The 114576-nt window shown below is 74.4% G+C and carries 93 protein-coding genes (1 of these 93 only partly in view); 43 read left to right on the top strand and 50 right to left on the bottom strand.

The annotated features are described in order from the left end of the window. Positions 1-400: 400 nt before the first annotated feature. The 3 genes from ACIQOW_RS10375 to ACIQOW_RS10385 all read left to right on the top strand — a co-directional run bounded on the left by ACIQOW_RS10375 (position 401) and on the right by ACIQOW_RS10385 (position 3892). Complete coding sequence (locus tag ACIQOW_RS10375; RefSeq protein ID WP_401082279.1) at positions 401-1825, top strand: collagen-like protein; 1425 nt, start codon at positions 401-403, stop codon at positions 1823-1825. A gap of 121 nt (positions 1826-1946) precedes the next feature. Then, positions 1947-2621 (top strand): tetratricopeptide repeat protein, encoded by a 675-nt coding sequence (locus tag ACIQOW_RS10380; protein WP_401082282.1) that lies wholly within the window; start codon positions 1947-1949, stop codon positions 2619-2621. Beyond that, positions 2618-3892: a glycosyltransferase gene (locus tag ACIQOW_RS10385; RefSeq protein WP_401082285.1), complete on the top strand. Its 1275-nt coding sequence runs from the start codon at positions 2618-2620 to the stop codon at positions 3890-3892. The genes ACIQOW_RS10380 and ACIQOW_RS10385 overlap by 4 nt, the downstream gene beginning before the upstream one ends. A 54-nt stretch (positions 3893-3946) precedes the next feature. Here ACIQOW_RS10385 and ACIQOW_RS10390 read toward each other — a convergent pair whose 3' ends face one another. The 18 genes from ACIQOW_RS10390 to ACIQOW_RS10475 form a co-directional block, all read right to left on the bottom strand. After that, positions 3947-5167 carry a zinc ribbon domain-containing protein gene (locus ACIQOW_RS10390; protein ID WP_401082288.1) on the bottom strand — a complete coding sequence of 407 codons (1221 nt, stop codon included), beginning with the start codon at positions 5165-5167 and terminating at the stop codon, positions 3947-3949. A 3-nt stretch (positions 5168-5170) separates the two neighbouring features. Then, positions 5171-5734, bottom strand: a complete 564-nt coding sequence (locus ACIQOW_RS10395) for a phage tail protein (protein ID WP_401082291.1) — start codon at positions 5732-5734, stop codon at positions 5171-5173. Then, positions 5731-7692 carry a putative baseplate assembly protein gene (locus ACIQOW_RS10400; protein WP_401082294.1) on the bottom strand — a complete coding sequence of 654 codons (1962 nt, stop codon included), beginning with the start codon at positions 7690-7692 and terminating at the stop codon, positions 5731-5733. Before ACIQOW_RS10400 ends, ACIQOW_RS10395 begins: the two co-directional genes overlap by 4 nt. After that, entirely contained in the window at positions 7692-8129 is a 438-nt protein-coding gene (locus ACIQOW_RS10405; RefSeq protein ID WP_401082297.1) for a GPW/gp25 family protein, read from the bottom strand. Before ACIQOW_RS10405 ends, ACIQOW_RS10400 begins: the two co-directional genes overlap by 1 nt. Then, a complete protein-coding gene (locus tag ACIQOW_RS10410; protein ID WP_188294800.1) occupies positions 8126-8446 on the bottom strand; it encodes a PAAR domain-containing protein in 321 nt (106 codons plus the stop codon). The genes ACIQOW_RS10405 and ACIQOW_RS10410 overlap by 4 nt, the downstream gene beginning before the upstream one ends. Positions 8447-8521: 75 nt before the next feature. Further along, positions 8522-10300, bottom strand: a complete 1779-nt coding sequence (locus tag ACIQOW_RS10415) for a VgrG-related protein (RefSeq protein WP_401082301.1) — start codon at positions 10298-10300, stop codon at positions 8522-8524. Beyond that, on the bottom strand, positions 10297-11034 hold the full coding sequence (locus ACIQOW_RS10420) for a LysM peptidoglycan-binding domain-containing protein (protein WP_188294798.1): 738 nt from the start codon (positions 11032-11034) through the stop codon (positions 10297-10299). Before ACIQOW_RS10420 ends, ACIQOW_RS10415 begins: the two co-directional genes overlap by 4 nt. Positions 11035-11099: 65 nt before the next feature. Next, complete coding sequence (locus ACIQOW_RS10425; protein WP_188294797.1) at positions 11100-11525, bottom strand: phage tail protein; 426 nt, start codon at positions 11523-11525, stop codon at positions 11100-11102. 88 nt (positions 11526-11613) lie between these two features. Further along, positions 11614-12144, bottom strand: coding sequence for a hypothetical protein (locus ACIQOW_RS10430; RefSeq protein WP_401082306.1), 531 nt, complete (start codon positions 12142-12144; stop codon positions 11614-11616). Between the two features lie 2805 nt (positions 12145-14949). Further along, complete coding sequence (locus ACIQOW_RS10435; protein WP_181970396.1) at positions 14950-15108, bottom strand: DUF6760 family protein; 159 nt, start codon at positions 15106-15108, stop codon at positions 14950-14952. Further along, positions 15105-15626: a hypothetical protein gene (locus tag ACIQOW_RS10440; protein WP_401082310.1), complete on the bottom strand. Its 522-nt coding sequence runs from the start codon at positions 15624-15626 to the stop codon at positions 15105-15107. The genes ACIQOW_RS10435 and ACIQOW_RS10440 overlap by 4 nt, the downstream gene beginning before the upstream one ends. Beyond that, positions 15623-16063, bottom strand: coding sequence for a phage tail protein (locus tag ACIQOW_RS10445; RefSeq protein WP_401082313.1), 441 nt, complete (start codon positions 16061-16063; stop codon positions 15623-15625). Before ACIQOW_RS10445 ends, ACIQOW_RS10440 begins: the two co-directional genes overlap by 4 nt. A 99-nt stretch (positions 16064-16162) precedes the next feature. Continuing rightward, positions 16163-17695, bottom strand: coding sequence for a phage tail sheath family protein (locus ACIQOW_RS10450; protein ID WP_401082316.1), 1533 nt, complete (start codon positions 17693-17695; stop codon positions 16163-16165). Positions 17696-17869: 174 nt separating this feature from the next. Continuing rightward, positions 17870-20017 (bottom strand): ATP-binding protein, encoded by a 2148-nt coding sequence (locus ACIQOW_RS10455; protein WP_401082319.1) that lies wholly within the window; start codon positions 20015-20017, stop codon positions 17870-17872. Beyond that, complete coding sequence (locus ACIQOW_RS10460; protein WP_401082322.1) at positions 20014-20724, bottom strand: DUF4255 domain-containing protein; 711 nt, start codon at positions 20722-20724, stop codon at positions 20014-20016. Before ACIQOW_RS10460 ends, ACIQOW_RS10455 begins: the two co-directional genes overlap by 4 nt. Beyond that, entirely contained in the window at positions 20721-23891 is a 3171-nt protein-coding gene (locus ACIQOW_RS10465) for a hypothetical protein (protein WP_401082874.1), read from the bottom strand. The genes ACIQOW_RS10460 and ACIQOW_RS10465 overlap by 4 nt, the downstream gene beginning before the upstream one ends. A 289-nt stretch (positions 23892-24180) precedes the next feature. Continuing rightward, positions 24181-24327: a hypothetical protein gene (locus ACIQOW_RS10470; protein ID WP_401082325.1), complete on the bottom strand. Its 147-nt coding sequence runs from the start codon at positions 24325-24327 to the stop codon at positions 24181-24183. Positions 24328-24387: 60 nt separating this feature from the next. Then, positions 24388-25314, bottom strand: coding sequence for a LysR family transcriptional regulator (locus ACIQOW_RS10475; protein ID WP_401082328.1), 927 nt, complete (start codon positions 25312-25314; stop codon positions 24388-24390). Between the two features lie 114 nt (positions 25315-25428). Here ACIQOW_RS10475 and ACIQOW_RS10480 point away from each other — a divergent pair, with 114 nt between their 5' ends. Further along, positions 25429-25956: a DapH/DapD/GlmU-related protein gene (locus tag ACIQOW_RS10480; RefSeq protein WP_401082877.1), complete on the top strand. Its 528-nt coding sequence runs from the start codon at positions 25429-25431 to the stop codon at positions 25954-25956. Positions 25957-26092: 136 nt separating this feature from the next. On the opposite strand, the gene ACIQOW_RS10485 is transcribed toward ACIQOW_RS10480, so the two are convergent. The 6 genes from ACIQOW_RS10485 to ACIQOW_RS10510 all read right to left on the bottom strand — a co-directional run bounded on the left by ACIQOW_RS10485 (position 26093) and on the right by ACIQOW_RS10510 (position 28875). Next, positions 26093-26683, bottom strand: a complete 591-nt coding sequence (locus tag ACIQOW_RS10485) for a hypothetical protein (protein WP_401082330.1) — start codon at positions 26681-26683, stop codon at positions 26093-26095. A 95-nt stretch (positions 26684-26778) separates the two neighbouring features. After that, positions 26779-27393, bottom strand: a complete 615-nt coding sequence (locus ACIQOW_RS10490) for a hypothetical protein (RefSeq protein ID WP_401082333.1) — start codon at positions 27391-27393, stop codon at positions 26779-26781. Positions 27394-27486: 93 nt separating this feature from the next. Next, the gene (locus ACIQOW_RS10495) at positions 27487-27927 is read right to left on the bottom strand and encodes a hypothetical protein (protein ID WP_401082336.1); all 441 of its coding nucleotides are present in this window, start codon (positions 27925-27927) and stop codon (positions 27487-27489) included. A gap of 185 nt (positions 27928-28112) precedes the next feature. Further along, positions 28113-28259 (bottom strand): hypothetical protein, encoded by a 147-nt coding sequence (locus tag ACIQOW_RS10500; RefSeq protein WP_401082339.1) that lies wholly within the window; start codon positions 28257-28259, stop codon positions 28113-28115. Next, a complete protein-coding gene (locus ACIQOW_RS10505) occupies positions 28247-28510 on the bottom strand; it encodes a hypothetical protein (RefSeq protein WP_401082342.1) in 264 nt (87 codons plus the stop codon). The genes ACIQOW_RS10500 and ACIQOW_RS10505 overlap by 13 nt, the downstream gene beginning before the upstream one ends. Next, on the bottom strand, positions 28507-28875 hold the full coding sequence (locus ACIQOW_RS10510; protein WP_401082345.1) for an ATP-binding protein: 369 nt from the start codon (positions 28873-28875) through the stop codon (positions 28507-28509). Before ACIQOW_RS10510 ends, ACIQOW_RS10505 begins: the two co-directional genes overlap by 4 nt. Positions 28876-29163: 288 nt before the next feature. Here ACIQOW_RS10510 and ACIQOW_RS10515 point away from each other — a divergent pair, with 288 nt between their 5' ends. Continuing rightward, positions 29164-30012 (top strand): helix-turn-helix transcriptional regulator, encoded by an 849-nt coding sequence (locus ACIQOW_RS10515; protein WP_401082348.1) that lies wholly within the window; start codon positions 29164-29166, stop codon positions 30010-30012. After that, positions 30009-30230 (top strand): DUF397 domain-containing protein, encoded by a 222-nt coding sequence (locus ACIQOW_RS10520; protein WP_401082350.1) that lies wholly within the window; start codon positions 30009-30011, stop codon positions 30228-30230. The genes ACIQOW_RS10515 and ACIQOW_RS10520 overlap by 4 nt, the downstream gene beginning before the upstream one ends. Positions 30231-30432: 202 nt before the next feature. Here the strand turns inward: ACIQOW_RS10520 and ACIQOW_RS10525 are convergent, their stop codons facing one another. Then, positions 30433-31170, bottom strand: a complete 738-nt coding sequence (locus ACIQOW_RS10525; protein WP_401082353.1) for a response regulator transcription factor — start codon at positions 31168-31170, stop codon at positions 30433-30435. A gap of 216 nt (positions 31171-31386) precedes the next feature. Between ACIQOW_RS10525 and ACIQOW_RS10530 the strand changes: the two genes are divergently transcribed. The 8 genes from ACIQOW_RS10530 (at position 31387) to ACIQOW_RS10565 (ending at position 38139) form a co-directional block, all read left to right on the top strand. Next, positions 31387-32790 carry a hydrolytic protein gene (locus ACIQOW_RS10530; protein WP_401082356.1) on the top strand — a complete coding sequence of 468 codons (1404 nt, stop codon included), beginning with the start codon at positions 31387-31389 and terminating at the stop codon, positions 32788-32790. Positions 32791-33206: 416 nt separating this feature from the next. Beyond that, positions 33207-33800 (top strand): sigma-70 family RNA polymerase sigma factor, encoded by a 594-nt coding sequence (locus ACIQOW_RS10535; protein ID WP_401082880.1) that lies wholly within the window; start codon positions 33207-33209, stop codon positions 33798-33800. A 105-nt stretch (positions 33801-33905) separates the two neighbouring features. After that, the gene (locus ACIQOW_RS10540) at positions 33906-34859 is read left to right on the top strand and encodes a MerR family transcriptional regulator (protein WP_401082359.1); all 954 of its coding nucleotides are present in this window, start codon (positions 33906-33908) and stop codon (positions 34857-34859) included. A gap of 162 nt (positions 34860-35021) precedes the next feature. After that, complete coding sequence (locus ACIQOW_RS10545) at positions 35022-35771, top strand: hypothetical protein (protein ID WP_401082362.1); 750 nt, start codon at positions 35022-35024, stop codon at positions 35769-35771. 96 nt (positions 35772-35867) lie between these two features. Then, the gene (locus tag ACIQOW_RS10550) at positions 35868-36509 is read left to right on the top strand and encodes a DedA family protein (protein ID WP_401082364.1); all 642 of its coding nucleotides are present in this window, start codon (positions 35868-35870) and stop codon (positions 36507-36509) included. Positions 36510-36781: 272 nt separating this feature from the next. Continuing rightward, on the top strand, positions 36782-37033 hold the full coding sequence (locus ACIQOW_RS10555; protein WP_401082367.1) for a hypothetical protein: 252 nt from the start codon (positions 36782-36784) through the stop codon (positions 37031-37033). 223 nt (positions 37034-37256) lie between these two features. Next, complete coding sequence (locus ACIQOW_RS10560; protein ID WP_401082370.1) at positions 37257-37658, top strand: SsgA family sporulation/cell division regulator; 402 nt, start codon at positions 37257-37259, stop codon at positions 37656-37658. A 166-nt stretch (positions 37659-37824) separates the two neighbouring features. Next, positions 37825-38139 (top strand): hypothetical protein, encoded by a 315-nt coding sequence (locus tag ACIQOW_RS10565; protein ID WP_401082373.1) that lies wholly within the window; start codon positions 37825-37827, stop codon positions 38137-38139. Between the two features lie 15 nt (positions 38140-38154). On the opposite strand, the gene ACIQOW_RS10570 is transcribed toward ACIQOW_RS10565, so the two are convergent. Further along, on the bottom strand, positions 38155-39138 hold the full coding sequence (locus tag ACIQOW_RS10570) for an aldo/keto reductase (protein ID WP_401082376.1): 984 nt from the start codon (positions 39136-39138) through the stop codon (positions 38155-38157). A 200-nt stretch (positions 39139-39338) separates the two neighbouring features. On the opposite strand from ACIQOW_RS10570, the gene ACIQOW_RS10575 reads away from it, so the two are divergent. From ACIQOW_RS10575 to dnaE, 5 genes are all read left to right on the top strand, one after another. Then, positions 39339-39701 carry a hypothetical protein gene (locus tag ACIQOW_RS10575; protein WP_401082379.1) on the top strand — a complete coding sequence of 121 codons (363 nt, stop codon included), beginning with the start codon at positions 39339-39341 and terminating at the stop codon, positions 39699-39701. A gap of 2 nt (positions 39702-39703) precedes the next feature. Continuing rightward, positions 39704-40267 (top strand): hypothetical protein, encoded by a 564-nt coding sequence (locus ACIQOW_RS10580; protein ID WP_401082382.1) that lies wholly within the window; start codon positions 39704-39706, stop codon positions 40265-40267. A 41-nt stretch (positions 40268-40308) separates the two neighbouring features. Continuing rightward, the gene (locus ACIQOW_RS10585) at positions 40309-41250 is read left to right on the top strand and encodes a transporter substrate-binding domain-containing protein (protein ID WP_401082385.1); all 942 of its coding nucleotides are present in this window, start codon (positions 40309-40311) and stop codon (positions 41248-41250) included. Positions 41251-41391: 141 nt separating this feature from the next. Continuing rightward, on the top strand, positions 41392-42729 hold the full coding sequence (locus ACIQOW_RS10590) for a cryptochrome/photolyase family protein (protein ID WP_401082388.1): 1338 nt from the start codon (positions 41392-41394) through the stop codon (positions 42727-42729). Between the two features lie 181 nt (positions 42730-42910). Further along, entirely contained in the window at positions 42911-46465 is a 3555-nt protein-coding gene (gene dnaE, locus ACIQOW_RS10595; protein ID WP_401082391.1) for a DNA polymerase III subunit alpha, read from the top strand. Positions 46466-46523: 58 nt separating this feature from the next. Here the strand turns inward: dnaE and ACIQOW_RS10600 are convergent, their stop codons facing one another. After that, positions 46524-47747 (bottom strand): AMP-binding protein, encoded by a 1224-nt coding sequence (locus ACIQOW_RS10600; RefSeq protein WP_401082394.1) that lies wholly within the window; start codon positions 47745-47747, stop codon positions 46524-46526. Positions 47748-48086: 339 nt separating this feature from the next. Between ACIQOW_RS10600 and ACIQOW_RS10605 the strand changes: the two genes are divergently transcribed. The 4 genes from ACIQOW_RS10605 to ACIQOW_RS10620 all read left to right on the top strand — a co-directional run bounded on the left by ACIQOW_RS10605 (position 48087) and on the right by ACIQOW_RS10620 (position 50963). Beyond that, positions 48087-49247: a hypothetical protein gene (locus ACIQOW_RS10605; protein WP_401082397.1), complete on the top strand. Its 1161-nt coding sequence runs from the start codon at positions 48087-48089 to the stop codon at positions 49245-49247. A gap of 124 nt (positions 49248-49371) precedes the next feature. Then, positions 49372-50022 carry a hypothetical protein gene (locus tag ACIQOW_RS10610; RefSeq protein ID WP_401082399.1) on the top strand — a complete coding sequence of 217 codons (651 nt, stop codon included), beginning with the start codon at positions 49372-49374 and terminating at the stop codon, positions 50020-50022. Between the two features lie 9 nt (positions 50023-50031). Continuing rightward, positions 50032-50160, top strand: a complete 129-nt coding sequence (locus ACIQOW_RS10615; RefSeq protein WP_401082401.1) for a hypothetical protein — start codon at positions 50032-50034, stop codon at positions 50158-50160. Beyond that, positions 50145-50963: a hypothetical protein gene (locus ACIQOW_RS10620; RefSeq protein WP_401082403.1), complete on the top strand. Its 819-nt coding sequence runs from the start codon at positions 50145-50147 to the stop codon at positions 50961-50963. The genes ACIQOW_RS10615 and ACIQOW_RS10620 overlap by 16 nt, the downstream gene beginning before the upstream one ends. Positions 50964-50993: 30 nt before the next feature. Here the strand turns inward: ACIQOW_RS10620 and ACIQOW_RS10625 are convergent, their stop codons facing one another. Then, on the bottom strand, positions 50994-51200 hold the full coding sequence (locus ACIQOW_RS10625) for a hypothetical protein (protein ID WP_401082405.1): 207 nt from the start codon (positions 51198-51200) through the stop codon (positions 50994-50996). Between the two features lie 127 nt (positions 51201-51327). Between ACIQOW_RS10625 and ACIQOW_RS10630 the strand changes: the two genes are divergently transcribed. Beyond that, the gene (locus tag ACIQOW_RS10630; RefSeq protein WP_401082407.1) at positions 51328-51849 is read left to right on the top strand and encodes a pyridoxamine 5'-phosphate oxidase family protein; all 522 of its coding nucleotides are present in this window, start codon (positions 51328-51330) and stop codon (positions 51847-51849) included. A gap of 78 nt (positions 51850-51927) precedes the next feature. Here ACIQOW_RS10630 and ACIQOW_RS10635 read toward each other — a convergent pair whose 3' ends face one another. The 7 genes from ACIQOW_RS10635 to ACIQOW_RS10665 form a co-directional block, all read right to left on the bottom strand. Next, complete coding sequence (locus ACIQOW_RS10635; RefSeq protein ID WP_401082410.1) at positions 51928-53457, bottom strand: GMC oxidoreductase; 1530 nt, start codon at positions 53455-53457, stop codon at positions 51928-51930. Then, positions 53454-54938, bottom strand: coding sequence for an FAD-dependent oxidoreductase (locus tag ACIQOW_RS10640; RefSeq protein WP_401082413.1), 1485 nt, complete (start codon positions 54936-54938; stop codon positions 53454-53456). Before ACIQOW_RS10640 ends, ACIQOW_RS10635 begins: the two co-directional genes overlap by 4 nt. Beyond that, entirely contained in the window at positions 54935-55366 is a 432-nt protein-coding gene (locus ACIQOW_RS10645; RefSeq protein WP_401082416.1) for a hypothetical protein, read from the bottom strand. The genes ACIQOW_RS10640 and ACIQOW_RS10645 overlap by 4 nt, the downstream gene beginning before the upstream one ends. Then, positions 55363-56793, bottom strand: coding sequence for an aspartate aminotransferase family protein (locus ACIQOW_RS10650; protein ID WP_401082418.1), 1431 nt, complete (start codon positions 56791-56793; stop codon positions 55363-55365). The genes ACIQOW_RS10645 and ACIQOW_RS10650 overlap by 4 nt, the downstream gene beginning before the upstream one ends. Then, positions 56790-58307, bottom strand: a complete 1518-nt coding sequence (locus ACIQOW_RS10655; protein ID WP_401082421.1) for an NAD(P)/FAD-dependent oxidoreductase — start codon at positions 58305-58307, stop codon at positions 56790-56792. The genes ACIQOW_RS10650 and ACIQOW_RS10655 overlap by 4 nt, the downstream gene beginning before the upstream one ends. After that, a complete protein-coding gene (locus ACIQOW_RS10660) occupies positions 58304-59539 on the bottom strand; it encodes a DegT/DnrJ/EryC1/StrS family aminotransferase (protein WP_401082424.1) in 1236 nt (411 codons plus the stop codon). Before ACIQOW_RS10660 ends, ACIQOW_RS10655 begins: the two co-directional genes overlap by 4 nt. Positions 59540-59703: 164 nt before the next feature. After that, positions 59704-60933 (bottom strand): GNAT family N-acetyltransferase, encoded by a 1230-nt coding sequence (locus ACIQOW_RS10665; protein WP_401082427.1) that lies wholly within the window; start codon positions 60931-60933, stop codon positions 59704-59706. Between the two features lie 372 nt (positions 60934-61305). Between ACIQOW_RS10665 and ACIQOW_RS10670 the strand changes: the two genes are divergently transcribed. From ACIQOW_RS10670 to ACIQOW_RS10695, 6 genes are all read left to right on the top strand, one after another. Next, entirely contained in the window at positions 61306-61617 is a 312-nt protein-coding gene (locus ACIQOW_RS10670) for a hypothetical protein (protein WP_188298395.1), read from the top strand. A gap of 155 nt (positions 61618-61772) precedes the next feature. Continuing rightward, on the top strand, positions 61773-64814 hold the full coding sequence (locus tag ACIQOW_RS10675) for an amino acid adenylation domain-containing protein (RefSeq protein ID WP_401082431.1): 3042 nt from the start codon (positions 61773-61775) through the stop codon (positions 64812-64814). A 126-nt stretch (positions 64815-64940) separates the two neighbouring features. After that, on the top strand, positions 64941-66167 hold the full coding sequence (locus tag ACIQOW_RS10680; RefSeq protein ID WP_401082434.1) for a hypothetical protein: 1227 nt from the start codon (positions 64941-64943) through the stop codon (positions 66165-66167). A gap of 101 nt (positions 66168-66268) precedes the next feature. Continuing rightward, positions 66269-66844: a TetR/AcrR family transcriptional regulator gene (locus ACIQOW_RS10685; protein WP_401082436.1), complete on the top strand. Its 576-nt coding sequence runs from the start codon at positions 66269-66271 to the stop codon at positions 66842-66844. A 225-nt stretch (positions 66845-67069) separates the two neighbouring features. Then, on the top strand, positions 67070-67585 hold the full coding sequence (locus tag ACIQOW_RS10690) for an agmatine deiminase family protein (protein ID WP_401082439.1): 516 nt from the start codon (positions 67070-67072) through the stop codon (positions 67583-67585). A 67-nt stretch (positions 67586-67652) separates the two neighbouring features. Then, on the top strand, positions 67653-68828 hold the full coding sequence (locus ACIQOW_RS10695) for an agmatine/peptidylarginine deiminase (RefSeq protein WP_401082442.1): 1176 nt from the start codon (positions 67653-67655) through the stop codon (positions 68826-68828). Between the two features lie 79 nt (positions 68829-68907). Here ACIQOW_RS10695 and ACIQOW_RS10700 read toward each other — a convergent pair whose 3' ends face one another. Beyond that, positions 68908-70095 (bottom strand): agmatine deiminase family protein, encoded by a 1188-nt coding sequence (locus tag ACIQOW_RS10700; RefSeq protein WP_401082445.1) that lies wholly within the window; start codon positions 70093-70095, stop codon positions 68908-68910. Positions 70096-70328: 233 nt separating this feature from the next. Here ACIQOW_RS10700 and ACIQOW_RS10705 point away from each other — a divergent pair, with 233 nt between their 5' ends. Beyond that, on the top strand, positions 70329-70652 hold the full coding sequence (locus ACIQOW_RS10705; protein ID WP_401082883.1) for a TetR family transcriptional regulator C-terminal domain-containing protein: 324 nt from the start codon (positions 70329-70331) through the stop codon (positions 70650-70652). An 83-nt stretch (positions 70653-70735) separates the two neighbouring features. On the opposite strand, the gene ACIQOW_RS10710 is transcribed toward ACIQOW_RS10705, so the two are convergent. Then, entirely contained in the window at positions 70736-71248 is a 513-nt protein-coding gene (locus ACIQOW_RS10710) for a hypothetical protein (RefSeq protein ID WP_401082448.1), read from the bottom strand. 199 nt (positions 71249-71447) lie between these two features. Here ACIQOW_RS10710 and ACIQOW_RS10715 point away from each other — a divergent pair, with 199 nt between their 5' ends. Further along, on the top strand, positions 71448-72590 hold the full coding sequence (locus ACIQOW_RS10715; protein ID WP_401082451.1) for an NADH:flavin oxidoreductase: 1143 nt from the start codon (positions 71448-71450) through the stop codon (positions 72588-72590). A gap of 273 nt (positions 72591-72863) precedes the next feature. Here the strand turns inward: ACIQOW_RS10715 and ACIQOW_RS10720 are convergent, their stop codons facing one another. Beyond that, positions 72864-74426, bottom strand: coding sequence for a DEAD/DEAH box helicase (locus ACIQOW_RS10720; RefSeq protein WP_401082454.1), 1563 nt, complete (start codon positions 74424-74426; stop codon positions 72864-72866). Between the two features lie 370 nt (positions 74427-74796). After that, the gene (locus tag ACIQOW_RS10725) at positions 74797-75000 is read right to left on the bottom strand and encodes a cold-shock protein (RefSeq protein WP_045694210.1); all 204 of its coding nucleotides are present in this window, start codon (positions 74998-75000) and stop codon (positions 74797-74799) included. A 501-nt stretch (positions 75001-75501) separates the two neighbouring features. Between ACIQOW_RS10725 and ACIQOW_RS10730 the strand changes: the two genes are divergently transcribed. After that, positions 75502-75729: a hypothetical protein gene (locus tag ACIQOW_RS10730; protein WP_188301407.1), complete on the top strand. Its 228-nt coding sequence runs from the start codon at positions 75502-75504 to the stop codon at positions 75727-75729. Between the two features lie 210 nt (positions 75730-75939). Next, on the top strand, positions 75940-76335 hold the full coding sequence (locus ACIQOW_RS10735; RefSeq protein ID WP_401082458.1) for a hypothetical protein: 396 nt from the start codon (positions 75940-75942) through the stop codon (positions 76333-76335). Between the two features lie 31 nt (positions 76336-76366). On the opposite strand, the gene ACIQOW_RS10740 is transcribed toward ACIQOW_RS10735, so the two are convergent. Further along, complete coding sequence (locus tag ACIQOW_RS10740) at positions 76367-76939, bottom strand: hypothetical protein (RefSeq protein WP_401082461.1); 573 nt, start codon at positions 76937-76939, stop codon at positions 76367-76369. A 144-nt stretch (positions 76940-77083) separates the two neighbouring features. Continuing rightward, positions 77084-77263, bottom strand: coding sequence for a histone-like nucleoid-structuring protein Lsr2 (locus tag ACIQOW_RS10745; protein WP_401082886.1), 180 nt, complete (start codon positions 77261-77263; stop codon positions 77084-77086). Positions 77264-77761: 498 nt separating this feature from the next. On the opposite strand from ACIQOW_RS10745, the gene ACIQOW_RS10750 reads away from it, so the two are divergent. Continuing rightward, positions 77762-78640 (top strand): nuclease, encoded by an 879-nt coding sequence (locus tag ACIQOW_RS10750; RefSeq protein ID WP_401082463.1) that lies wholly within the window; start codon positions 77762-77764, stop codon positions 78638-78640. Between the two features lie 67 nt (positions 78641-78707). On the opposite strand, the gene ACIQOW_RS10755 is transcribed toward ACIQOW_RS10750, so the two are convergent. The 3 genes from ACIQOW_RS10755 to ACIQOW_RS10765 form a co-directional block, all read right to left on the bottom strand. Beyond that, a complete protein-coding gene (locus tag ACIQOW_RS10755) occupies positions 78708-80483 on the bottom strand; it encodes a glycoside hydrolase family 3 protein (RefSeq protein WP_401082466.1) in 1776 nt (591 codons plus the stop codon). Next, complete coding sequence (locus tag ACIQOW_RS10760; RefSeq protein WP_401082468.1) at positions 80477-81241, bottom strand: tyrosine-protein phosphatase; 765 nt, start codon at positions 81239-81241, stop codon at positions 80477-80479. The genes ACIQOW_RS10755 and ACIQOW_RS10760 overlap by 7 nt, the downstream gene beginning before the upstream one ends. A 206-nt stretch (positions 81242-81447) precedes the next feature. Beyond that, positions 81448-82047 (bottom strand): TetR family transcriptional regulator, encoded by a 600-nt coding sequence (locus ACIQOW_RS10765; RefSeq protein WP_401082471.1) that lies wholly within the window; start codon positions 82045-82047, stop codon positions 81448-81450. A gap of 236 nt (positions 82048-82283) precedes the next feature. On the opposite strand from ACIQOW_RS10765, the gene ACIQOW_RS10770 reads away from it, so the two are divergent. Genes ACIQOW_RS10770 through ACIQOW_RS10790 form a run of 5 tightly spaced genes read left to right on the top strand, consistent with a single transcriptional unit; the run spans position 82284 to position 87858 of the window. Beyond that, positions 82284-83843, top strand: a complete 1560-nt coding sequence (locus ACIQOW_RS10770) for an ABC transporter substrate-binding protein (RefSeq protein WP_401082473.1) — start codon at positions 82284-82286, stop codon at positions 83841-83843. After that, on the top strand, positions 83840-84808 hold the full coding sequence (locus tag ACIQOW_RS10775) for an ABC transporter permease (protein WP_401082476.1): 969 nt from the start codon (positions 83840-83842) through the stop codon (positions 84806-84808). Before ACIQOW_RS10770 ends, ACIQOW_RS10775 begins: the two co-directional genes overlap by 4 nt. After that, positions 84795-85790 carry an ABC transporter permease gene (locus tag ACIQOW_RS10780; protein ID WP_401082479.1) on the top strand — a complete coding sequence of 332 codons (996 nt, stop codon included), beginning with the start codon at positions 84795-84797 and terminating at the stop codon, positions 85788-85790. Before ACIQOW_RS10775 ends, ACIQOW_RS10780 begins: the two co-directional genes overlap by 14 nt. Then, positions 85787-86827 carry an ABC transporter ATP-binding protein gene (locus ACIQOW_RS10785; protein ID WP_401082482.1) on the top strand — a complete coding sequence of 347 codons (1041 nt, stop codon included), beginning with the start codon at positions 85787-85789 and terminating at the stop codon, positions 86825-86827. The genes ACIQOW_RS10780 and ACIQOW_RS10785 overlap by 4 nt, the downstream gene beginning before the upstream one ends. Further along, positions 86824-87858 (top strand): ABC transporter ATP-binding protein, encoded by a 1035-nt coding sequence (locus ACIQOW_RS10790; protein WP_401082484.1) that lies wholly within the window; start codon positions 86824-86826, stop codon positions 87856-87858. Before ACIQOW_RS10785 ends, ACIQOW_RS10790 begins: the two co-directional genes overlap by 4 nt. 66 nt (positions 87859-87924) lie before the next feature. Here the strand turns inward: ACIQOW_RS10790 and ACIQOW_RS10795 are convergent, their stop codons facing one another. Continuing rightward, complete coding sequence (locus ACIQOW_RS10795) at positions 87925-88218, bottom strand: WhiB family transcriptional regulator (RefSeq protein ID WP_401082487.1); 294 nt, start codon at positions 88216-88218, stop codon at positions 87925-87927. 165 nt (positions 88219-88383) lie between these two features. On the opposite strand from ACIQOW_RS10795, the gene ACIQOW_RS10800 reads away from it, so the two are divergent. The 3 genes from ACIQOW_RS10800 (at position 88384) to ACIQOW_RS10810 (ending at position 95204) form a co-directional block, all read left to right on the top strand. Then, on the top strand, positions 88384-88554 hold the full coding sequence (locus ACIQOW_RS10800) for a hydrophobic protein (RefSeq protein WP_401082490.1): 171 nt from the start codon (positions 88384-88386) through the stop codon (positions 88552-88554). Between the two features lie 671 nt (positions 88555-89225). Continuing rightward, positions 89226-92681, top strand: a complete 3456-nt coding sequence (locus ACIQOW_RS10805) for a HAMP domain-containing protein (RefSeq protein ID WP_401082491.1) — start codon at positions 89226-89228, stop codon at positions 92679-92681. 36 nt (positions 92682-92717) lie between these two features. Continuing rightward, complete coding sequence (locus ACIQOW_RS10810; protein WP_401082493.1) at positions 92718-95204, top strand: SpoIIE family protein phosphatase; 2487 nt, start codon at positions 92718-92720, stop codon at positions 95202-95204. A gap of 66 nt (positions 95205-95270) precedes the next feature. On the opposite strand, the gene ACIQOW_RS10815 is transcribed toward ACIQOW_RS10810, so the two are convergent. The 5 genes from ACIQOW_RS10815 to ACIQOW_RS10835 all read right to left on the bottom strand — a co-directional run. Further along, positions 95271-96770: a bifunctional phosphatase PAP2/diacylglycerol kinase family protein gene (locus tag ACIQOW_RS10815; RefSeq protein ID WP_401082495.1), complete on the bottom strand. Its 1500-nt coding sequence runs from the start codon at positions 96768-96770 to the stop codon at positions 95271-95273. 222 nt (positions 96771-96992) lie between these two features. Continuing rightward, positions 96993-97865, bottom strand: coding sequence for an SGNH/GDSL hydrolase family protein (locus tag ACIQOW_RS10820; protein ID WP_401082497.1), 873 nt, complete (start codon positions 97863-97865; stop codon positions 96993-96995). Positions 97866-98196: 331 nt separating this feature from the next. Continuing rightward, positions 98197-98733: a GNAT family N-acetyltransferase gene (locus ACIQOW_RS10825; RefSeq protein WP_401082500.1), complete on the bottom strand. Its 537-nt coding sequence runs from the start codon at positions 98731-98733 to the stop codon at positions 98197-98199. A 96-nt stretch (positions 98734-98829) separates the two neighbouring features. Beyond that, positions 98830-99033, bottom strand: coding sequence for an MbtH family NRPS accessory protein (locus ACIQOW_RS10830; RefSeq protein WP_363384014.1), 204 nt, complete (start codon positions 99031-99033; stop codon positions 98830-98832). 58 nt (positions 99034-99091) lie between these two features. Next, positions 99092-114576: the 3' portion of a non-ribosomal peptide synthase/polyketide synthase gene (locus tag ACIQOW_RS10835; RefSeq protein WP_401082503.1), read on the bottom strand. It continues 4378 nt past the right edge of the window; 15485 of the gene's 19863 nt are visible here — the last part of the coding sequence; the start codon falls outside the window, past its right edge — the gene reads right to left on this strand; it ends in the stop codon at positions 99092-99094.

Consider the following 114576-nt stretch of genomic DNA (forward strand, 5'->3'; position numbering starts at 1 on the left):
CCCTACCACACCCGCAACACGGGCGTCGGGGGCGCCGCGGCCCCGGGGGGGCCCCCCCGGGGGGGGCCCCGGGGGGGGCGGGGGGGCCCCCCCGGGGGGGGGGGGCGGGGCGCGCCCCCCCCCCACCACCGGTTCATGCCCGTCGCCGTGAGCGGGCGCCAGACCCCGCCCGACTGTCACCGGCTGCCCCGAGGTGACGGGCACTCGGATCCGGGTGTTCCGGCGCGTCGAACCCGGGTGGGTGACATTCGGCGGGCAACGGATGGAACGCACCCGAGGTGCGGGCGACGCCCGAAACATACTGATGCCACCCGATGACCGTCGCGGCGCACCTGCGCATACCCGCAGGTCCAGCCCGCACGACGGTGTCCGTGCATCGCCTCTCAGGAAGTTCCCGTCCATGAACAAGAAATCCCTCCGAAGATCCCGTGTCAGATCCATCGCCATGCTGTCGACAGCCGCCGCCCTCGCCGCGACCGTCAATCTGGCATCGACCACGGCAGCGCTGGCCGACGCGATCACACGATCCGTCAGCACGGACCATGCGAACGTGCCGGGCCCGAACGGCGCCGTGACCTCCGACCTCGTCCACCGCATAGCCACGCGAGGCTCCGGCGGAGACCACTGCTGCGAGGACCACTGCGGCTGCGGCCACTCCTCCGGGCAGCAGGGTCCGCAGGGCAGCCAAGGCGCCCAGGGCAGCCAGGGGCCCGTCGGAGCACAAGGGGCCCAGGGCAGCCAGGGGAACCAAGGTTCCGTCGGCGCCCAGGGCTTCCAGGGAACCCAGGGCACCACGGGCGCTCAAGGTGCCAACGGGGCTCAAGGTGCCACTGGTGCTCAAGGTTCGCAGGGCACCACCGGCACCCAAGGGGTCCAAGGTACGCAGGGCAGCCAAGGCGCCGCCGGTGTCCAGGGGACCCAGGGCGTCGCCGGCACCCAGGGCGCGCAAGGCTTCCAGGGTGACCCGGGCACCATCGGTGCCCAAGGCAGCCAGGGAATCCAGGGTGCCACCGGCGCCCAGGGCGCAACAGGCAGCCAAGGAACCCAAGGCGTCCAGGGCACCACCGGCGCCCAAGGTTCAACCGGCGCCCAAGGCGACCCGGGCACCACCGGCGCCCAAGGAACCCAGGGAACACAGGGCGCAACCGGCGCCCAAGGCGCAACAGGCAGCCAAGGAACCCAAGGCGTCCAGGGCACCACCGGCGCCCAAGGAACCCAAGGCACCCAAGGCGACCCGGGCACCACCGGCGCCCAAGGAACCCAGGGAACACAGGGCGCAACCGGCGCCCAAGGCGCAACAGGCAGCCAAGGAACCCAAGGCGTCCAGGGCTCCACCGGCGCCCAAGGTTCAACCGGCGCCCAGGGAACCCAAGGCGCAACCGGCGCCCAGGGAGCACAGGGCGTCCAGGGCTCCACCGGTGCCCAGGGGTCACAGGGCACCCAAGGCAACCCGGGCACCACCGGCGCCCAAGGAACCCAGGGAACCCAAGGTGTCACCGGTGCCCAGGGCTCTCAAGGCACCCAAGGCGCGACCGGCAGCCAGGGGTCGCAGGGCACCCAGGGAGCGCAGGGCTTCCAGGGCACCCAGGGGCCGGCCTCCGGAGCGCAGAGCGTGGTCATCACGGCCACCGGCACCGGTACCGCCACGGCGGTCTGCCCCACCGGGACGCACGCGGTCGGCGGTGGCTTCCAGGGGCTCGCCGTGAACGTCACCGCCAGCGAACCGGTCGGAGGTTCGGCCACGTCGCCGGCCACCGGATGGCAGGTCAACAGCCTGGTGGCACCGCTCGCCCAGGTCACCGCGTACGCGGTGTGCGCGCCTTAGGCACCCATCGGGAATCCGGTGGTGCCCGCGCCTCCGCCCGCGGAACACCCTCCAGCTCACTCGGCTCCGCTTCCCGCGGGCCGGGTGAGCTGCCCCATAGGAACGGCAAGGTGGGAATCCTGTGAAACGAAGATGGTTGTGGAAGGGCCTCGCCGTCACGGTGGCCGCCGCGGCGGTGGCGGGCTGGCTCCACCTGGCCACAGGCGGCGCCACGGGCACGGCCCCGCCGGGTCCGGGGGCGGCGGGTCCAGGGGCGGCGGGTCCAGGGGCGGCGAGGTCCGCTCCCGCCGCCGTCCCGCCCGGCGAGGTGCTGCTCCAGGAAGGGATCAAGCAGGGCGAGTTGAGGAACCACGACCTGGCGGAGAGCATCTTCCGCCAGGTCCTGACGCTGGATCCCGGCAACAAGCTGGCCTGGTACAACCTCGGTGTCGTCGCCCAGCAGAACAACCGCTCCGCCGATGCCCTCACCGCCTACGACAGCGCGCTGAGGACCGATCCCGGGTATCAGCCGGCGCTCTTCAACAAGGCGGTCCTGCTCGGGCCGGACGACACCGACCAGGCCGTCTCGATCCTGCGGAGGATCGTCGCCGCGGACCCGAAGGCCGCCACCGCGCATCTGAACCTCGGCTACGACCTGGCGAAGCAGGGCCGCCGTGGTGAGGCCGAGGAGTCCTTCCGGACCGCCGTCCGGACCGACCCGTCGCTACGGCCCCTCGTCCCGGAGGAGTTCCGGGACTCCGTGAGCACGGATCCGACCTCAGAACCGACAGCCCCTCAGACAGGTGCCAACCGATGACCCCGCTCGCCACACCGAAGTTCTCCGTCTTCACCCCGAGCCACCAGCCCCGCTTCCTCGACGAGTGCCTCGCCACGCTCAAGGCGCAGAGCCGCTCGGACTGGGAGTGGATCGTGGTGCTCAACAACGGCGCGCGATGGCGGCCCGAGCATCCGGACGACCGCATCAGGGTGGAGGTCAACGACGGGATCCGGGGCGTCGGGGCGGCGAAGCGCCGGGCCTGCGAGCTGGCGAAGGGCGAGATCCTCGTGGAGCTCGACCACGACGACCTGCTGGCCGGCGACTGCCTGGCGGAGCTGGCGACGGCCTTCGACGACCACCCCGACGTGGTGTTCGTATACAGCCACACCGCCCAGATCACCGAGGACGGCGGCCGGGACGACTCGCGCTTCAACGAGGAGCACGGCTGGCGGTACGAGGAGACGGAGGTCGACGGCCGCCGGCTGTTGCAGGTGCTCGCCATGGCGCCGACCCCGCACAACGTCTCGTACATCTGGTACGCGCCCAACCACGTGCGGGCGTTCCGCAGGCTGGCCTACGAGCAGGTCGGCGGGTACGACGCCACGCGCACCGTGCTGGACGACCAGGACCTGATGTGCCGCCTGTTCCAGGCCGGGGACTTCCACCACATCCCGCGCTGCCTGTACCTCCAGCGGATGCACCCGGGGAACACCCAGCGGGACACGGAGGTGAACGCCCACATCCAGCGCGAGACCGTCGCGCTGTACGACAAGTACATCGAGGCCAACGCGCTGGCCTGGACGAAGCGCCGCGGGCTGCTGGCCCTGGACCTCGGCGCGGCGCACCGCAAGCCGCCCGGCTACCTGGGGGTGGACCAGTACCCCGGGGAGGGCGTCGACCTCGTCGCGACCCTGCCGGGGCGCCTGGACCTCCCGGACGACTCGGTCGGCGTGCTGCGGGCGGTGGACTTCCTGGAGCACGTGCCCGAGAAGATCGCGCTGATCAACGAGCTGTACCGGCTGCTGGCCCCGGGCGGGATGCTCCTCACCATGACGCCCAGTTCGGACGGCCGGGGGGCGTACCAGGACCCGACCCACGTCGCCTTCTACAACGAGAACTCCTTCTGGTACTACACGGACGACCAGTACCGGGCCTTCGTCCCGGAGATCCGGGCCCGGTTCCAGAGTTCGCGGCTGGTCACGTACTTCCCCACCGAATGGCACTCGCGGAACAACATCTCCTACGTCGTGGCGAACCTGATCGCGATGAAGGACGGCGCCCAGCGGTGCGGGGGTCTCCTGCTGGTGTGAGGGGCACGGGCCCGGGACGGCCGCCGGGTGCGTGGGACGCGCCCGGCAGCCGGCTCAGGTGCGCTTGAAGAACTCCACCTCCGCGAGGGCGATGGCGCGGTCGGGGCCGGTTCCGGCGGCCTCGCGGACGGTGAGCCTCACCTGGGTCACGTCGCTGATCCCGGTCGGCACGGTCTGCGGGCCCGGCTGGTCGTTGAGCGAGACCTGTTGGGTGTGGACCTCGCCGCCCTTCTCGGTGACCTCCAGGGTGAGGACGGTCGGGCGGGCCTGCTGCCGGAACTGCTGCGGGTCCGCGGAGCCGCCGGTGTGGATGATCAGGTCCACCAGCCGGAACGGGGTGCGGAAGGAGAAGGTGACGGAGTCCCCGGTCGCGGGCGCCCCCCAGTAGGTGTTGCTCAGGCCGTCGTCGGCCGCGGCGGCCGGATGGCCCTCGGCCGCGGCGCTCGCCGAGGTGGCGGCCGGGGTGACCGGCGCGGTGCCGCGGAGCTTGTCCAGCACGTCCTGGAAGCCCCGCTGACCGGCCGGGTACAGCAGGACCCCGGCGACGACCAGCGCGATCAGCACGAGCAGGGCGATGGTGCGGCGCAGCGCGTTGCCCGAGCCGCCGATCCGCACCCGGCGCCGGAACGGCCAACGGGTGCGCCACCAGGGCAGTTCGGGCGCGGCGGCGGCGGTGGTCAGCGGTGCGGCGCAGCGGCGGCAGAACTTCCGCTCGGGCAGGTTGGGCGTGCCGCAGCGGGGGCAGGGCGGGCCGTCCTGGGTCTCGGTGGCCTCGGCCGCGCGGACGACGGGACGGGGTGCGACGGGCTTGGCGGGCTGGACGGCCACCGGGTCGGCCACCGGGTCGGCCCGCGGTTCGGTGGCGGGGGCCGGGGGCTGGGCGGGGGCCGGGCGGACAGGGGCGGTGCCCGGGCTCGGGGGTTCGGCGGCGGGCGGGGGCGTCGGCTCGGCGGTGGTGGCGGGGACGGGTGGCTCCTCGGCCCTGGGCTCCGGCCGGGGTTCCGGCCTGGGTTCCTCCTTGGGTTCCCCCTTCGGCTCTGCCTTGGCGCGTGCCGTGCGCCACGACCCGTTCCGCCGCGTGGTTCCGGCGGGCGCGGGCTCTGGTGCGGGCGTCGGAGCGGCCGTCGGCTCGGGCGCGGGCTCGGCGGGTGCGGGCGCGGGCACCGCCGCAGGCGCGGCCGCGGCGCCGCGCGACCAGCCGAGGTAGGCGCCGCAGTTGCCGCAGAAGTCGTCCCCCTCCCCGTTGGCCGTTCCGCATTCGGGGCACACCGGCATCCGTCAGCCCTCCGTTCGCCCGGGTGGGCCGGGCAGGATCTCCACCCGGCAGGTCAGATGGACCGGACAGCCCGCCCTGACGACGGACCGCACCTGGTCCTCGTCCGGTGCCGGACCGCGCAGCGGCCAGACCCGGACCAGCACGTCCCCGCCCGGGGCGGGCGGCAGCCCGGCGTCCGGGTCGGTGGACCAGGAAGCGCCACCGCCGTCCACGATCTCGGCTCCGGCGCCGAGCACCAGCCGCAGCCGTTCGGTGAGGCCGCGCCGGGTGCCGCGCCAGCGGTGCAGTTCCACGGCGCGCTCGACCACCGCGCGGCGCACCTCCACGGGCCAGGCCGGGTCGGTCTCCACCGCGACCCAGGAGGCCAGCCAGTCGAGGAAGTCGGCGGGGGCGAGGCCCGGCCGGAAGTACGCGGGCAGGTTGTCCAGGGTCGCGAAGACCGGGGCGAGGACGGTGTCCAGGCCTGCCGTGAACCGCTGGGCGAGGTCGTCGTCGGCGAAGAGCGCGGGCAGCAGCGCGCCGATCGGGTGCGGGCTGGGCAGCCCGGGGACGGCGGCACGGGTCATGACGCCCCGTCCTCGGCGACCGCGGTGACCACGACCTGGTGCTGGTGCGAGAAGACCAGCGCGTCCGGCGGGAGCTCGACCCGCTCGGCGGGCGCGCCCCGGCGCCCGGTGATCGGGTCCGCCGGGAAGAGCCGCAGCTCCTCGACGCCCGCGACGGGCGCGACCCGCTGGAGCACCGCGAACACCTCCCCGTACTGCACCGCCCGGCCGAACGGCCAGCCGGTGCCGTCGGCGCCGCCGCGCAGCGGGTTGAGGTACCGGTACAGCGCGGCGAGCACCTCCTCGCGGACCCGGTCGGGGTCGGCGGAGCGGGTGGTGAGCCGGGCGACCACCGTCACGCCCTGGTAGGTGGGCGGCTGCACGACGAGCCGGGTGCCGATCAGCCGCCGCTCGTCGAGGGCCGTGGCGACGGCGGCCAGCAGCTTTTCGTCGGGGATCAGCTGCTCGAACCGCAGCCGGTCGCCCTCGTCCGCGACGGCGTCCGGGACCACCAGCACCCGTACCGCCCCCGCCTCCGCGCCGCCGGCCGGGACACAGCTGACCCGGGCGGCGGACGGCGCCGCCTGCCGGGCGATCAGCTCGAAGTCCCCCGCGGTGACGGCGCGTTCCTGGAGGCGCAGCTGGTGCGGGGCGCGCGCCTTGGCGTTCTCGACGGTCTCGCCGTCGACCCCGCCCCTGGCCGCCTCCCGGTTGTCCACCCGGGCGATGTACGGGACGGAGCTGCGCAGCACCGTGACGGTGTTCCTGGCGACGTTGCCCGCGATCCCGCCGCCGGTGCGGTAGTGCGGGACGCGCAGCTGCGCCCCCTTGGGCGGTACGGCGCCGAAGGCGCGCAGGCTGCCGTCGGGTTCGCGGACCGCGGGCGGGAAGAGGAACTCTCCGGTGGTCGCGTCCAGCACCACGTGCCGGTCGGCGGGCGAGGACTCGCCGAAGTGCTCGACGACCGTCCACCGTTCCCAGCCCTCGCCGGCCGCGACCTCGACCACCGGGGGCTCGCCGTCGAGCAGCACCGGCGGGCGGGCGAGCCGGAAGCGCTGGCCGGCGACGCCCTCGGAGGAGCCGAGCGGCGCGCCGGTGACGGTCTGCGCGTGGACGGCGGTCGCGGTGCCGCCGACGGTGAACACCTCGGCCCGGCGGATGGTCGGGGACTCGGAGTAGAACGGCTGGCCCGGCTGCGGCTCGGTGACCCGGCAGCGCAGCCAGCCGGCCCGGCGGCCGGCGACCACCGAGGCGGTGTGCCCGGCGGGCACGAACACCACCACCTCGCCGGGCCGGTTGAGGCCGCCGGTGGTGTCCTCGCCGGTCTCGCACGGGATCCAGCGCGCGCCGTCCCACACCTCCCAGGCCAGCGGCGGCTGGCGCGGGTCGACGCCGACGCCCTCCACCCGGCTGTCCAGCCGGACGACCAGGATGCAGCGCGGCACCACGGCCGGCAGGGCGAGGAGCATGGCGTCCCCGGCCACCGGGCGGTGCTGGAAGCAGGGCACGTCCGTACCGTCGGCCAGCCGGGCCGTGACGTCGGACTGCTCGCCGGAGGCGGAGACGGTGACCAGCCGCTCCAGCGAGCTGGGGACGACCGGGAGGTCCTCGGCGGTGGAGAAGACCACCGCCTCGTCGGTCTCGGTGCGCAGCGTGGAGACCTCGGTCCCGGCCCGCAGCAGAACCGTTTCCGGCTGCGGGGCGGAGAGCCAGAAGTCGACCTCGGCCCGGGCCGCGGCGGGCGGGAAGAGCCGGATGCCGAGCAGGTCGAGGAAGGCGGCGTAGTTCTTCTCCGGCACCCGGTTCAGCCGGTAGAGCAGCTGGTCGACCAGGTAGGCGAAGGTCTCGATCAGGGTGACGCCAGGGTCGGAGACGTTGTGGTCGGTCCACTCGGGGGCGCGCTGCTGGACGTACCGTTTCGCCTCGTCGACGAGCTGCTGGAAGCGGCGGTCGTCCAGGTTCGGGGAGGGCAGGGCCATCAGCTCGCTCCCCCGGCCGTCGTGGCGAGGGCGTCCGCGGCCGGGTGCTCGGGGATGGTGTAGAAGGGGAAGACCAGGTTGCGGCGGTCGTTGGTGGCCCGCACGGTGTAGTGGACGTCGATGTAGAGCGTGCCCTCCTCGACGCTGTCGAAGGCGATCACCACGTCGTCGACCTCGATCCTGGGCTCCCAGCGCTCCAGCGCGATGCGCACCTCGCGGGCGATCCGCCCGGCGGTGGTGCTGTCCCCCGGGGCGAAGACGTACTCGTGGATGCCGCAGCCGAACTCGGGGCGCATCGGCCGCTCGCCGGGGGCGGTGCCGAGGATCAGCCGGATCGCCTCGGCGAGTTCGCGGTCGCGCTCCACCATGCCGATGCCGCCGGTGGCGTTCACCCGGAGCGGGAAGGCCCAGCCGCGGCCGATGAAGCTGCCGGTCATGCCGCGCCCCCGATCAGGACGTTGAACGCGCCGGCGACGATGGTGGCGCCGCAGGTCGTCTTGTCGCCCATCCGGGCGGCGGGCAGGCCGCCGATCAGCACCACTCCCCCGGTGACCGCGCCCGGCGAGGGCATCACGAGGTTGCCGGGGCCGAGCGCCAGGTGCGGGGGGACGACGCAGGCGTGGACGGTGCCGACCACGGCGGCGGGCCGGCCGCCGATCAGCACGGTCGCCACCTTGAGGGCGGCGCCCGGCGGCGGGGTGGTGAGGGCACCGCCGTGGTCGGTCGGGTCGCCGGTCCGGGCTGCGGGGGGCATCTGCGGTCTCCGTTTCCGTGGGTGCCCCGCTGGTCGTGGGCACGCGCTTGCTGCCTTACTCGATGTGACGTTCCGTCAGTTGATCCGCACGAGGGCCCCCTTGAGCACCGCCTGGGCGCCGCCGTCCACGGTGACCGCCGTCGTGCCCCGCACGGTGACCGATCCGCCGCGCACGTCCACCGTCCCGGTGCCCGCGTCCAGGGTGATGCCGGAGGGGGTGAGCCGCACCGTGCTGCCGGCCGAGCCGCCGAGGCCGTGGACGGTCAGCACGATCTCGCCGCGCTGCTGGTCCAGGCTGACCTCCAGCTTCCCGTTCCCGCTGGCCAGGTGGACGCCGGACCTGCCGCCCGGCACGTCCAGCAGCTCCATCCGGTGGCCCGAACGGGACACCACGGAGCGGCGGTTGACCTTGCCGGAGCCCGCGTCGACCAGCGGCACGTCGTGCGGGGAGGGCCGGTCCACACCGTTGTAGAGCCCGCCCAGCACGTACGGGCTGTCCAGGTCGCCCTGCTCGAAGCCGACCAGCACCTCGTCGTTGACCTCGGGGCTGACCACGCCGCCGCCGCCGGCGCCGCCCCACTGCACGGTGCGCACCCAGTCGGAGACGTAGGTGTCGTCCAGCCAGGGGAACTTCAGCTTCACCCAGCCGCGCTGCCCGCCGCCCGGCTCCCGGACGTCGGTCACCACCGCGACGGCAAGGCCCGGCATCCGCGGCCCGCGCGGCGGGGCGTTGCCGCCGCTGGTCAGCCCGGCCAGCGAGCGGTCCGGGGCCGCGCTGACCACGACGGTGGTCCGGTAGCCGCGGAACGGTTCGAGCAGGTGGCGCACCCCGGTGGCGGTGTAGCGGCCGGAGAAGGCGGCGCCGACGTTCCCCAGGGCGACCGCGGTGCCGGCCCGCAGCCGCGGGTTGCCCTCGGCGACCACCTCCAGCTCGCCGAAGCCGGCCGCCACCGAGGCGGCCAGCGACCCGGCCACGGCGGCGGTCTCCGCCTGGGTGCGGTACGGGGTGTCGGCGACGGTCAGCTTGGCCTTGCCGGGGAAGGCGGAAGCCACCACCGAGGGGCTCATCCCCGGCTGCACGGTCCTGGAGGTCACGGCCGGCTCGGTGGCGACCAGGGCGCTCTTGGTGGTGACGTTCCAGCCGCGGGCCTCGACCGTGTCCGCGCCGCCGGCCCCCGTCAGTACGCCGCGCAGCTCCAGCAGGTTGCGGCCGTACTCCAGCACCAGCGGGTTCTGCGGCGCGGGGGTGGAGGGGGCGGGCGCGCCGGAGGCGGGATCGGGCCGGACGAACTCCAGCTTCCCGTCGTCGTCGACCCGCACCTGGGCGCCGCTCTCCTGCGCCAGGAACTGGAGGAACTCCCAGTCCGGCACGTTCGCCTGGGAGAGCTGCTGGTGGACGACCGGGAAGGCGTCGACCTTCCCGCAGGTCAGGCCCGCGCCGGTGGCGACCTGGCGGACGATGTCGGCGGTCGTCATGTTCCGGAAGGCCTTCACCCGGCGCCCGCGCATCAGCCGGTGGGTGACCGCCGCGGCCCGCACCACGGTGTACGAGCCGGTGGTGTCCACCTCCAGCTCCAGCGCGGTCACCTCACCGGTGAACAGCCGCGCCCGGGTGTTCCCCTGCACGGTGACCACGGAGATCCGCAGCGGGGTGCCGATGGTGATCCCGGTGGCGGAGAGGAAGGTGTGGTTCGCGTCCCGGAAGCTCAGCACCGCCGTGTCGGGCAGGCCGACGCTCTCCTCGATGTCGCAGGAGACCAGCTGGGCGGCCCAGACCGGCGGCAGCGGGCCCGGCGCCTCGACGACGGGATCCGCGGCGAAGGACCGGCCGCCCCGGGCCTCGGGTGTGGTCACGGCCGACCGCCCTGGGGCTGCCCGGTCCGGGTGAGTTCCTCGATCCCCGGCACGATCAGGTCCACGCCGGGGACCAGCGTCAGCGGATCGTCGATGTCGTTGGCCTCCGCGATGGTGCGCCAGGCGGTGGCGTCGCCGTACGCGCGCCAGGCGAGCAGCGGCAGGCTGTCGCCGGCGATCACCCGGTGGGTGCTGCGGGCCTCCGGCGAGCCCGAGGTCGGGTTCTGGCCGGCCGGGTCGACGCTCGCCTCGTCGATGCTGAGCGAGCAGACCGCCCGCAGCGGCTTCCCGTCGACGTCGAACAGCGAGTAGGTGACCGAGAGGCCGGTCAGCACCCCGTTGAACGACGTGGTCTTCAGGGTGCCCCAGTCCAGCCGGATCCACGGGCTGGCCGGCGTCTTGCGCGCCAGGCTGGCCGGGGTGGGCACGCACGCCGTCATCAGCTGCTCCACCGCGCGCTCCACCGAGTTGTCGTGGGTCGCGGTGGAGTCCAGGAACACGTCGAGGGAGAGCGAGCGCGGACCGCTGCCGACGAACTCGGGCAACGCGGACTCGCCCGCCATCCGGGACGGGGTGCGCCGCCACTCGGTGGTCTTGCGCAGCACCAGCGTCGCCGGGTTGAACTGGAGCCTGAGCCGCGCGAGCACGCCGCCGGGCTGGGCGCCGACCGTGGATGGGGGCTCCATGATGGTCAGTTGGGCCCGGGTGACGCTCGCGGGGACCGCTGGGGACATCCTGGTGCTCCTTCCGTGGGTCGAGGGGGCTCGCTGCGGGGACTCGCTGCGGGGGCGGGTGGAGGTCAGGAGGGGCGCAGGCCCGCGTGGGCGATCTCCAGGGTCTCCATCGCGGCCAGGGAGTTGGCGGGGTCGAAGGACGGCCCCTCCCAGCGCACCGGGACGATCCCGAGCACCTGCCAGCCGACGATCCGGCTCAGGTCCGGCCGCAGCGCCACGATCTCGCCGTCCTTCGGCTCGACCTTCCGGACGATCTCGGACAGCCAGCGGGCGATCTTGGTGGTGTCGGCGGTGACCGCGCGGGTCAGCGTGATGTTCGACCAGGTGATGCGGCCCGGCAGCTGCCAGGCGAACCCGTTGTTGCCGCCCTCCGCGTACTGCTCGATCTCGACCTGGGCGCCGAGTCCGGAGCAGGTGGTGAACTCGCCCAGGTCGTTGCCGCCGATGGTCAGGCTGAAGAACACACTGGACGCGAAGATGGTGTCGGTCATCGGTTCCGCTCCCTGCTTCCGGTCACTTCGCTGCGGCCTCCTGTCGGCCTTCCGCCTGGTCTGTGTTCCGATCTGCGCTGCGCGCGGCTCAGCGGCGCATGTCGTACGGTCTGCCGCCGCGCTCCCTGCCCCTGCGCAGTTCGGTGCGCAGCAGCCGGCCGACGGGTTCGACCAGGCGCCGGGCCAGTTCGTCCAGGTCGGAGGGGTCGGCGGCGGGATGCGTGGCCGGCGCGCCGGGGGTTCCGCCGGGGGCCCTCGCGGGCGCCGGGGCGGGCTGGGACGACGGGGCGAGCTGCACCGTGGTGGGTGTGCGCGCCGGCACGGCGGTCAGCGGCACCCCGGTCAGGCCCGCCTGCTCGGCCACCCGCTGCAACAGCCGCGCGGTGCCGGGTGGGTGCGACGCGGTCGGTACCGGCGGCGCGGACGGGGCGGGCCGTACGGCGGCGGTGCTCGTGGCGTGGCCGGGCGGCAGCAGGGCGCGGGAGACGACGGGCGCGGCCGCGGTGGCGGTGTACGGGCCTGGTGCCGGGTTCGTGCCCGCGACGGCGGGCGGCTGCGCCGGGGCCGGCTGCGGAAAGCGCAAGGGGGTCGGAAGGCGCTGGATCGACGGAGTCGTCACGGGCCTGAGCCGGACGACCGGCGGGCGCGGGGTGCTCACCCGTGCGGACGGCGGGGTGGCGGCGCCAGCCTGAGGGGCGGGGTGGTCCGCGCTCGTGGCACTGGGCTGTCCTGCCCATGGCGTCGCGGGAGCGCTCATGGTCGGGACTGCCGCAGGGGTTCGGCCGGGCGGGGCGTGCGGCGGGTCCGCGGGGGCCGCCGCGGTCGGGGTGGCGGTGGGCGCCGCCGGACCTGCCGGAGCCGACGAAGCAGACGGAGCCGACGGAGCTGCCGGAGCCGACGGAGCTGCCGGACGCCGGGAGAGGGAACGTTGCACCGCGGCCATGAGCCCGCGCGACGCCTCCGCACCGGCTGCGCCGCCCGGCCGGGTGGCCGCCGACGGGGTGCGGGGCTGCGCCGGACTCCCCTGCGAGGCGGGCTCCCTGGTCGCGGTGCCGCTGCCTCCGGCGCCCGGCGAGCGCCCGGAATGCGCACGTGGACGCGAGCGCTGCGGGACGGCCGCGACTGCGGCTGCGGTGGCAGTCGGCTCGCCCGCCGGTCGGCCGTCCGTACGGGACGCGAGCGCGTGGGGCCAGACGGCCCGGACCACGGGTGGCGCCGGCGTCGGGACGGCACCGGTGGAAGCGGTGGCGGTGGTCGTGAACGGTACCGGCGGGGTGGCGAGGACGGCTGACAAACGGCGCTCGCCGATCAACCCGCGTCTCTGGCCGGTGAGTTGTACGGCTCGCCGCACGCCAAGGCCACCAGGGGCCGGGCGCGCGGGAACCGTCACGGGAACCACCGGGCGGCTGCCTCCGGGCCCGGCCGGCTGCGCAGCGGGCGTTCCCGTTCCGGGGAACGCCGATGCGCGCCTGCCGCGTTCCGTACCCGGCTGTGCGCCCCGGCCACCGGCGGCCAGGGTCGCCGGACCGACCGGTCGGCCGTCGCCGGAGCTCCGGGTGGCGCGCTGCACGGGCAGCCCTTCGCCGGCCGCCGGTGCGACGACGGCCGGGGCCGCGTCGCTCGCCACCGGGGCCGTGATCCGCTGGACCGGGCGGTGCCCGCCGAGCAGCGGAGCGGCTGCGCCCGGCACGGCTGCCGTCGGTGGCAGGGCGTCGAGCGGCGCGCCCAGGCCCCCACGGGTACGGGCCGGGGCCGGTTCGGGCTGGACGACGGGCGCGGTGCGGTCGGGAGCCGGTGTGGGCGCGCTCGTCGCGGACGGAGTGCGCCGGACCGGCGCGCCGGCGGCCGAACCACGCTCGGACCGAGGCAGTGCCACGGCACCGGGCGCGGCACCTGGGCGCGGACGATGAGCCGGAGTCGACTCGGCACGGTCGGGGCTCGGCGCGGACGCGCCGGTTCCGGACGGTGCGCGCTGGACGGGTGTGCCGGCGGCGGAACCAGGTTCGGGCCGAGGCGGTGTCAAGGCGCCGGTCGCGGCAGCCGGACGCGGGCGCTGGGCAGGAGTCGGGCCGGGCTGGATCGGCTCGGCACGGTCGGGGGCCGGCGCGGACGCACCGTTTCCCGTCCGCGTGCGCTGAACCGGCGTGCCGCCGACGGACCCACGCTCGGCCCCGGACGGTGCGGGGGCGGTGCCGTCCCGGCCTCCGCCTCCGGACGGCCTGACGTCAGCGGACCCACCTGTCTCCGAGCCGGTGGACCTCGCGTCGGCGGGGACGACGGGCATGGCGGGGACACCCGGAGCAGCGTCAGGGGCTCGCGGGCCGCCGGTGGCCACGGGTGTGGCACTCGCGGGCAGCGCGGTCAACGGCGCACCGAGTACCGGACGGGCCGGTGCGGCAGGGCCGGGCACAGCGGCACGCTGGACCACCCCTCCGGCCGGCCCGCCGGGGGCGGGCACGGCCGCACCGCTGGCGAACGGGCGGCGCGCACCGGCGACCGCGTCGTCCGTCACCGTCGCGGGCCGCGCCACCTCCGTACCCCGTCCCGGTGGCTCGGCAACGGCATCCGACGTCCTGTCCGTTCCCGGGATCACCGTTCCCGGGATCACCGTTCCCGGGATCACCGTCCCCGGGATCACCGTCACCGGGCGCATCGGCAGCGACCTCGGGCGCCGCGCCACGACCAGCGGGGCGCCGACGGAACGCGGACGCACCGGGCGGCCGGCCGGGACCACCGGATCGTTCCGGCGCGACGGGGCGGTGACCGCCCCGGGCGTCCCCTCGGCAGGAGCCGGTGCCGACGCCGGCGCAGCAGACTTCTGCGAACTTCCGCTCACCCCAGCGGACTTCGGCGCGGCGGGCACCGGCCCATCGCCGCCCCCGCCCGCCGGACGCGGCCCCGACCGCACCGGAAGCCGCCGCGGCCGGACGGACCGCTGGACCGGCCGCGCCGGCCCCCGTCCCCCCGACTGCCCTTCTGCCGCCGACGCTTCGGCCGCCGGCTCCCCCGGGGGCACCGGCACGACGAGCCGATCCCCGCCTGTGAGGACGGGCGCCGGAGAGCCCGGCCCCGACACCGCCCGCAGGATACCCGCCGGGGCGGTGGGCAGGACCGCGTGGCCGAGCGGGCCGCACAGCGAGGGGTCCTGCCACGAGGCCAGCCGGGACCGGAACGCCAGGCCGTCGCTGACGCCGTGGGCCGGCCCGGCCAGGGTCGGGACCAGCGGCGCCACCGCGCGCCAGCCCCCGTCCCCCGCCGCCGGGCGCCGCCGGACGGTCGCGGTGCCGCCCGACGCACCGCCCGACCCGTCGGAGACCGCACCCGGAACAGCGCCGGAGGCACCGTCGGAGAAGGCGCCGGAAGCACCGCCGCCGGCCTCACCGCCCCTCCGGCGGGCGATCCAGTCCCGAAGCCCCACCCCGGTTCACCCGCCTTCGCTGATGCGGGTGTTGAGCCGCGCGATCTCCCGCACCCACTGCCCGCGTTCGCGGTGGGTCAGGTCGAGGATGTCCTCCCGCTGCCAGTGGAAGTGGTAGGCGATGTACGCGATCTCCTCGTACAGCCGAGCAGGCGCGTACGTCACGATTCCCCCAGGCGCCCACCGGCGAGGTCGACCTCGAAGGCGCCGTCGCAGTGCGGGCAGGTCACCGCGGCGCGCGTGTGGCCTTCGCTGTTGATCCGCTGGTAGAGGTCCTGGAGGAATGCCACGTCGGTGGCGTACATCCGCTCGACGACCCCGGCGTGCACGTCGGTGATGTCGCCCAGCCTGGTGATCACGTGGCTGAGCAGCACCACGCTCAGGTAGGCCGGGTTCTCCTTGACCCGCAGGTCGATCTGCGGCATCAGCTCGTCGCGGGCGGTGGCCAGGCGCATGGTGCCGTGCCGGTGCACCGTGCCCGCGTCGTCGACGTAGCCGAGCGGCAGCTCGAACTCGAACTCGGTGCGTGGCCCGTGCCCCCTGGGCTGCGCCACTCCCGGATGCGCGGGGGCCGACTGTGCCGCTCCCGGATGTACCGGGGCCGACTGCTGCGGCGCGGTGTGCTGCGGGAGCGGGGCCGGAGCCTGTTCCAGCAGTTCCTCCAAGGCGATCTTCCGCCTCATTCGACGCTGATCTCCTCGAACACGATGGTCACGGTCTCGGTCGCGGGGCTGGACTCGCCGGCGCTGAGCGTCGGGCCCTCCCAACGGCTCGCCCACGCGTTGATCAGCTGGATCCGCCGCAGGGTGGCACCGGTGGTGTCCTTGACCTCGATGGTGAGGTTCTGCCGCGCGGTGTTGATCGCCCCGTTGTTGAGGGTCTCCTTGATCCAGTCCGTGAACGCGCCGCTCTTGTCCAGGCCGCGGGTGATGGTCACCTCGCCGGGCAGCCGGGCGCCGGGCTGCTTGCGGACGATCAGCTTGCCCTCCTGCGTCACCTGCTTGTACTCGACGACGTCCTGTTCGACCGTCAGGTTGCTGATCTCCTTGACGGACTCGACGTTGTAGCCGCCGAGTTGGACGCCGAATATGTGTGTGGAGAGCGGATCGCCTTCAGCCATGGCCTACTGTCACCTTCCGATGCGAGGGGCGCCGACGGGCGCCCGGAGTGCCGGGAGTTCAGGGAGTTCAGGGGTTCCGGGGGTACCGACCGGGCCTGGTCACTCGTTGACGAGGCTCGTGCTGTCGGAGAACTGGGACAGCCGGAACACCACGAACTCCGCCGGCTTCACCGGGGCGACGCCGATCTCGCAGACCACCTGTCCGAGGTCGATGGACTCGGGCGGGTTGTTGTCGCGGTCGCACTTGACGTAGAAGGCCTCGGCCGCGGTCTGGCCGAACAAGGCCCCGCGCCGCCACTCCTCGGTGAGGAACGCGGTGATGTTCCGGCGGATGCTGGACCACAGCCGGTCGTCGTTGGGCTCGAAGACGACCCACTGGGTCCCCAGGAGGATCGATTCCTCCAGGTAGTTGAAGAGCCGGCGCACGTTCAGGTAGCGCCACGCCGGGTCGGAGGAGAGGGTGCGCGCGCCCCAGATCCGGATGCCGCGCCCGGGGAACGCCCGTACGCAGTTGACCCCGATCGGGTTCAGCAGGTCCTGCTCGCCCTTGCTGAGGCGGATCTCCAGGTCCACCGCGCCGCGGATCACCTCGTTGGCGGGCGCCTTGTGCACGCCGCGCTCGGCGTCGCTGCGCGCCCACACCCCGGCGACGTGGCCGCTCGGCGGGACCAGCACGTTGCGGCCGCTCGCCGGGTCGAACACCTTGATCCACGGGTAGTAGAGCGCGGCGTAGCGGGAGTCGAAGCCCGCCTCGTCGTTGCGCCAGGTGCGCATCCGCTGGGCGTTCAGGCCGGGCGGCGGGTCGAGGACGGCGATCCGGTCGCCCATCTGCTCGCAGTGCGACATCACCGCGAGCTGGACGGTGCGCAGGCCCTCGTCGTCGAGGTCGCCGCGCTGGTAGGCGCTCATCAGGTCGGGCACCGCGACCATGGTGATCTCGTCGATCGCCTCCAGGCCGCCGAAGCCGGTCCTGGCGGCGGAGTCGCCGACGTACTCGGCGGGGTCGAGCCTGCCGACCGGGGCGGCGGCCGGCGCGGGGGCGGCGGCGAGGGCGTGGCTGCGGCGCTCGGGTCGGCTCGGCGCGGTGCCGGGCTGCTCGGCGACCGCGACCAGCTTCGACTCCCGCAGCTGGGTGACGACGTAGCCCTTGGTGCTCTTGCGGGTCGAGACGTCGTAGGTCTCGACGACCTCGGCGCCCCGGCGCACCAGCAGCCGGAACCGGTCCTCGGGGACGTTCTCCCCCTCCGGGTCGGCGACTTCGACGGAGACCTCGCCGCCCGCACCGGGCAGGGCGGAGAAGAGGAAGCCGGCGATCTCGACGGGCGGGGCGGCCGACACGGCGGGGGCGGCGCCGGGTGCCCGGCGCGCCGGGTCGCCCACCCGCACGACGTACGCGGAGCCGCCGCCGTTCGCGAAGAAGCCGTACACCGAGTGCGCCAGGTAGGTGCCCTCGGTGAAGCCGCCGAACCGCTGGACGTACTGGTCCCAGTTGGTCACCAGCGTGGGCTCGTGGAAGGGGCCGGTCTCGGCGAAGCCGACGAACGCGGCGACGGCCGTGCCGACGCCCTCGATCGGCCGCGCACCTGACTGGACCTCCTCCACGTACACACCCGGGGTGAGGTAGGACGGCATACGCGCTCCTTCGCCTGGCCAGTCGCTTTTCGCCGGTCATTCGCCCCGAGTCTGCTGCCGGGGCCCGCCCGGGGACATGTCCCCAGGTGCCGGACCGGGGGCAGGAACGCTGCCCCGGCGGGCACCCCGGCACGCCCCCGGCGGGCGCCCGCGCCGCCCCGGACGCACCAGGGGTCAGCCGTGCGCGGTGTCCCCGAGGGCGCGCAGCCATGGCCCGAACTCGCTCTCCAGCACCAGCCGGCCGAGCTTGCGGTACTCGCCGACCACCGCGGAGACCAGCTGCGCCATGCCCAGCGGTTCGCCCGTTCCGGCGGCCAGGTAGGCCGCGGAGACCGCGCAGGCCCGGATGGAGCCGCCGGTGAGCTCGAAGTGCCGGGCGCAGAAGTCCAGGTCGAGGTCGTCGCCGCGGGGCAGCAGCGGCCCCAGGCAGCGGTCCCACAGCAGGCGGCGCTGCGCCTCGTCCGGCAGCGGGAACTCCGCGATGACGTCCAGCCGGCGGGTGAACGCCTCGTCGAGGTTGGCCCGCAGGTTGGACGTCAGCACCGCGATCCCGTCGAAGGACTCCATCCGCTGGAGCAGGTAGGCGGTCTCCACGTTGGCGTGCCGGTCGCGGGCGTCCTTGACCTCCGAGCGCTTCCCGAACAGCGCGTCCGCCTCGTCGAACAGCAGCACGCCGTTCACCTGGGCGGCCTCGGTGAAGATGCGCTCCAGGTTCTTCTCGGTCTCGCCGATGTACTTGTCCACGACGGTGGAGAGGTCCACCACGTACAGCTCCATGCCGAGTTCCGCGGCGACCACCTCGGCCGACATCGTCTTGCCCGTGCCGGACTCCCCCGCGAACAGGGCGATCACCCCGTTGCCGCGACCGCCGCCGGGACGCATCCGCCAGCGTCCGAGCACCTGGTCGCGGTGCCTGGCCCGCTGCACGAGTTCGCGCAGCCGGCCGGCGGTGGGGGCGGGCAGCACCAGGTCGGCCCAGCCGACGGCGGGCCCGATCCGGCGGGCGAGGCGGGCCAGGCCCGCGGCGTTCTGGGCCCGCACCGCGGTCCGCAGGTCCTCGGCGCGCACCGGGCGCCGCTCGGCGGCCGCCGTCCGGGCCGCGACGTCGGCGGCCCTGGTCAGCTGGTCCTGGTCCAGCCGGTAGCCGGCCACCGCCTCGGCCAGCTCCTCGCTCAGCTCGCCGGCCGGGCCCCCCGCCAGCGCGTGGGCCCACTGCCCGGCCCGCTCGCGGGCGTCCGGCGGCGGGACGGTGACCACCACGGGGGCGGCCGCCGTCCAGGCCGGGTCCCAGACCTGCGGGCCGTGCACGATCAGCGGGACACCGGCCAGCGCCGCGCACAGCTCGCGCAACAGCGCGGCCCGCTCGGGCCGTTCGGGTTCGAGCCGGTCCAGGGGACCGAGCACCACGCCGCCCCCGCCGAGCCGCGCCTCGCGGGCGAGCACCCGTACGGTGGCCTCCGGCGGGCGGGCGGCGAGCGCGGCGGCGTCGATCACCAGCGGTGGCGGGCCGCCGGCCGCGAGGGCGGCCACCGCCGGCGGGCCGCCGTGCCCGCCCCGGTCCAGCAGGTGCACCAGTCCGCCGTCGGCGGCGGCCGCGCGCAGCCGCTCGACAGGCTTCCGGGAGCAGGGTGCGGCGCGGTGAGCGAGGCCGGCCAGGGCGCCGTCCGGTTCGTCGTCGCCGAGCAGGTGGGCCGTCACCCGGTCCGGCACGCGCAGGGGGCGGGAGAGCAGCGGGCGCTCCGGCTCGGCGATCTCCAGCAGGCCGCCGGCGATCAGCGGGGCCCGTACGGAGAACCGGAAGCGGCCGGCGCCGGCGCCGGGCAGTCCGCACAGGTCCAGGGCCAGGCCGACGGTCGCCCGGCGGCGGGTCAGGTCGTCGTTGAGGTAGCCGTAGAGCTGTTCGAAGCGGGTGTCGAGGTCGGGGGCGAGGGCGACCAGCAGGAGGTCGAGGTCCAGCGGGAGCAGCCCGAAGGCGGCGCTCAGCGAGGCGAGCCGGGAGCCGGGCGGCGGCGCGGGCCCGTCGACGGGGTCCGCGGTGTCCCGGTGCACGGTGGCGGAGGCCGCCAGGATGCGTTCCACCGCCTCGGGGCCGAGGTACTGGCCGCGGTACGGGTCGTCCGGGTCGGGGTCGTCGGCGCGGCGCTCGCGCACGGCGGCGCGGACCCGTTGCTCGATCCGGTGCAGCCGCTCCCAGAGGTGGTCGTGGCCCGGCGGTGCGGGGTTCGGCGGCGCCGCGGCGTCCACTGACGGCGCGTCGCTCTCCTGGTACGTGCCGTTCGCCGGGCGCCCGCCGTGCACCGCCGGGTCGAGGTCCACGCTCATCGCGCCCTGCCCCGCGGCCGGCGGCCGGGCGGCAGCCCGCGGTCCCTGGGCGCGGCGAAGCCGTCCGTCCCGGGGTCCGTGGCGCCCTGGTAACGCAGTCGGCGGCCCGGGGCCCCGGCGGGTACCTCGCCCTCCGGGGTGGTGTCGCCGGCGCGCAGCACCAGCCCCTCGGTGACCGGCGGGCCCGCCGGGCCGCGTTCGCCGGGCAGCGGGGCGAGCACCCTGAGGTCGACCGAGGGCCGTAGCTCCCCGCCGAGCGAGGACCAGACGTCGGACACCGACGGCAGGCCGGTGTCGCGCCCCGCGATGTCCAGCCCGACGGTCAGCCCGAGCTCGGCGAGGGTGCCGGTGAGCAGCCGGGCGGGCAGCGTGTCGATGGCGGTCAGGCACTGCAACACCTCGGCCAGCAGCCGGTGTTCGTCCTGTGGCCGGTTGGTCCAGGCGGTGACCAGGTAGGCCAGCTCGAACCAGCGGGGCGCGGGGCGGTGCCCCGTCACCAGGCCGTCCGCGTCGTACTCGGCGACGGTGCCGGCCTGCCGGCGGCCGGTGTCCTCGCGGAGCCCGTAGAGGAAGACGCTGACCGTGGGCGCGTTGCGCCGGGCGGCGAAGTCCCGGGTGGGCGCGTCGAAGACCACCTCGATCCCGCGCTCGGGCAGACCGGTCTCGGCGAGCAGTCGCCGCAGTGCCTCGTCGACTTCGTGGATCACCGCCGCTCCACCTCCCCCGGCGGGCCGATGCTGCCCTCGACGACGAGGAAGGGGCAGGTCACCGGGGAGAATCCGGGGCCTTCGGCGGTGATGGTGCGCGGTCCCGGCTCGTCCTTGGGGAGGATGAGCAGCTGCCCGGCGAAGGTCCCGTCGGCCTTCGGGCGGGTCGGGGCGGCGTCGGCGGTGAGGCCGGGGTTCCAGGTGAACTCGACGGGTGCGCCGGGCGGGAAGTCCACGCCGCGGACCGAGGTCACGAAGCCGGGCTTGCCGATCGCCGGCACCGCGACGATGCGGGGCTGGAGGATGCGCAGCGGGGTGCTCGCCCGGTGCGGTCCGGGACTGGCGTCGGTGCCGGTGGTGGTCAGCTCGGCCGTGATCACGGTGTCCAGGGCGGCCACGGGTGACAGTACGACGCGGACCACCGCGCTGCGGCCGGGGGCGAGGTCGCTCACCGTGCAGCTCCCGGCCCGGCAGCCGGGGGGCAGGGCCTCGGTGGGCACGCCCGCGGGCAGGCCGAGGGTCAGGCGCAGTCCGGTCGCCAGGGCCTGGCCGCCGTTGCGCACCGTGTAGCTGACGGTGACGTGGCCGCCGACGTAGCCGGGGTTCGGCTGGGCGCCGACCGTGACCGCGGGGCCGGCCTGCGCCGGCGGTGCGGGGGCCGGGACCGGCGGCGGGGGCGGCGGTGCGGGGGTGGGTGTCGGGGCCGGGGTCGGCGTGGGTGTCGGGGTGGGTGTCGGCGTGGGCGAGGCGGTCGGTGAAGGGGTGGGCGACGGCGAGGGGGTCGGCGGGGCCAGCACCGGCAGGAAGGTCGAGGCGGAGTCGTCCTCGGGGTTCGGGTCGGCCACCGTGCCGGTGACGCTCCAGCCGAACTCCTGGGTGCCGGTCCTGGTGCCGATCAGGGTGGCCTTGACCTTGACCACGGCGCGCGGTGCCAGGGTGCCGAGTTCGCAGCGCAGCGCCGCCGCGTCGCACGTCCCGGTCGGGGTGCTCAGGCCGCCGAGCCGGGCTCCGGTGGGCACCGAGACGGTGAGGACGGTACCGGGCGAGGGCGCGGGGCCCTTGTCGGTGACGGTGATCGTCACCTCGGTGCCGCCGTCGACGGGGACGGCCGGGGTCCGGTCGGGTGCGGTCAGCGTCAGGTCGACGGACTGCTGGACGGCCGGTTCCTTCTGGCGCCCCGGCAGCCGCCAGTCGAGCGGGCTGAGCTTGCCGGTGGCGAAGTCGTAGAGCCCCAGCCCCTCCGGGGAGTTGGGCGGCGCGGCCCGGCGGGAGGTGAGCACCAGCTGCGCGCTGTCGGCGGTCCAGGCGACGTCGCGGGGCTGGAAGGGCCCGTTGCCGGAGGCCTCGGGCAGCGGCCGGGTGCAGGCGCCGCTGCCGAGGCCGGTGGGCAGGACCACCGTGCAGTCGCCGCCGGTGGGCGAGGTGACGACCACTCCGTCCTGCCGGTTGTCCCCGCCGTCGCCGGCCTTGCGGTTGAAGGCGATCCGGCGGCCGTCGGGGGCGAACGCCGGGCTGTCGTCGATGACGTTGCAGCTGCCGGGGCAGGCCGTCCGGCTCAGGTCGGTCTGCCGGGTGAGGTCGTCGGCGGGCACCGTCCAGACGTGCGCGTTGCCGGCGTTGCCGTTCACCACGGCGGTCCTGGAGAAGGCGATCAGCTTGCCGTCCGGGGACCAGAAGGGCTGCCCGTCGGAGCCGCCCTGCCCGCCCGCCGGCGGCTGGACGGTGCCGACGATCCGTCCGGTGGCGATCTCGGCGATCAGCACCCGTCCGGGCCGGGCGGGCTGCTGGCCGGTGGCCGGGGCACTGCGGCTGAACACGATCAGCCGGCCGTCCGGTGAGACGGACGGGTCGGTGTCCCGGTCGTTCGGGCCGCGCCCGGCGAGGTTCATCGGGTGCGGGTTCGACCCGTCGGCGTCGGCGAGCCAGATCCGCTGGATCCGTCCGGCCGGCCCGTCCTCGTAGCGGGTCACCACGATCTGCCGGCCGTCGGGCGTGTAGGCCTGGCGTTCGTACCAGGGGTCGTAGCCGGGGCGGGGGTGGAAGAGCGGGTCAGCGGCCGGGTCGGTGCTGGTGACGGTGCCGGCGGCCGGGTCCTCGCGGAGCACGCTGATGCCCAGGTCGCGCGGGTCGGACCCGTCGGGGCGGACGTCCTGGAGGTCGGCGACGTCGGCGGCGGAGGCGCTGGTCTGCTCGACCACCGGGCCGCCCCCGTTCTGCGGGCCCAGCCAGGTCGGTGAGGCGATCAGCCGGTCGGCACTGTGGAGCAGCCTGGGCGCTTCGCAGTTGCAGGTCAGCGCGTGGTAGAGGTTCACCACCGGAGGCTTGGACGGATCGGGGACCGGGGCCGGGTCGGGGGGTGTGAGCAGGTCGGCGCTGAGGAAGAGGACTCCGCTGCCGTCGGCCAGCCAGCCGGCGGAGCCGGTCTTCCAGGTGGAGCCGGTGCCGGGGAAGAACGCCTTCTCGGCGCCGGTGGGCGTGGTGAGGATCAGGGTCCTGCCCTGGTCGCCCTTGTCCCAGGTGTAGACGATCTCGTTGCGGTGCGCGTCGGTGTCGACCGGGTTCCAGGTCGGGTCGATCGCGTCCCCGGTGGTCACGTTGCTGACCTTGGTCGGCGCGCCGCCGGCGAACGGCCGCAGGTAGATCTGCCGGTGCGCCGGGTCGCCGGTGCAGGAGTACGCGATCCACCGGCCGTCGGGCGAGACGGTCGGGTGGGTCTCGTCGGCCGCGCCGTCGGTGATCCGGCGCAGTCCGCCGCCGTCCCGATCGACCGCCCACAGGACGTGCTGCGTCCCGCCGTCGCCCCCGCGCGGCTCCAGGGACTCGAAGACGACGCCCTTGCCGTCCGGGGCCAGCGCGGGGTGGGCGGTGTCCATGCCGGTGGTGAGCCGGTGCACCGCGCCGGCCGCGTCGCGCAGGTAGACCTGGGGCAGCGGGCCGTCCCGCAGGCTGGTGAAGACCAGTTCGTCGCCGCGGGCCGAGGGGTCGCGGTCGAAGTGGACCGGTCCTGGCCCGAACAGCGGGGTGCTGGTCTCCGCGCCGGTCACCCGGCCGAGGCCGCGGTGGTTGGTGCCGGCGTAGGTGATCCGCCCGGCCGCCGGGTCGACCGCGGCGACCGGGGCGGCGGCGGCGGTGCCCTGCCCGCCGGGGGCGGCTCCGGTCAGGGTCATCAGGGCCGTCGCCAGCGCGAGCAGCACCGCGACGGCGGCCCTGGCCGGCCGCCGGACGGAGCGGGGGGTGGCGGTGGCGCCGATCACGCTCGACCTCACAGGTTGCGGGGGCGGTCTCCCCGGCAGTGTCCCCGGTGCGGCGGCGCGGCGGGAGAGCCCGGGCACCCGAGGCGGGGGAAGCACCCGGTGTCCCCAAAGGGCAGGCCGCCCGGACCTGGCCCCTCGCGCCCGGCCCCTCGCGCGAGAAGTCGGCCGGCCCGACCTCCGGTGCGGGCCTTCGCCGCCGAGCTCAGTCGAAGCGGATGTGCCCGACCCCGGTCCAGGCCCGCCGGACGCGTCCCCGGAGAACGCTGTCGGTGTTCGGGGCGAGGGTCAGTCCCGAGGAGGCGGCGATCCGGTCGGCGACCTGCGGGACCGTCAGCCGGTCGGTCCACACCTGCCGGGCGAACTCCTCGTCGCGCAGCCGCTCCAGGCACAGGCTGAATCGGTCGTCCGGTCAGCAGCCTACCCAGTCCGGTGCCCACACCTCGTCGGGGGTTCGCAGCGAGGCACGCACATGGTCGCGCAGCGCGGTCAGCACGGGGTGCTGGTCTCCACTGCGGGACAGCAGCACGTGCGGGTAGACCGGGGTCGGTTCGTGCAACGGGATGCGCCGCAGGTCGTGGCTCTGGGGCCACAGGTACCGGTCCCCGCTGCCGACGAGGGTGGCCAGTGACGCCGAGTCGGCCAACGCGTCCATCAGGGCCTCGTCACCGAAGTGGGGTCCGAGCGCGTCGATGCTCAGTCCGAAGGTCTCGGACAGTGCCTGGTAGAACGCCGCCCACTCCGTGCCCGGCGTGATCCCGGGGATCCAGATGCGGTGGCCGGCGAGGTCCGCGGGCCTGACCCGGGGCGCGCGCGCCAACGGGTGGCCGGGCCCGACCAGGAGCTCGAGGGGGGCGTCCAGAAGTCGTTCGGCGCGGATCCCGGCCGGGACCTGCTGTGCCGGCAGGGCGCGGAAGGACGCGTCGATGCTCCCTTCGAGCACCGCCCGGGTGGCCTGGGCGGCGTTCTCGTTGCCCAGCGTGACCACGTCCAGGTTCATCTCGGGATGGGAGCGGTAGAACCGGTAGACGGCCTGGGCGGGAGCGATGCGTCGGTTGAGGACGTCGACACGCAAGGGCCGGCTGCCGGGACGCACGGCCCGCTCGGCCTGTTCGAGAGCTGTGAGGGCCTTCATGGCGTGCGGCCGGAAGACCTGCCCGTCCAGGCTCAGCCGGGAGCCGCGGGAGGTCCGCACCAGGAGCGTGACCCCGAGGTGTCGCTCCAGGGTCGCGATCCGCTTGGAGACCGCCTGCTGGCTGATCCCCAGCTCGTCCGCCGCTGCCTGGAACTGGCCGGTCTCGGCAACGGTCACGAACGTCCGCAGCGCTTCGGCATCCACGCCTCCACCCTACTTCCACAACGATCGGTTGTGTCTGATGGGCCGTGAGGTTGTTTGATCGCGTGCTCCGCGGGGTGGTGGGATCAACGCATGTCGACCCGCACAGACCAGGTCATGTATGTCCGGACGCCCGAGTTCACGCGTCACGTGGAACGAGTGGTGGAGGTGACCGACGCGACGTCCCGGCTGAACGCGCTGCCGTTCAGCGACCACGAAGGTCGTGCCGAACTCCTTTCCCTCGTGTTCGGGGGCCCGCTCCCGGAGTCGGTGACGATCTACCCGCCGTTCTTCACCGAGCACGGGCTGAACACGACGTTCGGGGAGAACGTCTTCGTCAACCAGGGATGCACGTTCATGGACGGGGGCGGGATCCGCATCGGCAGCGGTGTCATGATCGCCCCGAAGGTCAGCCTCATCACCGGGGGGCACCCTCTGCCCCTCGCCGAGCGCCGTGAATACCTCTCCTTCGCCCCGATCGCCATCGAGGACGACGTCTGGATCGGGACGGCCGCCGTGGTCACGCAGGGCGTGACCATCGGTGCCGGCGCGGTGGTCGCCGCCGGCGCGGTGGTCACCCGTGATGTTCCTGGCGGGACCCTGGTCGCGGGAGTCCCCGCCCGGGTGGTCAGGCCGATCGGCTGAGCCCGGCGGGGCAGAGCAGCACGCCGCGGTCTGATCCCGATGCACCTGATCCCGATACCCCGTCACGCCCGACCGGCCGGCATTGGAACCACGTCCGGCCCCCGCCGCCCACCGGCGACAGCACCGTGGACACGCCCTATGCCGGCGGGAAGTCGACGGCCTCGACAGCCTCGACGGCGTCCACGGCCTGGACGGCTTCAACGGCTTCGCGGTGGAGGTAGACGGTGCCGCGACCTCGGTGCCGCTCGACGACGGTGCCCTCGGCGATCCACCGCTTCAGCCACCGGCTGTCGTCGCCCCGGCCGAAGGCCAGCCGGTCGGTGGCCAGCAGCGGCAGGATCCGGGTCTTCGAGAGGCCCGCCGCCCCCGCTTCGCGCAGGGTGTCCAGCACCTGGGCCTCGGCCCGCTGGTCGTAGAGGTCTCCCGGGGTCGGCATCTGCCGGATGCGCACCCCGGCCCCTTCGAGGTCCGCTCCGGACCGCTCCGCCCAGTCCGTCACGTAGGCGTCGACGGCGTCCTCGTCGTCCGTGCCCAGCACGTGGCCCAGACAGCGGAGGTAGACGTCCTCCTGGACGGCGCTGAGGGTGTGGTTCACGCCCGCGAAGGTCGCCGTGCCGCGGAACTCGCTGTCGGTGAGGGCCTTCTGCCACGCGTCCCGGCGGAGTTGCAGGACGTGCCTGACGATCGCCTCGGCGGCGTCAGCGGGAGCAGCGAAGGTCGAGGTCATGCCATGACCGTACCGGAACCGGGCGGCCGTCGATCACTCCCCTCGAACGCGCCGTCGGTCACGCCGTCGGTCACGCCGTCGATCGCGCCCGGCGCCTACGCGTCGAAGGTGATCGCGGGTGTATCGGCGTTCCGCGCGAGGAAGTGCAGGAGGTTGGCGTAGCCCCGCGCGTCATCGATCGCCCGGTGGGTGTGCTCGACCTCACCGAGCCAGTGCGGGGGCAGCTCCGGCGTCGGAAGGTCCGCGACCGGTCGACCCGTCAACGCCGCCGTGTACGAGCGCAGGCACAGAGCGGCCCCGTCGAAGAGACGGTCCTCCTCGTACGGGCCCTGGTGAAGGCCGTACGGAGTGAACCGGCGCAGGTAGTAGTCGATCCACGTCCCGTCGAAGGACAACGGTGACGCGGCGAACACCCGCCGGCCCGGCAGCGCCCGGATCCACTCCACGTACCGGCGCATCACGCCGGCGACGGGCTCCGGGTTCTCCGTCGCGGCCTCCCAGGTGCCCGGCTCGGAATCGAACCACTCCTTCGTGCGCGGGTTCGGCGCCGCGCCGGGGAGCGGTTCGAGAACGGCCTCGAACTCACCGAAGGTCCGCCCGTCCGTGGTCGTGGCCACGGACGCGAAGGACCGCATCGAGTTCGGGCCAGCCCACGGGCCGTCGACCTCGATGTCCGTGACCACGTAGGTCCAGTCGCTCAGGTGGGTCATGCGCTCGACGGTACCGCCAAGGCCGGCCTCCGTCTTCGGACTTGGGCCCATTCACAGCTCTCCGGCATCTGCCGTCGAGCCACTGCGCCGGGGCTATCCGGGACCGAGAACGGGATCGATCTCCGTCAGCGCTTCAGACAGCTGACGGGCGCCGCGAGCGACGCGGTCGTCGGTGTCCCGCGACAGTTCCTCACACAGCCGGAGCGCGTCGTCCCGGTCGCCGGCGAAGATGCCGAACACGTCGAAGACCACGGTGTGGATCCAGTCCTCGTGATTCGGATCGGCGACCGCCAGCGCGGACGCGACCGTCGCCAGCCCGGCCCGGTCCCTTCGCCGGAGCAGGGCTTTCGCGGTCACCCTGGTGACGTTGGTGTCACCGGGGTCGAGGACGAGGTCCAGCAGTGGTGCGGCAGCTTCCCGCATCTCGGCGAAAGCGGCGAGGCCGTGACCGGCAACCGCCCGGTCCCGGTAGTCGTCACTTCGCCCGAGTGCGCCGAGTGCCACGACGACGGCAAGCCGCAGCTCCCTGTCCATCCGAACTGCCCACCCCTCCAACGGTTTCCACGCAAAGTAGCACCGAGGTTCCTGGCCGGGTTTCCGTCCTCGCAGCCGGAACCGTTTCACCACCGTGTTGCACGAGAGGTCGGCCAGGCCGACTTCCGGTGCGCGCCTTTCGCCGCCCGGGCGGTTCGGCCGGGCGGCGTGGGCGGGGCGGGGTTTCAGGCCACCGGTTGGTGGCCGGGGGTGGCGGTGGGGGTGTCGTCCCCGGGATGGGGCATCCGCAGGGCGGCGACCGCGCCGAGGCCGACGACGGCGATGGCGAGGATCAGGAGGGACGGGAGGGCGAGGTCGATCAGGAGTCGCACGGGGCCTCCTCGGCCTTCTCGTAGTGACGGAGGATCGCGAGGAGGTTGAGGACGGTGCTGGCCGGAGCAGCGCCGAAACGGACCAGGACCCGGCCGTCCACGACGCTGTCGACGGCGAGGGACGGCCAGATGAGGCCGAACCTGCGGCCGCGCTCGCGGAGTTCGCCGAGCAGGGAGGCGACCTCCGGCTCGGTGTAGGTGCGCATGATCGCGTCGGCCGGCCCGGTCGGGCGGCGGTGGTCGGCGGTCACGCGGCGGCGTCCAGCTCGAACCAGCAGGTCTTCCCGGACTTCCGGGGCTCCGTGCCGAAGCGGTCGGTGAGGGCGCGGACGAGGCGCAGACCCCGACCGGAGACCGCGAGGAGGTCGGAGCCGTCGCGCTGGATCGGGACGATGGGGCTCCCGTCGCTGACGGAGACCCGGAGCACGTGGTCGAGCAGCGCGATGACGACGAGCGGCGCCGCGCTGCCGCCGTGGCGCCAGGCGTTGACGAACAGTTCGAGGAGCGCGACCTCGGCATCGGCGACCAGGTCGGGCTCCCACCCGGCGCGCGCCGTCAGCTCGCGCAACTCCTCGCGCGCGGCCGACCAGTCAGGGGGGATTTCGAGGGAAGACACGGTGAAACCTCCGTGGGGCTTCAGAGATGGCCATCGATCGAGCAAACGCGCGATCGAAGTGATGGCATGACGGAAGAGCGCAGCCGAACTGCAACGCCAGTCACTCACTGCACGCGACCGGCTACACTCAGCATGACGTGAGAGCCATCACATATGCAAGCCAGCTCAACTAATCTGCAAAATCTCATATTGAACCGGAACTCGGTGCCACTCTCTGTCAGTTGTCGGTAGCGCCTATGCGATCAACAAGGGCAGACTGGTCCACCGAGAGGTCAGGAGGGGCATCGCATGGCGGTATCAACCGTTCGCCGTCGTCGGCTGGGCGAGGAGCTGCGAAGGCTCCGCGAGCAAGCGAAGATCGCCGCGGACACTGCGGCTGAAGCCACCGGCATGAGCCTGGCCAAGCTGAACCGGATCGAGAACGCCCGCACCGCGGCCAAGATCGAGGACGTCAACAAACTCCTCGACCACTACGGTTGCGACGACGAGGAGTTCCGCGCCGGCTTGATCGCCATCACGAAGGACGGCAGCAAGCGCGGCTGGTGGCTGAGCTACCGCGACGTGATCAACGTCTCCGCGACTGACCTGATCATGCTTGAAACCGAGGCTTCGACTTTCAAGACCTACGAACCCGCCTTCATTCCGGGGCTCTTCCAGACCGCCGAATACGCCCGGCTGGTCATCGACCGCCTCCGGACCACGAAGGCGGGGACGGTTGACGACCTCGTGCAGGTCCGAATGGCACGGCAGTCCATCCTGACCCGCCCGAACCCGGTCGAGGTCTGGGCGGTCATCCATGAAGCCTCGCTCCGAGCCGTCGAGAATCGCCCCGACATCATGGGCCCGCAACTCGACAAGCTACTCACGCTGAGCCGGTTGGCGAACGTCAACATCCAGGTGATGCCTGCGGGTGCGGCAGTTCACCCGGGCATGAGCGGTGCGTTCGCCCTACTCGGATTTCCTCAGCGGAAGGACCTCGACGTCGTCTTCGTCGAAGGCATGCTCGCCGGATTCTGGATCGAGGACCCGACCGACGTCGAGCTGTACCGGGCGAAGTTCCAGGAGATCACGGCTGAAGCCCTTTCCGTCGACTCCTCGCTCGAGTTCATCACCGCACAGAGAGAACGGATCAAGTGACCCACTACTCCAATGCTGCCGCGACTGGCTTCACCTTCCGGAAGTCCAGCTACAGCGGCGGCAACGAGAACTGTGTCGAGTACGCGCTCCTCCCCGAGGCGATCGCAGTCCGGGACAGCAAGGACCCCTCCGGCCCGGCCCTGGCCTTCGACCGGGCGGCCCACTCATCCTTCATCGCCGCCATCTCCACCGGAGAGTTCGACTTCGGGCTCCTCTGAACACTCCCCCGGCCCCAGGCGGTGCCTCGCCCCACCCCGCGAGGCGCCGCTTCTTCTTGCCCATCAGCTTCCGTAGGGCGGCGCACACCCTCACTGGCCCCGGACAAGGCGGGCCCTCCGCCGCCGTGGCCCGCCCTCCCCCGTAGGAAGCGGGCACGTTCCCCCTTCCGGGCGCCGCCGGTGGCCTCCCTGGTCAGTACAGCTAGATCAGCCCGCGCCGCATGGCGTAGCCCACGGCGTGTGCCCGATTGCGCAGGCCGAGGCGGGTGATGATCTCGTGCAGCACGTTCTTCACCGTGCGTTCGGAGTACGACGTCTTGGCGGCGATCTCGCTGGTGTCGAAGCCCTCCGCCACCAGCTTCAGCATCTCCGCCTCGCGGGCCGTCAGTGTCGAGAGGGTCAGGCCGCGCCCGTCGAGCATGGTGCGCTGGAGGATCCCGATCCGGTCGAGCAGTTCACCGAGCAGGTCCCCCGGCATCACGCCCTCGCCGTTGGCGAGCGCGGTGATGAGGTTCACCAGCCGGTCCTGGTCCGCTTCCGAGCGGCGCAGCACGGCGGCGACCCCGTTCTCCACGATGGTCTGTAGCCCTCCCGCCTCGAAGTGGCCCACCACCAGCCCTATCCGGCCCGAGGTGGCGAGCCGCAGCCGCCGCAGGTGCTCGGTGACCGTCTCGGTCAGGGCGTCGACCACCAGCAGGGAGACCTCCGCCCGTCCGGCCTCGCTCTCGTTCAGCAGCTCCACCTCGGGCCGCTGGCGCAGCTGTTGGACCACGCCGGTCTGGAGGATGAGGTCCTCGGCGTACACCGCCACCCGTATCTGGGTGCGCCTGCCGCGCAGTTGCTCGGGGACGCGCGGGGCGGCGGCGCTGCCGGGGCGCGGCGCCGTCCCGGTCCGGCGGGGGGTGACGACTTCCTCACGGGTCGTGTCCGTCGACGTCATCGAACTCTCCATTCTCCGAAAGCCTGCGAGGGGACGACCGGCCGCCGCGAGGCGGAGCCGGCCGGGGGCTTGGGGGCGGGGCGGCGTGCGGCGCGGGACCGCTCCCGCGGTGGCACCGGACGGGGTGCCTGGTCGGTCCGGACGGGCAAGGGCTGTGCCCACAGCTTGCCCGCCCGGCCCTCTCCTCCGGGCGCCGCACCGCCCTACCGTCACGCTATGACCACATCCGCCGAACTCGGCCTGCCCGCACTGACGGTGGCCCCCGGTGGCGTGGCCACCACGACCCTGACGGTACGCAACGACCTCGACATCGTGGAGGCGTACACGCTGGAGGTGGTCGGCGACTGTGCCGCGTGGACGACGGTCGAGCCGGCCCGGGTCTCGCTCTACCCGGGGACGTCCGAGACGGTGACGGTCCGGCTGGCACCGCCGCGCTCGGCCGCCACCAGGGCCGGCGAGTTCCCGCTGGGCGTCCGGGTGCTGCCGGTCGAGCACCCCGAGCTGGTGACGGTGCCGGAGACCACGGTCACCGTGACGCCGTTCCAGGAGTTGCGGGCCGCGCTCGCACCGCGCCGTCGGCGCGGCTGGCTGCGCGGGCGCTACCGGGCGTCGGTGCGCAACCTGGGGAACGCCCCCACCGGTGTGGCCTTCACTCCCGGGCAGGCCGGGGAGGAGCTGGGGTTCCGGGTCACCCCGGAGAAGCTGCGGCTGGAGCCCGGCGAGTCCGGGGAGGTGCGGGTGCAGGCGCGCGCCCGCAAGCCGATCTGGTTCGGCAAACCGGCGAGCTGGCCGTTCGAGGTGACCGTCGGCCCGGAGGAACGGGCGGACGGCAAGGACCCGAAGGACGGAAAAGACGGCAAGGACGGCAAGGGCGCGGAGAACAATCCCGGTGCCACCCCCGAGGCCGCCACGCCGGAGCCCCAGAAGCCGGTGCTGGAGGGCGAGTTCCTCCAGCTGCCGATCCTCCCCCGGTGGCTGCTGGTGCTCCTGGCGGCGCTGATCGCGCTGCTGCTGGCCTGGTTCGCCCTGGTCCGCCCGGCGGTCCGCACTTCGGCGAAGCAGGCCGCCGAGAAGGCCGTCGCCCAGCAGATCGCCACCCCGGCCCCGCCGGCCGCCACTCCGGCCGACGGCGTCCCGGCGTCCCCGTCCGTCGGGAACACCCCCGGCGGCCAGACCAAGCCCGGTTCCGGGAAGCCGACCACGGGGCCCGGCAGCCAGGGCGGTCCGGGCGCCGGCCCTGCGGTCCCGGGGACGGGGCAGCAGATGTCCGAGACGATCGACGTGCAGGCAGCGAACGCCACCGCCGCGACGGGCAGTTACCCGGTGCCGCACGGCAAGGTCCTCGACGTCAGCGACATCGTGGTCTCCAACTTCCAGGGAGACCAGGGCCTGGTGACCATCACGGCGGGCAACAGGACGATCGTCACGATCGCCTTGGAGACCTTCCGCAACCAGGACTACCACTGGGTGACTCCCATCCAGGTCCCCGAGGACCAGGCGGTGACCGCGAACGTGACCTGCGAGGTCCCGGGCACTCCGGCCTCGGGCAAGCAGGCGCCGACATGCCACGAACTCGTCAACGTCAGCGGGACGTTGAGCGACATCCGGCGGGGGAACTGAACCGGCGCGTGCAGGATGCCCTTCCCTCCCCGGGCAACCGGGCGGGAAGGGTGCGCCGGATGCCCCGTTGATACCGACGGGCCACTTCCGACCCGTTCGTCTCCGAAACCTCTTTTCTCCCCGTATCTCCTCTCACATCCCGTGACCATGTCAACACCCGACGGACACTGTCGCAGCGCACACCCGTACGGACAAAGCCACCTCACCCGTCTTGCCCGGAGGGTCTGTCCCCGCGGGGCAGTCGGCCTGTCCGTCGAGGGCAACCGGGCTGCCCTCCGCGGGCGGTGAGGGCCTCGCCCCCCGGGAGTGAAACGCTGCACAAAGGCTGCGTGTGGTCCCGGACCGCCGAAACGCTGCACAGTGCGGACGTGACCACGCGAGCCTGCCCGTGCCCCGGCGCCGGGCCCTTCGACGCCGTGCCAGACGCCGTACCCGCCGCCGCGCCCGCCACGGTGGCGGCCGGGGAGCTGGGCGGCCTGGTCGCCGCGGTGGCCAGGGGCGACCAGGCGGCGTACGCGCGGCTGTACCGGGCGGTGGCCGCACCGGTGTACGGGACCGCGCTGCGGACGCTGCGCAGCGCGGCGCACGCCGAGGAGGTGGCCCAGGAAGTGCTGCTGGAGGTCTGGCGCACCGCCGCCGCCTACCGGCCGGCCCGCGGCACGGTGACGGCCTGGGTGCTCACCATCGCGCACCGCCGCGCGGTCGACCGGGTCCGCGCGGCACGTGCCGCCGCCGACCGCGAACTGCGCGTCGCCCTGCGGGAGCAGCCGATCCGCGAGCCGGGCGCTGAGCCCGTCCCGGAGCAGGTCGAGCGGGCCCACGACGCCCTCCGGGTCCGCTCCGCGCTCGCCCGGCTGAGCGTCGTCCAGCGCGAGTCGCTCGTGCTGGCCTACTACGGCGGGTACTCGCAGCGCGAGATCGCCCGGGCGCTGGGCGTGCCGCTGGGCACGGTGAAGACGCGCATGCGGGACGGGCTGCTGCGGCTGCGGGCGGCCTTCGACGGCGGCTGACCCCGGACAGACCGGGGAGGGGCCACGGACGGGCCACGGACGGCCGCCGAGGATCATGGAAGCATCGCCGGACACCGGCACCGGGACGCCGGTGGAAGGAGACCGATGGACACCGACGCGGCGGGCATGCCGACCGGGAGCGTGGCCCGGCTCCTCGGGGTCTCCCCCACCACGATCCGCTCCTGGGAACGCCGCTACGGCATCGGCCCGTCCCGGCGCGACGCAGGCCACCACCGCCGCTGGAGCCCCGCGGACATCGCCCTGCTCGAAGCCATGTGCCGGCTGGCGGCCCGCGGGGTGCGCCCGGCCGAGGCGGCCAGGGCCGTCCTGGCCGCCCACCGGGCGACGGCTCCCGAGGGCCTGGTGCCCGGGCCGTCCGTACGCCCCGGCCCGGCCGGCGGCCGCACCTTGCGGATGGGCGCGGTCCGCCCCGAGTGCCGGGGCCTCGCCCGGGCCGCCGCCCGCCTGGACTCCCCCGAAGTCGCCCGGATCCTGCGGGAGACGGTGGACTCGCTCGGGATCGTCGACGCCTGGACGGACGTGATGATGCCCGCGCTGCGCGCGACCGGCCGCAGGTGGGCCGCCTCCGGCGAGCAGTACGTCGAGGTCGAGCACCTGCTGTCCTGGCACGTGTCCACCGTCCTGCGCGCCGCCGCCGTACGGCCCTCCAGGCCCAGGCCCGCGCCGCCCGTGCTGCTGGCCGCGATGCCCGACGAGCAGCACAGCCTGGCGCTGGAGGCCGTCGCGGCGGGCCTGGGCGAACGGGCGCTGCCGTTCCGGATGCTGGGCGCGGCCGTCCCGCCGGGGGCGCTGCTGGACGCGGTGCACCGGATCGGCCCGGGCGCCGTGATGCTCTGGTCGCAGCTGCCGCTCACCGCCGACCACGAGCTGGTCCGACGGGTGGCCTGCGCCGGGTGGGGCCCGCGCGGCTCCCGCGGCCGGGCCCTGGTCCTGGCCACCGGCCCCGGCTGGGGCCGCGCCCGCCTCCCGGACGGCGCCGCGGGCCCCCGCACCCTGGCGGGCGCCCTCGACCTCCTGGAGCGGACCGTCACCGCGTGACCGGGGGCGCACCGCCCGACCCACCCGATCGGGTGAACCTGACTGCCCTGCCCATCCGGCGCGCCGTCGGCGCCGAACCCGCCGTGCCGACAGTCGGGCAATCGGGCTGTCGGGCGATCGGCAAGTCGGTCAGGACGAGGTCAGGACGAGATAAGGAGTGCGATGAACACGGCCCTGAGGACGGGACGGGAGCTACGGGTCCGGCCCGCGACCCGCGAGGACCGGGCCCAGGTGGTCCGGCTGATCACGGCCGACCGGCCTCCCGCGCCCTTCGCCGCGGTCCCGGACACCGCCACCGGCTGGGAGCCCCGGTCCGACCGGACCGTCCTCGTCGTCCAGGACGAGGACGAGGACGGCCGGCTCCGGGGCGCCATGGCCGTCCACCGGCGGAGCACACCCGGCCGTCTCACCGGGGGTGTCGCCTGGCTGCACTGCCGCGAGGCCCCGGACGCCGCCGCGCTCCTCGTCCGCACGCTCCTGGCGGGCAGCGGCGGGCTGACCGCCGTCACGGCCTTCACCGACCCCCCGCCGTGGCCGCCCCACCTGGCCGGTCTGCCACTGCACGCCCGGCCGGTCACCACCCGGGCGTTCCTCGCCCACGGGTTCCGCACGATGGACCACCGTCTGCTGCTGCACCGCCCCGCCGTCAGCGCCGGCACCGGTGCCCCGCCCCTGTGGGTGTCCCCCGAGGGCACGCTCCACCCTGGCCCCGGCGCCGCCGGACCGCCCGCACCGGCCGTGCTGTGGCGCCGCAACCTGCCCCGCGCGCTGGACGAGCTCGACCGCGGCGGCGGACGCGACGTCCTGGCCGGCGTCGACCTGCTGGCCCCCGGGGCCTGGGAACTCTCCGCCCTCCTCGCCGGGTTGGCGTTCGAGGAGGTCGACCTGCTGCGCTCGCTGGTCCTGGCCTGAGCCCGCGCCGTTCCCCTCCGGCGTCGCCGACCCGCCGACGGCGCCGCACACTGGACGGAGGCGGAGCGGGACGCGCGATCCCGAACGGGGTGGCCGATGAAGTCGATCACCGACTGGCTGAGCGGTCTGTCCGGCCCGGTCGGCTACCTGGTCGTCGCGGGCCTCGTGTTCGTCGAGGACGCCCTCTTCTTCAGCTTCGTCGTCCCCGGCGAGACCGCCGCCGTCCTCGGCGGGTTCCTCGCCCACCAGGGCAGGATCGAGATCGGCTGGATCGTCCTGTTCGTGGTCTGCGCCGCCGTCCTCGGCGACACCGCCGGCTACGAGATCGGCCGCCACCTCGGCCCGAAGATCGTCGACTCCCGGCCGATGCGGCGCCACGCGGACCGGGTCGACCGCGCCCAGGACCTGATCCGGCGGCGCGGGCCGACCGCCGTCTTCTTCGGCCGGTTCGTCGCCTTCTTCCGCGCCATGGTGCCCACCCTGGCCGGCATGTCGCGGATGCCCTACCGCCGGTTCCTCCTGTTCAACGCCCTCGGGGGGATCCTCTGGGGCATCGGGTTCACCCTTCTCGGCTACTTCGCCGGCGCCGCCTACAGCCGGGTCGAGAGCACCGTCGGCCGGGCCCTCGCCCTGCTGATCGCCGCGCTCGTGGTGGTCGCCCTGGTCGTCTGGTACGTGCGCCGGCGCAGGTCCGGGGCCCGCACGCCGGCCGGGGACGACCGGGACGTAAAGCGCTGACACGTCGCACCGGGCCCACCGGCCGGACGGGGGCGGTGGCGGGGGGACGGGCGCGGCGCCGGGCCGCGCAGTGGCCGGTACCGCCCACCCGCCGCCTCCGGCAGCGCGGCATCAGGCCCCGGGTTACGGTCGGAAGGCCGACGACCGCCCGAACCGGGACCGCGCCGCGCCAAGGCGCCCGGCCTTCTCACCCCCGGTTGCGACCGGACATCCGGGGCAGCCGCCCGGTGTCCCGGCCGCTGGAACCCAGCACCCGGAAAGGGGAACGAGCCATGACCGAACCCGACGACCACGGAGCGCAGCCGGACGAGGCGACGCAGGAGCGGTCCGCCGAGGAACGCGCGATCACCTCTCCCACCCCGGCCGACGTCCGGGCGAAGGCCGAGGGCCGCGTCGGAGCCCGGGAGCGCTCCGCCGAGGAGCGCTCGATCACTTCTCCCACCCCCGCCGACGTCAGGAGGAAGGGGCAGTCGGAGGAGGACGAGGACGAAGAGCCGCCCGCGGCGGACACCGTCGCGCCGTGAGGCCCAGCGCGGGCGGACCGTGAGACCCGCAGCGGGCGGAAGCCCCGCCCCGGTGCCCCGTGGAGCCCAGGGAACGCCGGAGCGGGGCTTCGGGGCGTGCCGGACCGGGCGACGTCCGGCGCGAGGAATGCGCGACGGGCGCGCGGGTAACCGAGGGCTGCCGCACCGGCCTTCGAGGCCGCGGCGCAGAGCCGCCGCCCCTATCCGAACGGGAGTTCGCCGCATGACCGTCGCCACCTCCTGGTCCACCGCCGTCACGCTGCCCGAAGGTCCGTTCCCGGACGTGGCCGTGGAGGCGCAGCTGCGTTTCGACACCTCGCTGCCGTACGCGGTGTGTCTGGCCTTCCCACCACTCGGCGACGACGACGGAGCGCGCTGGACCTTCGCGCGCGACCTGCTGGACGCGGGCTGCCGGGCCCCCGTCGGCTGCGGGGACGTGACGGTGGCGCCCGGGCCGGCGGGCCGGGTCCTCGTCACCCTGCGCTCGCCGACCTCGCGGGCCGTGATCAGCATCCCCGCGAACGTCGTGACGGCCTTCCTCCAGGACACCTTCAGCCTGGTGCCGGCCGGTGCCGAACCCGGGCACCTGGACATCGACGCCGCCCTCGTCCGCCTCCTCGCCTGAACAGGCCCGGACTCGCTCGAACTCGCCCGATCCCGCCCGAACCGACGCGGACCCGGCATGCCCCCGGGCGGCCAGGGTAGACGGGCCCGCGGCGGCGGACCCGGCCCGGTACTCCCCTCCCCGTGGGGCCGGGCCCGCCACCGGAACCGAAGGAAAGGAGCAGACCATGACCGACCAACCGCTCTCGCCGACGGTCGACGGCCCCTCCCTCTTCGCCGTCGCCGTGCCCGCCCTGGCCATCGCCGTGCTGCTCATCGGCGCGTTCGCCTGGGGCAGCCACCGCCTCGCCCGCCACCGCCTCGCCCACCACCGGCCCCCGAGGCCGGCCGGGAGTGCGGCCGGGGCCCGCGCCGACTCCTGGCGCGCGCCGGAGGACGACGCTCCGCGCCACGCCGCACGGCGGCCCGCCGGCCGTGCGGCCGAGCAGCCCCCGCAGCGGCGGGCTCAGCACGCGGACCGGCCCCGACGACGACCGTCGTAGGGGCCGGCCGGAGGTTCACCAGCGGCCGTGCACCTGGGCCCGGATCCGCCGGTCGTACAGCTCGCGCACGGCGGCCAGGGTGGCCGGCGGCAGCGGCGCCAGGCCGGCGGCGGCCGCGTTGCCCCGGGCCTGCGCCACGTTGCGGGCGCCGGGGATCACCGTCGTCACCCCCGGCTGCTGGGTGACCCAGCGCAGCGCCGTCTGGGCCGCGCTCGCCCCCTCGGGCGCGAGCGCGGCGAACTCCGCCGCCGCCTCGACCCCGGTCGCGAAGTCCACCCCGGAGAAGGTCTCCCCCTGGTCGAAGGACTCGCCGAGGCGGTTGAAGGTGCGGTGGTCGTCCGGGGCGAAGACGGTGTTCTCGCGGTAGCGGCCCGACAGCAGCCCCGAGGCCAGCGGCACCCGCGCGAGGATGCCCACGCCGGCCGCCTCGGCGGCGGGCAGCACCTGCTCCAGCGGCTTGAGCCGGAACGCGTTCAGGATGATCTGGACGCTGGCGACGCCCGGGCGCGCGATCGCGGTCAGTGCCTCGGCGCAGGTCTCCACGCTCACCCCGTAGGCGGCGATGCGCTCCTCCGCCACCAGGGTGTCCAGCGCGTCGAACACCTCGTCCGAGGAGTAGACCGGCGTCGGCGGGCAGTGCAGCTGCACCAGGTCGAGCCGCTCCACTCCCAGGTTGTCCCGTGAACGGTCGGCCCAGGCCCGGAAGTTGGCGAGGTCGTAGTGCTCGGGCCGCTGCTCGACCCGGCGGCCGAACTTGGTGGCGACGAACACCCCCGCGTCCGGGCGCTCCTTCAGGAAGCGGCCGATCAGCCGCTCGCTGCGGCCGTCGCCGTAGACGTCGGCGGTGTCGAAGAGGGTGACGCCCGCCTCCACGGAGGCCTCCAGCACCGCGAGGGCGTCCTCCTCCCGGACGTCCCCCCAGCCCGCTCCGAGCTGCCAGGTGCCGAGTCCGACCATCGATACGGGGCGGCCGGTACGGCCGAGTACGCGCTGTTCCATGGGGCGAGCCTCTCACGCGGCAGCCCGCCGCTCCACGGGCGCGTCCTCGTGCCGACGGCTCTGACCTGCGGAACCGTCCGGCCTCCGGCGCCCGGACAAGCGCCCCCAGGAAGCTGCGAGCGCTCCGTCATTCCCCTCTCCGAGGGCGCACCCCTTGCCGTATGATGTGCCAACATCACGCAATTCACGGGGAGTTGACGATGGACGACGTGATCACGACGGGGCTGAGTGCGCTGGTCACCCTCATGGTGAACGCCGGATGGAGCACCATCAGGGACAGGGTCCGGGGAATCCTGTCGAGGCACCGGGCGGTGGAGCAGGTCGAGGAGGACACCGAACTGGAACAGCTCCGCGAGTCCCTCCGGCTGCCCGGCGGCGGGGAGGGCTTCTCCGACCAGGACCGGCAGCGGGTCCTCGGGCTCTGGCGGATCGGCGATGCGGCCCCGGACCTCCAGGAGCTGGCCGCCCAGCTCTCGGCGGGCCCGCTCAACAGCACCTCCATCGTCAACAACGGAAAGATGGTCAGCCACAGTGGGAGCGGTGACCAGCACATCACGTTCTGACCATGGCTGAGAACCCTCCACCGGAGACCGGGGGAACGGCCCCCGGAGCGGCCCGCGCCACCAACGACACCACCCTCGTCAACACCGGCCACGTGGCCAGCCACAGCGGCAGCGGAAACCAGACCGTCCTGCTGGTTCCCCCTCGGTCGAAGTCACGGATGAGGGTGGCGGCACCGGTGGTGCTCGTCCTGCTGGTGGCCCTGGCCGTCGCCGCACTGTCCTACGACTGGAACGGCCCGGAAGGCCCGCCGGTGATCCGGGACTTCCAGAACTACCTGGGCATGAGTCCGGGCGGTGACCCCGCACTGATCACCCTGGAGGTCCCGTCCACCCGCACGCGGGTGACCCTGTCACTCGACGTGCACGACGCCACGTCCGCCTCCAACTGCGTGCCCGGAACCCGGCTCAGGGCGAACGGCTCCCTGGGGAACCAGCTGGAGGTACGCAAGGCCGCCTCGGGCTTCACCGTCAGCCTCCCGCCCGCTTCGGGGACGGTCACGGTGACGGTGGCCGTCGAGAACGAGGACCGTGGTTGCAGCCTGAACCTCTCCGCCAAGGTCGCCTGAGACCTCGGCGGTCCGTCCGGTCCGACCGAACTGGGGGACGCATGCGCACACTCGTCAACGGCACCGGACGGCGGATCGGACTGTCCGTGCTGACCGCGGCCGCCGTCCTGAGCGGGTGCAGCGGCGGAGGCGGCGGCGGAGGCGGGACCGTTCCTCCGCAGCCCGTTCCTTCGCCGCCCGGTCCCACGGCATCGACCACCCAGCCGGCCTGGCTCGGCGAACACGTGAACATCGGGGTGAAGAACGACCAGCCCGGTCTCAACCTGAAGACGGCGTACTCCAGCTCCGGATTCGATCTCGACCTGGCGAAGTACCTGGCCGAGAAGATGGGCTTCAAGCCGAACTTCATCGACATTCCCTCGAACGAGCGGGAGTCCAAGCTGACCAGCGGAGCGGTCCAACTCGTCATCGCCTCCTACTCGATGACGCCCGACCGGCAGGCTCTGGTCGACTTCGCCGGCCCCTACCTGAAAACCCGGCAGACCCTGCTCGTGCGGTCCGACGACAACAGGATCACCGTTCCCGGCGACGTGGCGAAGAAGCACATCTGTACCGTGACGGGAAGCACCTCCGCCGCCGGCGTGCCCTCGCCGTCGGGCCCGACCCCGGCCGGACTCATCCCCAGCTCCCTCTACTTCCACACGGACTTCGCCACCTGCGTGCAGGACCTCCTGGAGAAGCGGGCGGACGCCGTCTACACCGACGCCACGATCCTCTACGGCTTCACCCAGCTGTACCCGGGGAGGATGAAGGTCCTGCCCCTCACCTTCGGCGCGCTCAACTACTACGGAGTCGGGCTCCAGGCCGGCCATCAGGACACCTGCCGCACCATCATGAGACACGTCAGGGAGTTCCTCAGGGAGAAGTGGGTGCAGCACTTCCGGGACAACCTGCCCAGCATCGTCGCCGCCGACCCGGTCTTCACCAACGACTACCAGCCCGACAGCGAGTCCGACGTGGACCGGTACTCCCACTGCACCTGAGCCCCGGACCACCGATCCGGACCGGCGGCCCGCACCGGCCGACGGTCGTCGGCCATTCGGACCAATCCACCTCGCAGGCGGCTCCGAACCCGGGTAGGAGCATCCGACCACCCCGACGGCACCACCTGCGAGGCACCACCCGTGACCGTATCGATCGCCCTGTTCACCCAGGACCTGCGACTGCACGACAACCCCGTGCTGCACGCCGCCAGGGCCGCGGCCGACCGGGTCGTCCCGCTGTTCGTCCTGGACCCGGCCGTCGAGGACGCCGGGTTCGCCGCGCCCAACCGGCAGGCGTTCCTGGCCGACTGCCTCACCGACCTGGACGCCTCGCTGCGCCGGATCGGCTCCCGGCTGACCGTGCGCCGCGGCGAGCCCGCCGAGCAGACGGCCCGGGTCGCCGCCGAGGCCACGGGCACCGAGGCCGGTGGCGCCGCCACCGTGCACGTCGCGGCGGGCGTCAGCGGCTTCGCCCAGCGGCGGGAGGCACGGCTGCGGGCACTGTTCGGCGACCGGCTGCACGTCCACGACGCCTCGGTGACCGTGGTCCCGCCGGGCCGGATCACCCCGGCCGGCCGTGACCACTACGCGGTCTTCACCCCGTACCACCGCGCCTGGCAGCAGGCGCCGCGCCGCACGGTGCTGCGCGCCCCCCGGGCGCTCGACACCCCGGGCGGCCTCGGCAGCGAGAACCTGGTCCTCACCGGGCCGCTCTCGCCCGCGCTGCCGCCCGGCGGCGAGACCGCGGCCAGGGCGCGGTGGCGGCGCTGGGACGTCGACGCGTACACCGAGGTGCACGACGACCTCGCCGCCGACGCGACCTCCCGGCTCTCCCCGTACCTGCACTTCGGCTGCCTGTCCCCCACCGAACTCGCCGAGCGCGCCCTGCGGCACGACGGCGAGGGGGCCCAGGCCTTCGTCCGGCAGCTCGCCTGGCGTGACTTCCACCACCAGGTCCTCGCCGCCCGCCCGGACGCCGCGCACCGCGACTACCGGACCCGGGACGACCACTGGCACCGGGACGAGCGCGAGGCCGAGGCCTGGCGGCAGGGCCGCACCGGCTACCCGATCGTCGACGCCGGGATGCGCCAGCTCGCCGAGGAGGGCTGGATGCACAACCGGGCCCGGCTGCTGACCGCGGGCTTCCTCGCGAAGAACCTGTACCTGGACTGGCGGATCGGGGCCGCCCACTTCCTGTCGCTCCTGGTCGACGGCGACGTGGCGGACAACCAGCTCAACTGGCAGTGGGTCGCGGGCACCGGCACCGACACCCGCCCCAACCGGGTGCTCAACCCGCTGCGCCAGGCCGACCGCTACGACCCGGACGGGGCGTACGTACGCCGCTGGGTGCCCGAACTCGCCCACCTGCCGGGGCGCGCCGCGCACCGCCCCTGGCTCCTCGACGCCGACTACCCGGCCCCGCTGATCCCCCCGGACGCCCTCACCGACCGCCTCCGCCACGCCCGCGGCCTCGACTGAGCCCGGCCACGACGGGTGCGCACCCGGTGCCGGTGGCACGCGGCACCGGGCGGGCCCACGCGTTCGCCCATACCAGACCTCGCGGCCGGGGGCCCGCCTCCCCCCGGCCCGGCGTGTCGTTCACCCGGACCGACTAGCGTTGGACCCTTCCCCGAACGAGTCCCGCGAGGAGCACCGCACCGTGTCCGACAGCTTCGCCCACCTGCACGTCCACACCGAGTACTCGATGCTCGACGGGGCCGCCAAGAACGGGAAGCTGTTCGCCGAGGCGGAGAGACAGGGCATGCCCGCCATCGCGATGAGCGACCACGGCAACATGTTCGGTGCCTACGAGTTCTTCCACGCCGCCGCCAAGACCTCGGTGAAGCCGATCATCGGCATCGAGGCGTACGTGGCGCCGGCCTCGCGCTTCCTGAAGAAGCAGGTGTTCTGGTCGCCGGGCGGACAGCGCCCCACCGGCGCCGACGGCGAGGGCGGCAAGGACGTCTCCGGCGGCGGCCGCTACACCCACATGACCATGTGGGCACAGAACGCGACCGGCCTGCGGAACCTCTTCCGGCTCTCCTCGACCGCGTCGATGGAGGGCTACTACATGAAGCCCCGGATGGACCGCGAGCTGATCGCCGCGAACGCGGCCGGCATCATCGCCACCACCGGCTGCCCGTCGGGCGAGGTGCAGACCCGGCTGCGGCTGGGGCAGTACGAGGAGGCGGTCAAGGCCGCCGGCGCCTACCAGGACATCTTCGGCAAGGAGAACTACTTCCTGGAGCTGATGGACCACGGCCTGGACATCGAGCGCCAGGTCCGCGAGGACCTGCTGCGGCTGGCGAAGCAGCTGGACATCCCGCTGCTGGCCACCAACGACTCGCACTACGTGACCGCCGACCAGGCCGACGCCCACGACAGCCTGCTCTGCGTCGGCGTGGGCAAGAACAAGGACGACCCGAAGCGGTTCAAGTTCCAGGGCACCGGCTACTACGTCAAGACCTCCGAGGAGATGCGCGAACTCTTCCGCGAGCTGCCGGAGGCCTGCGACAACACGCTGGCGATCGCCGAGCGGGTCGAGTCGTACGAGGAGGTCTTCACCTACGTCGACCGGATGCCGCAGTTCGACGTGCCCGAGGGCGAGACCCAGGCCTCGTTCCTGCGCAAGAAGATCGAGATCGGCCTCAAGCACCGCTACGGGGACAGCCCCGGCCAGGACGTGCTGGACCGGATCGAGCTGGAGATGGGCGTGATCACCCCGATGGGGTTCGACGCCTACTTCCTCGTGGTCGCCGACATCTGCCAGTACGGCCGGGACAACGGCATCCCGGTCGGCCCCGGCCGCGGTTCGGCGGCCGGCTCGATGGTCGCCTACCTGACCGGGATCACCCAGCTGGATCCGCTGGAGCACGACCTGCTGTTCGAGCGGTTCCTCAACCCCGAGCGCATCAACCCCCCGGACGTCGACATCGACTTCGACGACCGCCAGCGCGACCAGATGGTCCGCTACGTGACCGAGAAGTACGGTGCCGCCTACACCGCGCAGGTCAACACCTTCGGCACGATCAAGGCCAAGGCCGCCGTCAAGGACGCCAACCGCATCCTCGGCTACCCGTTCGCGATGGGCGACCGGATCACCAAGGCGATGCCGCCGGACGTCATGGGCAAGGGCGTGCCGCTGGCCGACCTGTTCGACGAGAAGCACCCCCGCTACAACGAGGGCACCGAGATCCGGGCGCTGTACGACAACGAGCCGGACGTCAAGAAGATCATCGACACCGGGCGGGGCATCGAGGGCCTGATCCGCGGCACCGGCGTGCATGCCGCCGCCGTCATCCTCTCCTCCACCCCGCTGCTCGACCTCATCCCGCTGCACATGCGGGACAAGGACGGCGTGATCATCACCGGCTTCGACTACCCGTCGTGCGAAGCCATGGGCCTGATCAAGATGGACTTCCTGGGCCTTCGGAACCTGGGCATCATCGATCACTGCATCAAGATCGTCAAAGCCAACCGGGGCGTCGACGTCGACATCGAGAAGATCCCCCTCGACGACCCCACCACCTACCAGCTGCTCGCCCGCGGCGACACCCTCGGCGTCTTCCAGCTCGACGGCGGCCCCATGCGCGCCCTGCTGCGGCTGATGAAGCCGACCGAGTTCGCCGACATCTCCGCCGTCTCCGCGCTGTACCGGCCCGGCCCGATGGGCATGAACTCCCACACCAACTACGCGCTGCGCAAGAACAACCAGCAGGAGATCATCCCGATCCACCCCGAGCTGGAGGAACCGCTCAAGGACGTCCTCGGCCCCACCTACGGCCTCATCGTCTACCAGGAGCAGGTCCAGCGAGCCGCCCAGGTGCTGGCCGGCTACAGCCTCGGACAGGCCGACCTGCTGCGCCGCGCGATGGGCAAGAAGAAGAAGGAGGTCCTGGAGAAGGAGTTCGTCCCCTTCCACGCGGGCTGCCAGGAGCGCGGCTACTCGGACGAGGCCATCCAGGCGGTCTGGGACGTCCTGGTGCCCTTCGCCGGCTACGCCTTCAACAAGTCGCACTCCGCCGCGTACGGCCTGGTCTCCTACCAGACCGCCTACCTCAAGGCCAACTACCCGGCCGAGTACATGGCCGCGCTGCTCACCTCGGTCGCCGACGACAAGGACAAGATGGCGGTCTACCTGGCCGAGTGCCGCCAGATGGGCATCCGCATCCTGTCCCCCGACGTCAACGAGTCGGTGGTCGACTTCACCGCCGTCGGCAGCGACGTCCGCTTCGGCCTCAAGGCCGTCCGCAACGTGGGCGTGCCCGTCATCGAGTCCCTGGTGCGCACCCGCGCGGAGAAGGGCAAGTACACCTCCTTCCCGGACTTCCTGGACAAGGTGGAGCTGGTGGTCTGCAACAAGCGCACCGTCGACTCCCTGGTCAAGGCGGGCGCCTTCGACTCGCTCGGCCACACCCGGCTGTCCCTGAGCACCGTGCACGAGACCGCGATCGACGCCGTGACGGGCGTCAAGAAGCAGCAGGCGATCGGCCAGGACGACCTCTTCGGCGCCCTCGACGGCGACTCCGGCGGACCGGCCATCGGCCTGGACTTCGAACTGACCGACCGGGAGTGGCCGCGTCGCCAACTGCTGAGCCTCGAACGGGAGATGCTCGGCCTCTACGTCTCCAGCCACCCGCTCGACGGCGCCGAGCACATCCTCTCCCGCAACCGCGACAGCTCCATCGCCGAACTCCTCGGCTCCGGCCGGACCGAGGGGGAGGTCCGGCTGGCCGGCCTGATCACCGCCGTCGACCGCCGGATCAACAAGGCCGGGAACGCCTGGGCGATCATCACCCTCGCCGACCGCGACGGCTCGGTCGAGGTGCTGTTCTTCCCCGCCACCTACAACCTCATGGCCGACCAGATGATCGAGGACAACGTCATCACGGCCCGGGGCCGGCTCAACGAGCGCGACGGGTCGCTGAGCATCTTCGGCCAGGAGATCACGACCCTGGACATGTCCTCCGCCGAACTCGGCACCAAGCCCCCCGTCCAGATCACCGTCCCCGCCGCCCGGATCACCCCGGGCGTCGTCAGCGAGCTGAAGCTCGCCCTGGAGGCCCACCCCGGCGACGTCCCGGTGCGCCTGCTCACCACCAACTGGGACAAGGACACCCTCTACGAACTGGGGTTCCTGGTGAACCCCGACAACGGCCTCGCCTCCGACGTCAAGACCCTCCTCGGCACCCACGCCTGGGCCGGAACCGCGTAGCGGCCGGGCCGACGACCACCGGGGCCCTCGGCGCCGCGGGCTCAGAAGTACGGCGGGCTCAGAAGTACAGCGGGTGCAGGCTGCCCGAGCCCGCGACGCTGAGGCGCTCCTCGTGACCGGTGCGGACGAACGCCGCGGCGAGGCGGCCGTCCACCGCACCGAGGGCCAGGTCGTGCCGGGGGGCCGGTCCGTCCGGGGTGGCGCGCAGCCGCGGGCTGGGCAGGTACTCCTGGACCAGCCAACCCTCGGCGCCGGCGCGTTCGACCGCCTCCTGCCACTGCGCGTCGCCGGTCGCCGGCCCGATGACCACGCCGCGGCCCCGGGTGTCCAGCGGGCCTTTGAGCACGTGGTGCTCGCGGTCGCGGGCGATCCGGCGCACGGTGGCGTCGTCGCGGATGGCCACCTCGACGCCGGGCAGCGGCCGGCCCGCGGAGCGCAGCCGTTCCGGGTACCGGACGTCGTGTTCCGCGGCGTCCAGCTGGCTGATGCTGCCGGCCTCCGTCTGGCCGTAGATCTGGTAGAGCACCGGGCCCAGCCGGCGGACGGCCTCGGCCAGCCTGGCGGGGGACGCCCGGCAGGCGCCGTAGGGCAGGCTGGTGAGGCTGGCGAGGTCGCGCCGCCCGAGGTCGGGGTGGTCGAGCAGTCGGTGGAGCAGCGGCAGCAGCAGGTACAGCCGGGTGATCCGCTCGCGTTCGACCGCCGCCAGCACCTCGCCGGGCTCGAAGCAGTCGTGCAGCACGACGGTGCCGCCGGCGGCGAGTGTCCGGTCGGCGAGCCGGCCGGGCCCGTGGGCGATCGGGGTGCACACCAGGAGCCGGTGGGCCGGCCCGGCCGCCCGCCGCCAGGCGCCGGCCTGCGCGTAGCTGACGCAGACGCCCTTGGGCGGTCCTGTGGTGCCGCCGGTGGGGCGGATCAGGCAGACGTCCTGCGGCCGGGCGGCACCGGGAACGGGCTCCGCCGGCTCCCGGGCGGCCGCCGCGAGCAGGTCCTCGCCGGCCTCGGCCGGGCCGAGGGTGACCAGGTCGGCCGCCCCGGCCGTCGCGGCCAGGGCGGCGGCGCCCGCGGCGGACCGGGGGTCGGCGACCAGTACGTGGGTCTCGGCGTCGCGGACCAGCCCCGCGCGCATCCTGACCGGCGCATCGCCGTGGAACCGCACGACGCGGCAGCCGAGCAGGTGGGCCGCGCAGCGGGCGGCGATGGTCTCCGGCAGGTTGCCCGCCAGCAGGGTGACGGTCCGCCCCGGCCCTGCCCCGCGTGCCCGCAGCGCCCGGGCGGTGCGCAACTGGGCGTCAGGCCCTCCCAGTCCACCACCTCCGCCCGCAGTCCGCGCCCGCCGAGCTCCTCGCAGAGCGTCCGCATCTCCGCGTTGCCCTCGCCCCGGCCGACGATCCACACGTCCGCGACACCCGTCGCACCCATGGCGCACTCCTCACGCTCCGCCCCCGCAGGGCCCGTCAGCTCCCCAACGCCCCTGCGCCGCCCGGGGTTACGGCTCCCATCCGTGCACGCACCTCCACCGGCACCCGCACACCACGCCTCACATGAGGTGGCACTGACAACCCGCCGGCGCTGGCCTATCGTGCTTCACAGCCGTACGAACCGAGCCCGGAGGTGGTGCACCGTGCTGAACGATCGTTTGCGGACTGGGGCGCTGGAGGTGGCGGAGCGCTGCGCGACGCCGTTCTACCTGTTCGACCTGGCGGAACTCGACGCCGACTACCGGGAGATGGGGCGGATCTGGCGCCGGGAGTTCCCGCATCTGACGGTGGCGTACTCCTACAAGACCAATCCGCTGGCGGCCGTGACCCAGCGGCTGGCGGCCCTGGGCGGGACGGCGGAGGTGGTGTCCGGGGCCGAACTCTCCCTGGCGCTGGCGGACGGCTTCGCACCCGGGCGGATCGTCTTCGACGGGCCGGTGAAGAGCCCGGCCGACCTGGCCCAGGCGGGCCGCCTCGGAGTGCCGGTACAGGTCGACTCGCTGACCGAGCTGAGCGACCTGCTCGCGCTGCCCGGCGAGCACCCGCCGGTCGGGCTGCGGCTGTCCACCCGGGGCGCCGGCGGCGCGTGGTCGCGGTTCGGGCTGCTGCCGGACGAGGTGGTAGGGGCACGGGAGTTGCTGGCCCGGGCCGGCCGGCCGGTGTGGGGAGTGCACGCCGGGGTCACCACGCTGTCGGACCCCGAGGCGTACCGCGACGCGCTGGTGTCCTGGGCGGAGGTCATCCGGGACCTGGCGAAGGCCGCCGAGGGCCGGCTGACGGTGGACGTCGGCGGCGGCTTCCCGCCCCGCGGCGTCCCCGGTCGCGGTTGGGAGGTGTACGCGGCCGCCGTCGCGGCCGGGTGCCGCGAGGCCGGGCTGAGCCCCGACGAGCTGGACCTGCTGATCGAGCCGGGGCGCTCCCTGGTGGAGCGACACGGCGCGCTGGTCTGCCGGGTGGCGGTCCGCAAGTCCCGTGAGGGGCGCGAACTCCTGGTGCTGGACGGGGGAACGAACCTGGCCCGCACCGTGAAGAGCCGGGCGCACCCGATCGAGTTCCCCGCCGCGCCGGGCGACCTCGGCGGACGGTACCGGCTGCTCGGCGCAAACTGCTACGAGGCCGACGTGTTCGCGGACGAGATCGCGGGGCCCGCCGGCGCGGCGCCCGGGGACGTGGTGGTGATCGGCGGCGCCGGCGGCTACGACCAGCCGTTCGCCCACCTGTGGGTGCGGCACCGGCCACCCGTCCACGCGCTGGACGGCGACGGCTGGACGGTCGTCCGGGAGCGGGGCGACACCATCCGGTAGGCGCCCTCCGGCACCCGCACGTCCGAGTGCCGGTGCCGCACCGCCCTCTTGAGATCGCGTAGCCGGATGACTACGCTCGGTTCGCCGTCCGGGCTTCCGACCAGACGAGGACGTGACCGTTCCCATGGCTGACGACGACAGCGGGGCCGCCGACGGCGAGAGCTGGCCGGGGCTGGACGAGACGTTCACCCGGCAGGTCGCGAAGGTCGGCACGACGCCGGAGGGGCGGGCGCTGGCCGAGTCGCACACCGTGGGCGACCCGGCCGCCGGCAAGGCCCGGCCGCTGGGGCTTCCGCTGAGTCTGCGGCCGGGCCTGCGCGGACAGTTGGAGGAGTTCGTCGCCGCCTACCACCGCATGATCGAGGTCATCGTGGCCGCCTGGGAGCACGACCCCCGGCTGCGGCGGGTGAGGTCGAGCCGCAGCAGGTGCACCCGGGTTTGCGACGGCCCGACCCTTCGCCGGATCACCCGGGACCGCGAACGGTACGTCCTCAAGAGCCCGCTGGACGCCAACGGCCGCGGCGTGGTCGTCGGCGTGGAGACCGGCGAGGCCGCCTGGGCCGAGGCCTCCGCACGTGCCATCGCCGAGGGTTGGCTGGTCCAGGAGTACCTTCCCAGCCCACGGCTGCGCGACGGCTCCGACGGATCCTCCGCCCACCACGACCTGGCCCTCGGCGCCGTCGACGGCCGGCTGGTCTCCGCCTTCGTCCGCACCGGCCACGAGGCCCGGCTCAACGTCGCCCGCAGCGGTCGGCTCCACCCGCTCTACCTCTGAGGAGCCGCCGTGGACGACGTCCCGGTCTTCGACCCGGACCGCGACCTGACCGCCCTCCCGGGCGTGGCTCCGCACCCCCTGCACGCGGTGCTGCTGAAGGCCCACGACGAGGTCCGCCGGGGGTGGAGCAGGAGCTGATCCGGTCGGCCGCCCCACCGTCCGCGCCGTTCCCGGTACTTCCGGCCATCGGCGTGCTGCATCCGGTGGCCGAGCCGTTCCTGCGGCAGCGCGTCCTCACCGCCGTGGACTGCCTCCAGCGGATCGTGCGGGCCTATCCGGGAAGCCCGGCCCTCCAGGACTTCCTGGACGTGCCGCCGGTCCTGCACCGCTGGATCGTGCGCCACCCGCGCCCGGAGTCCCTGACCGTGGACTTCTGCCGGCTGGACCTGTTCGGCGACCGGCTGGGGACCGTACGGGTCCTGGAGTTCAACGCCAGCAGCCCCGGCGGCGTGATCGGGGCCGGCATCGTCGCCCGGCTCTGGCGCCGGACGCCCGGGATCGGCGCGCTCCTCGACCAGTGGCGGGCGCCGGGCGGCCGATTCGAGGACGAGAACTGGTTCGCCGAGCGCGCGACCCTGCGGACCATCGTCCCCTGGAGCCGGAAGCTCGGCGACGGCATCACCGTCGAACAGGCCGCCGCCGGGCGGACCCGCCTGGTCCTCAAGGCCCCCTACGGGTACGTCGGCAACAGCGTGCGCATCGGCTGCGAGCACGGGCCTGAGGAATGGGCCGAACTCGTTGGCTCCCCACAACACCAGGGCTGGCTCGTCCAGGAACGCGTCGCCCCCGCCGCCGTCGGCGCCCTGACCCGGGACCTGTGCGTCGCCGTACTCGACCGCACCGTCCTCGGCTACTTCAGCCGGGCCGGCCGCAGCAGCCTCGTCAACCTCGCCCGGGGCGGCGGGGTACAGACCGTCCTCAGCTCGTTCCCCGCCGCCTGACGCCCCGGAGCCGCGCCGCCGGTCGCGGCCCTACGCCGTGGCGCCCGTGTGCAGGAGGTGCGCGACGCGGCTGAGGCCGACGGCGTGGGAGGCCTTGAGGAGGACGACGTCCCCGGCGACGAGCAGGGTGCCCAGGAGGGCGAGGAGCGCGTCGGGGTCCGGGACGGGTTCCGTGCGCGGCCGGGCGGGTCGACGCCCTCTTCTGGCCTGCGCCGGGCCTCGGTACAGTGAGAACACGCACCAGTGAGAACACGAGGAACCGGCGTCCCGGCGCCCGGCCGCAGGACGCCCGGCGGAGCGACAGGTCCGCCCCCCTTGCCTGTGCGACCCCGTGGCAGCTCAAGCTCACCGAACCGGAGGCACTGTGCCCAGCTCGGACGACGAACTCTGCACCTCCGCACGCGACCTTCTCCGCTCCACGCGCTACCTGACCCTCGGCACGGCCTCGCCGCAGGCCGTGCCGTGGGTGAGCGCGGTGGCCCACGCCTGGGACGACGAGGACCGGTTCTACTGGATCTCGGGGCTGGACACCCTGCACTCGCGCAACATCGCGGCCAATCCGGCGGTCGCGCTGACGATCTACGACTCCAACCCGGCCGGCGGGGGCGGCGACGCGCTGTACGCGCTCGCGCAGGCCGAGGTCCTGGAGGGCGCGGACCTGGTCGAGGGCTGCGAGCTGTACTACCGGCGGCGCTACCCGGACGAGGCGGCGCGGGCGCGGCGCTCCCGCCCGCCGCAGGACTTCACCGGGGACTCCCCGAGCCGGATCTACCGCGCGCGGGTCACCGCCTACTCGATGCTCTCCCCCGACGGTCACCCGGTCCACGGCGACGAGGTCAACTACCGCGTCACCATCCCGTTCAGCACCAAGCAGCTCGCCGACTGAGTCCCCGGGCGACACCTCCGGCCCGCAGCCTGGTCGACCAGGCTGCGGGCCGGACGGGTTGGCGTTCGTACGCCGGCCTCAGGCCAGCACTCCCCCGGCGATCCGGAAGGCGTTGGCGGCGATGGTCAGGGCCGGGTTGACGGCCGCCGACGAGCAGAAGACCGAGGAGTCCGCCACCCAGAGGTTGTCGTGCTCGTGGGTGCGCCCGGCCGGGTCGACCACGCTGGTGGCCGGGTCGGTCCCCATCACGGCCGTGCCGCACTGGTGGGAGTTGGTCTCGATGCCCATCCGCCGGGTGAACACCAGCGGGTAGCCGGCCGCGCGCAGCGAGCGGGTGGTGCGCCGGACCAGCTCCTGGTGGGGGCCGAGGTTGTTGGGCTGCCAGTGCACGGTGATCCGCCCCGCGGTGTCCAGGGTGATCCGGTTGTCCCTGGTCGGCAGGTCCTCGCTGGTCAGGTAGAGGTCGAGGCTGCGGCGGGTGACGAACCGCCGGACCGCGGTGGGCACGTTCGGGCGGGCCGCGCGCACCATGGGCTCCTGGAGCTTGCCCAGCATCTGGACGTTGCCCAGCGGGGCACGGCCGTTCCTGGCGAGGTACCAGTCGTTCAGGCCCAGCGTCTTCTGGAAGACCGCCCGGTTGCGGTGGGCCGGGTCGGCGGCGACCAGGAAGGTGCTGTTGTGCACCATGTAGTTGCGCCCGACCCGGCCCGATCCGTTGGCGAGGCCCGAACGCAGCAGCAGCGCCGCGGTGTTGACGGCGCCGCAGGCGAGGACGAAGCGCTCGGCCCGGATCGTCAGCTCCTTGCCGTCCCTGGTCGCCACGGCGTGCGTCACCCGCCGTCCGGTGGCGTCGGTGTACAGCCGGCCGACCAGGGTGCGGGTCAGCAGCCGGACGTCACCGGAGGCCAGGGCGGGGCGCAGCGCGCGGACGTCGGCGTCGCTCTTGGCGCCGAGCATGCAGGGGAAGCTGTCGCAGGTGGCGCAGCGCACGCAGTCGCCGCCCTCGCGCAGGTCGATGCCGGTCGGCAGGTGGAAGGGGTTCAGGCCCTGGCCGCGCAGCCGGTCGGCGAGGTCGGCGACGGCGCCCTCGTGTGCGACGGCCGGGTGGGGGTAGTCGGTGGAGCGCCAGGGGTCGGTGGGGTCCTCGCCGCGGGTGCCGTGCACCCGGTAGAGGTCCTCGGCCCGGGCGTAGTGGGGTTCCAGGTCGGCGTACTCGATCGGCCAGCCGGACGTGTCGCCCTCGGCGTGGGCGACCTGGCCGAAGTCGGTCTCGCGGAAGCGCGGGAGGGTCGCTCCGAAGACCTTGGTGTTGCCGCCGACGTAGTAGTGGACGCCGGGGCTGAAGGGCCGGCCCTGGGCGTCCTGCCACTGGTCGCCGTTGCGGTAGCGGCCCTGGACGAACACGGCTTCCGGGGACCAGTTCTGTTGTTCGCGCGGCAGGAAGTCGCCGCGTTCGACGACGAGGATCCGCGCGCCGGAGGCGCTGAGCGCGTGGGCGAGGGTGGATCCGCCCATGCCGGAGCCGAGGATCGCGAGGTCGCAGGTCACCTCGGGGCCGTCCGGCTCGATCACGCCAGGGAGCCGGTGCGGTGCCAGGTCGTCCGTCATCCGGTGGTCTTCTCCTGTCGGGTGGTCTGGAGCAGCCGTTCGGTGATCTCGTGGGCGAAGGCCATCACGGTGCCCTGGGGGCTGATGCCGGTCGCGCCCGGGAGCACCGAGGCGTCGCAGAGGTGGAGGTTGTCGAAGCCGTACGGTCTTCCGGCGGCGTCGCAGAGTCCGCCGCGGTCGGCCGCGCCCATCGGGCAGGAGGCCATGGCGTGGACGGAGACGAGCGGCCAGTCGGCGAGGGAGCTGTGTTCGGCGCACTGCCTGGCCTCGTCCTCCGAGCGCAGCGGCGGGCCGGGGAACGGGGGGTGGATCTCGGTGGCGCCGGCGGCGAGGAGCAGCCGGGCGGTGAGGTGGAGCGCGGAGCGCAGCTTGGTGCCGTCGTCGGCGGTGAGCCGGTGGCGCAGCAGTGTGTGGCCGCCGGGCAGGGCGGTGACGGAGACCGGTCCCTCGACCCGGACCTGTGCGGTGTACAGGGCGACCCGGTCGAGGTCCGCCAGCAGGGTGTTGACGGTCTGCGGGTCGTGGCCGGCCAGCGCGGCGGCGAGGCCGCCGGGGGTGAGGTTGGCGGGCATCACCAGCAGGCCCTGGTCCTGGAAGTGCTGGAGCTGGGCGGTGAAGATGGTGCCGCTGGTGGCCCGTACGGGCTCCGGGAAGCGGGCGACGACCTTCAGGTTGACGTGGACGGCGGTGCGCCGGCCGGCGTGGCGGCGGTGGATGCCGCTGCGCTGGAGCAGGGCCGGGCTGCCGATCGGTCCGGCGGCGAGCACCACGGTGCGCGGCCGGTAGGTGAGCGGTTCGCCTTCGGGGCCCACGGCGCGGACCTCGGTGACGGTCCGGCCGTGGTGGCCGAGTTTCAGGACCCGGGTGCGGGGGTGGATGCGCGCGCCGTGGCGTTCGGCGGCGGGCAGGTAGCTGAGCATCATGCTCTGTTTGGCGCCGGAGGGGCAGCCGGTCGGGCAGCGGTTGGCGTGCGAGCAGCCGGGTGCGGCGCGGCGGGCCGTGGCCCAGTGCCAGCCGAGCCGTTCGGCGCCGTCGGCGAGCAGGCGGGAGTCGCGGTTGCCGTCGCCGGGGTGCTGGGCGGCGACGCCGAGGCGGCGGGTGATCTCGCGCAGGTGGCCGTCCAGGTCGGTGTGGCGGTAGCCGTCGGTGCCGGCCCGGTGGGCCCAGCGGTCGAGCAGTTCGGCGGGTGGTTCCCAGAGCAGGCCGCCGTTGACGACGGTGGTGCCGCCGACGCAGCGTCCCTCGCCGAAGGCGATGACGGGCCGGCCGTGGATGGGGGCCAGTCCGGCGTGGCGGTAGAGGCGGCGGAGGTTCTGCGCGGGTGAGGCGGCCGCGATCTCGGCCGTCGTGACCCGCGGGCCCTCTTCGAGGACGACGGTCTCGCGGCCGGCCCGGGCCAGGCCGAGGGCGGCGACGCTGCCGCCGGCGCCGGAGCCGATCACGAGGGCGTCGCAGTCGATCGGGCGTGCCGAGCGGCTCATCGGGAGACCGCCCGGCCGGCGGTCCGCGGCGCCTGGAGGTAGTGCCGGGCCGGGTCGTCCCCGGCGGGGTGGAATCCGCCGGTGTCGGGCCCGGTGCGCCTGGGCGTGGTGGCCGCGGCGGCGTCGAGGCCGCTGTACAGCGCGAGCGTCTCCGTCGTCCGGACGGCTCGGCCGAGCAGCGGCAGCCGTTCCACCCGTCTGAGCCCGGCCAGCAGGGCGGCCGGCGGGGCGGTGGCGGTGCGGCGGCCGGTCAGCAGCAGGAGTGCGAGCGGTACCAGGCGCAGGGCCAGCGCCAGGCCGGCCCGGTAGTGCGGGGCCAGTTCGGCGAGGCTGCCGAGGATGTGGGCGCGTGCCGCGGCGCGGGGGCCCGGCGGGCTCAGGGCGGGGTGGCGCAGCGACCAGATCCGCAGGAGGAGGTCGACCGTCACGGGCGTAGCCTCCCGGCGGCGAGTTCCCTGGCCAGTCGGCCGAGCAGGCGTACCGCGCCCTGTCCGAGCACCTGGTCGAGTGCCCGCAGGAAGGTTTCCGCCTCTGGTTCCTCGGCAACCAGCGGCGGCGCGACGATCAGTGGCAGGCCGTGGTTGGAGCCGAAGAAGGTGAGCACGCCGTGGTCGCGGTAGAGGGCGGCGATCACCGCTCCGGTGATCGCCTTGGTGCGGAGCCTGGCGTCGCGGCCGAGTGCTGCCGGGAGCAGCGGCAGCAGCCGGTCGAGCGAGGCCGGTCCGGCCTTGAGGAAGACGCCGTGCAGGGCGCCGGACCCGGCGGTCGAGGCGACCAGGGAGGGGTGCCGGCGGGCGATGTCCCGTAGGCCCGTCTCCAGGACGGCGCCGAGTTTGCGGGCGCGCCCCGGGTAGTCGTCCTCGACGGCGACGGCGACGGCCTCCAGCGCGGTGGCGGTCTCCTCGCCGAATCCGTAGTAGGTCGTGCTGTGCAGGGTGGCGTCCTGGAGGTTGTCGTAGGCGCGGCGGAAGACCGGTTCGCGGGCCACGTACCCGGCGATGGACGCCTTGCCGCCGCCGAAGGACTTGGACATCGTCACGACGTCGGGGACCAGGCCCGGGTGGTGCATGAAGTGGAAGAGCGCGCCGGTGCGGCCCCAGCCGGTGTAGACCTCGTCGAAGATCAGCACGATGTCCTGCTCGGTGCACAGCCGGCGGACCTCGCGGAGGAACTCCCCCGAGCACTCGCGCAGGCTGGACGCGCTGAACGGCTCCAGCACGACCGCGTAGACGTCGCTGCCGCCGTCGAGTGCCCGGTGCCGTTCCAGCGCGAGGGCGAAGGAGTCGAGGTCGCCGTAGCCGAAGTAGTCGGTGCCGGGGATCCTCGGGTAGTCGAAGTGGAGTTCGGGCGAGGCGGTGAGGCTGCCCGCGCCGAGCAGTTTGCCGTGGAACGAGATGTCGGTGTGCAGCACCGTGCCGCGGCGCCCCGCGTGGTACTTGTAGGCGAGTTTGACGGCGCCTTCGACCGCCTCCGCACCGGAGTTGGGGAAGTAGCTGATGGCGAGGTCGCCGGGGAGCAGCTTGGCCAGGTTGTGGCTGAGGGCCGCGACGTAGGGCGAGAGGTAGTTCTTGTGGACCTCCATCCGGCCCTGCTCGGCGAAGCGCCGGCGGGCGGCGAGGATCCTCGGGTGGTTGTGGCCGTGGTTGAGGACGCCGATCCCGCCGGTGAAGTCCAGGATGCGCCGTCCGTCGCGCAGGGTGATCCAGCAGCCCTCGGCGCTCTCGACCAGGTCGTGCCCGAAGCCGAACGCGCCGACCAGGGAGACCTGGCTCCGGCTGACGAAACTCCGGTAGAGCGCGTGCACCTGGTCTTCCGTCAGGTTCTCGGCGGCCGCGATGTCCAGCAGGTCGTTCATACCGCCTCCTTTGTCGGTGTCGTGCGGAGCCCCGCGCGCTCGCGGGTGCGGATCCGGTCCGCGATCAGCCGTCCGGCGCTCCGGCCGTGCCGCACGGCGTAGTTGGTGCCGCGGTCCTCGGGGAAGACCTGCGCCATGCTCGACATGTAGAGGCCGGGCACGGCGCACTCGACCCCGGGGACGCGCCGCGAGTAGCCGGGGGTGATCACCGGCTGGGCGTGCTCCGCCCGCCAGACGTGGTAGCGGTGCACCCAGTCCTCGCGGAACCGCGGGAACATCCGGCGCAGGTGGGGCAGGCTGTGGCGGAAGACCTCCTCGTCGCTCATCCGGTACAGCTCGGCGTCGACCGGCAGGTACTTCGACAGGTAGACGAGGTGCCGGCCGCCGTAGCGCTCCGGGGCGTCGAGGTTGGTGTGCTCGATGACGCCGACGTAGGGGAACTCCGGGTCGGTGACGTTGAGCCAGTAGGTGTCGGACAGGGCCCGGCGGTTCTCCAGGACCAGGCACAGGTTGGCCAGGTACGGGACGGAGCGCAGCCTGCGCACCAGCCCGGGGAGGGCGGGGTGGGCGCCGGCGTCCCCGTCGAGCATCCCGGCCAGCAGCCCGGGGGCGGTGGTCACCAGCACCCGGCGGGCCCGCAGGGTGCGGCCGCCGATCCGGACGCCGGTGACGCCCCGCTCGCCGACCAGCACCTCGTCGACCGGGCTGCCGGTGTGCAGTTCCACCCCCAGCTGCCGGAGCCGGTCCTGCCAGGCGTCCAGCAGTGCGCCGGAACCGCCCCGCAGGTAGTGCAGCACCTCCTGCCCCGAGCGGGACCGGCTGCCGCCCCGCAGGTGCAGCTTGGTCCACATCCAGGTCGCGCCGACCTCGGACGCGTAGGAGCCGAACTTGCCCTCCAGCAGGGGTCGCCAGACCACCTCGAAGGCCCGGCGCCCGCCCAGCCGGACCAGCCACTGCTCGGCGGTGAGCGACTCCAGTTCGCGCCAGTGCCGCACCCGGCCGGCCCGCAGGGCCGACAGGCCGAGCCGCACCCGGTCGACCGGGGGCAGCGGGGCGAAGCGCAGCACGTCGAGCGGGCTGGAGAGGCGGTACACCGAGTTGGCGTGGTAGACGCCGGTGCGGGTGGGGTGGCGTTCGATCAGGTCGGCGCAGCCGAGTTCGGCGCAGAGCCGGAAGATCTCGCGGTCGGAGTCGAACCAGTGGTGGTAGAACCGCTCCAGCTGCCGGTCGCCGACGGTGAAGGTCTTGGCGAGGCCGCCGATCCGGCTCGACGACTCCACGACCCGGCAGCGCAGGCCGGCCAGGGCGAGTTCGTGCGCGGCGGCCAGACCGGTGAAGCCGGCGCCGACCACGATCACGTCGGCGTCGTCGGGCACCCCGTCGTCGGGTATCGCGTCGTGGGGCACGCCGGCGTCGGGCACGTCGGCGTCCGGCACGTCGGCGTCGTCGAAGCCGGGCACCGCGTCCGTGTCCTCCGGCCGACCGGCGCGGTCGGCCGGATCGGCGGCGGTCACCGGCCCAGCACTTCCGACACGGCGGTGTCGAACCGCTCGGCGACGGCCTCGACGTCGGCCAGGGTGCTGCACGCGGTCAGACCGAAGTCGGCGGCCAGGTAGGTGTCGGTGAGGCCGATGGTCAGCGCGACGGAGCGGGCCAGGACGGAGTCGGTCTGCGGCAGCGCGCCGGCCCGGTAGTCGTGCCGCACGTTCTCGGGCGGCCGGCGGAAGGGGCTCGGGCGGGCGTCGCCGGCCATCAGGGCGGTGAGTTCGGGCAGGCCGCCGTAGTAGTGCTTGGGCGACTGGAGCAGTGGGCGGGTGCCGAGCTCCTTGGCCACGGCGTCGGCGCTCGCCGCGTCCTCGAAGACGTACACCAGCAGGGTCGCGCAGTCGCCGTCGGCGTCGTGCAGCAGGCGCGGGCGCAGGCCCTCGTGGGCCGGGATCGCGGCGGCCAGCGCCCTGGCCAGCGTCCGGTTGTGCTCCAGGATGGCGTCCAGACGGCCGAGTTGGGCGCGTACCACGGCCGCCGTGAACTCGTTCATCCGCAGGTTGAGGCCGAAGAGCTGGTCTCCGTCCGCGCTCTCCTGCCCGTACGGGTACCAGCCGTGGTGGTGGAAGGAGTACGCCCGCTGGAAGGTGCGCTCGTCCTGGGTGAGCAGGAATCCGCCGTCGCCGCCGGTGATCACCTTGAAGATGTTGGTGGAGAACGCCCCGGCCTGCCCGAAGGTGCCGACCGGACGACCGCGGTACGTCGCCCCGCAGGCCTGGGCGGCGTCCTCCAGCAGGAACAGCCCGTGGTCGTCGGCCAGCTGCCCGAGAGCCGACAGGTCGCAGGGCGCGCCGAGCATGTGGACGGGCATCACGGCCCTGGTGCGCGGGGTGATCCTGGCCCGGACGTCGGCCGGGTCGAGGGTCAGTGACTCGTCGATCTCGGCGATCACCGGGGTGGCGCCCGCGAAGACGACGGCCGAGACGGAGGCGGCGTACATGTAGCCGGGCACGATGACCTCGTCGCCCGGGCCGATGCCGAGCGCGGCGAGCGCGGCCAGCAGGGCGGAGGTGCCGCTGTTGACGCCCAGGCAGTACGGGCTGTCGAAGCGTGCGGACAGCTCCTGCTCCAGGCCTCGGACCTGGGCGTCCACGCCCGGTGGGCGGGAGTGCGCGTCGGAGGTGGCGAGCCAGGAGTCGACGACTTCGAGGAGGTTGCGTCGCTCCTCGGCGCCGAAGTACGAGTATCCGGGACCAGGCATGAGGCTCCTAGGGGCGTCGATCGGTGGTCGGTCGGATGTCGGGGAGGGGACGGCGGCCGCCGCGCTCCGGCTGGTGCGCGGGCGGTCCGGCGTCACAGCGTGATGGTGGGGCCCGGCGTCAGGGGACGACGGGGCCCGGTAGGGAAAGGGGATGAGGCCCGGCGTCAGAAGACGATGGGACAGAACGGGGCCGGGTCGTGGCGGAACGCCGTGGCGGCGGCCCTGACCGCGCCCGGGCGCAGTTCGCGCACCAGGCCGGCCCGGGCGAGCTGCACCAGGGAGGTGCCGCCGAGGTGCAGCGAACCCAGTTCCCGGGCCGTCAGCTCCAGGTCGGCCGGCGCGGTGGTGGGCCGGCACTCGCCGCCCTCGGCGCCGGTGCGCAGCCGGAACCGCCGCTCGTTCCAGGGGCAGAGCGGATCGGTGACGTCCAGGACGATGTCGGTCTCGGTGGCGTAGCCCCGCTGCTCCAGCGCCCGGTCGACGTCCACCAGCCGCACGTGCAGCTGGTCGCGCAGGACGGGCGCGGCGCTGCGGAGGTCGGTGAGCAGGGCGAGCACCGGGTCGTCCACCGGCCGGTCGGCGACCACGCTGCCGGCGAGGTCGACGTCGAGCAGGGCGTGCCACAGCGCCGCGCCGGAGGCGGGATCGCGGGCGAACAGCTCGCGCACCGACACCTCGTAGCGCGGTACCGAGTCCACCCAGGCCGAGGTCAGCCGGTAGAGGGCGTAGCCGGACGGCTCCCCCTCGTCCTCGGCCACCATGCAGAGCAGCCGGCCGGATCCGCCACGGTGGTCGGGCAGGTCCAGGACGGCCCGGGCGGCCCAGACCGCGTCCCGGCGCAGCATCCCGGGGCGCTCCCCGACGCACTGCGCGTACACGGCGGCGATCGCGGCGGCGTGCTCCTCCGGTCCGCCGATCCGGACGGCCCGGTCGCCGCCGTCCACGCGCAGGTCACGGGCGTGCCGGGCGATCCGCACCTTGACGGCCTGGCTGGCGAGGCCGAACCCGAAGCGGCCGTAGATCCCGGCCTCGGTGGTGTTGAGGGCGGCCACCGCCTCGGCACCGCTGTCGTGCAGGGTGTGCAGGACCCGGCGCACCATCGCGCTCATCACGCCGCGCCGCCGGTGTTCGGGCGCGACGGTCACGTAGCCGAGGCCGGCCACCGGCCGGGGACCGCCCGGCAGCGTCATCTCCAGGGAGTAGACGGCGCAGGTCCCGCAGGTGCGGCCGCCGGTCCGGGCGACCACCGAACGTTTGGGTTCGAAGATCGACGCCGCCGAGGCGTGGTACTCCGCGGAGTGCTCGTAGCCCCCGTACGCGAGTTCCGCGACCGGGAAGACGTCCTCCCAGGAATCTGCGGTAGATAGCTCCGGAACGGCAGAGAATTCGGGCATGCGTGTCACACGCTCCTCACTTACTGAAGATCCCTGGAATTCAGATCATGACGGTCCGGAATATGAGACGGCGCGTTTCCAGAGACAGGTAGACCAGCGCACACGGGTGTCCGGTGACCGGACCACGTCAGAAGTCACAGGTATATCACGATCGAACCACGCGGCGTCAAGAAGCAGGAACTGCCCCACTGTTCACTGGTCCGAAACGGTGATCGGCGTTCTCAACCGGAATTCGATGGTTCGCATCCAGCACTCTTGTGATCACTGGAAGATTCACTCAGACTCGGCTGCGGCGGATGATCCCTGGTACGCCAGCGATCCATTCTGATCCGCCCTCTTGCCCGTTTCTCTGATCACAGCGAGGAGACAGGTATGTCCAACCCCAGGTTCATCGCCGGGAACACTCCCATCGACGCGTGGCAGCAGCACGTCGAGGAGGACAACGGCACCGGCATCTACATCGACGTCGACACCTCCGCCGGCAACTTCAGCGAGACGCCCGTCTACACCGCCAACCTGTGCGGCCGCGACTCGATGTGGACGACCACCGGCGGCAACACCATCTACACCCCGACGTCGAAGGGCTTCCGGATCTACGTCCGCTGGCAGGACGGCCGGCCGCTGCCGGTCGAGTACGCGGTGAGCCACAGCTGGTACATCAGCTGGGTGGCGACCGAGGTCTGAGACCTGCCCAGGTCCCGCTGAGGCTCTGATCCGCTCCCGGGCCGGCCGGCGCCCGCACCTGCTGCGGTCGCGGGCCGGCCCGGTCGCGCCGGGTCCCGTCCCTGTCCCCGTTCCCGCCTCTGCCTCCGTCCTCGTTCCGCAACCAAGGGAGATCCATGCGAGCCCCCACCGAGCGGCAGCTGGGCCAGTTCTGCGGCGACACCGTCCCCCACCACCCGGACGTCACCGCCTGGAGCCTCATCGAGGCCGCGGCCGCCCGCACCCCGCACGCCGTCGCGGTCGAACACCCCGGCGGCACCCTGACCTACCGCGGCCTCATGCAACGGGTCGACGCCCTGGCCGGCCGGCTGGCCGACGCCGGGGTCCGCCGGGGCGACTTCGTACCGCTGGTGATGACCGGCGGCCCCGAACTCCCGGTCGCCATGCTGGCCGTGATGCGCTGCGCCGCGGTGTTCGTCCCGCTGGACGAACAGTGGCCGGGCCCTCGCCTGCACCCCATGGTCGACGCGTGCGACCCCGCCGCGATCCTGCTCTCCCCCGGCGCCGCCCAGGACGGCTGGGCCGCCCCGGTCCTCACCGTCGACCCGGTGTCCGGCACGGACCCCGATCCGGCCACCGCGGCGGCGGACGCCCGCCCCGCGCGGCCGACCTCCGCGCCGCCCCGACCCGACGAACTCGCCTACGGCTTCTACACCTCGGGCTCCACCGGCACCCCCAAGTGCGCCCTCAACCTGCACAGCGGCCTGGCGAACCGGCTGCTCGCCATGGGCCGCCGGTTCGGTTCGTCCCCGGGCAACGTGGTGCTCCAGAACAGCCGGCACACCTTCGACTCCTCCCTGTGGCAGCTGCTCTGGCCGCTCACCTGCGGCAGCCGGGTCGTCATCCCCCGTGCGCACGACATCCTCGACCTGACCGCCACCGTCGAGGTCATCGAACGCCACCGCGTCACGATGACCGACTTCGTGCCCACCATCCTCACCGCCCTCGTCGAACTGCTCGACTCCCAGCCCGAGTTGGTGGACGGTCTGGCGAGCCTGCGGATGCTGCTGGTCGGCGGCGAGGAGATCGCCCCGGAGAGCGTACGGGCCCTGCAACGGCTCCTCCCGCACCTGCGGGTGACCAACACCTACGGCCCCACCGAGGCCTCGATCGGCTCCGTCTTCCACGAGGTGACACCGCAGGACCCCTCCCCCGTTCCCATCGGCCGGCCGATCGACAACACCTGGGCGATCGTGCTCGACGAGCACGGCGAAGCGGCCCCCGCAGGGGAGATCGGCGAGATCTGCATCGGCGGCGCGTGCCTGGGCACCGGCTACCTCGGCGACCCCGACCGCACCGACCTGGTCCTCGTCGAGAACCCGTTCCCCGAGTTACCCGGGAAGCGGATGTACCGCACCGGCGATCTCGGCCACCACGACACGGACGGGCTGCTCTACTTCGACGGCCGGCGCGACCAGCAGGTGAAGATCGGCGGCGTGCGGGTCGAACTCTCCGAGATCGAGCACGCGATCACCTCGCACCCCTCGGTGCGCGAGGCCAAGGTGCTGGTCAGCGACCACGGCGGCGGACAGCACCTGGCCGCCTTCGTCACCGTACGGGGCGAACTGGCGACGAGCCGGCTCAGGTCCCACATCCGCGCGCTGCTGCCGGCCGAACTCATCCCCAAGCGGTTCATCAGGCTCGACGCCGTCCCGGTGAACGGCAACGGGAAGACGGACCGCAAGGCCCTCGCGGAACTCCTGAAGGCCCCGGGACCGACGGAGCCGAACGGCTGGACCGCCACCGGGAGCGGCACCGAACGCACCCTCGCCGAACTGTGGAACGCCCTGCTGCCGGAGCCCGTCACCAGCCCCGACGCCGACTTCTTCGACAGCGGCGGCGACTCGCTGCGCGCCCAGCGGCTCGCCCTCGCGGTATCGGCCCGCTTCGACACCCCGCTCTCGATCCGGGACATCGTCCACGCGCCGACCATCGCGCTCCAGGCCGCCGCGCTCGACGGCGGCCGCGCCCTGCCCGCCGCGCCGGCCGCCACCACGGCATCCGCCACCGACCTGACGCTGCCCGCCGACATCCGGCCGGCCGGCACCCCGTCCGGGCCGCCGCGGCACGTGCTGCTCACCGGCGCGACCGGGTTCGTCGGCGCCCAGCTGCTGCACGACCTGCTGGACCTGACCGACGCCACCGTCCACTGCCTGGTCCGCGCGGACGGCCCGGACGCGGCACGCCGCCGCCTGACCGACGCGTTGCACGGGTACCGGCTGTGGCGCGAGGGAACCGGCCACCGGATCGACGCCGTCCCCGGCGACCTGAGCAGCCCCCGGCTCGGCCTGAGCCCGGCCGACCTGCACCGGCTGGCCGACCGGGTCGACACCGTGGTGCACGCCGGAGCCATGGTCAACCTGGTGCGCGGCTACCGCGCCCACCGCCGCGCCAACGTGAGCGGAACCGTGGAACTGCTCCGGCTCGCCGCCACCGGCCGGCCCAAGACGGTGCACTTCGTGTCCACCCTCGCCGCCTGCCCGCCGCAGCCGACCGGCGGCATCGCGGTCCTCGAACGGCCGGTCCCCGCCGGCCTCACCCCCGACACCGGCTACGGCCAGTCCAAGTGGGTCGCCGAGCGCCTGCTGGAGGCCGCCGCCGAACGCGGCATGGCGGTCGCGGTGCACCGGCTCGGCGAGGTCATGCCGGCCACCCGCACCGGCATCCCCAACCCCGGCTCACGGGTCGAACTACTCGTCCAGGCCTGCCTGCGGGTCGGCGCCTACTTCACCAGCGACCTGACCACCGACTACACCCCGGTCGACCACGTCGGACGGCTGCTGGTCACCGCCGTCAACCACCGCCGGCCCGGCTACTTCCACCTGCTGCGGCCCGGTCCGCTGCGCCTCGACGACGTGCTCGGCGCCTTCGGAACCGCCTTCGGCCTGCGCGAGGTCGAGTACCGGGAGTTCTGGCAGGCCGTCCACCAGGCCGCGGCAGCCGACCCCGACAACCGGCGGCTCGCGGGGGCGCTGGCCCTGCTGCCGGTGCCGGAGACCCGCCCCGCACGGTCACCGATGGCCTTCGAGGACGCCGCCGCCCGCTTCGGCACCGACCGGGCCGAGGAACTCGCCGCCCTCGCCGACGCCCGGAGCATCCCGTCCAACCGGCACGGGCTGCACCGCTACGTCGCCCACCACCAGGAACAACGGGGATGACCGGGACGGAGCGGGCACCGGCGGGCGCGCGCCGGTCAGGGGGACTCACTACCATGACCTGACCGACCACCACCTCGCCGGCCGGCGCTCCGCTCCGCCGGCCACCACACCAACCGGGGACCAGCCGTGACCGTGCCCGCCACCAGGCATCCCGGCGCCGACGTGCCCGCGGCCGGTCCGGCGCCCGGTGGCGGCCGTTGGGCCGCCGCCGAGGCCGGCGTGCTGGCCCTGCCCCGCTCGCGGCGCGGCGGGCGCGGGCCGAGCCCGCTGCGGATCCTGCGTCAGCAGCGCCGCGAGGCCGCCCACGAGGGCTATCTGGCGTTCCTTTTCGACCCGCGTGAGCCGCACGGCCTGGGCGCGGAGTTGCTGGCCGCCCTGCTGGCCCTGGCCGGCCTGCCGGAACTCGCCGCCGATCCGCTGCTGGACCGGTCCTCCGTGCACCGGCAGGTGCGCGGTGCCAAGAGCCGGCCGGACCTGGTCGTCACCGGCCCGGCGGCCTCGGTCGTCATCGAGCTGAAGATCGACGCCCCGGAGGGCGACGCCCAGACGTCCCACCAGGGCGACGACTTCGCGGACCTGCCGAACCCGGTGTTCGTCTACCTCACCCCGACCGGCCGGCCGCCGGGCGACCCGCGGTTCCGCCCGGTCTCCCTGCGCGACCTCGCGGGCGAACTGGCGCGCCTGCTCGCTGCCCGGTCCTCCCGACCGTCCCGGCCGGACGCCCCCGGGCGGCGCCACGCGGACGACTACCTGAGCGACTTGGAGACCACCGTGGGCATCGGCACCGACGACGACGAGGACGCCGCCTTCTGGATCACCCACTCCACCGCGCTCCTCGCGGCCCAGGAGGCGGCCCGCCGGCTGCTGAGGCAGCTGCCCGCGCGCTCCGTCGCACCGCTCGGAGCACTCGCCGCGGAACTCGGCGGCGACCTCGCCGTGACCACCGTCGACTACAAGGCCGTCGGCGGCAGTGGCAGCTACCCGGAAACGGCCGTCCTCGTCAGCCGGCCCGAGTGGCTACGGGACGGCAGCGCCGTGCTCGGGTTCGGTCTCGGCATCCGCCGGGAGGACGACGGGCACCCCGGCCCCGATCCCGACGCCGGGAACCTCGCCCCGTTCCACGGCGTCTACTGCACCGATGCCACCCTCCGCGAGGCCATCGCCCTCCGGTTCGTCTCCAACGGGTGGGGCCGGCGCTGGGGGTGGTGGCAACGCCTGGAACTCACCGCACAGCCCGCGGGCACCGGCTTCGTCGACCACACCACCGCCCGGCTCGCAGGCCTGGTCCGGGAGACCTGGCGGGAACGGGCCGCCACCGTCGACCTCCTGTGGGCCGCGCACCACGCGCCGTAGCGCGCCGAGCCACCCCCACCGCCCCGCTGCGCTGCGCTGCGCTGACCGGTGTTTCAGGAGACGGACGGCCCGACGCCCGCACCCCGGTAAGGTGGTGGCTCATGGCCAGTCGTAAAACGTCGATCTTGGAAGCAGCGGCGCGGGTGATCGCGCGGCGCGGGGTGCGCGGACTGCGGGTGGAGGAGCTCGCGGCGGAGGCGGGTGTGTCCACCGCGCTGATCTACTACCACTTCAAGGACCGCACCGGGATCCTCCGGCAGACGCTGGAGTTCATCAACGACCGGGCGGGGCGGTACACGACCGAGCGCGCCGCGGACGCTCCGCCGGCCCCCCGCGAAGAACTGGAGCAGACCCTGCTGCTGGAGCTCCAGGACACCGTCGAGGTGCGGGAGAACAGCACGGCCTGGGGCGAGCTGCGGGCGAGCGCGGTGTTCGACGAGACGCTGCGCGAGGACCTGGCGCGGGCCACCCGGATCTGGGTGCAGGAGATCGCGGAGCTGCTCGGCACCGTACGGCCGATGTCCTCGGCGGTCGCGCTGGCCGGGGCGGCGGAGCGGCTGACCGCGCTGCTGGAGGGCCTGAGCACCCGCTGGCTCAGCGGCAGCCTGCCGCTGGCGCACGCCCGTACGCTCCTGGCCGACGCGATCGACGCCGAGGTCGACCGCCTCGGGTCCTGACCCGTACCGGCCGTCCGCCGGGCGTCACTCTGCGCAGTGAACACGTCAAGGATGAGTCAAGGCCCGCCCGCGAGTTTGACTGATTTTTCAGTCAATGCAAGCCTGAAGCGCAGGAAGGGTGCCGCCGGGCCGTCCCCGCGCTGCGCCGCCGCGTCGCGGCGCGAAGAGTGGAGTCGGCGGCCCTCGGCACCCTTCCCGGCACCGTCGCACGATCTGGAGACCCTCATGACCCACTACCGCGATGACCGTTCCGCCGAGCCGTACCCCTGGGGTCCGGCGGACGACGCGGACACCATGATCTGGCTGCCGGGCATCAGGGGCCAGGACATCACCGACGACCACGTGGACGTCACCTCCCGGTTCATCCGCCCCGGCGTGGTGATGGTGCAACTGCCGCCGGCCGACCGCGACGACGCCTGGGCGCGGGACGCCCGCGAGCAGTTCGCGATCCTGTCCGGCGCCACCGACGCCCGGGGCCGGCGCCTCCAGGTCATCCCCGTGCACGGCCCGGACACGGTCCGCTCCCGCAGCTCCGCGTTCGTCGACTCCTACCTCAACTTCCACGTCGTCAACGGCGGCGTCGTCACCGCCCGGTTCGGCGACGCGTACAAGGACGCCGCCGCCGCGGAAGCGCTCGCCGCGGCCTTCCCCGGCCGCGAGGTGGTGCAGGTCGACGTCGACCGTCTGATGGCCGGGGGCGGCGGCCTCCACTGCTCGACCATGCACGAGCCGGTGCCGTAGCCACTGCCGTAACCGCTGCCACCGAGCCCCCCTTCCCGAAGCCCAGACCCTCAGCTGGAGTCCCCGCATGACCAATGCCCTGCCCCGCCGTACCCTGATGCGCTCCCTCTCCGGCCTCGGCGTCGGCGTCGGCGCCCTCACCCTCGGCCTCACTGCCTGCGACCCCAACGGCATCGGGGACGGTGGCGGCCCGGTGCCGCCTCCGCAGCCCGGCGGCACCCCCGACGGCACCCCCGGCGTGCGCCGGTTCGGCGCCGAGTGGGAGAAGCACCTGCGCACGGTGATGTCCTGGCCCGCCTCCGAGAACGTGTGGGGCGACCAGCTCCCGGACGTCCGCCGCGACGTCGCCGGCCTGGCCCAGGCGATCGCGGCGCGCGAGCCGGTCGTGCTGATGGCCCGGCCCGAGCAGCAGGACGCCGCCAGGAAGGCCTGCGGGTCCGCGGTCGAGGTGGTGCCGATCGCCGTCGACGACCTGTGGGCCCGGGACACCCTGCCGGTGTTCGTCGAGGAGGGCGGCAGGGTCAAGGGCGTCGACTTCAACTTCAACGGCTGGGGCGGCAAGCAGCAGCGCGGCAACGACGCCAAGGTCGCCCGGACGGTGCTGTCCACGTACGGCGTCGAGCGGATCGAGACCCGGCTGGTCGCCGAGGGCGGCTCCTTCGAGACCGACGGGCAGGGCACCCTGGTGGTCACCGAGAGTTCCGTCGTCAACGGCAACCGCAACCCGGGCATGAGCCGGGACGAGGTCGAGGCCGAGCTGAAGAAGGTCCTCGGGGTGACCAAGGTGATCTGGCTGGCGGGCGTGAAGGGCAAGGACATCACCGACGCCCACGTCGACTGCCTGGCCCGCTTCGTCGCCCCCGGTGTGGTCCTGCTCGACCAGGCCTTCCCCGGCACCCCGCCGGACGTCTGGTCCCGGTCCGCCGACCAGGCCCGCGCCGTCCTCGCCGAGGCCACCGACGCGACGGGCCGCAAGCTCCAGGTGGTGGAGCTCCAGCAGCCGGACCCGGACCGGATCACCGGGCGCGGCGACGCCTTCGTCTCCTCGTACATGAACTTCTACGTCGGTTCGAAGGGCGTCTACCTGCCGAAGTTCGGCGACAGCAGGGCCGACGACCGGGCGCAGCAGATCCTGAAGCAGTACTTCCCCGGCCGCGAGACCGTCCCGGTGAAGATCGACGCGATCGCGGGCGGCGGCGGTGGCATCCACTGCGCCACCCACGACATCCCCGCCCTGGGGTGACCGGACCGGCCTGCCTCCCGGGGCAGGCCTCCGCCCGGGGCCGGGTCCGGTCGGCGGGCCGGACCCGGCCCCGGCGGGTTCACCCGGCGGGCTGCTGCTGGGTGGCGCAGTGGATGCCCCCACCGCCCGCGGCGATGTGGTCGATGGCGACCTGGGTCACCTTGCGGCCGGGGTGGAGGTCCCCGATGAGGCCGGCCGCCCGGTCGTCGGCGCTCCGGTCCCCGAACCGCGGGACGATGACGCCGCCGTTGCAGACGTAGTAGTTGATGTACGTGGCGAGGAAGTTCCTGCCCTCGCCCCGGATCAGGTCGAAGTCGGGCTCCGGGAGGTCGACCACCTTGAGCGTGCGGCCCCCGGCGTCGGTCGCGGACCCCAGGACCTGGACGGCCTGCTCGGCGGCGGTGGTCCAGACGTCCGGCGGGGTGTCGGCCGCCGGGCGGTGCAGCAGGACGGTGCCCGGCTCCGCGAAGCGGGCGAGGGCGTCGACATGACAGTCCGTGATGTCCTGCCCGGCGACGCCCTTCAACCAGATGACCTTGTCGACGCCGAGCAACTCCTTGAAGCTCGCCTCGATCCGGTCGCGGGACGTACCGGGGTTGCGGTTGTCGTTGACCCAGGAGCTCTCGGTGGCCATCAGGGTGCCCTCGCCGTCCACCTCGATGCCGCCGCCCTCGCCGGTGACCGGCGCCTGGAGGCGGGTGATGCCGTAGTGGGCGAGGAGGTCGCGGGCGACCCGGGCGTCGTTGGCGTGGGTCTGCTTGCCGCCCCAGCCGTTGAAGTGGAAGTCGACCCCGGCGAGGCCCTGCGGGCCGGTGACGAAGGTCGGGCCGGTGTCCCGGGCCCACAGGTCGTCGACCATCAGGTCGAGCACCTCGACCGAGGAGCCGCAGGCCTGCCGGGCCTGGTCGGCCTGGTCGGGCCGGGCCAGCAGCACCACCGGCTCGAACCCGGCGACGGCCCTGGCCAGCCCCGCGATGTCCTGCCGGACGCCGGGCAGTTGGTCGCCCCACACCTCCTCCAGCGCGGGCCAGGCCATGAAGGTGCGGGTGTGCGGGTGCGACTCGGCCGGCATCACCCACCGGCCGGTCTCCGGGCCGCCTGCCGTCGGGCTGCCGGACGCCGGACCGCCGGACCCGCCCGAGGCCGTGCCACTGGGACCCGGCGCCCCCTCGTCGCCGTCGGAGGAGGAGCAGCCCGCCAGGGCCAGCGCGGCGAGCGCGGCTCCGGACCGCAGGAGGGAGCGGCGGGACGGCCGGGGGTGCGCCATGGGGCCTCGTTCCGTTGGGTGTCGGGTCCGGCTCAGCAGGCTACTGACGGACAGGTCAGGATCGGGCGCGGCACGCATCCGCCGTCCGGGGGAATCCCCTCGCGGATCGACCGCGACCGGCGCCGGGGCGCCCCGGACCGGCAGGTCCCACCGCCTGCCGGTCTGGGGCCGGCCCAGGGCGTGTCCGACAGTTCCGGCCGGGAGGTGCCCCGACCACCGCCTCGCGATGGCGCCTGCTCGGGGAGCTCCAGGACAGCCCCGAGGTGCGGGAGAACAGCACCGCCTGGGGCGAGTTGAGAGCCACCGCGGTCTTCGAGCCGAGCCTGCGCGAGGAACTGGCGAGGACCACTCACACCTGGGTGCACGACATCGCCGAGCTCCTCGCCCGGGCCGATCCGCTCGGCACCGCCCCCGCGCGCGCGGCCGCCGCCGAGCGGCTCACGACCCTCGTCGAAGGGCTCAGCGTGCGGTGGCTGAGCGGCTCGCTGCCGCTCGGCCACGCGCGCCGGCTGCTGCGCACCGCCGTCGACACCGAGCTGCGGCGCGAGATTGACTGACTTTTCAGTTATTGCGACAGTTCAGCGCCCGCCGGTCCTGCCGGACAACGGCGGGCGGCAGGCAGCGGGCGGTCGGCGACCGCTCAGCCGCCAAGGGCCTCCGCCACCGGCCGCCGGGGGTCGTAGGCGGCCCAGCCCGGGTTCCCCGTCCCGGCGAACGCGACCCAGGCACCGTGCACCCGGGCGGCGAGTCCGGCCGGGGCGGGGTCGGGGCCGAGCAGGCCGGCGGGCCCGTGCAGCCAGGGCTCGTCCGCGAGGTCGAACACGAAGGGCAGCTCGATGGTGTGGGCGGCACCGAGCCGCCCGTCCAGAGCCGTCGAACGGTACCCGAACGAGAAGCGGTACGTGCGGCCGCCCGAGATCCGGGCGTGGGCCCGCGCGATGCGCGTCGTCCCGTCCTCGAACAGGGCGTGCGCGAGCACGGCGGAGCGCCGTTCCCCTGGCGTGCCGTCCGGCCGCGCCGCGCGGTGGGCGGCGAGGAAGGCCTCCGGATCCGCCGGCAGCCGGGCCGCGACGGCCCGGACGTCGGCGGTGACGGTGACCCAGCAGATGCTGTCGATCGCCCGGTCACCGGACCAGACGCTCATCGTGTACACCGCCGCCGGTTCCTCCTCCGGCCGGGCCCTCGCCCGCCTCGGCCGGACGAGCGGCCCCGGGAGCGTGGCCGCCGACGCGCAGTGGCGCGGATCACAGCGGGATTCGCACGGGACGCGAAATGCGGGGCCCGCCGGGGCGGTTGGCAGGGGCGACCGTTCCCGTCCCGGCGCACACCACCGCTCTCCACGAGGAATACCCATGACCGTCACCGAGTCGTCCGTCACCGAGTCCGCCGCCTCCCGCGCGGCCGGGATCCTGTCCAGGCCCGTCACGATCAACGGGCTGACCGTGCCCAACCGCATCGCGATGGCGCCGATGACACGCGCGTTCTCCCCGGGCGGCGTCCCCGGCGAGGACGTGCGCTCGTACTACGCCCGCCGCGCCGCCGCGGGCGTCGGCCTGATCGTCACCGAGGGAACGTACGTCGGCCACGAGTCCGCGGGCCAGAGCGACACCATCCCGCGGTTCCACGGCGAGGAGCAGCTGGCCGGATGGGCCCGGGTCGCCGAGGACGTCCACGCGGCGGGCGGCACCATCGTCCCGCAGCTCTGGCACATCGGCATGGTGCGCAAGCAGGGCGACCCGCCGTTCGCCGACGCCCCCGCGATCGGCCCGTCCGGCATCCGCCTGGACGGCACCGAGGGGGCGGGGCGGGCGATGACCCGGGCGGACCTGGACGCCGTCGTCGGCGCGTTCGCCGAGGCCGCCGCGGCCGCCGAGCGGATCGGCTTCGACGGCGTCGAGCTGCACGGCGCGCACGGCTACCTGCTCGACCAGTTCCTGTGGGCGGGCACCAACCGCCGAACCGACGCCTACGGCGGCGACCCGGTCGCCCGGACGAAGTTCACGGCCGAGCTGGTCGCCGCGGTGCGTGCGGCCGTCTCCCCGGACTTCCCGGTGATCTTCCGCTACTCGCAGTGGAAGGCGGAGAACTACGACGCCCGCCTCGCCGACACCCCCGCGGAGCTGGAGGCGATCCTCGCCCCGCTCGCCGAGGCCGGCGTCGACGCCTTCCACGCGTCGACCCGCCGCTACTGGGTCCCCGAGTTCGACGGCTCGGACCTCAACCTCGCCGGCTGGACGAAGAAGCTCACCGGCCGCCCCGCCATCACCGTCGGCTCGGTCGGTCTCGACGGCGACTTCGTCCACGCCTTCATGGGCGAGGGCGCGTCGGTCCAGGGCATCGACAACCTGCTCGACCGGCTGGAGCGCGACGAGTTCGACCTGGTCGCCGTCGGCCGCGCCCTCCTCCAGGACCCGCAGTGGGCCGCCAAGGTCCTCTCCGGCCGCTTCGCCGACCTGCGTCCCTACGACGCCGCCGCGATCCGCACCCTGAGCTGACCACCGTGCCCGAGGGCCCGGCTCGCACCGCGAGCCGGGCCCTGGGCGCGCCAGGGCGTGTCTTGTGGATCTTGTCGGATCAGGGCGCGGCGTTGGGGTGCGTGCATCGCAAGGCGGAGGAAGGAGTCCATGCGGTGGGGGCACCTCCCGGCCGAAGGCTGGGGGCCATCGGCGACTGACGACAACGCGGCGAGGTGCGTGCCCCAGCGTCGCGCACCCGGCAAGGATCCGCAAGACACGCCCTACACGGCGAAGGTGGGGCGCCTGGCCGCGCTACGCGGCGAGGGTGGGGCGCCTGGGCGCCCGGCGGCGGCCGGAGGAGCCCTGGTTGTCGCGGCCGGCGCCGGCCCTGGTGTCTCCCGCGGGGCGGCCGCGGCGGCCACGGCTCCCGGACGGGCCGCGGCGGGGACGCTCGACGACGGGGTCGGGGACGACGGTGGGGACACCGGTGGGCACGCGGGCGCCGGTGATCCGGGCCAGGTCCTCGTCGCCGGCGCTGACCCTGGTGGTGACCGGGGTGATGGCGGCCGTTGCCATCAGGCGGGCCATCGCGCGGCGCTGGTTGGGGAGCACCAGCGTGACCACGGTGCCGGACTCGCCGGCCCGGGCGGTGCGGCCGCCCCGGTGGAGGTAGTCCTTGTGGTCGCCCGGCGGGTCCAGGTTGACGACGAGGTCGAGCCCGTCGACGTGGATGCCGCGGGCGGCGACGTTGGTCGCGACCAGGGCCGTGACCTGCCCGGTTCGGAACTGCTCCAGGGTGCGGGTGCGCTGGGGCTGGGCCTTGCCGCCGTGCAGGGCCGCGGCCCTGACCCCGTTCGCGAGCAGGTCCTCCACCAGGCGGTCGGCGCCGTGCTTGGTGTCGATGAACATGATCACCCGGCCGTCGCGGGAGGCGATGTGGGCGATCGTGGCGTTCTTGTCGAAGTTCTGCACGTGGAGCACGTGGTGCTCCATGGTGTTGACCGCTCCGGCGGACGGGTCGACCGAATGGGTGACCGGGTCCTTGAGGAAGCGCCGCACCAGCCGGTCGACGTTGCGGTCCAGGGTGGCGGAGAACAGCATGGTCTGGCCGCCTTCGGCGACCTGTTCGAGGAGTTCGGTGACCTGCGGCAGGAAGCCCATGTCGGCCATCTGGTCGGCCTCGTCGAGCACGGTGACGGCGACCCGGTCCAGCCGGCAGTCGCCGCGCTGGATCAGGTCCTTGAGCCGGCCGGGGGTGGCGACCACGACCTCCGCACCGCGGTTCAGCGCCCATGCCTGGCGGCCGATCGGCGTGCCGCCCACCGCGGTGGCCATCCGCAGGCGCACCGCGTGGGCGTAGGGGGTGAGGGCCTCGGTGACCTGCTGCGCGAGCTCGCGGGTGGGGACCAGCACCAGGGCCAGCGGCTGGCGCGGCTCGGCCCGCTGCCCGGCGGTGCGGGCCAGCACGGCGAGGCCGAACGCGAGGGTCTTGCCGGAGCCGGTGCGGCCCCGTCCGAGGACGTCGCGGCCGGCCAGCGAGTTCGGCAGCGTCTCGGCCTGGATCGGGAACGGAGCCGTGACGCCCTGGCGGGTCAGCACCTGCAGCAGCGCCTTGGGCATGTCCAGCTCGTCGAAGGACGCGGCGGCCGGCAGTGCCGGGGTGGTGCTCACCGGCATCGCGAACTCGCCCTGCACGGACGAGCCCTGGCCGGCGCCGCGACCGGACGGGCGCCGGCCCCCGGCGGGCCGGGCGCCGTAGAAGGATCCGGCACCGGAGCGGGAGCCGCCGCCGGAGCGGGAGCCACCGCCGGAGCGGGAATTGCCACCGGAACGGGAATCGGCGTTCTGGTAGGAGGAACGACGGGAGCGGTTCATACGGGAAACCTTCCTCGGGGCGGCACGTTGCGAGGAAGGCTCCGGGGCGCGGGGCGCCGCGGGAGACCGCAAGGGAACGGGCCGGAAATGTGACGGTCGGAGCGTGGACGGTGGAACCGTGCGGCACGTCACCTACGGTCGGCGCTCACCGCGGAGGGCGGGAGCGAAGAACCTCTGAACCGTGAGCTGTCACGGCAGGGCGCCGATCCGGACGCGGCGCTGAGCGTCTCGCGTGGGGATGGCCGCCGGTGGCGGAGCCAGGGGGCCTGAGCGGCCGGGGGGTGCCTCGCGGCGCCATGCCGAGGGGCCCGTACCGGGCGTGTGCGCGGTACGGGCCCCTCGCTGCTTGGCGGGTGCCGTGGCAGAAGAACTACAGCGGGCGGATGTTCTCGGCCTGCGGGCCCTTCTGGCCCTGCGTGACGTCGAACTCGACCTTCTGGCCCTCGAGCAGCTCACGGAAGCCGTTGGCGTTGATGTTCGAGTAGTGGGCGAAGACGTCGGGGCCGCCACCCTCCTGCTCGATGAAGCCGAAGCCCTTTTCCGAGTTGAACCACTTCACGGTGCCATTAGCCATTAAAAATCTCCTTCAGGGGGCTGTCCGAAGCCCGCACAGTGCGGACTTCGAGTCGCCGCGGGAAGCACCCACCCGGGGAAGAGCCGGGAAACAAAATGCGCCTGCGAAACATCAGCAGGCGCACACAAAGTTCATGGGAACCACTACTGCAACTAAAACGACTCTAGCAGGCCGGAGCGCGCCGCGGGCGAATATTTCGCTCCCGGTTTCCGGGAGACGCCCCCGGGGCCGCCGGCCCGGGGGCGTCCGGGCCGTCAACGCGCCGCGGCGGCAGGCCGGTTGGACGGCCGCGCGGCGTCCGCGCCGAGGGCCGGAGGAAACGGTCCCGCGGGCGCGGCGGGTCCACCCGCACCGGGACGGCGCCGGGCCGGCGACCGCGGCGCGCCAGCCGGCACCGATCGGGGGCGCGCCGGACGGCGCGCGCGGCATTTCGGGGTCCCACTCGAACTCGGGGGCGCCGAGAAGACCCGTTCCCGGGGTTTCCGGCGCATACTGGAGGGGATGACGAATTTCTCAGCAGTCCGCCGCCCTCTGCCGAGCAGCCCCTTCAAGGCCCCGCCGGAGGCACCCCGCAAACATTTCGCCGTCGGCGACCGAGTCACCCATGACAGGTACGGCCTCGGCCGGGTCATCGGGGTGGAAGGTGACGGCGACACCGCCGTGCTCGTCGACTTCGGATCCCAGCAGGCACGCATCACGCCGCCGTACAGCGCGATGTACGCCCTCTGACCCCGGACGCTCCCGGCTCTCCGGCCGGCGGTGCGCACGCCTCACGGGCGGAGCGCTCCGTCCGGGCGGTGTGATGCCCTGCCCCGGTACCGTCCACGCGCCGGTACCGGGGGCCGCTGTGCCATGCCCCGGCGTCGCGCAGGTGGCGGGCCGGGGGCGAACCGGGGATGTCCGTGCGGGCGGCTTCCGGCGGGCACTATCCTCGGGTCCATGTCGAATCCTGATGAGCTGCTCGTCGACATCGCCGCGATGGTGGAGTCCGAGTGCAGCAACCAGATGCCCCTGACCGTGGTCGTCCCGGGGGCCGTCATCACCGGCCGGCTGGCACCGGAGAGCCTGTGGAACGAACGGGTGGCCGAAGTCCTCGCCGCCTCGGACTTCCTGAAGCCCTTCGCCGCCCTGTTCGTGGCGCCCGCGACCGCCGACGGTGAAGCGGCGGTCGAAGAAGTGCCGCCGCCCGCCGCGCGGCCGACCCACCTGCACCTGCACGTCGCCCGCATCCTCCAGGGCAGTTACGGCCTACCACACACCGGTGGCATGTACCGCATCGCCATCGCCGACATCAGCAGCTGGTCGGTGGGAGACCTCAGCTACTCCGATCAGTGACGCCTCGCCCGGGGAGGCCGGCGCCCGGCGGTCAGCCGCTCCAGGAGGTGGTCGACGTGGTGGGCCTGGCGGCTCCTCCGGTGGCCGTGCCCCTGGCCCCCGGGGCCGCGGGCCGCTGAACGTCGGCCCCGCCGCCGGAGGTGGTCGTCCGGACACCCGGGCTCCCGGCCGTGCCGCCGGCCGAGGTCCGCGGCACGGCCGGGGCCGCCGGAGGGCGGTGCGCCGCGGTCGTCCGGAGCGCGGTGGGGGCGGCACCGGCCGACGGCCGGCCACCGCCCGGGGTGGTGCGCTCGATCCGCAGCACCAGGTTGCGGTCCCTGCGGTCGTCGGCCAGGTCGCGGTTGCGGCTGTGCACGACCTGCGTCGGCACGCCGCGCACCTCCTCCCAACGCCCCTGCACCGCGCGGATGTTGGGGCACCACTCGCCCTCGTGGCGGTGTTCCAGGTCCAGCTGCCAGCTCTCCGCGTCGACGACGTGCACGGCGCCGACCTCCCCGGGGACCTCCACCGGCGCACCGCCCCTGACCGTCACCACCGCCCGCTGCGGCCACCGCCCCTCGACCGCCGTGACCGTGATCCGACTCGGTCCCTGGTACCAGGCCATCGCTGTCCTCCCGCGTCCGTCCTCGCGCCGGCTGCCCACCGGCCTCAGTCGGTACCACGGACGGCACCGCCCCCGGGGTTCGGTCCGGCCCCGCGGACGGAGCCGGACGGAGGCGGAGTCGCGCCGGGCGGCCGGACACGGGGCTCACAGTGACGCTTCGCAGGCCTCGCGCAAGGCCGAGGGGACGCGCCCGCGCTCACTGACCCCGAAGCCGTTCGCACGGGCCCATCGACGTACCGGCTCGTCCTGCGGACGGGGATCGCGCCTTCGGGCGGCGGAGCCGGTCCAGTCGCCCGAGGAGACGCCCTCCAACCGGTCCGCCATGTGCTGGAAGAACGCGGACAGGGACGGGTACTCGCCCTCCTCGGGGGACGATCCCTCGCTCCAGGACCCCACCGTTCCGGTGCCCGCGTTCAGGAACGTTCCGTGGAAGCCGTCCAGCTCCGCGACGATCGGCAGTCACTCCCGGCGCCAGGGCCGCTGGTCGGGATCCCCGGACGGTTCCCACTCCGCCAGGGCCGTCAGGTGGGCGTGGACGCGCTCGATGTCCATGAGGCCGAGCAGGAGCCCGCCATCCGGGACGACGTCGCCCCAACCCGCTGTGACCAGGCATGATCCGAAGCCGGCCGCGCTGCGGGCTCCCGGAAAGCACTGCCCGGATCGTACGTGCGCCCACCGACAGCCGTCCGAAGCCGTCCGGAAGCCGGGGGAACGGCCGCGCCCGCACGCGTCGACGGCCCGTCAACTCGCCGATGGCGCGGTTCCGTGGTTTGCCCGCGAAGCACATCACAATGGGTCGCGACTCGACTACGGGAGCCACTCATGACGATGACCCTCATCAAGGGCCGCTACCAGATCAAGAACTTCGAGCCGGACGGCGACACCGTCCACTTCCTCCCCGACGACCCCGGCTTCTGGCCCGAACTCCCCGGCGAACACAGAGTCAAGCGGGACGTCCACGGCGGCGCCTCACTGCGGTTGGACGGGATCGACGCGCTGGAGACCCACTACCAGGGTGCCGGTCCCGACTTCGTGCACCAGCCGCTCGGGCTGGGCGCCCACGGTGCCCGGGACGCCCTGCTGGCCTGGCTGGGCTTCACCGACGTGACGCAGGGAGCGGACGAGACGGTCACCTCCGCCACACCGGAGACCGTCGCCGGATTCATCCTCACCGGCGGCGCCGACACCTACGGCCGCTGCGTGGCCATGGTCGGCAGGGGCGCGCCCGTCCCGGACGCCAGAAGCGGAACGGTGCTCAAGGTCGACGTGCCGCTGCTGCACCAGACCGCCAACCACGAACTGCTGTCCCGCGGCCTGGTCTACCCGACGTTCTACTCGAACCTGCCGAGGGACCTGCGCCTCGACATGGCCGCCACCGCCCGGCAGGCACAGGCCGCGAAGGCCCCCGGCAGCGTCTGGGCCAACGACGTCACGCACAGCGGAGCCACCATCGAGGACCTAGGCTCCCTCACCGACGACCTGGTCATCCTGCCGAAGCTGTTCCGGCGGCTGGCCGACTACCTGCGGCTCTTCGGCCCCGCCCTCGACTGCCTGCCCGCCTACCTGGCCGGTGCGGGCGACGAGTTCTTCCTCTCCGACCAGAGCACCTCCACCGTGGGTCTGCAACGCGTCGTCGACGTCCACGACGACACGGTCAAGCTGCGCCCCGGCATCGAGGACATCGTCTTCGTCGAGAAGTGACCGCAGACGCCCGTAACGGGGCCCCGCCACCGGTGGGTTGGGTGGCGGGGCCCCGGCGCGGGGTGGCTCAGCTTCCGGTGCCGGCGCGGTGGCCGTGGCGGAAGAGCGGGGCGCGGGTGTCGAAGGGGACGTCCTCGCGGGCCGCGGCGACGGCGGCGTCGGAGGCGGGCAGGTCGAACGGGAGGGTGGCGGTCATCGGGGCGCGGCCGAGGGCGGCGTCCAGCACCACCTCGTCCGCGGCGCCGAACTCGCCGAGCAGCAGGGCCGCGTGCGGGGCGAGCGGGGTGAGCACGGCGGGCCGTTCCAGCTGGGCGGCGAAGACCGTGGGGACGACGGCGGCCAGCGCGGTGAGGCGCTCGGCCTCGGCCGGTTCGAACTCCAGCGAGCCGCTGTGGAAGTGCTGTTCCAGCATGCCCTCGCGCCGCTCGTACGGGGTGGCGAGGCGGACCACGGCCAGGTCGGCCTGGGCCGGGTCGTCCACGACGGTGCCGTACCGGGCGGCGACGGCGGGGTCGACGCCCTCGACGTACAGCCGCGATCCGGTCCGCGGGTGCCCCGCGAGGTGGACCACGGAGCGGCGCTGGACCTCCCGGCCGAGCGCCCGGCCGGCCTCGGTGCCGACCAGTTCGGCGGCGGCGTCCGCGTCGACGTACGGGTCGTCGAAGAGGCCGAGCCGGAACTTGTCGCGCAGGATGCGGCGGACCGACTCGTCGAGCCTGGCCTCGGTGACCGCGCCGGAACGGACGGCGGTGAGGATCAGCTCCGGGTCGGTCTCGCCGCCGAGCTGGTCGGCGCCCGCGTCCAGGGTGAGGACGACCTGCTCGGCGACGGCCAGCTCCTCGACGCCCCAGTGCCGCGGGGGCAGCGTGACGACGCCGGGGACGGCCATGCCGGTGATGGCGTTGAAGTCGGTGCAGACCACACCGTCGAAGCCGTAACGCCCGCGCAGCAGGCCGGTGATGACGTCCCGGTTGAAGTTGGCACCGACCTCGGCGAGGCCGCTGCCGGAGGGGATCGCGTAGGCGGGCATGATCTGCGCGGTGCCCGCGGCGAAGGCCGCCTCGAAGGGGCGCAGGTGGGTCTCGAACTCGCCGCCGGGGTAGACCAGTCGGCGTCCGGCCGCGAAGTGCGAGTCCTCGCCGCCGGCCTGCGGGCCGCCGCCGGGGAAGTGCTTGGTCATGCAGGCGACGCTGTCCGGGCCGATCCGCTCGCCCTGGAGGCCCTCGATGTAGGCGGTGATCATGCGCGAGGCCCGCTCCGGGTCCTCGCCGAAGGTGCCGCTGATCCTGGCCCAGCGGGGCTCGGTGGCGAGGTCGGCCATCGGGTGGATGGCGACCCTGATGCCGACGGCGCACAGCTCGCGGCGGATCAGGTCGGCGTAGCGGTGCACCAGGTCGGTGTCGTCGGTGGCGGCGAGGCCGATCGGCTCGGGGCCGGTGCTGAAGCCGCCGCCGACGTGGGCGGTGGCCGGGTTGGCGGAGAAGCCGTGCCGGGGGTCGGAGGAGAGGGTGACCGGGATGCCCAGCCGGCCGGCCGCGGCCAGGTCCTGGACGTGGTTGTTCCAGTCGGCCATGGTGCGCGGGTCGGGGACGGCCATCATGGCGAAGTGGGTGAGGCCGCGCTCGGTGATCAGGTTCGCTCCGGACGGGAACGGCGGGTGCTCGCCGGGGAGCATCCGGCCGTGCAGCATCAGGGCGGCCTTCTCGGCGAGGGTCAGCCGGCCGAGCAGGTCCTCGACCCGCTCCTCGACGGGCAGCCGCGGGTCCTCGTAGGGCTCCATGGTGCCGTTGTGGTTGAGGTCGCGGAACGGGGTGCCGTCGGTGTGGTGCAGGAGGGTCAGCATGCCGTCACCCCGGCGGTGTCCGCGGCGGCGGTACCGGCTGCCTTGGCGGTGAAGGCGTCCAGGGTCCCGGCGGTGACCCCGCAGGCGGTCAGGAAGCCGGCGGCGCCGCCGTGCTTGACGCGGACCAGCTCCAGAAAGGTGCTCATCGCCCCGGCCGGGGCCTCCAGCAGCGGGGCGGGGATGCGCAGTTCGCCGGCCTCGACCTGGTTGAGGGCGGCGCGGTTGCGGTCGGCGAGACCGGCCCAGATCTGCTGGATCGCCTCGTTGGTGCGGGCGTAGTCGGTGACGATCTCCTCGGCGGGCACCCCGAGGAGCTCCAGCAGCAGCGCGGTGAGCAGCCCGGTGCGGTCCTTGCCGGCCGCGCAGTGCACCAGCACGCCGCCGGGGCGGACGGTGGCCTCGACGGCGGCGGCGAGGGCCTGCGGCGCGGACTCGGCCATCAGCAGGTAGAAGGCACCGAGGTCCTCGGCGGTGGTCATGGCGCGCATGGACTGCTCCAGCGCGTCGTTGGCGGGGTTGATCCGGGCGGCGACGACGGCGATGCCGGCGGCCTCGACGGCGGCCCAGTCCTCGGGGCTGCTCTCGGCCTCGCCCCTGAGGTCGACGATGGTGGTGATGCCGTGCTCGCGCAGCTGGGCGACGACGGTCTCGTCGGCGGCGGGGAAGGGCTGGGCGGAGCGGAACAGGGCACCGGGGCGGATCCAGCGGCTCGCGGGGTCGGTGAGCGTCGCGGGGTCGCGGAAGTTGACCAGGGACATGGGGGGCCTTTCGGAACGTGCGAAGTGCGGGTACGACGTGCGGATACGAAGGGTGTGACGAGAGGTGTCACCAGGGGTGCGGCGAAGGCGCGCGGCGGGGCCGCGCGAGGGGGTGACGGGGTGACGGAGGGCGTGCGGTGCCGACCGGGCGGCCGGCGGCGCGCCCGGGGGTGGCGGGGTGTGACGGGGTGTGGGGCCGGTCCGGGTCAGCCCGCCGCGGCGAGCACGTCCCGGTAGGCCCTGACCCAGTCGGTCAGCCTGCCGCTCTCCGGGCCGGTCAGGACGTGGCGCCGCACCATGCCGCCGAACATCGCGCCGAGCGCGGTCGGACGCAGGTCCTCGACCGGGTCGACGCCGAGCCGCTCGGCGGCGATGGTGACGGTGCGTTCGATGAAGGCGTCGATGACGACCAGGGCGTAGTTGTGCACGGAGTGCACCTCCAGCAGTCCCTGGCGCAGCCGGCGGCGCCGGGCGGTGTGCTCGACGGACTCCTCCAGCCGTCCGCCGGTGACGGTCACCGCGTGTTCGAGCGCGCCCCAGAGCGGGAGTTCGGCCGAGGCCTCGGCGAACGCGTCGAGCAGGACGTGACCGAAGTCCCAGCCGAAGAGCAGGGCCTCCTTGGCCGGGTAGTAGCGGAAGAACGTGCGGTGGGCGACGTCGGCGCGGCGGCAGATCTGGTCCACGGTGGTGCGCTCGTAGCCCTGCTCCTCGAAGAGGTCGAGCGCCGCGGTGCGGATGCTGTCGCGGGTGCGCGCCTTCTTGCGGTCGCGCATGCCCGGCTCCGCCACGGTGTCCGTCCCCTGCATCGTTCTTCCGTTTCCGTTCGGTGAGTCGGGTGTGGATGGGGCCGCCGAGGGGGCGGCTGTCTGTACCGAACCACGTCCGACCGTGCTCGCTCAAGGCGAGCGCCGACTCTTCGGGGTTTCGTCATCTTGAATTTGCACAACTGCCTTTTGGCAGTACTGCCACTTCCGGAATGGTGTGGGTCGTCGGCGGCCGAACTCCCCCCGGGCCGCCCCCGCACTCCCCGAACCGAGGAACCATGAAGCGGCACACCCACCTCCTGGTAGCAGCGGCCTGCACGGCCGCGCTCACGCTCACCGCCTGCTCCGCCTCCGACGACGCGATGTCCGGCAGCGGCGGCACCGCCGGGAACACCGGCGCGGCGGGCGACGGCCCGGCCGTGGACGGCGGCACCCTCAAGATCGGCCTGGACCGGCCGTTCACCAAGCTCGACCCCGCCGACGGCACCCTCACCTCGATGCCGATGATGATCCTCGCCAACGCCCTGTACGACCCGCTGATGGTCAACGGCGACAACGGCACCGTCCAGCCCTACCTCGCCAAGTCCTTCACCCCCGACGCGGACGCCAAGGTCTGGACCCTCGACCTGCACGAGGGCGTGAAGTTCAGCGACGGCAAGCCGCTGGACGCCCAGGCCGTCGCCGACCACGTCGCCCGGCTCAGCAAGCCGGAGAGCAAGTGCGCGTGCGCCGTCGACGCGGCCGCCATCGCCGCCACCGCCGTCACCGGACCGACCACCGTCAGCTTCACCCTCAAGTCTCCCGACGCCGGCTTCCCCAGCCTGTTCACCCGCTCCCTCGGCTACGTCTCCGAGGCACCGGCCGGGGACGCCCCCGCCGTCGGCTCCGGCCCGTACACGGTGGAGAGCGTGCAGCCCGGGGTCTCCGCCACCCTGACCCGCAACCCCGCCTACTGGGGCGCCAAGGGCCACGCCGACAAGCTCGTCTACCGGGTGCTGCCCGACGCCGACAGCCGCTACCAGTCGCTGCGCTCCGGCGACACCGACCTGGTCTGGACCGAGACGCCCAGTCAGCTCAAGCAGGCCGCCACCGACGGGCTGCGCACCGCCACCGGGCCCGGCTCCACCAGCACCGTCCTCTTCAACACCAAGGCCGCCCCCTTCGACGACGTGCGGGTCCGCCAGGCCGTCCAGTACGCGATCGACCGCGAGGCCGTCGAGAAGGTCGTCTACCTCGGCCAGGGCACCGTCTCCGACGGCCCGATCGGCTCCCGCTCCCCGTACCGGACGGACGCCCGGTACCCGGCCCGCGACGTGGCCAAGGCCCGCGCCCTGCTCGCCGAGGCCGGGCACCCCGACCTCGCCTTCGACTACCTCATCGACGGCCGCCCCGAAGGCCAGCAGCGGGCCACCGTGATCCAGCAGATGCTCGGCGAGGCCGGCATCAAGGTGACGATCAAGCCGCTCGACAGCGCGGGCCTCGGCACCGCGATGCTCCAGCGCAAGTTCCAGGTGATGGACTTCATCACCAGCATGTTCGGCGACACCGACACCGCGCTCGCCAGCCTCTACCTGCCGAACTCGCCCTACAACTTCACCGGCTGGTCCGACCCCGAGGCCCAGCAGGCGATCGCCGAGGGCCGCTCCTCGATCGACCCCGCCAAGCGCGGCGCGGCCTACAACCGGGCCGCCGCCCGGGTCGTCGGCGAGGCGCCGATGGTCTTCCTCACCGAGAACACCCTCGGCTTCGTCGGCGCCACCAAGGTCGGCGGGCTGCCCGACCTGTCCAAGCGCACCGTCCTCAACCTCTCCCCGGCCACCCTGTGGGTGAAGCGATGACCCCTCGCACCCGCACCGCGCTGCGGTACGGCGGGCAGCTCGGCCGCGCCGCGGCCGTCCTGCTGCTGGTCGCCCTCGGCGCCCTGACCCTGCCCCACCTGATGCCGGGCTCCCCCGCCGTCGCCGCCCTCGGCCCCACCGCCACCCCCGAGCAGATCTCCGTCTACGAGGCCGGACTCGGCCTGGACCGCAACGTGTTCGCCGCCACCTGGCAGTGGATCGGCGACGCCCTGCACGGTGACCTCGGCCACTCGCTGTCCACCGGCGCCGCCGTCACCACCGAACTCGCCGACCGCATCCCCGTCACCCTCGAACTCTTCCTCGCCGCCCAGGTGGTGGCACTCGCCATCGCCGTGCCCGTCGCCCTGGTCTCCGCCTGGCGGCCCGGCGGCCTCTTCGACCGGATCGCCACCGCCGGCACCTTCGCCTGGCTCGCCGTCCCCGGCTTCGCCCTCGGCCTGCTGCTCATCTGGATCGCCGCCGTGCAGCTGCGCATCCTGCCCGCCACCGGCTGGACCCCGTTCACCGAGGACCCGGCCGAGAACCTGCGCCACCTGGTGCTGCCCGCGCTCACCCTCGGCCTCACCGAGGCCGCCGTGTTCACCCGCGCCCTGCGCGGACAGCTGCTCGACACCCTCGACCAGCCGTACGTCGCCGCCGCCCGCAGCCGCGGCATGGGCACCACCCGGCTGCTGCTGCGCCGCGCCCTGCGGCCCTCCAGCCTGCCGCTGGTCACCCTGGTCGGGATCGGCATCGGCACCTCGCTGGGCGGCTCGGTGCTGGTCGAGTCGCTGTTCGCGGTGCCCGGCGTCGGCAGCCTGGCCTCCGGGGCCATCGCCGGCCGGGACTTCCCCGTCGTCCAGGCCGTGGTGGTGGTCAGCGCCGTCGGCGTGGTCGCGGCCACCCTCGCGGTCGACCTGCTGTACCGAACGATCGACCCGAGGATCGCCCATGACCACCGCTGAGACCGTGAGCACCGCCGCGAGCGCCGGCCCGGCCGCCGCGACCCCCGCGGCCCCCGCCGTCCGCACCGCCCGCCGCCGGCCCCCGGCCGGCGTGCTCGCCGCCGCGGCCTGGCTGGCCGTGGTCGCCCTCGCCGCCCTGCTGCTGCCGCTGCTGCCCGGCTTCGACCCGCTGCACGGCGACTTCGCCCACCCCGCCGCCGCCCCCGGGCCCGGCCACTGGCTGGGCACCGACGCCGCCGGACGGGACGTCCTGCAACGCACCGTCGCCGGGGCCCGCGCCTCCTTCACCGTCGCCGCCCTGACCATCCTGGTCGGCCTGCTCGGCGGCGGCGCGCTCGGCCTCGCCGCCGGCTGGTTCCGCGGCCCGGTCGACAAGGTGATCGGCTTCGCCACCGACCTGCTGATGTCCGTGCCCAGCCTGATCCTGGTGATGATCGTGGTCTCGCTGCGCGGCCCGAGCCTCACCGTGATCGGCACCCTGATCGGACTGTTGACCGTCCCGCACTTCACCCGGGTGGTGCGCGCCGTCGTGCTCTCGCTCAGCGAGCGCGGCTTCGTCCAGGCCGCCCGCATGCTCGGCACCACCCCGCTGCGCATCCTGCGCCGCGAGATCGTGCCGCACGTCGTGCCGATCGCCCTGACCTTCGCCTTCACCGCCACCACGGTCGCCATCGTCGCCGAGGGCTCGCTCAGCTTCCTCGGATTCGGGCTGCGCCCGCCGGAGCCCTCCTGGGGCGGCATCATCGCCGAGGGGCGCACCACGCTGGGCAGTTCGCCGTGGATCTCGCTGGCACCCGCCGCGGTGCTCTGTCTGACCGTCCTCGCCCTCAACTACCTCGGGGAGCACCTGCGCCCGGGGGGTCCCGCCGCCACGAAGCCGGCCGTCGCGAGGCGCGCCGCCAGGAAGTCCGGCACCACGAAGACCGCCGCGACGAAGACCGCCGCGACGAAGACCGCCGCCACGAAGGGAGTGCGCGGATGACCTCCGCCCCCGTCCTCGACGTCCGCTCGCTGGACGCCGTCCTGCACACCCCCGACGGCCGGACCCTGCACGTCCTGCACGGCGTCAGCCTCGCCATCGAGGCCGGCGAGTGCCTCGGCGTGGTCGGCGAGTCCGGCTCCGGCAAGTCCGTGCTCGCCCGCACCGTCCTCGGCGTCGAGTCCCGCACCACCAGGGCCGTCGCCACCGGCGAGATCCGGCTGCACGGCGAGGACCTGCTCGCCGCCACCCCCGCCCGCCGCGCCGCGCTGCTCGGCACCGGGATCGCCATGGTCCACCAGGACCCGATGACCTCGCTCAACCCCGTCGTCAGGATCGCCGACCAGGTCACCGAGTCCATCACCAACCGGCGTCGCCTCTCCCGGCGCGAACGGCTGCGCACCGCCACCGAGTTGCTCGCCGCCGTCGATGTCCCCGACCCCGCCCGGCGGGCCCGCGCCCACCCGCACGAGCTCTCCGGCGGCCTGCGCCAGCGGGTCGGCATCGCCGCCGCCCTGGCCGGCGAACCCGCCCTGCTGCTCGCCGACGAACCCACCACCGCCCTGGACGTCACCGTCCAGCGCACCGTCCTCGACCTGCTCGACCAGCACCGGCGCAGCCGCGGCCTCGCCACCCTGCTGATCACCCACGACATCGGCCTGCTGTACGGGCGGGCCCGGCGGATCGCCGTCATGTACGGCGGCCGGATCGTCGAGACCGGCCCCACCGAGGCCGTCACCCAGCACCCCCGCCACCCCTACACCGCGGCGCTGCTGCGCTCCGTCCCGAGGGTCACCGGCCCGCTGCGCCGCACCCTGCCCGCCATCCCCGGCTCACCTCCCGACCTCAGCAGGCCGACCCCCGGCTGCCCCTTCGCCCCGCGCTGCGAGCGGGCGACAGCGCTCTGCACCGAGACCGCGCCGCCCACCCACACCGCGGCGGACGGCCACACCGCCGACTGCCACTTCCCGCTCACCGTGCCCGGGGCCACGCCCGACGCCCCCGCCCCCTCGCCCGACGAACTGGAGTCCGTGGCATGACCACCGCCCCCGCAGCCGTCGCCCCCGACGTCGCCACTCCGGGAGAGGCCGTCCTGGAGGCCACCGGCCTCGCCGTCGTCCACCGCACCCGCTCCGGCCCGCTGCACGCCGTCAGCGGCGTCGACCTCACCCTGTACCCGCGCCGCACCCTCGCCCTGGTCGGCGAGTCCGGCTCCGGCAAGAGCAGCATCGCCAAGGCCCTGCTGCGGCTGCCCCCGCCCACCGCCGGCACCGTCACCCTGGACGGCACCGACCTCGCCACCCTCTCCCCGCGCGCCCTGCGGGCCGTCCGGCCGCGCCTCCAGATGGTCTTCCAGGACCCGGTGTCCTCGCTCAACCCGCGCCGCCGGGTCCGCGACCTGGTCGCCGAGTCCCTCGACGCCCACCCCGACCCGGCCCGTGACCGCGAGGAGACCGTCACCCGGCAGCTGGAGGCCGTCGGCCTGCCGCCCGCCCTGTTCGGCGACCGCCGGCCGAGCCAGCTCTCCGGCGGGCAGGCCCAACGGGTCGCCATCGCCCGGGCGCTGGCCGCCGAACCCCGGGTGCTGATCGCCGACGAGGCGGTCTCCGCGCTCGACGTCTCGGCCCAGGCCACCGTGCTCAACCTGCTGCGCGGCCTCACCGAGGAACGCGGGCTGGCCGGCCTCTTCATCTCCCACGACCTCGGCGTCGTCCGGGCGGTCAGCGACGAGGTGGCCGTGCTCCAGCTCGGCCGGATCTGCGAACGCGGCCCCACCGAGGCCGTCCTCGCCGCCCCGGCCCACCCCTACACCGCCGCCCTACTCGCCGCGGTGCCCGAACCCGGCCGCCCGCTGGGCGACACCGGGCTGCTCCCCGCCGACCCGCCCTCGCCGCTCGACCCCCCGTCCGGCTGCCGCTTCCGCACCCGCTGCCCGCTGGCCGACAGCCGCTGCGCCGGCGAGGAGCCGCGGTTGCGGGAGGTTAGCCCCGGCCGCGCGGTGGCCTGCCACCGCCCGCTGGCCGAGGCGGCCACCCAGGCCACCCAGTCCACGCAGGCCACCCGGGCCTGACCGGCGCGGGCGCGGCGCGGCCCCCGGTCCGGAGGCCGCGCCCGGCCGGGGCCCGTGCCGTTCCGGTCAGGCGGCGGACGGAACGGGGTCGCTGGTGAACAGGGCGCGCCGCTCGTCCTCGGTCAGACCGCCGCGGACGCCGTACGGCTCCCGGGTGGCGAGCGCGTGGCGGCGGCACTCCACCCGGACCTCGCAGCCGGCGCAGACCGCCTTGGCCTCCTCCTCCCGCTCCCTGGCGGCGGCGCCCGCCTCCTCCGCGGAGCGGTCGAAGAGGCCGCTGTCGGCGCTGCCACAGGCTCCGGCCGCCTCCCGGCTCCAGGGCTGGTCCGGTACGACGGGCGGGCGGGAGAGGTCGGACACGGCGGTTCCTTCCGATCGGGGTACGCGGGTGTCCCGCTCGTCTAACCCCGTCGCGCCCGTTCATGCCTCTTTCCCCCGGGCCGGCTGGTGGCGAAGGAGCGGGGCATGCCTTCGCCGTCCGGGGGCAGGAGGGCGGTCACACCGCCTATCCGAGGAGGTCCAACCATGATCCCGCTCCTGCTGGTCCTGCTGCTCGCCCTGATCCTGTTCGGCGCCGGCTTCGCCCTGAAGGTGCTCTGGTGGGCAGCCGTCATCGTGCTCGTCGTGTGGCTGCTCGGCTTCATCGCCCGGGGCACGACCACAGCCGGCGGACGGGGCCGCTGGTACCGCTGGTAGCCGCTCGCCGGACGGGGCGCCCGTGGTCGCGGGCGCCCCGTCGGCATGGACCACCGGGTCCGGCGGCGGCCCCGGGCCGCACGGCGTCGGCGACCGGCTCCGCCACCAGCAGCACGACGGCCGGGTGGACATCGGGCACGTACCAGTCCCCCACCACCTCGGCGGTGAAGCCCCTGGCCCGGGCGGCCGGCCTCGGCACTGCGGCCGGCGTCAGCCGTCTGCGCCGGCCGCCGACGGGCAGGGCCGGGCAGGGCCGCCGCGGCTCACCGTCCAGGGTCCCCCGGCCCGTCGTCATGTGAGGCCGCCCCTTCGGATCGACGGCGGTGTCGCGTGCTGCCCGGTTTCCCCCGCGCACGCGGGACCATGACCGTCCGCCGGCTCCCGCGGTGCCCGCCGGGGATCTCCCGGCTCAGCGGGTCAGGGCCTCCTCGGCGGACTCCGCCGTGAAGGTTCCATGGAGAACGTTCGTACACCTCGGGTGCGCCACCGAACCGCCCACCCCGCCGTGACCTCCGGCCGTTTCGGGCCGGTCAAGGCCTGCGATAGCCTCCGAACGGGTACACACCACACTTGACACCTCGAACCACGGCTGGGTCCATCCGGTCCGCTCCGCGGTGCCCACGCCCGGAGGCGGCCCGTCGGCCCGGCGTTCTACGGAGGCGACGTTTTCGATGGCCGGCCCGACCCTGTCCGACGACCCGCGGGACCGCCCTCAGGACGGGCCGGCCATCGCGCTGGTGAACGAGCCCGAGCTGCGGCAGCTGCTGGCGGGGCTGACGGCCGTGCGGGACGGCGACTTCAGCACCGAACTGCCCGGCGACGCGGACGGGCTGCTCGGTGAGATCGCCACCGTGTTCAACGGGATGGTCGACCAGCTGTCGCACTTCACCTCGGAGGTGACCCGGGTGGCCCGCGAGGTCGGCACCGAGGGACGCCTCGGCGGCCAGGCGCAGGTGCCGGGGGTGTCGGGCACCTGGGCGGACCTCACCGACTCGGTCAACGCCATGGCCGGGAACCTCACCTGGCAGGTGCGCAACATCGCCCAGGTGACCACGGCGGTGGCGCGCGGGGACCTCACCCAGAAGATCGAGGTCGACGCGCGCGGCGAGATCCTGGAGCTCAAGGACACCGTCAACACGATGGTCGACCAGCTGTCCTCGTTCGCCGGGGAGGTGACCCGGGTGGCCCGCGAGGTCGGCACCGAGGGACGGCTCGGCGGCCAGGCCAGGGTCGAGGGCGTCTCGGGAACGTGGCGCGACCTGACCGACTCGGTGAACTCCATGGCCGGCAACCTGACCGGCCAGGTCCGCGCCATCGCCCAGGTCGCCACGGCGGTGGCCGAGGGCGACCTCACCCAGAAGATCACCGTCTCCGCCCGGGGCGAGATCCTGGAGCTGAAGACCACCATCAACACGATGGTCGACCAGCTGTCCTCGTTCGCCGACGAGGTGACCCGGGTGGCCCGCGAGGTCGGCACCGAGGGGCGCCTCGGCGGCCAGGCCAGGGTCGAGGGCGTCTCCGGCACCTGGAAACGACTCACCGCGAACGTCAACGAGCTGGCCGGCAACCTCACCCGGCAGGTCCGCGCCATCGCCGAGGTCACCGGTGCCGTCACCGCAGGGGACCTGACCCGCTCGATCACCGTGGACGCCTCCGGCGAGGTCGCCGACCTCAAGGACAACATCAACGCCATGGTGGAGTCCCTGCGCGAGACCACCCGCGCCAACGAGGAACAGGACTGGCTCAAGACCAACCTCGCCCGCTTCTCCGCGCTGATGCAGGGCAGGCGCGACCTCGCGGTCGTCGCCGAGTCCGTCATGGACGAACTCGCCCCGCTGGTCGGCGGGCAGTGCGGCGCCTTCTACCTCGCCGAGGACAGCCAGGACGGCACCGTACTGCGGCTGGTCGGCTCCTACGCGTTCCCCGACGGCGAGCGCCCGACCCGCTTCCGGCTCGGCGAGTCCTTCGTCGGCCAGGCCGCGCGCAGCCGGCGGATCATCGCCGTCGACGCCCTTCCGCCGGACTACCTGGCCGCGTCCTCCGGCCTCGGCCGCACCGAGTCGCTGTCGCTGATCGTGCTGCCGATCGTGGTCGAGGAGCAGGTGCTGGGCGTCATGGAGCTGGCCTCGGTCCGGCCGTTCACCCAGGTCCACCGGGACTTCCTGGGCCGGCTCATGGAGACCATCGGCGTCAACGTCAACACCATCATCGCCAGCGCCCGCACCGACGAACTCCTCGGCGAGTCCCAGCGGCTCACCACCGAACTCCGGGCCAGGTCCGCGGAGCTACAGGCACGCCAGGAGGAACTCCAGGCCTCCAACGCCGAGTTGGAGGAGAAGGCGGAACTCCTCGCCGCCCAGAAGGGCGACATCGAGACCAAGAACCTGGAGATCGAACAGGCCCGCCAGGAGCTGGAGGAGCGCGCCCACCAGCTGTCGCTCGCCTCGAAGTACAAGTCCGAGTTCCTGGCCAACATGAGCCACGAGCTGCGCACCCCGCTCAACAGCCTGCTCATCCTCGCCCAGCTGCTCGCCCAGAACCCCACCAGGAACCTGACCGCCAAGCAGGTCGAGTACGCCGGCATCATCCACTCCGCCGGATCCGACCTGCTCCAGCTCATCAACGACATCCTCGACCTCTCCAAGGTCGAGGCCGGGAAGATGGACCTCAACATCGAGGCCGTGCCGCTGCAGGCGCTGCTCGACTACGTCGAGGCCACCTTCCGCCCCATGACCAGCCAGAAGAACCTCGCCTTCGCGGTCCGGACGGCCGACCGGGTCCCGACCGAACTCCCCACCGACGACTACCGGTTGCGCCAGGTGCTGCGCAACCTGCTGTCCAACGCCGTCAAGTTCACCGAGCAGGGCCGGGTCGGTCTGCACATCGCGCCCGCCGACGAGACGGAGATCCCCGAGGGCGTCCGCCGCGACGGCCCCGTGCTCGCCTTCCGGGTCACCGACACCGGCATCGGCATCGCCCCCCAGCACCTGGAGACCGTCTTCGGCGCCTTCCAGCAGGCCGACGGCACCACCAGCCGCAAGTACGGCGGCACCGGGCTCGGCCTGTCGATCAGCCGGGAGATCGCCTTCCTGCTCGGTGGCGCGATCACCGTGGAGAGCACCCCGGGCCGGGGAAGCAGCTTCACCCTCTTCCTCCCCGCCGAACGCCCCGACCTCTCCGCGAACGGCACCGGCACGACGCCCGGGGCGCTCGAAGGCCGTGCGCCGGAGCCCTCGGCGGACACCGGGCACGGTCCGGACCACCCCGCCGCCCCCGGCCGCCCGCGGCGCCTGCTCGTGGTGGAGGGCCGCCCCAACGGTCTGCTCTCCCTGGTCGCCGAGAACGCCGTCGACGACCTCGCCCGCTACTCGGACGGGCAGCGGAGGGTCGAGATCGTCACCGCGGTCGGCGCCCAGGAGGCCGCCACCGCCCTGGCCACCGCGCCGTGCCACTGCGTCGTCCTGGAACTGGGCCTGCCCGACGGGACGGCCGTGACCCTCCTGGAGGAGATGGAGGGCGATCCCGCCCTGTCCACCGTCCCGGTGCTGGCCCACGACAACCGGGGCGTCACCGCGGAGCAGGAACACGCGGCGAGCCGCGAGGGCTCGCGGCCCCTGGAACTCATCTCCAGCCTCGACGAGCTGCGCGAACGCATCGCGCTGCACATGAGCGCCGACCGGCCGGGGAACGTCGTGCAGCTGGTGCGCGACACCGGCCGCAGGCCCGCCTGGAGCCCCGGGGCCGACCCGGTGCTCTCCGGGCGCACCGCGCTGGTGGTCGACGACGACGACCGCAACCTGTACGCGATCACCAGCATCCTGGAACTGCACGGCATGAACGTCCTCCAGGCCGAGAACGGGCGCGCCGCGCTCGAAGCGCTCGCCGTCCACCCGGGGATCGACGTGATCCTGATGGACGTGATGATGCCGGAGATGGACGGCTACTCCGCCACCGCGGCGATCCGCGCCATGCCCGAGCACGAGGGGCTGCCGATCATCGCGGTGACCGCCAAGGCCATGGTCGGCGACCGGGAGAAGAGCCTGGCGTCGGGAGCCAGCGACTACATCACCAAGCCGGTCGACTCCGACGAGGTGATCAGCCGGATCAGGCACAACCTCGCCCGCTGACCGCCTCCCGCGATCCAGACCCCAGGAGCCACGACCGTGCAGCAGCCACCGGACCGGTCCGCCACCGGCCGCCCCCCGTCGGCCGGACCGGCCGCCGGCCCCGCGCGGGTCGGACCGCAACGGAGCGCCACCGCCCCGGGGGCGCCGAGCGCGGCGGGGGCGCCCGGCGTCCGGGAGGCCGAGCGCGAGGCGACGGCGGTCGGCCGGCTCGCCGGCACGGTCGAGCGGCTGCGGCTGGAGCTGGACCACGCCCAGGCCCACTCGGCAGGTCGGGCCGTGGTCGAGATGGCCGTCGGCGTGCTCGTGGAACGCCTGCGGTGCGGCCCCACCGAGGCGGGCAGGCAGCTGGAGACCCTCGCCGAGCAGGCCGGGGTGTCGGTCCTGGCGCTCGCCGCCGACCTGGTCAACCAGTCCGCGTCGGACGAGATCTCCGCACTCGCCCGCGGCTTCGTCGCCGGTGCGTCGGTCCCGCCCGCGGAGCCGGTGGCCGTCCGGCTCCGGAGCACCGAGGCGGACGCCCTCGCGGGCGGTGACGCCCCGGCGGCCGCCCGCTCGATGCTGGAGCACGCGCTCCGGCCGCTCGGCGTGGCCGCCGTCGCCGTCTGGGCGGCCCACCCCGACCTCTCGCTGTCGCTGGCGGGCAGTGCCGGCTTCCACGAGGAGGAGGCCCGCCGCTGGCGTCACGTCCCACCGGGCGTGCCGACCCCGGCCCGCCGGGCCCTCGACGAGCGCTCGGCCATCGGCTACCCGACGCTCGCCGAGGCCTCGCTGCCGTCGATCGGCCAGCACGAGATCCGCGGCGGCCGGCTGGCCGTCCCGGCCGGCACCGGCGGCCGGCTCATCGGTGTCCTGGAGATCTGCTGGCACGACGCGCTGCCCGAGCAGTCCCAGTCGCTCCAGCGGCAGTTCGAGGCGCTCGCGGAGCTGGCCGCCGCCACGCTGGACTCCCGGAGCGGCCAGGAGCTCTCCGCCCCCGGCCTCGCCGACCGGGAGTTCGGCGAACTGCGGCAGCTGGTCGACGGCCTCCTCGACCCGTGCCTGGTCCTGCGGCTGTCACCCGACGGCGACGGCCACCCGCCGCACTTCGTGATCCGGCACGTCAATCCGGCCTTCGTCGACTTCGCCGGCCGGCCGACCAGTGCCATCGCGGGCACCCGCCTGCTGGAGGCGTACCCGCTGGCGGCCGAACCCGGCGGCCTGGCCGAGAAGGTCGAGCACGTCCTCGCCACCGGGGAGCCCTTCCGCACCCACGACATGCGGCTCGCCGCCGTGGTCGACGGCGTGCGGCTGACCGCCGGGGCCCGGGTGAGCATCAGCCGGACCGGCACCCACCTGGCGGTCGTCTGGCGCCTCGACGACGGCACCCCGAGGGTCGCCCGGCTGCTCCAGCACGCCCAGCGGCTCGGCCGGATCGGCGGCTTCGAGGAGAACCTGCGGACCCGCCGGATCGCCTGGAACGAGACCCTGTACGAGTTGCACGGGCTGCCGCCCACCGCGCCGCCGATCGCCCTGGACCAGCTGGCCGAGCACGCCCACCCGGACGACCGGCACACCATCGGCCGGTTCCTGCGCACCCTGCTGCACCACCGGCGTCCGGCCTCCACCGCGTTCCGCCTCCAGCGCCCCGACGGCGTCACCCGGCACATCCGCGTCGTGGCGGAGCCCGTCCCCACGCCCGGCAGCGACCTGCGGCTCGTCCGCGGCGCCTACCAGGACATCTCCGCCCAGCACTGGACGGAGGTCGCCCTGGCCGCCACCCGTGACCAGCTGGCCCAGAGCGAGCAGCAGGCCGCGGAACGCAGCCGCCTCGCCCTCCAGCTCCAGCACGCCATCATGCCGCCCGCCCGCGGCCCGCTGGACCTGCACGACCTGCGGGTCGCCGTCCGCTACCGTCCGGCCGAGAAGGGCCACCTGGTCGGCGGGGACTGGTACGACGCGCTCACCCTGCCCACCGGGGACGTGCTGCTGTGCGTGGGCGACGTCGCCGGGCACGGCATCGAGGCCGCCACCGGCATGGTCGCCCTGCGCAACGCGCTGCGCGGCCTGGCCGCCACCGGTGCCGGGCCGGCCCAGCTGCTGAGCTGGCTCAACAGCGTCACCCACCACCTCACCGACAACGTCACCGCCACCGCGGTCTGCGGCCTCTACGAGCCCGGGACCCGCCGGCTCCGCTGGGCCCGGGCCGGCCATCCGCCGCCGGTCCTGCTGCGCGGCGGGCACGCGACGACCCTCCCGCAGCTGGGCGGCATCCTCCTCGGGGCGGTGGACCACGCGGACTACGCGGAGGGCGAGCTGGCCCTGGCGGCCGGGGACACCCTGGTGATGTACACCGACGGGCTGATCGAGCGTCGCGACGAGTCCCTCCAGGCGTCCCTGACCAGCCTGATGGCGCTCACCGAGCAGGCGCACAGCGGGTCGGCCGCGGGGGCCGACGGCCTGGAGGAGCACCTGGACCACCTGCTGCGGTACAGCAGCGCCGACACGGACGACGACACCTGCCTGGTCGGGGTGGCGGTCCGGTAGCCCGGGCCGCCACCGGCCTCCGGCCGGCCCGGCCGGCCCCGGGTCGGCCCGGCCGGCCCCGGTCGGTCAGGACGCGACCGACGGGCGGTACACGGTCAGCCCGGCCGGCTTCTTGGACAGCCGCAGCGCGCCGCGGGCGGGAACGCTCTCGCCGTCGACGGCGATCCGGTCGGCGTCGCCGAGGAAGTCCAGCTCCAGGGCGCTCAGCCGGGCCGTCCGGTAGACCCGGGAGCGGTGCAGGGTGCCGGACAGGAACGCGGCGGCCAGCCGGGCGCGGGCGAAGGGCCGCCCGCCGTCGACGACCCGGACGTCGAGTTCCCCGTCCGCCAGGGCGGCGCGGTGGGTGGGGGCGAATCCGGCCGGTTCGTACGCCCCGTTGCCGGCGAACAGCAGCCACAGCCGGTGCGGGCGGCCGCCGGCGTGGACGGTGACCGGTTCGGCGGTCGGCAGCAGCCTGGCGACGGCCACCGCGAGGGCCGGCCACTTGCCGAGGCGCTTCTCCAACCGCTCCCGCTCGTGGACGAGTTCGGGGTAGATGCCGAGACTGAAGGTGTTGACGAAGGTCCGGGTGCCGGTGCCGTCGGTGGCCAGTCCGAGGTCCACGCCGGCCGCGGTGCCGGCCTCGACGGCCCCGGCGGTGGCCTCGTGGGTGGTGGCGCCGAGGTCGAGCGCGAAGTGGTTGAGGGTGCCGCCGGGGAAGACCGCCAGCGGCAGGGCGCGCTCGACGGCCAGCGCCGCGGCCAGGTTGACGCTGCCGTCGCCGCCGCACACCCCGAGCGCGCCGCCGGCCCGGTCGGCCCGGTCGGCGGCCTCGGCCAGCAGCTTCGGCAGGTCGTCCTCGGGACCGCACACCCGGACGTCCGCCTCGGGCAGCAGTGCGCGCAGCTTCTCGGCCGTCTCCTCGGGACCGGGGGTGAGCGGGGAACCGTTGCCGGAGCCGGAGTTGACCACCACCGACAGGCCCAGTCCGCGCGGCAGGGCCGGGGCCGGGGAGGTGGCCGGGGCGGCCGGCGGCGGCACGTCGGAGGAGCGCGGCCACCAGCGCAGGGTCGTGGCGGCGGCGGCCGTCCCCAGCGCGGCGCCCGCCAGGACGTCGCCCGGGTAGTGCGCCCCGGTGTAGACGCGGGAGAACGCCACCGCCGCGGCGACCGGCGCGACGGCCGCTCCCAGCAACGGGGACTCGATCGCCACGCCGGTGGCGAAGGCTGCCGCGGAGGCTGCGTGGCCGGAGGGGAAGGAGGTGGTGAAGGGCCGGCGCAGCAGCCTGCGCACCGACGGCACGCCGTCCAGCGCCGGGCGGGGCCGGCGGGTGGCGTGCTTGGCGACGGTGTTGGCGGTGGTCGAGGCGATCGCTAGCGCGCCGAGCCCGCGCAGCGCGGCGCGCCGGCCGCGGCGTCCGCCGACCGCGCCGAGGACGGCGGCGGTGCCCATCCACAGCACGCCGTGGTCGGCGGCCCGGCTCAGCCCCCGCAGCCACGGGCGGGTGCCGTGCCAGGGCGCGGCGGCGACGCGGTCGAACAGGGCCCGGTCGATGGCGTCGAGTCGTGTGGTCCCCAGTCGTGTCATCCGACGAGCCTAACCGAGGCCCCGGAACGCGGTCGGGCGTCGCCGACGGCGTGTTCCAACGGGCCCCGGTGCGGGTCCGGCCGCGGGGCCGGCGTGCTGCGCTCGGCGTGGGGTGCCGTTCGGACGCCGTCGACGACGTCCGAACGGCACCCCGGTCACGGGTGGCGCGCGCCGGGCCGGGGCCTCACCCGCGCACCGGCCCGGCGCGCCTCACCGCGCGCCTCAGCTGACGCCGGCGGCCTGAAGCGCGGCCGAGACGACCGCGGCGGTGTTCCGCTGGCCGGCCGCGTTCGGGTGGAACGGCACGTAGGGGCCGGCCGGGATCAGCGGCTCGACCCACCGGACGGACGCGCTCTTGCAGGCGTCGTGCCCGAGGCTCGGGGTGTAGGTGTCGACGTACGTGGCGCCGTTGTTCTGCGCCACCCGCTTCAGGGTGTCGTTGAGGACCTTCTCGACGTTGTTCAGGTAGACGATGTCCTTGGTGGTGATGAGGATCTGCGGCTTGCAGCTGCCGCTCGTCGGCAGGATGCTCGGGTAGCCGACGACGAAGACCTTGGCCTGCGGCGAGAGCTGGTGGATCCGCTGGACGGACGCGGCGATGTTCGGCTCGCTCGCGGCGATGGCGTCGGTGAAGGTCGACTTGTACTTGTCCGCGCACGGGGAGCCGAGGTTCAGCCAGTCGGCCGCGCCGAGGATCTCGCAGCCCTGGACGGCGGTGCTGAAGGTGTTGTTGTCGTTGCCGCCGATGCCCAGGGTGACCACCGAGGTGGCCGGGGTCAGCGCGTTGAACTGCGGCGGGGAGTCCGCCGACTGGGCGTTCGACAGGTCGGAGGTCGCGGCGCCGGAGCAGCTGACGTCGACCAGCGGCAGCCCGAGGGTCTGGGCCACGACGTGCGGGTAGTTGTCGGTGCTCTGCGCACAGGACGACGGCGTGCCCGGCGAAGCCAGGGGCAGTGTGCCGACGGCGGTGTAGGAGTCACCCAGGGCGACGTAGCCGCCTGATCCCGCCGCCTGGGCCGGGGCGGCCGCGGCCAGCGCGGTGGTGAGGGCGAGGCAGGCCGCGGCGGCGAGGCCGGCGGTCTTGATGGAGGTCATCGAGGTCTCTTCCCGTTCGAGTGACGACAGGTCAGCAGGCGGGAGGGCACCGTGGAACGTGCGATGCCCACCGCCGGGTGGCTGTGCAGGTCCCACAGGGGCTCCGGCCGGACATCCGGACGTCCGGATGCGGCAGCTGCCGTCCGCTGCGCGGTCGCACCCGGCCGAACGGCGGGAGGACTCCACGGATGCGGACCAGGACCGGCCCCTCGCCGCTGATTGTGCCTCAGATTTCTTGATCTACACGGTAGTTGCGGGAAGCAGGGGGACCCCTAAACCTTCCGTCGGGGGCCCGCGGCACGGGTGGTCACACGCCGCGGGCCCGGCCCGGTCAGGCCGGATCGGCGGCGCCGGTCGCACCGGCGCCGGCGGTCGAGGCAGCGAACAGGCTGGACACCGAGCCGTCGTCCGCGACGACGTCGCGCAGGTGCCGGAAGCCCAGCCGCCGGGACAGCGCCAGGCTAGGGGTGTTCTCCGCGCCCACCAGGCCGTACACCTCCTTGAGCCCCAGTTCCTCCCCGGAGTAGCGGATCAGCCCGCGAACCACCTCGCTGCCCAGTCCCCGGCCCCAGAACTCCGGGGCCAGCGCCGTCACCAGTTCGTGGCCGTCGACGTTCCCGGCCCGCTTCACCTCGGCGTGGCCCGCGTACGTCCCGTCCGCCCACAGGCCCCAGACGTCGAAGAGGTTCCTGGGGTAGACGTCGGACAGGATCGCCCGGAACAGCGTGCGGATGTCCGGCTCGGGCACGAGGTCCTGGCCCATCCAGCGGCACACGTCCGCGTTGCGCAGCAGGGAGACGAAGGCGTCCTCGTCGTCGGTCCGGTAGGGGATGAACTCCAGGTGTTCGGTGCGCAGCGGAGGGGTCATGGTGCTCTCCTCGGTGTTGTGGTGGTTCGGTGGTGCAGCGGCCGGACGGGGCCGGACGGCGCGTGGCGCGACCGGCGGCCCCGTCCCGACGGCCGGTCAGGCTCCGGCGTTCTCCATGCGCTCGCGCAGGCTCTTCGGGCGCATGTCGGTCCACACCTCGTCGACGTAGGCGGTGCACTCGGCTTCGGTGCCCTCCGTGCCGACGGGCTGCCAGCCGGCCGGTACCTCCAGGTCGGCGGGCCAGAGGGAGTACTGCTCCTCGTCGTTGCGCAGCACCTGGTAGCGGGTGTTCTCGTCCATGTCGGTCTCCTTCGTCATCGTCGGTCGGTGGTGGATCCGGTAGGGGTGTCGGGTGTCGTCAGCGGTCTCCCCTCGCGTGCCGGGCGATCTGCCGCAGCGCCTCGGCGAAGTCCCCGGCGGCCCGGCGCACCGCCTCGGTGTCGTGGACGGCGGGGCGGTGGTGCCAGGTGAAGGCGAGGCGGCCCGCCTGGGCGGCGCCGACCACCTCCAGCGGGTGGGAGCCGCCGTCCCCGGGGTCGTGGTCCTGGCCGAAGGAGCCGAGTTCGGCGCGGACCAGGCCGTCGCCCGCGGCCTCGGGCCTGGCGTCCCACTGGCCGAGGTAGTTGAAGACGACCTGGCCGTGGCCGGCGGCGGCGAGGCGCTCGCGGACCCCGGGCGTGCCGAAGGTGCGCAGGGCGCCGAAACCGAGGCCGTTGCCGGGCACCGCGCGCAGTCGGCGGCGGACGGCCTTCACCAGGGCGCGCCAGTCGCGGTCGGGGCCGAGGTCCGCGGGGTCGGGGACGTCGAAGCTGACGGGGTGGACGGTGGTGAACCAGCCGACCGTACGGGACAGGTCGACGCCGTCCAGCAGGTCCTCCCGGCCGTGTCCCTCCAGGTCGAGGCCGATCCGTTCCCGGCCGCTCCAGCGGGCCAGGGCGAGGGCGAGGGCGGCCAGCAGGACGTCGTTGACCCGGGTGCGGTAGGCGGCGGGGGCGGCGCGCAGCAGCGCCTCGGTGTCGGCCTCGTCGAGTTCGACGGTGACGGCCGCGGTCTCCGTGTCGCCGCCGGCGGCCGCGGTCTCCGCCTCGCCGGGCGCCGCCGGGCGTCCGGGCAGGGCCGCGCGGGCGCTCACCGCCTCCTCCCAGTACGGGAGTTCGTGGTCGAGGCCGCCCTCGGCGACGTGGCCGGCGAGCCGCCGCGCCCAGTCGCGGAAGGAGGTGCCGCGCTCCCCCAGGGTGATCGGCCCGCCCTGGACGGCCTGCCGGTGGGCGCTCTCCAGGTCGTCGCGGAGCACCCGCCAGGAGACGGCGTCGACGACGAGGTGGTGGGCGACCAGGAGCAGCAGCGCCGGGTGGTCGGGGTGGCCGGTGAACAGGGCGGCGCGCAGCAGCGGGCCGCGGGCCAGGTCGAAGCCGGCGTGCAGGTCGTCGGCGGCCTTGGCCATGGCGGCACCGGCGGCTTCGGCGCTCTGTCCGGTGAGGTCGTGGCGGAGCAGGAGGTCCTCGGCGGGGGCGGGCGGCGGGTTGAACTGGTGCCAGCCGTCCGCGTCGTGGGTGAAGCGCATCCGCAGGGCGTCGTGGTGTTCCAGCAGGGCGTCGAGGGCGGCGCGCAGCGCCTCCGGGTCGGGGTCGGTGCCGAGTTCGAGCAGGGTGGACTGGTTGAAGTGGTGGTGGGCGGTGCGCGGGGTGGTCAGGAACCACTCCTGGATGGGGGTGAGCGGCACGTCGCCGGTGACCGGGCCGTCGTCCGCGCGTTCGGTGGCGGTGCGGACGACGGTGGCCAGTTCGGCCACGGTCTGGTGGCTGAACAGGTCGCGGGTGGCCAGGTGCAGGCCGTCCCCGCGCAGCCGGGACACCACCTGCATGCTGAGGATGGAGTCGCCGCCGAGCAGGAAGAAGTTGTCGTCGGCGCCGACCGCCTCCAGGCCGAGGACGTCGGCCCAGATCCGGGCGATCCGGCGTTCGGTGTCGGTCCCGGGAGCCCGGCCGGGCCCGGTGATCGGCTGGGCAGGTCCGGGGTCGGGCAGGGCCCGCCGGTCGAGCTTGCCGTTGGGGGTGAGCGGGAGCCGGTTCAGCGGGACGAAGGCCGCGGGGACGAGGTGCGGTGGCAGCGACTCGGCGAGGTGGAGCCGCAGTTCGGCGGCGGGTGCGCCTTCGGCGGGGTCCGCGGGGACGACGTGGGCGACCAGCCGTCCGCCGCCGGGGCCGTCGGCGCGGACGGTGACGACGGCGTCGCGGACCAGCGGGCTGCCGCGCAGGGCGCTCTCGATCTCGCCCGGTTCGATCCGGAAGCCGCGGAGCTTGATCTGCTCGTCGGCGCGTCCGGCGAACCGCAGTTGCCCGTCGGCGTCGCGGCGGGCGAGGTCGCCGGTGCGGTACATCCGGGTGCCGGGGGCGCCGTGCGGGTCGGCGAGGAAGCGCTGGGCGGTGAGGCCGGGGCGGCCGAGGTAGCCGCGGGCGAGGCCGGGGCCGGCCAGGTAGAGCTCTCCGGTGATGCCGGGCGGCACCGGCCGCAGGGCGGTGTCCAGGACGTACGCGCGGGTGGCGCCGCTGGGCCGGCCGATCGCGGGGCTGCCGGTGCCGGGGGCGAGCGGTCCGGTCCAGGTGGCGACCACGGTGGCCTCGGTGGGGCCGTAGGAGTTGACCATCCGGCGGCCGGGGGCCCAGGTGTCGACCAGGTCGGCCGGGCAGGCCTCGGCGCCGACCACCAGGGTGCGCAGCCCTGGCAGGGCGGCGGCGGTCTCCGGTTCCATGGTGGCCAGCGCGGCCGGGGGGATCAGGGTGTGGCTGATCCGGCGGACGGCCAGCACCTCGGCGAGCCGTTCGCCGACCAGCGGGCCCTCCTCCCCGGTGACCAGCGCGGCCCCGGAGAGCAGGGAGGTGCAGAGTTCCAGGACGGAGGCGTCGAAGCTGGGCGAGGCGAACTGGAGCACCCGGTCGCCGGGGCCGACGGCGTACTGCTCGGCGGCGGCCGCGGCGAAGACGGCGAGGCCGGTGTGGGTCACCTGGACGCCCTTGGGCGTGCCGGTGGAGCCCGAGGTGTAGATGACGTAGGCCGGGTGGGCGGGGGTGAGGGCGGCGCCGCGGTCGGCGTCGGTGGGCGCGGTGTCCGGCCCCTCGGCGGCCCACACCAGGGCCGGGTCGTCGAGCAGCAGGTGCGCTCCGGCGTCGCGGACCATGAACTCCCGCCGGGGCGCCGGGTAGTCGGGGTCGACGGGGAGGAAGGCGCCGCCGGCCTTGGCGACGGCGAGCTGGGCGACGACCATGGCCGCCGAGCGGGGCAGCGCGAGGGCGACCAGCCGCTCCGGTCCGACGCCGCGCCCGATCAGGTGGTGGGCCAGCCGGTTGGCGGCCCGGTCCAGTTCGGCGTAGCTGAGCTCCCGTTCGCCGTCGAGCAGCGCGGGCGCCCCTGGGGTGCGGGCGGCCTGGCGTTCGAACAGGGCGGGCAGGGTGGCCTCGGCGACCGGGCGGAAGGTGCCCCGGGGGTCGGCGGGCGGCGTGTCCTGGCCGGCCAGCGGCAGCGCGCCGACGGCGCACTCCGGGTCCCGGGCGACGGCGGTGAGCAGGGCGGCGAGCTGGCCGGCCATCCGTTCGACGGTGGCCGGGTCGAACAGGTCGGTGTTGTAGGTGAGCAGGCCGTGCAGCGCGCCGCCCTCGGCCTCGGCGAACTCCAGCACCAGGTCGAAGGCCGTCCGGGTGCTGTCGGTCTCGATGTCGCTCACGTCGAGGCCCGGCAGGTCGAGGTCGGCGGACGGGGTGTTCTGGAGTACGACGAGGACCTGGAAGAGCGGGCTGCGGCTGGTGTCGCGTACCGGCTGGACCTCGTCGACCACCTTCTCGAAGGGCACGTCCTGGTGGGCGAAGGCGTCCAGGACGGTCTGCCGCACCTCGCCGAGGAACGCGGCGAAGGGCTGCGCGGGGTCGACCCGGGAGCGCAGCGCCAGGGTGTTGACGAAGAACCCGACGAGCTGCTGGACCTCGGGCCGGTCGCGGCCGGAGGTGACGGTGCCGACGGTGATGTCGGTGTCCCCGCCGAGCCGGGCCAGGTAGGCCTGGGCGGCGGCGACCAGGGTGGTGAACAGGGTGGTTCCGCGCTCCCGGCCGGCCAGGGCCAGCCGGCGGGCGGTGTCGGCGGGCAGCTCCAGCCGGGCGGTGGCGCCGTTGCTGGTGCGCACCGCGGGCCGGGGCCGGTCGGTGGGCAGCCGCAGCGGTACGACGCCGTCCAGCCGGCGCCTCCAGTAGCCGAGCTGTTCCCCGGCGGGGGCGCCTTCGGTGCGCTGCCAGTGGGCGTAGTCGGCGTACTGGACCGGCAGTGGCGCCAATTCGGCGTCCTCGGAGCCGAGTTCGGCCCGGTAGAGGTGGGCCAGGTCGGTGAGCAGTACGGCGGTGGACCAGCCGTCGGTGACGATGTGGTGCAGGGTCAGCGCCAGCACGTGGTCGCCGTCGGCGGGCCGGGCCAGGGCGGCGCGCAGCAGCGGGCCGCGGCGCAGGTCGAAGGGGCGGGCGCGTTCGGCGGCGAGCAGGTCGCGCAGCGCCCGTTCCCGGTCTTCCGGCGGCAGTGCGGAGAGGTCGTGCAGGGGCAGCGGGACGTCCCGCGGCGGGTGGACGAGCTGGACGCCGTGGCCGTCGACGCTGTCGAAGGTGGTGCGCAGCGACTCGTGGCGGGCCGCCAGGGCGGTCAGGGCCGCGCCGAGCGCGCCGGGGTCGAGGCTGCCGCGCAGCCGCAGCGCGAGCGCGGTGACGTACTCGGCGCCGCCGGGGGCGAACTCCTCCAGGAACCAGAGCCGTTGCTGGGCGTGGGACATCGGGGCGGCGCCCTCGCGGGCGACCGGGCGCACCGGTGGGCGCGCCGGGGCGGCGGGCTCCGAGGTGAGCAGCCGGGCGAGGCCGGCCGGGGTGGGGTGGTCGAAGACGGCGCGGGGGCCGAGGTCGGTACCGAAGGCCTCGGCCAGCCGGGCGGCGAGCCGGATGCTGAGGATGGAGTCGCCGCCGAGTTCGAAGAACCCCTCCGCCATGCCGGGCGGGCGGATGCCGAGGACCTCGGCGAAGACCTCGGCGGTGCGGCGTTCGGCCTCGGTGCGCGGTTCGACCCGGGCCCGTCCGCCGCCGGGCTCCCGCTCCGGCGCCGGGAGGGCGGCGCGGTCGACCTTGCCGTTGCGGCTGAGCGGGAGGGCGGCGAGCGGGACGAAGGCGGCCGGGACGAGGTAGTCGGGCAGTGCGCGGGCGGCGAAGGCCCGCAGCTCCTCCGGGTCGACGGGGCCGACGGGGTAGGCGACCAGCCGGCGGGCGCCGGGCCGGTCCTCGCGGACCACCACGGCGACGTCGGTGACCAGCGGGTGGGCGGCGAGCGCGGACTCCACCTCGCCGGGCTCGACCCGGAAGCCGCGGATCTTCACCTGGTCGTCGGCGCGGCCGAGGAACTCGACGGTGCCGTCGGTGCGGCGCCGGGCGAGATCCCCGGTGCGGTACATCCGGGCGCCGGGCGGGCCGGCCGGGTCGGCGAGGAAGCGGGCCGCGGTGGCGCCGGGCCGGCCGAGGTAGCCGCGGGCCACACCCTCGCCGGCCACGTACAGTTCGCCCGCGCAGCCCGGCGGGACGGGCCGCAGCCGCCGGTCCAGGACGTGCACCCGGCGGTCGTCCAGCGGCCGGCCGATCGGCACGGTGTCGGGCACCGCCGTCGCGTCGGGCAGGGCGTGGGCGGTGGCGAAGGTGGTGGTCTCGGTGGGGCCGTAGCCGTCCACCACGGTCAGCCCGGGGCAGGCGGCCAGGACCCGGCGCACGGCGGCGGCGGGCACCACGTCCCCGCCGGTCCACAGGGTGCGCAGGCCGGTGAAGCAGTCCGGCGCGTCCTGGGCGAGCAGCCGGAACAGCCCGGCGGTGAGCCAGAGCGCGGTCGGCCCGTCCGGTCCGGCGAGCCGGCGCAGCAGCGTGGCGTCCACCGGTCCTTCGGGGGCGACGAGCACGCAGCCGCCGTTCAGCAGCGGCGCCCACACCTCGAAGGTGGCGGCGTCGAAGGCGACCGGCGAGTGCAGCAGGACCCGGGCGCAGCGGCCGTCGGTGAAGCGGCTGTCGGTGGCGAGCGAGGCCACGTCGCGGTGCCGGACGGCGACGGCCTTGGGCTCGCCGGTGGAGCCGGAGGTGTACATCACGTACGCGAGCCGGTCGGGGTCGGCGGGCGGCAGTGCGGGCGCGGTCGGCCCGGCCGGTTCGTCGCGTACGGCGGCGACCTGCCCGGCGGTCAGCAGCAGGCCCGCGCCGGCCCGGTCGAGCAGGGTGCGGCGGCGTTCCTCGGGGGCGCGCCGGTCGACGGGCAGGTAGGCGCCGCCGGCCTTGAGGACGGCCAGCTGGGCGACGACGAGTTCGGCGCCGCGGTCCATCGTCAGGGCCACCCGGCCCTCGGGGGCCAGGCCGTCGGCGAGCAGCCGGGCGGCCAGCCGGTCGGACCAGTCGTCCAGGCCGCGGTAGCTCAGTTCGCGCCCGCCGTCGCGCACGGCGGGGGCGTCGGGGGTCTGGCGGACCCGCTCGGCGAAGACCGGCAGCGGGCTGCCCGGCGCCGGCGGGCGGGCGGTGGTGTGCCAGGAGGCCAGCAGCGCGCGGTCGGCCGGGGTGAGCGGGTCCAGCGCGGCGAGGTCGCCGTCCAGACCGTCGGCGAGGGCGGCCAGCAGCAGGGCGAGGCGGTCGGCGGCGTCCCCGGCCGTGCGCCGGTCGAAGAGCGCGGGGTCGTACGCCAGGTCGAAGGCGAGCTGCCCGCTCAGGTGGGCGCGCAGGCACCAGGGGAAGGTGGTCGCGTCGTCGGCGCGCACCTCGGCGACCCGGACGCCGGTTCGGTCGGCGGCGGACTCGTCGACGGGGTAGTTCTCGAACACCACCATGCTGTCGAACAGCGGTTCCCCGGCGGGCAGTTCGCTCAGGGTCTGGATCCGGTGCAGCGCCAGGTGGTCGTGGCGGCGGCCGTCGCTCTGCCGGTCCTGGAGGTCGCGCAGCCAGGGCAGTACGCCGGTCGCGGGGATCTGTACCCGCGCCGGCACGGTGTTGATGAACAGGCCGATCATCGTCTCGACGCCGGGCAGTTCGGCCGGGCGCCCGGAGACGGTGGTGCCGAAGACCACGTCCCCGGTGCCGCCGTAGCGGGCCAGCAGCAGCGCCCAGGCGCCCTCGACCAGGGTGTTGACGGTCAGTCCCGCGGCCGCGGCCCGTGAGCGCAGCCGGTCGGAGAGGGCCTCGTCCAGGGTGCGGTGGACGGCGGCGGTGGAGCGGGCCCGGTGGGCTCCGCCGGGCCCGCGGTCGTAGGGCAGCGCGGTCCGTTCGGTGAACCCGGCCAGGGCGTCGGTCCAGTGGTCCTCGGCGGCCTGCCCGTCCTGTTCGCGCAGCCAGGCCAGGAAGTCCGCGAACGGGCGCCGGACGGGGCGGGGGGCCTGCGGTCCGCCGGTCAGCGCGGCGTACTCCTCGCAGACCTCGGTGAGCAGCTGGCCGGTGCTCCAGCCGTCCAGGATCACGTGGTGGGTGGACCAGAGCAGCAGCACCTCGTCGTCGGGCAGCGCGGCCAGGGTCAGCCGGGTGAGCGGGGCGGTGCCCAGGTCCATCCCGGTGGCGCGCTCCTCGGCGAGCAGCCGCTCGGTCTCCGCGCCCAGCTGCCCGGGCGTCAGCGCGCGCCGGTCGAGCTGCCGGACGGGCAGCGCGGCGTGCCGGGCGACCACCTGGACGGGGTGCGGCAGGCCGCGCCAGTGCACGGCGGTGCGCAGCGCGGGGGTGCGGTCGGCGACCAGCTGCCAGGCCTCGGCGAAGGCCGCCGGGTCGGCGACGCCGGCCAGCCGCACCGCGATCCGGTCCACGTAGGCGCCGTCCTCGCCGACCAGGCCGTGGAACAGCATGCCGGACTGGAGCGGGGTGAGCGGCAGCACGTCCTCGGTGTCGCGGCCGTCGCCGACCAGGCCGTCCAGCCGCTCCTGGTCGAGGCCGGCCAGCGGGAAGTCCGACGGGGTGCGCCCGCCGGCGCCGGGGCTCGCGCAGTGCTCGGCCAGCTCGCGCAGCGCCCGGAGGGTCTGCTCGGCGAGGTCCCGGACGGTCGCCTCGTCGTAGACGGCCGGGGGGTACGTCCAGCCCAGTTCGAGCCGGCCGTCCTGGACCGCCCCGACGACGTCCAGCAGGTAGGGGCGGGGCTCGTCGGGGTCGGTGTCCCGCCCGGCCGGGGGCAGCGAGCCGCGCAGCAGCCCGTCGGCGCCGGCGCGGGTGTCCCACTGGCCGTGGTAGTTGAAGCCGACCTGCGGTGCGGCGGCGCCGTCCGGCAGGGCGGACGGGCGCAGCTGCCGCAGCGCGCCGTGGCTGAGGCCGCGCAGCGGGACGGCGCGCAGCTGTTCCTTGACCGAGCGCAGGGTGTCGTGCCAGCCGGCCTCGGGGTCGACGCGCAGCGCGAGCGGGAACTCGGCGGTGAACCAGCCGACCGTCCTGGACAGGTCGAGGCCGGGGAACAGGTCCTCGCGGCCGTGGCCCTCCACGCCGATCGGCACCGTCGCCCGGCCGCACCAGCGGGCCAGGGTGCGGCCGAGGGCGCTGAGCAGCACGTCGTTGACCTGGGTGCGGTAGACGGCGGGCACCTCGCGCAGCAGCGCCCCGGTGGTCCGTTCGTCGAGCGTCACGGTGAGGGTGGCGGCGGTGCCGTGGGTGTTGGGCCCGGGCCGTCCCGCGGGCAGGGCGGCCGGGGCCTCGCCGGTGCGGGTCCAGTACGGGATGTCGCCGTCCAGGGCGCCGGAGCGGGTGTGCCGCTCCAGCCGGGTGGCCCACCGGCCGTGGGAGGTGCCGGGCTCGGGCAGCCGGACGGGTGCGCCGGTGCGGGCCGCGCGGTAGGCCGCTTCGAGGTCGGCCAGCAGGACGCGCCAGGAGACGCCGTCCACGGCGAGGTGGTGGACGGTCAGGACGAGCTGGGCGGGCCGTCCTTCGCCGCCGTCGAAGTGCAGGGCGCGCAGCATCCGCCCCTCGACCGGGTCGAGGGAGCGCTGGGCCTCCTCGGCGGCGCGCTGCACCGCGTCCTCGGCGCCGTCCCGGTGGTGGGTGAGGATGCCGTCCGGTGCCTGGTCCAGGACCTCCTGGCGCCAGCCGGCCTCGCCGTGGCGGAAGCGGGTGCGCAGCGCCGGGTGGTGTCCGGCCAGGGCGAGCACGGCGCCGCGCAGGGCGGCCGGGTCGGTGTCCGGGGCCAGCGCCAGCCGCTGGGTCATGGTGAAGCGCAGCGGGTCGCCGGGCCGGCGGCCGTCGAGGTACCAGTGCTGGATCGGGGTGAGCGGCGCCTCGGCGGGCTCGGCCTCCTCGGCGGCCGCCGGGGACGACGTTCCGGCGCACAGGGCGAGTTCGGCGACGTTCTGGTAGCGGAAGACGTCCTTGGTGGTGAGCGCGAGCCCGGCGGCGCGGGCCCGGGAGACGATCTGGATGCTGAGGATGGAGTCGCCGCCGAGCGCGAAGAAGTTGTCCCTGGCGCCGACCCGCTCCACGCCGAGCACCTCGGCCCAGATGGCGGCGAGCCGCTGCTCGGTGCCCGGGCGGGGTGCGACGTAGGGGGTGGTGCGGTCCGGCTGGGCGGGCGGGGCGGGCAGGGCGCGCCGGTCGGTCTTGCCGCTGGTGGTGCGCGGGATGCGGGCCAGCGGGACGAAGGCGGTGGGCACCAGGTGGTCGGGCAGGGTGCGGCGCAGCCAGGTCCGCAGGTCCTCGGCGGGCGGCACCCGGTCGCCGGCCGGCACCGGGTAGCCGACCAGCATGGTGCGGCCGCCCTGTTCACGGGCGGCGACGGCGCAGTCGGCGACGTCCGGGTGGGTCAGCAGCGCGGCCTCCACCTCGCCGGGCTCGATCCGGAAGCCGCGGATCTTGACCTGGGCGTCGGCCCGGCCGAGGAACTCCAGCTGCCCGTCCGCCGCCCGGCGGGCCAGGTCCCCGGTGCGGTACATCCGGGCCCCGGGCGGGCCGTAGGGGTCGGCGAGGAAGCGGGCGGCGGTCAGCCCCGGCCGGTTCAGGTAGCCGCGGGCGACCTGCTCGCCGCCCAGGTACAGCTCCCCCGGTGTGCCGGGCGGCACCGGGCGCAGCGCGCCGTCGAGCACGTGGGCGCTGAGGTTGCGGCCGGGCCGGCCGATCACCGGGCGCTCGGGGTGGTCGGCGCAGCGGGTGTAGGTGGCGTCGACGGTGCACTCGGTGGGCCCGTACAGGTTGTACGCGGTGACGCCGTACTCGGCGTGCGCGGCGGCCAGTTCCCGCCAGGTGGCGGCGGGGACGGCCTCGCCGCCGACCAGCAGCAGGCGCGGGTGGTGCGGGGCGGCGGCGAGCAGTCCGGCGGCGGTGAGTTCGCGCAGGTAGGACGGGGTCACGTTGACGACGTCGAGGCGCTGTTCGACGATCCGGGCGCAGAAGGCCTGCGGGTCGAGCCTGACGTCCTCGTCGATCAGGTGGAGTTCCTGGCCGTACGCCAGCAGCAGCGGGCCCAGCCAGCTGGTGTCGAAGGAGAAGGAGGCGCTGAGCGCGGCCCGCAGCCGGCCGCCGTCGGCGGTGTGCGGGGCGAGCAGCCCCTCGCGGTGGTCGCGGCAGAGGTTGACCAGCTGGCGGTGTTCGACGAGCACGCCCTTGGGCCGGCCGGTCGAGCCCGAGGTGTGGATGAGGTAGGCGGGGTGCCCGGGCAGCAGCGGGGCGGTCCGCTCGGTGTCGGTCAGGTCGTGGCCCGCCAGGTCGTCCCAGGGCACCTCGCGCAGGGTCCGCCCGGTCAGCACGGTGTGCGGCCGGGTGTCGTCGAGCAGCAGGGCGGCCCGTTCGGCGGGCAGGTCCGGGTCGACGAACTGGACGGCGGCGCCCGCCTTGAGCACGGCGAGCAGCGCGACCGGCAGGTCCGAGGTGCGCGGCAGCCGGACGGCGACCACCTGTTCGGGGCCCGCGCCGAGGGCGGCCAGGTGGCGGGCGAGCCGGTTGGCCCTGGCGTTGAGGGCGGCGTAGTCCAGGGTGGCGTCCCCGGCGACCAGCGCGGTGGCGTCCGGGGTGCGGGCGGCCTGCTCCTCGAACAGGGCGGTGAAGGTGGTGCCGGGACCCGGCAGGGGTTCGCCGAGTCCCTGCCGCAGCACCTCGCGGCGCTCGTCGTCCGTCATCAGCGGCAGCGCGCCGACGGCCGTCCGCGGTGCCTCGGCGACGGCCGCCAGCAGGGTGGCCAGCCGGCCGGTCAGCTGTTCGGCGGTGCGGGCGTCGAACAGCCCGGTGTCGTACTCCAGGTAGCCGGTGAGGCCGCCGTCGTGCTCGGCGAAGTCGAAGGAGAGGTCGAAGGTGGCGTTGCGGACCGGCGGGGTGACCGGCTCCACCGTCAGTCCCGGCAGCCGGGGCGCCTCGGCGCCGAGGTTGTGCAGCGCCACCATGACCTGGAACAGCGGGGTGCGGCTGGTGTCGCGCTCCGGCTGGAGGGTGTCCACCAGCCGTTCGAAGGGCACCTCCTGGTGGGCCAGGGCGTCCAGGACGGTGTGCCGGGTGGCGGTCAGCAGTTCGTGGAAGGTGAGCTCGGGGCGGATGTCGCCGCGCAGCACCAGGGTGTTGACGAACATCCCGACCACGTCGTGGAGTTCGCCCTGCTCGCGGCCGGAGGTGACGGTGCCGACGGCGACGTCCCGCTGCCCGGACCAGCGGGACAGCAGCACCTGGCAGGCGGCCAGCAGGACGGTGTAGAGGGTGCCGTCGGCCTCCCGGGCGCGCTCGCGCAGCCTGGCGGTCAGCCCGGCGGGCAGCGTGAAGGTGACCAGCGCGCCCGCCCTGCTCCGGATCGCCGGGCGCGGCCGGTCGGTGGGCAGTTCCAGCGGGGCCAGGCCGGCCAGGGTCCGGCGCCAGTGGTCGAGGTCGGCCTCGGCGGCGGCGGTGCGGGTGCGCTGCCAGGCCGCGTAGTCGGCGTACCTGACGGGCAGCGCGGGCAGCCGTGGCGGGCGCCCTTCGAGGGCGGCGGCGTACAGCTCGCCGAGGTCGCGGCCCAGGACGCCCATCGACCAGCCGTCGGTGGCGATGTGGTGCACGGCCAGGACCAGGACGTGCTCCCGTTCGGCCGGCCGGAGCAGGTGGGCGCGCAGCACGGGGCCGGCCGCGAGGTCGAAGGGGGTGGCGGCGATCCGCTCCAGCCGGGCGTCCAGGTCCGCCGGGAGGACGTCCTCGCCGGGCAGGTCCACGGGGTGCGGCGGGTGCACCACCTGCCGGGCCCGGCCGTCGCGTTCGGCGTAGGTGGTGCGCAGCGCCTCGTGCCGGGCGACCAGGGCGTCCAGGGCGCCGCCCAGCGCCGCCCGGTCGAGGGCGCCGCGCAGCCGCAGCACCGCCAGCGAGGTGTACTCGGTGCTGCCGGGCTCGAAGCGGTCGAGGAACCAGAGGCGCTGCTGGGCGTGGGAGAGCGGCGGTTCGGCGGACGGGTCGGCGGCGGGGATGAGGGGCCGTGAGGTGTCGGGGGCCGGCTCGCCGAGCGCCTCGGCGAGGTCGGCGAGCACGGGGTGGGTGAACAGCAGCCGGGGCGAGAGGTCGGCGGAGCCGAAGGCGGCGCGCAGCCTGGCGGTGACCCGCACGGCGAGGATGGAGTCTCCGCCGAGGGCGAAGAAGTCGTCCTCGGCGCCGATCGCTCCGGTGTCCAGGACCTCCGTCCAGGCCTCGGCGACCAGCCGCTCGGCGCGGGTGCGGGGCGCGGTGCGCTCGCCGCCCGCGGCGAAGCCGTCCGGGCCCGGCACCGGCAGGGCGCGCCGGTCGAGCTTGCCGTTGGGGGTGAGCGGCAGGGCGGCCAGCGGGACGTAGGCGGCGGGCACCAGGTAGGCGGGCAGCAGCCGCTCCAGGTGGGCGCGCAGGTCGGCGGCGGACGGCGGCCGGGCCGGGTCGTCGCCGACGAGGTGGGCCACCAGCCGGCGGGTGCCGGAGGCGTCCTGGTGGACGCCGACGGTGGCCAGGGCCACGCCCGGGTGGGTCTGGAGGGCGGCCTCGATCTCGCCGGGTTCGATCCGGTAGCCGCGGATCTTGACCTGCTGGTCGGCGCGGCCGAGGTAGCGCAGGGTGCCGTCGGCCTGCCGGCGGGCCCGGTCGCCGGTGCGGTACATCCGGGTGCCGGGGGCGCCGAACGGGTCGGCGGTGAAGCGGCCGGCGGTCAGCCCGGGGCGGTTGAGGTAGCCGCGGGCCAGGCCCTCCCCCGCCACGTACAGTTCGCCGACCGCGCCGGGGGGCACCGGGGCGAGGTCGCCGTCGAGCAGGTACAGCCGCAGGTCGGCGATGCCGGTGCCGATCGGCCCGGGGCCGCCGGCGGTGGCGGTGACGGTGGCGCGGTCCAGGGCGGCGTGGGTGACGTGCACGGTGGTCTCGGTGATGCCGTACATGTTCACCAGGCGCGGCGCGTCGTCGGGGTGGCGCCGGTACCAGCCGGCGAGCCGGCTGACGTCCAGCGCCTCGCCGCCGAAGACCACCGTGCGCAGCGCCAGCCTGCTTGCCAGTTCGGGGTGTTCGGCGTCGGCGCGGGCCAGCTGGTGGAACGCGGACGGGGTCTGGTTGAGGACGGTGACCCGCTCGTCGGCGAGCAGCCGCAGGAAGTCCTCCGGGGAGCGGGCGGTGTCCTCGGGCACCACGACGAGCCGGCCGCCGTGCAGCAGCGGGCCCCACAGCTCCCAGACCGAGAAGTCGAAGGTGTAGGAGTGGAACAGCGTCCAGACGTCGTCGGCGCCGAAGCCGAACAGCTCCCTGGTCTGCTCGAACAGCCGCACCACGTTGGCGTGCGGCACCACCACGCCCTTGGGGCGGCCGGTGGAGCCCGAGGTGAAGATGGCGTAGGCGGGGCTGTCGGGCAGCGGGCGCCGGCCGGGGGCGAGCGGGCCCGCGGGGCGCCGGGCCAGGTCGGCGCGCACCCCGGGGTGGGCGAGGGCGAGGACGGGGATGTCGACGCCGGCCGGCTCGTCGAGGGTCACCAGGGCCACCGGGGCGGCGTCGCGCAGCAGTTCGGCGCGGCGTTCGGCGGGCAGGCCCGGGTCGAGCGGCAGGTAGGCCGCGCCGGTCTTGAGGACGGCGAGGACGGCCACCACCAGGTCGGTGGTGCGGGGCAGCGCGAGGGCGACGTACCGCTCGGGGGCGGCGCCGTACTCGGCCAGCCGGTGGGCGAGCCGGCCGGCCCTGGCGTCCAGTTCGGCGTAGTCGAGGTGCTCCGCGCCGCAGCTGACGGCCCGGGCGTGCGGGGTGCGGGCGGCCTGGGCCTCGAACAGCTCGGGCAGGGTGTGCCGGGGCCGGCCCTGGGCGGTGCCGTTCCGGTCGACGAGCAGCCGGTGCCGCTCCTCGGCGGTGGTCCAGGCGAGTTCGCGCAGCGGGCGGTCCAGGCCGGCGGCCAGGCCGGTGAGCAGCAGCCGGAGCCGTTCGGCGAGGGCCTGGACGGTCGCCGCGTCGAACAGGTCGGGGTCGTAGGCGAGGTCGAAGCCGACCTGGCCGCCCTGGTAGGCGCGCAGCACCAGCGGGAAGTTGGTGGTGTCCCGGGAGGAGACCTCGGCCAGCCGCACCCCGGTGCCGGCGGCGCGGGCGTCGTCGAAGGGGTAGTTCTCGAAGGCGACGATGCTGTCGAACAGCGCGCTGCCGGCGGGGACGTCGCTGTAGCCGGTGAGTTCGGCGAGCGAGACGGCGGCGTGCCGGCGGGCCTCGGCCTGGCCGTCCTGGAGGTCGCGCAGCCAGTCGGCGGCGGTGCGGGCGCCGTCCACCGTGACCCTGGTGGGCAGGGTGTTGATGAACATGCCGATCATCGACTCGACGCCGGGCAGCTCCTCGGGGCGGCCGGACACGGTGGTGCCGAACAGCACGTCGGGCTCGCCGCTGTAGCGGGACAGCAGCAGCGCCCAGGCGCCCTGCACCACGGTGCCGAGGGTCAGCCCGGACTGCCGTGCGGCGCTGGCCAGTCGGTCGGAGACCTGCTCGGACAGGGCGGCGCTGTGGCTGCCCGCCGAGCGGGCCCGGTGGGCCTCCCGGCGGACCCGGTCGGCCGGGAGCGGGGTGGCGGTGGCGAAGCCGTCCAGGACGGACCGCCAGTGGGTGCGGGCGGCCCCGGTGTCCTGCTCGGACAGCCAGCGCACGTAGTCGGCGAAGGGCCGGCGCACCGCCGGGACGGGGGCGCCGCCGGTGGTGAGCGCCGCGTACTCGGCGAACACGTCGGTAAGCACCTGGGCGAGGCTCCAGCCGTCCAGGATCAGGTGGTGGGAGGTCCAGAGCAGCTGGAGCCGGGCCTCGGGCAGCCGGACCAGGGTGAGCCGGGTGAGCGGGGCGGTGGCGATGTCCAGGCCGAGCGCGAGGTCCTCGGCGCGCAGCCGGGCCAGCCGCTCGGCGCGCTCGGCCGGGGCGGCGGCCCGCAGGTCGAGGTGGGTCACCGGCAGCCGGACGGCGCGGCGCACCACCTGGAGCGGGGCGGGGACGCCCTCCCAGACGACGCCGGTGCGCAGCGCGGGGGTGCGGTCGGCGACCCGCTGCCAGGCCAGCGCGAGGGCTTGCGGGTCGGCGACGCCCTCCAGCAGCAGGGCGGCCTGGTCGAGGTAGACGTCGTCGGGGCCGCCGACCAGGCGGTGGAAGAGCATGCCCTCCTGGAGCGGGGTGAGCGGCAGCAGGTCCTCGACGTCCCGGCCGTCGCCGACCAGCCGGTCCAGCGCGGCCTGGTCGAGGCCGGCCAGCGGGTAGTCGGAGGGGGTGCGGCCGCCGGCGCCGGGGGCGGCGCAGTGCTCGACGATGCCGGTCAGGGCGGCGGTGGTCGCCCCGGCCAGGGCCCGGACGGTCTCCTCCCGGTGCACCCGGTCGCTGTAGTGCCAGGTGAGTTCCAGGGCGCCGTCGGCGACCACGGCGGAGACGTCCAGCAGGTGGTCGA

Source organism: Kitasatospora sp. NPDC091335 (assembly GCF_044757205.1).
Lineage (GTDB): Bacteria > Actinomycetota > Actinomycetes > Streptomycetales > Streptomycetaceae > Kitasatospora.

Excerpts from the sequence above, each read along its gene's own strand:
- ACIQOW_RS10375 (WP_401082279.1), top strand. The coding sequence starts at position 401 with ATGAACAAGAAATCCCTCCGAAGATCCCGTGTCAGATCCATCGCCATG.
- ACIQOW_RS10385 (WP_401082285.1), top strand. The coding sequence starts at position 2,618 with ATGACCCCGCTCGCCACACCGAAGTTCTCCGTCTTCACCCCGAGCCAC.
- ACIQOW_RS10390 (WP_401082288.1), bottom strand. The coding sequence starts at position 5,167 with ATGCCGGTGTGCCCCGAATGCGGAACGGCCAACGGGGAGGGGGACGAC.
- ACIQOW_RS10395 (WP_401082291.1), bottom strand. The coding sequence starts at position 5,734 with ATGACCCGTGCCGCCGTCCCCGGGCTGCCCAGCCCGCACCCGATCGGC.
- ACIQOW_RS10400 (WP_401082294.1), bottom strand. The coding sequence starts at position 7,692 with ATGGCCCTGCCCTCCCCGAACCTGGACGACCGCCGCTTCCAGCAGCTC.
- ACIQOW_RS10405 (WP_401082297.1), bottom strand. The coding sequence starts at position 8,129 with ATGACCGGCAGCTTCATCGGCCGCGGCTGGGCCTTCCCGCTCCGGGTG.
- ACIQOW_RS10410 (WP_188294800.1), bottom strand. The coding sequence starts at position 8,446 with ATGCCCCCCGCAGCCCGGACCGGCGACCCGACCGACCACGGCGGTGCC.
- ACIQOW_RS10420 (WP_188294798.1), bottom strand. The coding sequence starts at position 11,034 with ATGTCCCCAGCGGTCCCCGCGAGCGTCACCCGGGCCCAACTGACCATC.
- ACIQOW_RS10425 (WP_188294797.1), bottom strand. The coding sequence starts at position 11,525 with ATGACCGACACCATCTTCGCGTCCAGTGTGTTCTTCAGCCTGACCATC.
- ACIQOW_RS10440 (WP_401082310.1), bottom strand. The coding sequence starts at position 15,626 with ATGAGGCGGAAGATCGCCTTGGAGGAACTGCTGGAACAGGCTCCGGCC.
- ACIQOW_RS10445 (WP_401082313.1), bottom strand. The coding sequence starts at position 16,063 with ATGGCTGAAGGCGATCCGCTCTCCACACACATATTCGGCGTCCAACTC.
- ACIQOW_RS10450 (WP_401082316.1), bottom strand. The coding sequence starts at position 17,695 with ATGCCGTCCTACCTCACCCCGGGTGTGTACGTGGAGGAGGTCCAGTCA.
- ACIQOW_RS10455 (WP_401082319.1), bottom strand. The coding sequence starts at position 20,017 with ATGAGCGTGGACCTCGACCCGGCGGTGCACGGCGGGCGCCCGGCGAAC.
- ACIQOW_RS10465 (WP_401082874.1), bottom strand. The coding sequence starts at position 23,891 with ATGACCCTGACCGGAGCCGCCCCCGGCGGGCAGGGCACCGCCGCCGCC.
- ACIQOW_RS10480 (WP_401082877.1), top strand. The coding sequence starts at position 25,429 with ATGTATGTCCGGACGCCCGAGTTCACGCGTCACGTGGAACGAGTGGTG.
- ACIQOW_RS10485 (WP_401082330.1), bottom strand. The coding sequence starts at position 26,683 with ATGACCTCGACCTTCGCTGCTCCCGCTGACGCCGCCGAGGCGATCGTC.
- ACIQOW_RS10490 (WP_401082333.1), bottom strand. The coding sequence starts at position 27,393 with ATGACCCACCTGAGCGACTGGACCTACGTGGTCACGGACATCGAGGTC.
- ACIQOW_RS10495 (WP_401082336.1), bottom strand. The coding sequence starts at position 27,927 with ATGGACAGGGAGCTGCGGCTTGCCGTCGTCGTGGCACTCGGCGCACTC.
- ACIQOW_RS10515 (WP_401082348.1), top strand. The coding sequence starts at position 29,164 with ATGGCGGTATCAACCGTTCGCCGTCGTCGGCTGGGCGAGGAGCTGCGA.
- ACIQOW_RS10525 (WP_401082353.1), bottom strand. The coding sequence starts at position 31,170 with ATGACGTCGACGGACACGACCCGTGAGGAAGTCGTCACCCCCCGCCGG.
- ACIQOW_RS10530 (WP_401082356.1), top strand. The coding sequence starts at position 31,387 with ATGACCACATCCGCCGAACTCGGCCTGCCCGCACTGACGGTGGCCCCC.
- ACIQOW_RS10540 (WP_401082359.1), top strand. The coding sequence starts at position 33,906 with ATGGACACCGACGCGGCGGGCATGCCGACCGGGAGCGTGGCCCGGCTC.
- ACIQOW_RS10545 (WP_401082362.1), top strand. The coding sequence starts at position 35,022 with ATGAACACGGCCCTGAGGACGGGACGGGAGCTACGGGTCCGGCCCGCG.
- ACIQOW_RS10550 (WP_401082364.1), top strand. The coding sequence starts at position 35,868 with ATGAAGTCGATCACCGACTGGCTGAGCGGTCTGTCCGGCCCGGTCGGC.
- ACIQOW_RS10555 (WP_401082367.1), top strand. The coding sequence starts at position 36,782 with ATGACCGAACCCGACGACCACGGAGCGCAGCCGGACGAGGCGACGCAG.
- ACIQOW_RS10560 (WP_401082370.1), top strand. The coding sequence starts at position 37,257 with ATGACCGTCGCCACCTCCTGGTCCACCGCCGTCACGCTGCCCGAAGGT.
- ACIQOW_RS10565 (WP_401082373.1), top strand. The coding sequence starts at position 37,825 with ATGACCGACCAACCGCTCTCGCCGACGGTCGACGGCCCCTCCCTCTTC.
- ACIQOW_RS10570 (WP_401082376.1), bottom strand. The coding sequence starts at position 39,138 with ATGGAACAGCGCGTACTCGGCCGTACCGGCCGCCCCGTATCGATGGTC.
- ACIQOW_RS10575 (WP_401082379.1), top strand. The coding sequence starts at position 39,339 with ATGGACGACGTGATCACGACGGGGCTGAGTGCGCTGGTCACCCTCATG.
- ACIQOW_RS10580 (WP_401082382.1), top strand. The coding sequence starts at position 39,704 with ATGGCTGAGAACCCTCCACCGGAGACCGGGGGAACGGCCCCCGGAGCG.
- ACIQOW_RS10585 (WP_401082385.1), top strand. The coding sequence starts at position 40,309 with ATGCGCACACTCGTCAACGGCACCGGACGGCGGATCGGACTGTCCGTG.
- ACIQOW_RS10610 (WP_401082399.1), top strand. The coding sequence starts at position 49,372 with ATGGCTGACGACGACAGCGGGGCCGCCGACGGCGAGAGCTGGCCGGGG.
- ACIQOW_RS10635 (WP_401082410.1), bottom strand. The coding sequence starts at position 53,457 with ATGACGGACGACCTGGCACCGCACCGGCTCCCTGGCGTGATCGAGCCG.
- ACIQOW_RS10640 (WP_401082413.1), bottom strand. The coding sequence starts at position 54,938 with ATGAGCCGCTCGGCACGCCCGATCGACTGCGACGCCCTCGTGATCGGC.
- ACIQOW_RS10650 (WP_401082418.1), bottom strand. The coding sequence starts at position 56,793 with ATGAACGACCTGCTGGACATCGCGGCCGCCGAGAACCTGACGGAAGAC.
- ACIQOW_RS10660 (WP_401082424.1), bottom strand. The coding sequence starts at position 59,539 with ATGCCTGGTCCCGGATACTCGTACTTCGGCGCCGAGGAGCGACGCAAC.
- ACIQOW_RS10665 (WP_401082427.1), bottom strand. The coding sequence starts at position 60,933 with ATGCCCGAATTCTCTGCCGTTCCGGAGCTATCTACCGCAGATTCCTGG.
- ACIQOW_RS10670 (WP_188298395.1), top strand. The coding sequence starts at position 61,306 with ATGTCCAACCCCAGGTTCATCGCCGGGAACACTCCCATCGACGCGTGG.
- ACIQOW_RS10675 (WP_401082431.1), top strand. The coding sequence starts at position 61,773 with ATGCGAGCCCCCACCGAGCGGCAGCTGGGCCAGTTCTGCGGCGACACC.
- ACIQOW_RS10685 (WP_401082436.1), top strand. The coding sequence starts at position 66,269 with ATGGCCAGTCGTAAAACGTCGATCTTGGAAGCAGCGGCGCGGGTGATC.
- ACIQOW_RS10690 (WP_401082439.1), top strand. The coding sequence starts at position 67,070 with ATGACCCACTACCGCGATGACCGTTCCGCCGAGCCGTACCCCTGGGGT.
- ACIQOW_RS10695 (WP_401082442.1), top strand. The coding sequence starts at position 67,653 with ATGACCAATGCCCTGCCCCGCCGTACCCTGATGCGCTCCCTCTCCGGC.
- ACIQOW_RS10700 (WP_401082445.1), bottom strand. The coding sequence starts at position 70,095 with ATGGCGCACCCCCGGCCGTCCCGCCGCTCCCTCCTGCGGTCCGGAGCC.
- ACIQOW_RS10715 (WP_401082451.1), top strand. The coding sequence starts at position 71,448 with ATGACCGTCACCGAGTCGTCCGTCACCGAGTCCGCCGCCTCCCGCGCG.
- ACIQOW_RS10720 (WP_401082454.1), bottom strand. The coding sequence starts at position 74,426 with ATGAACCGCTCCCGTCGTTCCTCCTACCAGAACGCCGATTCCCGTTCC.
- ACIQOW_RS10725 (WP_045694210.1), bottom strand. The coding sequence starts at position 75,000 with ATGGCTAATGGCACCGTGAAGTGGTTCAACTCGGAAAAGGGCTTCGGC.
- ACIQOW_RS10730 (WP_188301407.1), top strand. The coding sequence starts at position 75,502 with ATGACGAATTTCTCAGCAGTCCGCCGCCCTCTGCCGAGCAGCCCCTTC.
- ACIQOW_RS10735 (WP_401082458.1), top strand. The coding sequence starts at position 75,940 with ATGTCGAATCCTGATGAGCTGCTCGTCGACATCGCCGCGATGGTGGAG.
- ACIQOW_RS10740 (WP_401082461.1), bottom strand. The coding sequence starts at position 76,939 with ATGGCCTGGTACCAGGGACCGAGTCGGATCACGGTCACGGCGGTCGAG.
- ACIQOW_RS10745 (WP_401082886.1), bottom strand. The coding sequence starts at position 77,263 with ATGGCGGACCGGTTGGAGGGCGTCTCCTCGGGCGACTGGACCGGCTCC.
- ACIQOW_RS10750 (WP_401082463.1), top strand. The coding sequence starts at position 77,762 with ATGACGATGACCCTCATCAAGGGCCGCTACCAGATCAAGAACTTCGAG.
- ACIQOW_RS10755 (WP_401082466.1), bottom strand. The coding sequence starts at position 80,483 with ATGCTGACCCTCCTGCACCACACCGACGGCACCCCGTTCCGCGACCTC.
- ACIQOW_RS10760 (WP_401082468.1), bottom strand. The coding sequence starts at position 81,241 with ATGTCCCTGGTCAACTTCCGCGACCCCGCGACGCTCACCGACCCCGCG.
- ACIQOW_RS10765 (WP_401082471.1), bottom strand. The coding sequence starts at position 82,047 with ATGCAGGGGACGGACACCGTGGCGGAGCCGGGCATGCGCGACCGCAAG.
- ACIQOW_RS10770 (WP_401082473.1), top strand. The coding sequence starts at position 82,284 with ATGAAGCGGCACACCCACCTCCTGGTAGCAGCGGCCTGCACGGCCGCG.
- ACIQOW_RS10775 (WP_401082476.1), top strand. The coding sequence starts at position 83,840 with ATGACCCCTCGCACCCGCACCGCGCTGCGGTACGGCGGGCAGCTCGGC.
- ACIQOW_RS10780 (WP_401082479.1), top strand. The coding sequence starts at position 84,795 with ATGACCACCGCTGAGACCGTGAGCACCGCCGCGAGCGCCGGCCCGGCC.
- ACIQOW_RS10785 (WP_401082482.1), top strand. The coding sequence starts at position 85,787 with ATGACCTCCGCCCCCGTCCTCGACGTCCGCTCGCTGGACGCCGTCCTG.
- ACIQOW_RS10790 (WP_401082484.1), top strand. The coding sequence starts at position 86,824 with ATGACCACCGCCCCCGCAGCCGTCGCCCCCGACGTCGCCACTCCGGGA.
- ACIQOW_RS10800 (WP_401082490.1), top strand. The coding sequence starts at position 88,384 with ATGATCCCGCTCCTGCTGGTCCTGCTGCTCGCCCTGATCCTGTTCGGC.
- ACIQOW_RS10805 (WP_401082491.1), top strand. The coding sequence starts at position 89,226 with ATGGCCGGCCCGACCCTGTCCGACGACCCGCGGGACCGCCCTCAGGAC.
- ACIQOW_RS10815 (WP_401082495.1), bottom strand. The coding sequence starts at position 96,770 with ATGACACGACTGGGGACCACACGACTCGACGCCATCGACCGGGCCCTG.
- ACIQOW_RS10820 (WP_401082497.1), bottom strand. The coding sequence starts at position 97,865 with ATGACCTCCATCAAGACCGCCGGCCTCGCCGCCGCGGCCTGCCTCGCC.
- ACIQOW_RS10825 (WP_401082500.1), bottom strand. The coding sequence starts at position 98,733 with ATGACCCCTCCGCTGCGCACCGAACACCTGGAGTTCATCCCCTACCGG.
- ACIQOW_RS10830 (WP_363384014.1), bottom strand. The coding sequence starts at position 99,033 with ATGGACGAGAACACCCGCTACCAGGTGCTGCGCAACGACGAGGAGCAG.